The sequence below is a fragment of the Pseudarthrobacter sp. NPDC058196 genome, assembly GCF_042882685.1.
Lineage (GTDB): Bacteria > Actinomycetota > Actinomycetes > Actinomycetales > Micrococcaceae > Arthrobacter.
Window position 1 is genome coordinate 226,949 of record NZ_JBHVVN010000005.1, and the last position, 94,458, is coordinate 321,406.

A 94,458-nucleotide genomic window follows, 5' to 3' on the forward strand; every position below is an offset into this window, starting at 1 on the left:
TATCCACGACATGACCAGATCCTTTGGCCAGTCTTGTCGCGTGCCGGGTACTGAACCGTCGTCCGGAGGCTCTGGTGCGGAGCCTTGGATTCCAGCGTAGCAACGCACGACGCCGGGCGGCCACCGATGGTGCCCAACCTCACCGCGCCTGCCTTTACCCGGCAGGCTCCAGCGGGTCGATCGACACCACTGCCAGGAAACCGCGGCCCAGGATCTCCGGGCTGTTGGCGTCCGAGCCGGCCACGGTGTCGTAGCGGCCCAGTTCCACCGGGGTGGTGTCCGCCTGCCCGCTGCCGCCTTCACTGACCACGGCCTGACCCTGCAGCAGCACCGCCAGTTGGCCGTCGAACACCGGGTGGGCCCGCTTCTTGGACAGCTCGATGATGGAGGTGTACCCCTTGTAGGCCGCGGAACGGGTGATGACGTTCAGGTCACGGATGTCTCCGGTGGGCAGTGCCCCCGTTGTGGCCGCGCCGCCGTCGAACCGGAAAGGCCGGTATTTCTCCAAGGGTTGTTCTGCGCCGTCCACGGTGAGCAGCAGCAGTTCACCCTCGATGACTGTCAGGACCCGTTCCATGCCGGGGAACGCCGAAAAGTCCCCTGCCTTGGTGACGTCCGCGATGCTCACCCGCCAATCCCAGCCGTCGCCGGCCGAGCCTTGGCGCGCGATTTCCCTGGTCACGCCGCCCCCGTTGCGCCATGGTTCGGCCTTGAGCCCTGCGAAGCGGATGATCTGCATCAGCCCAGCCTAGTTCCCCGGCCCGGCCGCTGCGGGTCCGGCGTCGCAGGTTGCGTCCCGTCCTGCTACTCTCCTCCGGGGGGTCATCACGAAAACAGCCTGAAGGAGCCGGGAATGTTCGTCAAAGTGTGTGGTCTCAGTACGCCCGAATCGGTTCGCGCGGCGGTGGAAGCAGGGGCCGACGCCGTCGGGTTCGTCCTCACCGCCAGCCCCCGGGTTGTCTCACCCTCCCAGGCCGCCTCCCTCGTGTCGGAGGTTCCCGCCAGAGTGCGGCCGATCGGCGTGTTCCGCGACGAACCCGTGGTCGACGCCGTCGCCATCGCCCGGGCCGCGGGCCTTGAATGGATCCAGCTGCACGGGCACCGGTCCCGGGCAGACGTGGCAACGGTGCATAACGCCGGCATGAAGCTGGTCCGGGCCATCACCATGGGCGCCTCCGAAGATGAATTCGAAGACTGGGGCGAGGACCTGCTCCTCATTGATGCGGCGGCCCCGGGCTCCGGCGAGTCCTGGGACTACGCCTCCGTGGCGGCGTTGCCGGTGCTGCAGGGCCGGGAATGGCTGCTTGCCGGCGGCCTGGACGCGGCCAACGTGGGCCTGGCGTCAGCCGCTGCCCAAGCTTGGGGCGTGGACGTCTCCTCGGGCGTGGAAGCGTCCCGCGGCGTGAAGGATCTGGCAAAGATCCATGCCTTCGTGCAGGCCGCCAAGGCAACCGCCGCGGTGTAGTCGCTCGGCTCAGGGCAAGATCAGGGGAGTCCCCTACCTTTTTGCCGGAGGTCCGGGGGCAGAATGGGTGCATGAAGACACTTCTGAACATTATCTGGCTGGTTTTCGGCGGCTTCTGGCTTGCCCTGGGCTATTTCCTTGCGGGCGTGGTCTGCTGCCTGCTGATCATCACCATCCCGTGGGGCATCGCGTCCTTCCGGATCGCGGCCTACACACTCTGGCCCTTCGGCCGGATGGTGGTTGACCGGCCCGGCGGCAACAGTGTCTTCTCGCTGCTGGGCAACGTGATCTGGTTGCTCGTTGCCGGCATCTGGATTGCCATTGGCCATGTGCTGACGGCATTCGCCATGGCGGTGACCATTGTGGGCATCCCGCTGGCCATCGCCAACCTCAAGCTGATCCCGGTGTCCCTGATGCCGCTGGGCAAGCAGATCGTGCCGTCCAGCAGGCCGTTTGCCAGCAACTACCGCTAAGGATCAGTGCGCCCGCGGCAGGGGCCGGAACACCCCGTCCTGCAGGATGGCCACGGACCCGCTGTCGTCCAGTTCGGCCGCGATGTCCACGTCCTCCGCGTAGCCGGCACCGGTCAGCTCGCGGCCGCTGGAACACCGCAGCAGCACCTCACGCAGGCGCGGCTCGGCGGCTTCGAAAACGGCCATCGCCGCCACGGCTTCCGGAGCATAGCCGTGCCTGCCGTCGCCGGCGTCGTAGCCGCCTTTCCCGGCGGCCGCCAACCCGGCGATGAAAGCCCCGGCCCCGATCTGGTCTTCCACGGCGGCCCGGAGGGTACCGTCATGCCACCGCTCTCCGGCCGCCACCACCGCCACCACCGCGTCGCCGGGAAGATTGGCAGCGACCCAGTCCGCCGTTGCCGCGGCGTTGCGAAGGCACACCGAGGCTACCAATGGAACGTCGCCTGCCAGTTCATGGCAGAGCTCAGAGCCATTGGGGGACGGCAGGACAATCCGTTCCAGCGTTTCTGCGCTGCGAAGGCTTGCCGGGGAGAGGCTCAGCCCGCCGCCGTCGCGGGGGCCTGCCAACTGGGCATCGTGGTGGGCGGCGAAGTCTTCGGCCCTGGTGTCGCGCCACGGGAAGGGGAAGACCTCCGCGTTTCGGTCCAGTGCCACGCTGACGCAGGTGCTGAAGGACAGGACGTCCACCACCACCGCGATGTCCGCACCGGGGGCCACGGTCCTGGCGCCGTTCAGTCCCCAGTCAAGCCGCACCTCGAAAGGGAGCTGCCGGTGTGCGGCGTTCGCTGAGTGCGTGTGCCGCGGCGTGGAGCGGGGAGCGTTCATGCCAGTTCGCCTTTCAGGTTGCGGTACGCGGCGTCCTGCCAGAGTTCCCTGGCGCGGCGGTGGCGGAAGAGCGGCTCCAGTTCCAGCAGGTGGCGCACGACGGCGGTCCGGCCGGCGGCGAAGTCGGCGTCACCGATGTGCGCGTAGTCCTTTCGGACGGCCGCGACGTAACGGGCGTACTCCTCCGGTTCCCCGCCCAGGATGGACAGGTCCGCGTCGCAGAGGAGGGCGCCGTCGTCGTCACCGGGTCCGGGCCGGTGGTCCGAAGTGAGAAGGACCAGCCGGACCACCTCTGCCACGTCAGCCGCGGGCAGGCCGGCCGCAGTGAGCCGGTCCTCGGCCAGCCGGGCGGATTCTTCCTCGTCCTGTCCTGCCGTGCCCCGGTAGACGGCGTCGTGGAACCAGGCCGCCAGCAGCACGGTCCGGGGTGCCTCAGCGGGCTCGGTGAGCAGGTCCAATGCCTCCAGGACGGAGAGCAGGTGCGTGCAGCCGTGGTAGTGGCGGTGGGGTTCGCTCCAGCGGTCCAGCAGGTCCAGGAAAAGGGCGTCGTGCCCGGGCATGATGGCTTCCCAGCGGGTCAGCAGCGGAACTTTGAGCGATTTGTTTCGCCGGCGTGCCGGTATCCTCAGCCCGCTGGCGATCAGCTTGCGGACCAGGAGCCGGGCTTCCACCGGGACCGCCCCCGCGGCCACCAGCTCATCTAACCGGCGCTCCGGAACGTCGTAGTGGTCGCCGTCGAACGCCCGCTCGGGGATTCCCGCCGCAGCAGCGAACGCGTGCAGCTCGTCCAGCGATGTATCGGACACCAGGTGCGAGAAGTGCGTTCCGTGTGCAGGCCACAATGGCGGGTCGATGTAGATGGCCATGGAAGGAGTCTAGTGCTGTGCAAATCTTGTCACCGGGTGTGGTTCCGTGGGCGTTGCTCCACGACGGAGACCAAATCGCAAGGAAGAGCCCATCCGGTACGGAACCGGTTGGACTCTCCCCTGGAATGTGTTGGTGGCCTAAGGCACCAATCAGTCGGTCTTGCCCGCCAGCGCCACCAGAACACCGGCGGTAGCGAAGAACTTGTTGCTCCCCAGGTCGCGGATGGTCTTGATGCCCATGCCGGCCAGCAGTTCGTCGTGCTTCTCCGTCAGCCCCGCGAGTGCTGATGGCGGCGCGGCCAGAACCTCATCCAGGGTTGAGTTCTCGTAGGCCTTGTCGAGTGCCTTGCCCAATTCAATTGAAACAGCCATTTGCATGTCCTTTCATCGATACGGAACAACTGCACACCCGCCACGGCGCCGGCAAAGCGGGAGGGGTATGCGGGGGCTTGGGATACTCCCGAGCCCCTGCCGGACACGCTACTCGCAGGGCACCCGGCAATGCATCCAAAACCGGCAGCGAAATCTGTGTCCCCACGGCGCTTGAAAAGGGAGGCAGTGCGTCCCAAGCGGCGAGGTATTCCTCATTTGCGTAATAATGCCAATCTTGGAATCGCATTTGCGGATTAGTATTGCCGTATGGCCCTCATTCGCGTTTCCGAAGCCGCCCGTTTCCTGGGCGTGAGCGACGATACCGTCCGCCGGTGGACGGACCACGGAACACTCACGCCGTTCCGGGACGACTCGGGCCGGCTCGCCGTCGACGGCTTGGAACTCGCCACACACGCACGGAAGCTGGCCCAGCTCCCGGATGATCCGCAACGCGGCGGCAGTTCGGCCCGCAACCGGTTCGTCGGCCTCGTCACGAACGTCGTAGCCGACAAAGTGATGGCCCAGGTGGAACTGCAGTGCGGGCCCTTTCGGGTGGTATCCCTCATGAGCAGCGAGGCGGTACGCGACCTGGGGCTGGAACCGGGTGCCGTCGCCACCGCGGTGGTCAAGGCAACAACAGTCATCATCGAATCCCCGAAAGGCCGGGCCACCGCATGAGCAGGCAACCTGTCCGCCCCGCTGCGGCCGCCATCCGGGCCGCCGTCCTCCCTTTGGCTGGACTCTTGCTGGCCGTGCTCTCCGGCTGCGCCGCGGCAGGCGGCCCGGCCCCGGGCAGCAGTTCCGAGGCGGCCGCAGGCTCCGGCGCACCATCAGGCACCATCACGGTCTTCGCGGCAGCCTCGCTCAAGGCCACCTTCACCGAGCTGGCACACACCTTCGAAACGGAAAACCCCGGAACCACGGTCACGTTGAGCGTCGCCGGCTCCTCGGACCTGGCCAGCCAGATCAACCAGGGCGCCCCCGCGGATGTCTTCGCCTCGGCGGACACGGCCAACATGAAGAAACTGCAGGACGCCGGCCTCGCTGACGGCACACCCCGGAACTTCGCCACCAACACCCTGGCCATCGCCGTTCCGCCGGGCAATCCGGCCGGAATTTCGACGCTACAGGACCTGGCACGGCCTGGCGTCAAACTGGTGGTCTGCGCCAAGCAGGTCCCCTGCGGGGCAGCTGCCGAAAAGGTGGCAGGCACGGCCGGGATTGCGCTGTCTCCCGTCAGCGAGGAAAACGCTGTCACCGACGTACTGGGCAAGGTCACCGCGGGTGAGGCCGACGCCGGCCTGGTTTACGGCACGGACGTCAAGGCAGCCGGCGCCAAGGTGGACGGCATCGCCTTCCCGGAGTCGCAGGGCGCCGTCAATACCTACCCCATCGCGGGCGTGGCCAGTGGCCGGAACAAGGCGGCAGCGCAGGCATTCATTGGCCTGGTGACCGGCGCGGAAGGGCAAAAGGTCCTCGCCTCGGCTGGCTTCGGACCCGGTGGACAGTAATGCCGGGAACTATCCGCGCGGCAGTAGGGTGGGGCCAGGCACGCACTGTGGATTAAACCCGGGGCGCCCGCAGTACAGCCGTCCAGATACCAGTTGTTCTACCCACCGTCCGGAGCCAGGCAATCACGAAAGGAACCCAAAGTGGTCGGGCAAGGCTATTCCGGCGTACCCGGCTGGGTCCGCGCACTGGCGGTTGTTGCCGCCGTCGTGGTGCTGCTCCCGCTGCTTGCCATGGTGCTGCGGGTGGACTGGGCCCAGTTCATTCCGCTCGTGACCTCGGACTCGTCGCTGACCGCGCTGGGACTGAGCCTGCGGACCTCCGCGGCGAGCACCGTGCTGTGCGTTGTGCTGGGCGTCCCCCTGGCGCTGGTCCTCGCCCGGGATACTTTCCGGCTGCAGGGGCTGCTGCGTTCGCTGGTGCTCCTGCCGCTGGTCCTTCCCCCTGTGGTGGGCGGCATCGCGTTGCTCTACACGTTCGGCCGCCAAGGCCTGCTGGGGAAGGCCCTCGACGTGCTTGGCCTGCAAATCGCTTTCTCCACCACCGCGGTGGTCCTGGCGCAGACGTTCGTGGCGCTGCCCTTCCTGGTGGTCAGCCTGGAGGGTGCCCTGCGCACCTCTGGCTCCCGCTACGAGGCAGTGGCGGCCACCTTGGGCGCGCGCCCGGGCACCGTCTTCCGGCGGGTCACGCTTCCCCTGGTCCTGCCCGGACTCGCGTCCGGCGCGGTCCTGTCCTTCGCCCGCAGCCTCGGCGAGTTCGGTGCCACGCTGACGTTCGCCGGCAGCCTGCAGGGGGTGACCCGCACCCTGCCGCTGGAAATCTATCTGCAGCGGGAAACCGACCCGGACGCCGCCGTCGCCCTGTCGCTGGTGCTGGTGGCCGTCGCCGTGGCGGTGGTGGCGCTCGCCTACAGCCGGCCCGCGGCCCGCAGCGGAGCAGGAAAACGGACGACGACGCCGGCGCCGGCAGGACGGAACAGCCAGTGACCTTGTCCTTCCAGGCAGCCGTGGCCGGCCGGGGATTCGACGTGTCGCTGACGGTCGGACCCGGCGAAACCGTAGCCGTGATGGGCCCCAACGGCGCCGGGAAGTCCACCCTGCTGTCAAGCATTGCCGGGCTGCTGCGACCGGACTGCGGCACGGCAAAACTCAACGGAAAAACCCTGTTCGACCTCGACGGCGCGAACCGCACCTGGGTGCCGCCGCACCATCGCGGAACCGCCCTGCTCGCCCAGGAACCACTGCTCTTTCCGCACCTGAGCGCGGTGGACAATGTCTCCTTCGGGCCCCGCAGTGCCGGCATTCCCAAACGTGACGCCCGGCAGCGTGCCCTGCGCTGGCTGGCTGACGTCGAAGCGGAAGGCCTGGCCGGTCGCCGCCCCGCCGAGCTCTCCGGCGGCCAGGCCCAGCGCGTTGCCGTGGCACGGGCGCTGGCCGCGGATCCCGCGCTCCTGCTGCTGGACGAGCCCCTCGCCGCCCTCGACATCCACTCCGCCCCGCTGCTGCGCCGCCTGTTCAAGCGGGTCCTCGCGGGACGGCAGGCCATCATCGTTACCCACGATGTCCTTGATGCGCTGATCCTCGCGGACAGGGTGGTCATCCTGGAGAACGGCAGGATTGCCGAGGAAGGCCCAGTCCGGGAGGTGCTGGAACGCCCGCGCAGTTCGTTCGCCGCCGGCCTGGCCGGGCTGAACTTCGTCCCCGGAACGCTGGACGGGGCGGGGGTGCGCACCGAGCAAGGCCTGCGGATCGCCGGTCATGGCGAGGAGCCGGCGAGCTCCGGGCAGCCGGCCACGCCCGGGCAGCCCGGCGCGTCAGGGGACCACGGCCACCCCTGGCCGGGGAGCCCCGGGGTGGCCGTGTTCCCGCCGTCGGCCGTTTCCGTGTTCCTCACCGACGCGCACGGCAGCCCACGCAACTCCTTCGCCGTGACCATCAGCGACCTTGAGCCGCACGGCGACCAGATCCGCGTCCGGGCCGGCGGCCTGGCTGCCGACATCACGCCGGCCGCGTCGGCGGATCTCGGCCTGGTGCCGGGGATGACGGTGCACTTCGTGGTCAAGGCGGCCGCCGTCTCCGTGTACGGGACCTAGCGCGGCCTGGCGGGACCTCCGGCTCTGGACAGCAGTTTCGCCGTGGGCAAACATGGCTTGAGAGCGTCGTCCAGTAAAGTTGAGCGTAGTACACTCAACCTAGTTATCAAGCCCCCGAAAGGAGCCCTCTTTGGACGTCAAATTCACCACCAAGAGCCAGGAGGCTCTTTCCGCTGCGGCAATGAATGCCTCAACCGCCGGCAACCCGCAGGTTGAGCCGGCACACCTCCTCAAGGCGCTGATGGACCAGCGGGAGGGTGTCGCCGTCGCGCTGCTCCGCGCCACCGGTGCCGATCCTGACGCCGTCAGTGTCCAGGCCAGCAGCGCCATCAAGGCCCTGCCTGCCACGTCGGGCGGCTCCAGCCAGCAGGCGCAGCTGAGCCGGCCCGCCCTGCAGGCCATCCAGAACGCCAAGGAGGAAGCGGAGCGGCTGGGTGACACGTTTGTGTCCACCGAGGTCCTGCTGCTGGGCCTCTCCGCAGCGAGCGACGCAACCGGCCGGTTGCTGCGCGACGCCGGGGCCTCCCATGAAGCGCTGCTCGCCGCACTGCCGGGTGTCCGGGGCGATCGCAAGGTAACCAGTCCCGATCCGGAAAACACCTTCCAGTCGCTCGAAAAGTTCGGCACGGACCTCACTGCCATGGCCCGCGCCGGCAAACTGGACCCCGTCATTGGCCGCGACACCGAAATCCGCCGTATCGTCCAGGTCCTGAGCCGCCGTACCAAGAACAACCCCGTGATCATCGGCGAGCCCGGCGTCGGAAAGACGGCCGTCGTCGAAGGCCTCGCCCAGCGGATCGTGGCCGGTGACGTACCGGAAAGCCTTCGCGGCAAGACCCTGATCGCCTTGGACCTCGCGTCCATGGTGGCCGGTGCCAAATACCGCGGTGAGTTCGAGGAGCGGCTCAAAGCCGTACTGGAGGAAATCAAGAACTCCGAAGGGCAGATCGTCACCTTCATAGACGAGATCCACACAGTGGTCGGCGCCGGCGCCACCGGCGAATCCTCCATGGACGCAGGAAACATGCTCAAGCCCATGCTGGCCCGCGGCGAACTGCGCCTGATTGGTGCCACCACGCTGGACGAGTACCGCGAAAACATCGAAAAGGATCCGGCCCTGGAGCGCCGCTTCCAGCAGGTCTATGTGGGTGAGCCCAGCGTGGAGGACACCATCGGCATCCTCCGTGGCCTGAAGGAGCGCTACGAGGCGCACCACAAGGTGGCCATCGCGGATTCCGCGCTGGTCGCCGCCGCCACGTTGTCCAACCGCTACATCTCCGGGCGCCAGCTGCCGGACAAAGCCATCGACCTGGTCGACGAGGCCGCATCCCGGCTCCGCATGGAGATCGACTCCGCACCTGAGGAAATCGACCAGCTCCAGCGGCTGGTGGACCGGCTCACCATGGAAGAACTGGCACTGCAGGACGAAAAGGACGCCGCCTCCGTGGAGCGCCTGGACGCACTCCGCGCCGACAAAGCCGACAAGGAAGAGGAACTCAACGGACTCAAGGCCCGCTGGGAGGCCGAGAAAGCCGGCCTCAACCGGGTGGGCGACCTCAAGGCAAAGCTGGACGAACTCCGCAGCGCGTACGAGAAGGCGGCCCGCGAGGGCGACCTGGAAACGGCGTCGCGCGTACTGTATGGCGAAATTCCGGCACTGGAACGCGAACTGAATGCCGCTGCCGAAGCCGAAGCGGCGGTCACGGACAAGTCCGCGCAGATGGTGGCCGAACAGGTGACCGCCGACGATATCGCCGAGGTCATCTCTGCGTGGACCGGCATTCCGGCCGGCCGCATGCTGCAGGGCGAAAGCCACAAGCTCCTGCACATGGAGGAGGAGCTGGGCAGGCGGCTGATCGGCCAGTCCAAGGCCGTCACCGCAGTGTCCGACGCCGTCCGCCGCGCCCGGGCCGGCATCAGCGACCCCAACCGCCCCACTGGCTCCTTCCTCTTCCTGGGCCCCACCGGCGTGGGCAAGACCGAGCTGGCCAAGGCCCTGGCGGACTTCCTGTTCGACGACGAACGCGCCATGGTGCGCATCGACATGTCCGAGTACGGGGAAAAGCACTCCGTGGCCCGGCTGGTCGGGGCGCCTCCCGGATACGTCGGCTATGAGGAAGGCGGCCAGCTGACCGAAGCTGTCCGCCGACGCCCGTACTCCGTGGTGCTGCTGGATGAGGTGGAGAAGGCTCACCCCGAGGTGTTCGATATCCTCCTGCAGGTGCTCGACGACGGCCGCCTCACCGACGGCCAGGGCCGCACCGTGGACTTCCGCAACGTCATCCTGGTGCTGACCTCCAACCTGGGCAGCCAGTTCCTGGTGGACCAGACCTTGGATCCTGAGGCCAAGCGCAACGCCGTCATGGCCACCGTCAACGCGTCCTTCAAGCCCGAGTTCCTGAACCGGCTTGACGAAGTGGTACTGTTCGACGCCCTCACGGTGGAGGAGCTCGCGCACATCGTGGAGCTTCACGTGGCCGAACTGGGCCGCCGCCTCCACGAACGCCGGCTCACCCTTGAGGTCACCGACGGCGCCAAAGCGTGGCTGGCCCTGTCCGGCTACGATCCTGCGTACGGTGCCCGCCCGCTGCGCCGCCTGGTGCAGCGCGAGATCGGCGACCGCCTGGCCAAGGCCATCCTGGCCGGGGACATCAACGACGGCGACACCGTCCTGGTTGATACCGCGGCGGACCTCGGCGAACTCACCGAGGGCACCGTGGACACGCTGACGGGAGCCCCCGGCTCGGGTTTGTCCGTTCGGCGGAAAGAGTAGCCGGCAGGCTCACGCACAGGCGTGCTGCCCGGGCGGATGGCCCGTCAGGGCAGCACGCTGGCGGTGATCACGTTGCCGGTATCGGCCGTGACGTAGCAATCCACCCGGCGGTCGCCCGAATCCCAGCTGGTGCTGCTCGGGAAGCTGCGCTGGTAGTTCAAGTGGAACTGGTTGGCTGCCGGTCCGAGCGTGGCCGCCTGGCACGCCTCCAGGGCCTTGGCCTTGAGCGGGTCAGCCCCCGGGTAGGCGGCTGCGGCGGGGTAGCTGTACGTTGCCACCAGCTGTGCCGAATGGCCGGTATCGCACGCGACGACGGTGGAGGCCAGGGCTTCCGGATCGAAGTCCTTGAAGCAGTCGCCCACCGCGTAAGCGGCAGGAGCCACTCCATTGCGTGGAGGCGGCTGGGGAGCGGCCGGCGGGGTGGCGGTGGTCTGCAGCACTCCCGGCGCGGCTGCGGCGGATTTTTCCGTGCCGGAGGATGAGTTCAGCCACACGGCAAGCCACGTGAGCGAGCCGGCGACGGCGAGGATCACGACGACGAGGAACACCTTCCAGGAAGTTGCCCTGTTGGCTGCGCGGCGCTGCGGGGGCTCCGGGGCGGGGTGGGACCAGATGACAGCTTCCGGGGCGGGCGCTGAACCGTTGCCCCCGCGTGGGACCGCCGGCAGGCTGCCGGTGTGCGGCGGCGAGGCAGGCTTGGGCGGGATGTCCTGGTGGTTCACGGGTGCGCATCCTCCTGGGTTTTTGTTCCGCGGCTCGCCAACGGCCGAGCAAAATCGGCAGTTCCCATGTGACTCTACCGAAGAAAAATGCCGTGATCCTGCGGGTCGAAGTGCGTCATGGTACCCCACGCCCCATCCCGGGGCCGTTGGCGGCAAGCAGGGGCAGCCGAAAGCATGTAATCTAGGTGTACGACAAATTGACCAAACATTCCGGGGCCTCACCGATCGCCAAGGTGACCACCTCCGGTCCAAGTACAAAAGGGGGTCACGCCATGGGGCGCGGCCGTCAAAAGGCAAAAGCTACCAAGCAGGCTCGGGACATCAAGTACTACTCCCCGAACACTGACTACTCGGCACTTCAGCGGGAGCTGACGGGCCCGGGCAGTCGTTCAACGAGCCATTACGCGAATGAACCGGTCGAGCCGGACTATTCGGCTTATGTGGATAAGTACGCGGATGATTTGGATGACGATGACGACGAGGTTGACAGCCGTCGCATCGGCTAGTTGTCGTAAAGCCGCCGCGGCCCCCGGTTTTCCAGGCCGTGCCGCAGCTGCACGCTAACAAGCTCCGCAGGTGCAATCCCGCAGTGTCGGGATGGCACAGGACCTCATTTTTAGTACCCGCTTTCGGGTGACCGCTGACATGAGGAAGCCCGCTGCTTTCCGGGATCTCCGGTGGCAGCGGGCTTTCCCGCGTTGGTACCCTGACCGGATGACAGTTCGGACCAACTACGCCCCTGGCGAGCCCTGCTGGGCGGATCTGCAGACCCCCGATGTCGCCGCCGCCAAGGCTTTCTACGCCAGCGTGTTCGGCTGGACGTACCAGGACTTTCCCACCCCGGACGGCCGCAGCTACGCGCAGGCCTTCATGAACGGCCGGCTGGTCGCCACCATCGCGCCGCAGGGCCCTTTGCAGCCGTCCGGCACGCCCGCCCGGTGGAACATCTATTTCGCGGCCTCAGACGCCACGGCGCTCCTTGACGATGCTGCTTTCGCCGGCGGGAACGTCCAGTTCGGGCCGGAGCAGGTAGGCACCACCGGCGTGCTGGCTTTCCTCGCCCCGCCCGGCGGCGGCACCACCGGGATCTGGCAGGCCGGCAGCCATTACGGGAGCCACCTCTTCAACGAGCCTGGGGCGCTGGCCTGGGCCGAACTGTCCACGCCCGGGCCGCAGGCCGCCGTCGGCTTCTTCCAGCAACTGTTCGGGCACGAGGTCACCGAATATCCCCAGGACGACGGCGGCAGCTACAGCACGCTGCTCATCAACGGCGCTGAGGTGGCCGGCGTCGTTCCTGCCGGAGAAGGCGAGGAAGCGGCCTGGCAGGTCTACTTTGGCGCTGCGGACGTGCATGGTGCGGCAGCGGCCGCGGCGCAAGCCGGGGGAGAGGTCATCGTGGAGCCGGAGGAGCATCCCGACGACGGTTCACTGATCACCATCAAGGACCCGCAAAGCGGGATCGTCAGCCTGATCCAGGTCAATTAACAACAATGGGGTCCCCACCGTGCGGTGCGGGACCCCAAATGTTTGTGGCTTTACGCGTAGGCGTTGACCATCCGGACGGCCCCGCCATCGACGCCTTTGGCGCCCTGGACATAGTCGGGTCCGGACTTGGAAATGGAATCCGAGTCTTCGGTGACCGTGCCCATGACCCAGGACGGCAGGCCCCGGTCGTTCAGGCGCGCTACCGCGGCGTCGGCGGCGTCGGGGGACACGATGGCCACCATGCCCACACCGAGGTTCAAGGTGCGCTCAAGATCGGGCAGCGGGACGTTGCCCAGTTCGGACACCAGCTTGAAGATCGCGGGCAGTTCCCAGGTGGCGCGGTCCACCGTGGCCACCAGGCCCTGCGGCAGGACCCGAGCCAGGTTGGCGGCCAGGCCGCCGCCGGTGACGTGGCTGAAGCCGTGGACGGCGGCACCGGCGCTCACCGGGAAGGTGCGGGCCAGGTCCAGGCAGTCGGCTGCGTAGACGCGGGTTGGTTCGAGGAGTTCCTCGCCCAGCGTGCGTCCCAGTTCGGATACCTGGCGGTCCAGTGCCCAGCCGGCGTGGTTGATGACGCGGCGGACCAGCGAGTAGCCGTTGGAGTGCAGGCCGGAGGAGGCCATGCCGATCACCACGTCGCCGGCGCGGACGCGGTCCGGGCCAAGGAGGGCGTCGGCTTCCACGACGCCGGTGGCTGCGCCGGCGACGTCGTATTCGTGCTCGCCCAGCAGGCCGGGGTGCTCTGCGGTCTCGCCGCCCACCAGGGCGGTGCCGGCCACGGAGCAGGCTGCGGCGATGCCGCGCACGATGTCCGCGATGCGTTCGGGAACCACTTTGCCGCAGGCGATGTAGTCGGTCATGTACAGCGGCTCGGCGCCAACCACCACGATGTCGTCCACCACCATGCCCACCAGGTCGAAGCCGATGGTGTCATGGATGTCCATGGCCTGGGCGATTGCCACCTTGGTGCCAACACCGTCCGTGGAGGTGGCCAGCAGCGGCTTCTTGTAGGTCAGGAGCCTGGAGACGTCGTAGAGGCCGGCGAAGCCGCCAACCCCGCCGATCACGGAGGAGTTGTGGGTTGCCTTGACGGCGTCCTTCATGAGCTCGACGGCGCGGTCCCCGGCTTCAACGTCCACGCCGGCGGAGGCGTAGGTGATGCCGGAGTTCTCTGCGGCGGTGTTGGCGGAAGTCATACGGAGTCCTTCTTGTCGGCGCTGGTGGCGGCGTGTACGTCGGGCACGAGGTCGGCTTCGGTCAGCAGGTTTTCGAATTCGGCGTCCGGTCCGGGATCGCAGCCGGTGGCGCCGGCTTTTTCTGCCGGGTCCTCTGCGGCGTCAACGGCCAGGGCGGCCGTTGCGCCGGGAAGCGCGGACGGGGACGGCTTGAGGCCGCCAAGGTCGGTGCGCTCGAGCAGGTTCTTGCCCAGCTTGTCGGCGTCCGGCAGCTTGATGGGGTATTTGCCGGTGAAGCAGGCGGTGCAGAGCCGTTCGCGGGGCTGCCGGGTGGCCCCGATCATGCCGTCCTCGGAGATGTAGGCCAGTGAGTCCGCACCGATGGCCTGGGAGATTTCCTCGATGGTGGCGCCGTTGGCGATGAGTTCCGCGCGGGAGGCAAAGTCGATGCCGTAGAAGCAGGGCCACTGCACCGGCGGGGAGGAGATTTTGACGTGGACCGCTGCGGCGCCGGCTTCCCGGAGCATCCGCACAATGGCGCGCTGGGTGTTGCCACGGACGATCGAGTCATCCACCACCACAACCCGCTTGCCGCGGATCACGGACTCGAGGGCGTTGAGCTTGAGGCGGATGCCGAGTTGGCGCAGGGTCTGCGAGGGCTGGATGAACGTGCGGCCCACGTAGGAGTTCTTGACGAAGCCGTGTGCAAAGGGGATGCCGGATTCCTCGGCGTAGCCCACCGCCGCGGGGGTGCCGGATTCCGGCACCGGGATGACGATGTCCGCTTCCTGGGTGTTTTCGCGGGCCAGCTGGCGGCCCATCTCCACGCGGGACTCGTAGACCGAACGGCCGGCAATGGAGGCGTCGGGGCGGGCGAGGTAGACGTATTCGAACACGCAGCCGGCCGGCGTCGCCTCAGCGAACCGCTGGGAACGGACGCCGTCTTCGTCGATCGCGATGAACTCGCCGGGCTCGATTTCGCGGATGAAGCTGGCCCCGACGGTGGCCAGGGCAGACTGCTCGGAAGCCACCACCCAGCCGCGTTCCAGCCGGCCCAGGACCAGCGGGCGGATGCCAAAGGTGTCGCGTGCCGCGTAGAGGGTGCCCTCGTCCATGAAGACGAAGCAGAAGCCGCCCTTGATCTTGGGCAGGAGCTCCGTGGCGGTTTCTTCCAGGGTCTTGCCCGGCTCGCCTTCAAGCAGGGCGGTGACCAGGGCGGTGTCGGAGGTGTTGCCCTGCTTCATTTCGCCGGTGAGCTGGCCCCCGTTTCGCTCATTGATCATGGCGTTGAGTTCGGCGGTGTTGGTCAGGTTGCCGTTGTGTGCCAGGGCAACCGTGCCGGTGGAGGTGGCGCCGAGGGTGGGCTGCGCGTTCGCCCAGTGGCTGGCGCCAGTGGTGGAGTAGCGGCAGTGGCCCACGGCCAGGTGCCCGGTCAGGGTGTTAAGGGTGGTCTCGTCGAAGACCTGGGAGACGAGTCCCATGTCCTTGTAGACGTTGATCCGTTTGCCGTCGCTCGTGGCTATGCCAGCCGACTCCTGACCGCGGTGCTGCAGTGCATACAGCCCGTAATAGGTAAGTTTTGCTACTTCTTCGCCTGGTGCCCAGACGCCGAAGACGCCGCAAGCGTCCTGCGGGCCTTTTTCGCCGGGGAGAAGATCATGGGAAAGTTTTCCATCGCCGCGTGCCACTGATCGATTATCGCACGATATGGGGTAGGACTTTTCCGGCTGCCCGTTTGTGACCTGCTAGGCCTGGGGGTCCGTGTCAGGTTCGGAATCCGGCACGGATTCCACCACTGCGCGCTGCTGGCGCTTCACGCTGCGGCGGTCCAGCAGGAGCGCCAGTGCGGCGCCCAGAATGGCGCCTACGGCCGCGAACATCACCAGGAAGAAACCGAACACGGCCCCGGGGTCGAACGTGGTGTCCCCTGGCACCCCGTACGCCACCACCGCGGCCGCGACAACTCCCAGCAGCGCTCCGACCACCAGGAAGGGAACGTACTTGGGAGCCCGGCGGACGGTAACTTCGCGCCGCTCGGCAGGGGTTTCTTCAAAAGGCATGCCATCCAGCCTACTGCCCACTGTTTTGCTCCGCGTAACGGAGGCGCGGGAGGCCCTGGCGCCACCGCCCCCGGTGAAACGCGGGCCGGCACACTGGTAGCCGATTGGTCGGGGACTGATATATCTATTGACATGAAGTGTGGCCGCTGTCATATTTTGCTGTAAGCGCTATGTGGAATGTGTTGTCTAATATGCAACTCAGCGCGCCCCGTGATCTGACGCGGCGTGGTCCCCGGGGATGGCATGTCAGCTAGATTGGCACTTGGTGCCGACTCAAGGATCCGGCCGGATCCAGGAAAGGAACACAAGAACCATGGTCCACAAAGTACAAGCAGTCGTTGTCCGGGAAAAGAATGCCCCCGTGTCGTTGGAGACCATCCTGGTCCCGGATCCCGGACCGGGGGAGGCGCTGGTGGACATCCTGACGTGCGGCGTCTGCCACACCGATCTGCACTACAAGCAGGGCGGTATCGGTGATGACTTCCCTTACCTGCTTGGTCACGAGGCCACGGGGGTTGTCAGCGCCGTTGGCCCCGATGTGACCCAGGTGGCCCCGGGTGACAGGGTGATCCTGAACTGGCGCGCGGTCTGCGGGGAGTGCCGTGCGTGTGCCAAGGGCCAGCCGCAGTACTGCTTCAATACGCACAATGCCACGCAGAAGATGACCCTCGAGGACGGTACCGAGCTTTCCCCTGCCCTGGGCATCGGCGCTTTCGCGGAAAAGACCCTGGTGGCAGCCGGGCAGTGCACCAAGGTGGACCCGGAGGCTGACGCTGCCGCGGTTGGCCTGCTGGGCTGCGGCATCATGGCGGGCATTGGTGCCGCGATCAACACCGGTGAGGTCAAGCGTGGTGAGTCCGTCGCCGTGATCGGCTGCGGCGGCGTGGGTATTGCCGCGATCGCCGGCGCGAAGCTCGCGGGGGCGACGACGATCATCGCCGTGGACATCGACGACAACAAGATCGGGATGGCCACGTCCCTCGGTGCCACCCATGGGGTCAACTCCAAGCAGGAGGACGCCGTGGAAGCCATCCGGGCCCTCACCGGAGGCAACGGGGCGGACGTGGTGATTGACGCCGTCGGCCGCCCTGAAACATATAAGCAGGCCTTCTACGCCCGCGACCTTGCCGGCCGCGTGGTCCTGGTGGGTGTTCCGACGCCGGAGATGCAGTTGGACCTGCCGCTGCTGGATGTCTTTGGCCGCGGCGGCTCGCTGAAGTCCTCCTGGTACGGCGACTGCCTGCCGTCCCGTGATTTCCCCATGCTCGTCTCGCACTACAAGCAGGGAAACCTGGACCTGGACGCGTTCGTATCCGAGCGCATTTCAATCGACCAGGTGGAGGAGGCCTTCGAACGCATGCACGAGGGCAAGGTGCTGCGCTCCGTCGTCGAGGTCCAGCCTGCTGGAACGTCCGTATGAGCGTCACCATCGAGAACCTGGTCACCTCGGGCACCTTCTCGCTCGACGGCGGCACCTGGGATGTGGACAACAACGTCTGGATCGTGGGCAACGACGAGGAATGCGTCATCATCGATGCGCCGCACGACGCGGCGGCGATCATCAACCAGGTCCGCAGCCGGAAGGTGAAGGCCATCCTGCTCACGCACGCGCACAACGACCACATCGGCGCCGCGCGTGAGGTGGCGGACACCCTGGATGCACCGATCCTGCTGAACCGGGAGGACCTGGTGTTGTGGGAGCAGGTGTACCCCGGTGCCACACCGGACCGCTACCACTCCGAGGGTGACGTGTTCGAGGTTGGCGGGGCAACGCTGAAGGCGATCCACACACCCGGCCACTCGCCCGGGTCCACCTGCTTCTACCTGGAAAGCGAGGGGACGGTGTTCACCGGCGACACCCTGTTCAACGGCGGCCCGGGTGCCACCGGGCGGTCCTACAGCGACTACCCGACCATCCTGGCGTCCATCCGCGAACGGCTGCTGACGCTGCCGGCCGACACCGTGGTCCGCACCGGCCACGGGGACAACACCACCATCGCCGCGGAACAGGAAACGCTGGCCAAGGTTCCGCAGTAACAAGAAGTCAAGAAAACACGCCAGCGGAGGCGCGCAGGGAGGGCCCGGCGCGCCTCCGCCGGCGATCCATCAGCACAAGCCGGTAAGGACGTTGGAACGATGAAGTTCGGTAAGCAGCCCGCCCCCGTTGCGGACATCAATGAGGACGATCTTTCGGTCCACAAGCCCAAAACGGAGGCGGCCGGGGTCAAGGCCGTCATGGTTGCGCTGGAACGTGCGGTGGCGCAGGCGGGTGTGGCCCGGACGGCGCAGTCGCTGCTGCGGCTGAACCAGCGGGGCGGTTTCGACTGCCCCGGTTGCGCCTGGCCGGAGTCGGACAAGAAGCGCAAGGCCGCTGAGTTCTGCGAGAACGGCGCGAAGGCGGTGGCCGAGGAGAACACCCTGCGCACCGTCGGGGCGGAGTTCTGGGCCAAGCACTCCATCGCCGAACTGTCGGAGAAGACCGAGTACTGGCTGGGTAACCAGGGCCGGTTGAGTGAACCGGTGGTGATCCGCGAGGGGGAGACGCATTACTCGCCGATCTCCTGGGCCGAGGCGTTCGAGCTGATCGGCGAACACCTCCGGGCGACCACACCGGACCGCAGCGTCTTCTACACCTCCGGCCGCACCGCGAACGAGACAGCGTTCCTCTACCAACTGTTCGCCCGGTCCCTGGGCACCAACAACCTGCCCGATTGCTCCAACATGTGCCACGAGTCCTCCGGCTCGGCTTTGAACCCGACCATCGGCATCGGCAAGGGCACCGTCTCCCTGGATGACATCCATGACGCCGAACTGATCTTCGTGGTGGGCCAGAATCCGGGCACCAACCACCCCCGGATGCTGTCCGCGTTGAAGGAATGCAAGGACAACGGAGGCAAAGTGGTGGCCGTGAACCCGCTGCCCGAAGCCGGCTTGTTCAACTTCAAGGACCCGCAGACCGTTTCCGGGGTGGTGGGCGGCGGGACGCCGTTGGCCGATGAGTACCTGCAGATCAAGGTGGGTGGGGACTTGGCGCTGTTCCAGGCACTCGGCCACCTGCTGCTGGAAGCCGAGGCAGCCAACCCGGGGACCGTCGTCGACCATTCCTTTATTGCCGCCCAGACGGACGGGTTCGATGCCTACCGCGAAGCCCGGCGCACCTTGGACTGGGAAGAGACCGAGAAGGCCACCGGGCTCACCCGGGCGCAGATCGAAAAGGTCGCGGCGATGCTGGTGGCGTCCAAGGCCTCAATTTTCTGCTGGGCGCTGGGCGTGACGCAGCAGCCGCACTCGGTGGACACCATCAAGGAAATGGTCAACGTCCTGCTGCTGCAGGGCAACTTCGGTAAGCCAGGCGCCGGTGCCTGCCCCGTCCGCGGGCACTCGAACGTCCAGGGCGACCGGACCATGGGCATCTGGGAGAAGCCCAAGGAGTGGCTCCTGCAGGCCTTGGACGCCGAGTTCGGCATCACGTCCCCGCGGCACCACGGCTACGATGCCGTGGAGTCGATGGAGGCCTTTGAACGGGACGAAGTGGACGTGTTCGTGTCCATGGGCGGGAATTTCTCGCTCGCCTGCTCGGACACCGAGGCCCTGGAAGCGGGCATGCAGCGGATCGGGCTGACCGTGCACATCAGCACCAAACCCAACCGCTCCCACGTGGTGCATGGCCGCACCTCGCTGATCCTGCCCACCCTGGGCCGCACCGACAAGGACGACAAGCATCCCAAGGGCGCACAGTTCCTCTCCGTGGAGGACTCGATGTCCGTAGTCCACTCCACCCAGGGCCGCCTCACTCCGGTCTCCGAACACCTGCTGGCCGAGCCCGTCATCGTGGCACGGATGGCGGAGGCCACCTTTGGCCCGGACCACCCCGTGGACTGGAAGGGGATGGCAGAGGACTACGACGTGATCCGAGACCGCATTGCCCGCGTCCTGCCCGGCTTCGAGGATTTCAATGCCAGGGTCCGGACCAGGAACGGGTTCGTGCTGCCCAACCCGCCGCGCGACACCCGCTCCTTCGCCACCGACATCGGCAGGGGACGTTTCACCGTCAGCCCGCTGGAGTACCTCACCCCGCCACCCGGCCACCTGGTGCTGCAGACCATCCGCAGCCACGATCAGTACAACACCACCTTCTACGGCCTGGATGACCGCTACCGGGGCATCTCCGGCGGCCGCCGCGTGATCCTGATCCACCCTGAGGACCTCGCCGAGCAAGGCTTCCAGGACCGGGAACTGGTGGACGTGGTGAGCACGTTCCAGGGCGTCGACCGCAGGGCGGACAAGTTCCGGCTGGTGGCCTATCCCACCGCCAAGGGCTGCGCGGCCGCGTACTTCCCCGAGGCCAACGCACTGGTGCACAAGGAAAACGTGGCCCGCGTATCCAATACCCCCGGCTTCAAGGCCATGTTCGTCCGCTTTGAGCCGCACAGGGGAGAGGTGGCGGCAGCCCAGGCGTCTGCAGGGGAATTGACAGGGGCGCCGGCTTAGCCCAGCGATTACCTCCACAACAACATGCCCGCGACGGCGGCACACCGGTAGCCCGGTGTGCCGCCGTTTTGATGCCGGGTGTTGTGGGGTGGGGCGCCACTAAGCTTGCGCTTTTCGTCATATCCGAAATTGATTGACACTCGGCGTGGCAGGAGTCACACTGTTGCATATGGTGATCGGTGTTGCGTTAGGTGCTTCCAGGTTTTTTCTGGATTCATCGCTTCTGTTGCTGATGAACCTCCCCACATTCGTGAACAGAACGTCTTTGACGGACCCTGTTGCCCCACCTGCTTCCTAAACACTTCAAATCGCTCACTACCCAGTCTTATCGGGAGGAAACACATGACAACCTCAGTGAACGCGCCCCTCAGCGCACGCGGAAAACTCGCGTCAACGATGCCTGCCGAGCAGTTGGCTGAGATTACCGGGTTGTTCGCTTTGCGACGCACGGGCTACTCGCTCGACGCCCCGTTCTACACCGACCCGACAATCTTCAAGCTCGACATGGAGGCCATCTTCGGCCAGCACTGGATCTTTGCCGGCAGCGTTGCCGAGCTGCCGGAGCCGGGCGACTACATCACGGTCGACTACGGACCCTACTCCCTGATCGTGCTGCGCACCGACGAGGGCGAGGTCAATGTCCTGCACAACGTCTGCCGCCACCGCGGTGCACGCGTCCTGACCGAAGCTGCCGGTTCCACCGGAAACCTGGTCTGCGGCTACCATTCCTGGACTTACTCCCCCGAGGGCAACCTGATCCACGCCTCCGCCCCCGGTGAAGCCAAGTTCGACAAGAACTGCTTTGCCCTCAAGCGCGCCCACAGCCGTGAAGTTGCCGGCCTCATCTTTGTCTGCATTGCGAACGAGCCGCCGGCGGACTTCGACGAGACTTCCAAGATCTTCGAGCCCTACCTCGCCCCCCACGACCTGTCCAAGACGAAGATTGCCTACCAGCAGAACATCATCGAAGAGGGCAACTGGAAGCTCGTCATGGAAAACAACCGTGAGTGCTACCACTGCGACGGACACCCGGAACTTGCGTGCTCCCTGTTCCCCACGTGGGGCCTGACCGAGGGACTGATCCCGACCCACCTCGAGGAAGTGTGGGACCGCAACAAGGAAGCCCAGTCCTCCCTCGAGGAGCGGTGCCGCCGCTACGGCCTGCCCTATGAGGTTGTTGAGGAACTCGATACCCGCATTGCCGGTATCCGCATCTCTCGCGAATCCCTGGACGGCGAAGGCGAATCGTTCTCCGCCGACGGCCGCAGGCTCTCCAAGAAGCTGCTCGGCGACCTTCGGGATTTCCGCCTGGGCCGCTGCTCGATGCACCTGCAGCCCAACAGCTGGTTCCACTTCCTGGGCGACCACGTCATCACCTTCGGCGTCTTCCCCATCAACGAGCACCAGTCCCTGGTCCGCACCACCTGGCTGGTGGCCGACGACGCCGAGGAGGGCGTTGACTACGACCTCGAAAAGCTCACCTACACCTGGAAGCAGACCAACCTGCAGGACAAGGCGTTCGTTGAGCTGTGCCAGCAGGGCGCTGCCAGCCCCGCCTACGAGCCCGGCCCCTACATGAAGAGCGAATACCAGGTGGAGGCCTTCATTAACTGGTACGTCCACCGCGTGCAGGAGCACTTGGCATGATCGACGTCCTCACCGAGACGCCTGTCCAGGAACCACAGCGCATCCGCGGCCTTGAAATGCCGTGGAACCGGGTGATGGGCAGCATCGAAGGACCGGCCAGCGCAGCCAAGGCCCTGGGCCCGTGGCATCCGCAGGAGTTCATGGCCGAATGCGTCGAGACCGTTCCCGAAGCGGGCGGCATGATGACCTTCGTCTTCCGCCGCTGCGACGGTGCGCCCCTGGCGTTCCGTGCGGGCCAGTACGTGAATATCGCCTTCCCCGTGAACGGCGAGGACCAGGAACCGGTGGACCGGAGCTACTCGCTGTCCAGTTCACCCACGGAACCGTGGACCTTCAGCGTCACCGTCAAGCGCGACCCCGGCGGACTGGTTTCCCCATGGGTGCACGGGAACGTCAGGCCCGGAACCGTCCTGGACATGCTGGGACCTGTTGGGGCATTCCACCTGCCTGACGCCGACCGGCGGGCACGGTACCTCTTCCTTGCCGCCGGCGCAGGCATCACTCCCATCATGTCGATGCTGCGGACCATCCACTCGTTGCCCGGAACAGCTGATGTGGTGGTGCTTTACCACGGCGCGGAAGCCGGCGGCTTCGCCTTCGACCGGGAGCTGGCCTACATCGCGTCGGTGGACTCGCGCGTCAAGGTCTTCTACGCCCTTGGTGACCGGGGCAGGCCCGAGGACTGGGAAGGCTTCACCGGAAGGCTGACGGCGGCCATGATCGACGAGGTGGCGCCCGATGCCAACGGCCGGCAGGTGTATGCCTGCGGACCCGAGGGGTACCTGAACACCGCCACCGAGCTGCTCAAAAGCGTGGGCGTCGACGATACCTCCATCTACATGGAGTTCTTCTCCGGCGACCGGCAGACCCTCCTGGAATACCAGGCCGAGCTCGCCTTGGCGGCGGACATCGCCGAGGAAATTGCTGACGAGATCGCCGAGTCCGCCGAGGACTACTTCGAGAGCCAGCCAGCGGCGTTCGGGATCTACGAGCCCGGCTACGACGATGACGGAACCCTCCAGGCCACGGGATTGGCGCTGGAAGCTGCGGCCCCGGCCACTGCGGAAGCCGCCGGAGCCGCGACTGAAGCCGCCTCCCCGGATGCGTCCAGCTTCGACACCGTGGGAACTGGAAGCCTCACCCTGTCTTTCATGCGCACCGGAATCAATGTGCGGATCGACCCGGAGGAGCCCATCCTTGGGGTGGCGCAGCGAGCGGGTGTCCGGATCGGCGCCAACTGCAAGGAGGGCATGTGCGGCTCCTGCAAGGTGGTCAAGCTGTCCGGGGAGATCGACATGAACCACCAGGGCGGAATCCGCAAACGCGAAATCGATGCCGGCAAGTTCCTTCCCTGCTGCTCCACCGCGCGCACCGACATGGTGATCGACGCCTAGCCGCCCATGGGCCGCGGGCGCCGCGCGCCGTCCCAAGTTTCACCGCAAGTGAAAGTCAAAACCACACGGAAGGTCTGATGCAGCCAGCGTCAGGCCTTCCGTGGCAATTGAACCCTAACCATAGGAGCCATGCCCATGTCAGGTAACAAAGCCGTTGCGTACAAGGAGCCCGGGGTCGTCGAGGTCATCGATACCCCGTATCCGTCGTTTGAATTGAAGGCAGGCCCCGGTGTCAATCCCGCCAATGTCGGCCGGAAGGTCCCGCACGGGGTCATCGTGCGCACCGTAAGCACCAACATCTGCGGTTCGGACCAGCACATGGTCCGCGGCCGGACGACGGCCCCGGCAGGCCTTGTCCTGGGCCACGAAATCACCGGAGAAGTCATTGAGACCGGACCCGACGTCGAATTCATCAAGGTTGGGGACATCGTCTCCGTCCCGTTCAATATCTCCTGCGGACGTTGCCGGAACTGCAAGGAGCGCAAGACCGGGATTTGCCTGAATGTGAACCCGGACCGCCCCGGCTCTGCCTACGGCTATGTCGATATGGGCGGTTGGGTGGGTGGGCAGGCGGAATACGTCCTGGTTCCGTACGCCGACTGGAACCTGTTGCGGTTCCCGGACCGGGACCAGGCCCTGGAAAAGATCATGGACCTGACCATGCTTTCCGACATCCTCCCCACCGGCTTCCATGGCGCGGTCACGGCAGGCGTCGGCGTCGGGTCCACCGTCTACGTTGCCGGGGCCGGCCCCGTCGGGCTTGCCGCGGCCGCAAGCGCCCAGCTGCTGGGAGCCGCGGTGGTCATCGTGGGCGACCTCAACGAAGACCGCCTGGCCCAGGCCCGGTCCTTTGGCTGCGAAACCGTCAATGTGGCCAACGGCGACCCGGCAGACCAGATCGAGCAGATCCTCGGAGTCCGCGAGGTCGACTCCGGCATCGACGCCGTCGGCTTCGAGGCCCGCGGACACGGCCACGGCGCCCAGGAGGCGCCGGCCACCGTACTGAACTCGCTGATGGACCTCACCACCGCCGGCGGCTCCGTGGGTATTCCAGGCCTCTACGTCACGGGGGACCCGGGAGCCGCGGACGAGGCCGCACGAAAGGGCAGCCTGTCCCTGTCCCTGGGCACCGGCTGGGCGAAGTCCCTCTCCTTCACCACGGGCCAGTGCCCGGTCATGAAGTACAACCGGCAGCTGATGATGGCCATCCTGCATGACCGGATCCAGATCGCCAAGGCGGTCAATGCCAAGGCGATTTCGCTGGAGGATGCGCCCCGGGGGTACGCCGAATTCGATGCCGGTGCGGCAACAAAATACGTCCTGGACCCGAACGGCTACCTCAACAACTGATGCCTGGCTCCGGCTGCTGACAAGCGTCAACGTCCACCGGCGGCACCCCACTCAGTGACCAGTTCACAGTAGGGGTGCCGCCGTTGCCATGTCTGTGGTGAACGCGCTCCGCGGGCAGCGAAAGAGGTGGTCGGGCCTGCCGGTCTCAAGCAGGCCCAACCACCTCGTGTGGGTGGGGCAGGTCAGCCGCGGAGGCGCTCCATGCCCGGGTCAAAGAGAGGCTCGGCGCTGACGGTGGCGGCTACGCGCCGGCCGAAGTACTCGATCTCCACGGCATCCCCTTCGGACACCGACGAGGGCAGCCAGGCGTAGGCGATGGGCTTGCCGATCGTGAAGCCGTATGCGGCGCTCGTGACGTAACCAGCGGCTTCCCCGGCCACGTACACCGGCTCCTTGCCCAGCACCACTGACGTGCCGTCGTCGACCGTCAGGCAGCGCAGAATCTTCGCCGCCGGCTGCTCGCGGAGCGACGCCAGCGCCTCGGCACCCACGAATCCGGTCTTGTCCTTGGCCACGGAGAAGCCCAGCCCTGCCTGGAAGGGGTGGTGCTCGGACGTCATGTCAGTGCCCCACAGCCGGTAGCCCTTCTCAAGGCGCATGCTGTTGAAGGCGCCGCGGCCGGCAGCGATGATGCCGTGCTCCCGGCCCGCCTCAAACAGCAGGTCCCAGAGCTTCAAACCGTACTCGGCGGTGGTGTAGAGCTCCCAGCCGAGTTCGCCCACGTAGGAGAGCCGCATGGCCGTGACGGGGATGCCGCCCACCGAGATCTCCTTGGTCCGGAAGTACTTCAGGCCGTCGTTGGTGAGATCGTCGGTGCTGACCTTGCCAATCACTTCGCGGGCCAGCGGACCCCACAAGCCGATGCAGCAGGTGCTGCCGGTGATGTCGGTGACGTGGACCCACTGGCCGGGGTCGGCGGCGGACTGCCGGCGGGCCTCAACCCGGAGGTAATCGAAGTCGACGTTGCTGTTCACGCCCAGCTGGAACTCTTCCTCCGCCAGCCTGGCCACGGTCACGTCACTGCGGATGCCGCCGTCGTCCGCCAGCAGCAGGCAGTACGTCACGGCACCTGGCTTCTTGGCGATGTTGCCCGTGCTGAGCCGGTGCAGGAGTGCCTGGGCGCCGGGGCCGGCGACGGAGAGGCGCTTCAGCGGCGTCATGTCGAAAAGTCCGACGGCGGTCCGGGTCTTCCACGCTTCGGCCGCGGAGATGGGGGAGTGGAACATCGCGGACCAGGAATCCCGCTCCGGGGTCTGCCAGCCGGCCGGAAGTTCTTCGAGGAGCCCGCGGTTGGCTTCGAACCAGTGCGGGCGCTCCCAGCCGGCGGACTCCAGGAAGAACGCGCCCAGTTCCTTTTGGCGGACGTTGAAGGGGCTGACCCGCAGATCGCGCGGTGATTCACGCGGCTGCAGCGGGTGCATCACATCGTAGATTTCCACGAAGTTCTGTTGTGAGGTCTCGCTGACGTAGGCGTCGGAGGTCTGCACCTTCTCGAAACGGGTCAGCTCGCAGCCGTGCAGGTCGGTCTGCGGCTGGCCGTCAATGATCAGCTCCGCCATGGCCTTGGCAACGCCGGCCGAGTGCGTGACCCACACGGCTTCGGCCACGAAAAATCCCTCGAGGTCAGGCGCCTCGCCCATGAGTGGGCCGCCGTCGGGGGTGAAGGAGAAAATGCCGTTGAAACCGTCCTGCATTTCGGTGTTGCGCAGCGCCGGCAGCAAGTCCTGGCTGTCCTCCCACGCGGGTACGAAATCTTCAAGGGTGAAGTCCAGGCGGGAGGGCATGCGGTGGTCGGACATCTCCCCGGCCGGGACCTTCGGCAGTGCGGACATGTCCACGGGCATCGGTCGGTGTGCGTAGCTGCCGATGCCGATGCGGTCGCCCCACTCGCGGTAGTACAGGTCCTTGTCCTGGTAGCGGAGGATGGGCTTGCTGGCGCCCTTCGGCAGCTCGTTGACGCCTTCGAGTTCGGCAAGGGGCGTGGTGACCACGTACTGGTGGGCCAGCGGCAGCAGCGGTACCTCCAGGCCCACCATCTTGCCGAGCTCACGGCCCCAGAACCCTGCGCAGGACACCACGATGTCGGCAGGGATCAGTCCGGCGGAGGTCTCGACGCCGGTGACCTTGCCGCCCTCACGGGCGATCCCGGTGACGGTGGTGGACCCGCGGTAGGTGACGCCGTTTTCGCGCGTGCGCTCGATCAGCAGCTGGACGGCGCGGGCCGCGAGGGCGAGGCCGTCGGTGGGGATGAGCAGGCCGCCCAGGACTTCCCGGCCCCCGCTGAGCTTGCCCGTGTTCAGCAGGGGGTAGATCTTTTCGCATTCGTCGGCGTCCACGATCCGGCTTTCGACGCCCCAGGAGGTCATCACACCCATCTTGCGCTTGAGGTCGGCCAGGCGCTCCGGAGTCGTTGCCAGTTCCAGGCCGCCCACTTGGTTGAAGCAGGACTGGCCGTCCTTGCCCAGGGCGAGCAGCTTGTTGACGGTGTAGGTCGCGAATTCCGTCATGGTCCTGGACGGGTTGTTCTGGAACACGAGGCCCGGAGCGTGCGACGTGGAGCCGCCTGCCAGCTCCAGCGGGCCCTGCTCGACGACGGTGATGTCGTTCCAGCCGCGGCTTGCCAGCTCGTCGGCGAGGTTGGTGCCGACGATGCCGGCTCCGATGATGACGACGCGGGGTGATGCGCTCATAATTTCGTGGTTCTCCTGGTCGGTGCGTGGCTTCGCGCTTCGCTATAAGCAACGCGCATCACTATATGCAACACGGTGGCCCAGCTCACATGGAATGTCAAGGGTTTCCTGCATTGTTGCGTCAGCTGCGGTTACTGTTTCAGCGCGTTCAGGCTGAATCCGGGCGGGCGCGCTGGATGCAGAAGGAGGCCTCCGCCGCTGTTGCGGCGAAGGCCTCCCGTGGGTTGCGCCCGGTTGCCCGGTGTCAGTGCGAGAAGTTGGCTGAGATCTCGGCGAGGGTGCGCCCCTTCGTCTCCGGCGCGAGCCATTGCGAGAGGATTGCGCCGAGTAATGCGACGGCGGCGGCTACGACCATGCTGGGCCCCATCCCGATGTTGCTGATCGCCCACGGCAGGGCGAACGTGCCAAGTGCGGCTCCGATGCGGCTGAAGGCCGCGGCGAAGCCCATGCCGATGCCGCGCAGGTGGCCGGGGAATACCTCGGCCGGATAGACCTGGGTCATTGTGGTGTAGCCGGCGTTGAAGAAGGAGAAGGCGAGGAACAGGGCGAGAATGAGTATCGCCGGTGCGTCCGCCCAGACGCCGATGACCAGCAGGATCCCTGCGCAGAGCCACTGCCCGGGCACGGTGAGGATCCGGCGGCCGAGCTTGTCAATCAGAAGCACGCTGGTGACAACACCCGCGGCCGCAAGTGCTGACAAGCCGACTCCACCGGCCCAACCGCCGCCAAAGCCGAATTGGGTGAGTACGTCGTCGGCGAAGGTTGCGATCGCAAAGTACGGAGTGACTGCGCAGAACCAAAAACCCGAGGTGAAGAGGGTGGCGCGCCAGTGTTCCTTCGAGAACAACATTCCGAAGGAGGCGTTTTTGATTTTGGTCCTGCCCTGCGCGGCTTGGGCCTCCTGGATCATCCTCAGATCGATCTCCTCGGTGATGCTGTCGTGCATCTGTGGCGATTCGACATATTTGTGGGCGATCGCGAGTGCTTCCTCACGCCGTCCCTTCGTAATGAGCCAGCTCGGCGATTCGGGGAGGCCGATGCGGGCGAGGAACAGGACGAACGCGAGGATCGTGCTCGTCCCGATGACCAGGCGCCAGGGGGTGCCGGCGTCGTGCAGGAGCGTGCCAATGATGAATGCCATCATGAAACCGACGTACCAGGCGATCAGGGTCAGCCCGAGCAACCGCCCGCGGAGCTTTGGAGGGGAGAACTCCGACAGCAGTGGCCCGCCGATCGAGTACTCGCCGCCGATCGCGACACCCATCATGAACCGGATGATGGCCAACTGGATCACGGCACCGTCTCCGGAGGTTACGAAAAACTGGGCCGCTGACGCAACCAGGAACAGGCCCATGTCCACGAGGAACATGGGCTTGCGTCCGAACTTGTCAGTAGCCCAGCCAGCAAGCGGGGAGCCGACGAAGATACCGGCCAGCGGGCCTGCGGCGATCATGCCCAGGGACAGTGCGTCGAGCTGGAGGTCTGACCGCATGGGTCCGGTGACGGGTCCGATGATTCCGAGGATGTAGCCGTCCAGGAACATCCCGCCGATGAAGACAGCGACGAGCCGCACCATGAAGCGGCGTTTGAACTTGGAGCTGGTCCCTTCGGCACTGCTTTGATCGATGGTGCTGGCACCTTTGATAGTCATAAACAGTTTCCTTTAGTGATCTGGCGCTGCGGCATGGATGCGGACAGCGTGTGCGGCCGATTCGCGAGCCGGGCTCCCCTTTCGGATCGGCCTTCATAAATTTGTCCGTCTGCTTCCAAGGCCATTGCGGGTGGCGTCGGAAGGGCGGGAGGAGCATCTCCAGGAGAGCTACGTTCCGTGATGATCAACAACGTTCGCTTTATGCAACAAAATCGTGCGCTAGCTCACACTCTATGTCAAGAGTGTGTCCTGTGAAAGACGAAGCACGTAAGCGTTCCTGCTACGTGCTCGGGGCGCGCCTGTTGCGGGGTCCCGTTTTCCGAAAACGGTGCTTCGATGAGGAATACCTCCCCAGGTCTTAGGCCCATCGAAGCACCTTTCACGGAGAACGGGACACCCGTTGCCAACGCTGTGTCTTTCCTAGCCAGCGGCTTCCAGGACCTGGGACTCCAGGGCCTCGGGCGCCAGCGGCGGGGAGGACACTTGCCTGCGTGCGGCCTCCACGGTGTGAAGGAGCAGCAGAGCCGTGGTCACTGAGCCCACTCCGCCGGGAACCGGGGTGAGCGCCGCTGCTGTCCCGGTGACGCTGGCTTCGTCCACGTCCCCCACCAGCGAGCCGTCGGGAAGGACGTTCGTGCCGACGTCGACCACCACTGTCCGGGAGGAGACGTCGCTGCCTCCCAGCAGTCCGGCGCGGCCGGCGGCGACCACCACCACATCGGCATCCTTCGTGTAGCGCGCCAGCGGCCCGGACCTGGAATGGCAGACCGTCACGGCGGCATCGCGTGCCAGCAGCAGGAGGGACAAGGGTTTGCCCACTACGGCGGACCGGCCCACCACCACAACGCCCTTGCCCGCCAGGGGAATCCGGTAATGCTCCAGGATTTCGACGACGGAGCGCGCGGTGGCGGGCGCAAAGGCCGGCTGACCGACGGCAAGGCGCCCCAGGCTCAGTGGATTGGCGCCGTCGATATCCTTTTCCGGGGCGATGAGGCCCACCAGGTTGTCGGTCCGGACACCGGGAGGCAGCGGTGTTTGCAGGATGATGCCGTTGACCGAGGGTTCGGCGCTGAGGTCCCGCAGGACGCCGGCCAGTACCGGCTCCGTTGCGTCGTGTCCCAGGTCGATGATCCGGCAGCCGACTCCGGCACGCTCTGCTGCCCGCTCGATGGAACGGACGTACCAGTGCGTTGATTCGTCGCCGGTCGCCATGACCACCGCCACGACCGGGCGGACGCCCTCGAATTCAAGCGACCGGACCTGTTCCTTGACCTCCTGTTGGAATTGGCCTGCCAAAGGCTTCCCGGAAAGTATTTTGGTGCTCAACCAAGGATCCTTTCCCGCACGCGGGCCGAGAGGGCATCTGCCGCCAAGACCACCTTTTCCTCAATGCTGTCCGTCTGGCGCGCAAGCCGGGCGCGTACCTCCGGGTCCTTGACCGCCACAACGTTGATGTCGATGTTCACGCGCGCTGTAGTGGCGGCTGCCCGGGCGGCATCGGCGGCCGCTGCCACGTCGCTGATGACGTTGGCGTTGGCGACGTCGAACAGCTCCGTGGCCAGGTCCACGATGTCACCCGACAACTTGACCAGCCGTGCGGGTGTTTCTGCCGCCTGGATGAGTGCTGACTGGATCCCGGCCGCGCGGGCGGCCTTGAGCTCGGCCGTGTCGGACGGGAGTTTATAGGAGTCGATGACTGCCTGGAAGGCCACTTCGTCCGCCTCGGCCAGGTGCAGCGTCTCGTCGATAAGGCCGTCGGCTGCGGCCGTAATGCGCTGCACCAGGGGTGCGTGCGGCTCATACTTGGCGCCGGTGGTGTACCGCGCCACCATGGCCACCAACGCTGCACCCTGGGCCGCGTGCAGGGCCGCGGCAGCACCGCCGCCTGGGGTTGGCTGCCTGGCGGCCAGCCGGGTGAGGTAGCTGCTGATTGTCTCTGTGCTGATCATGGCCTTACCCGCGGAGCCGGGTCATGGTGGGGTCGTACAGCGGGTCCTGCGTGACCGTGGCGACGATCCGGCGCCCGAAGTATTCGATCTCCACGGAGTCGCCGATCGAAACTTCGGCGGGCAGGTAGGAGTAGGCGATCGGTTTCCTGACCGAGTAGCCGTAGGCGGCGCTGGTCACGTAGCCAACTGCCTGGTCCTTGTAGAACACCGGTTCCTTGCCGAGCACCAGGCTGCGGCCGTCGTCGACCGTGAGGCAGCGCAGGCGCCGCGCTGAGTTCTCCTCGGTGCGGCCTTCCAGGGCCGCTTTGCCGACGAAGTTGTCCTTGGCCATCTTCACCGCGAAGCCCAGGCCGGACTCGAAGGGGTCGTGCTCGGTGGTCATGTCCGTGCCCCAGGAACGGTAGCCCTTTTCCAGGCGGAGCGAGCTGAACGCGGCGCGCCCGGCCGCGATGACGCCGAACGGCCGGCCCGCCTTCCACAGCGTATCCCAGAGCCGCTGGCCGTTGTCGGCGCTGGTGTACAGTTCCCAGCCAAGCTCACCGACGTAGGACAGGCGCATGGCGGTGACCGGCACGCCGCCGATAACCACCTTCTTGGCACGGAAGTATTTCAGGCCGTCGTTGGAGAAGTCGTCGCTGCTGACGGTGCTGACCAGGTCGCGTGCCAGCGGGCCCCACAGGCCGATGCAGCAGGTGCCGCCGGTGGTGTCGCGGACCTGGACCCAGTCGCCGGCGCCGCCGCCTTCGGTCTGGTGCCGGGCGGCGCGTTCGAAGTAGGCGGTGTCGATGTTGCCGTTGGCGCCCAGCTGGAAGGTGTCCTCGGATAGGCGGGCCACGGTGATGTCGCTGCGGATGCCGCCGGCATGGTCGAGCAGCAGGGTGTAGGTGACCGCGCCGGGTTTCTTGTTCAGCTCGGCGGTGGTGAGCTCTTGCAGCAGCTTCAGGGCGCCGGGGCCGGAGATTTCGAGGCGCTTCAGCGGCGTCATGTCGTACATGGCGACGGCGGTGCGCGTCTTCCAGGCCTCGGCCGCGGCGATGGGGGAGCTGAACATCCCGGACCAGGCATCGCGGGCCGGGGGCTGCCAGCCGGCGGGCATCTCCTTGAGCAGTTCGGCGTTCGCCTCGAACCAGTAGGGCCGTTCCCAGCCGGCGCCTTCGAGGAAGTAGCCGCCAAGTTCCTTGTGCCGGGCGTGGAAGGGGGACACGCGCAGGTTGCGCGGGGAGAGCTTGGGCTGCAGGGGGTGCAGGACGTCGTAGATCTCCACGAAGTTCTGCTGCGAGGTTTCGCTGACGTATTCGGGCGTCAGCTGGACGTCCTCGAAGCGGTGGATGTCGCAGTCGCCCAGGTCGATGGAGGACTTGCCGTCCACCAGGAGTTCGGCGACAGCGCGCGCGATCCCGGCGGAGTGGGTGACCCAGACGGCTTCGGCAACGAAGAAGCCGTCGAGTTCCCTGGACTCGCCCACGAGGGAGCCGCCGTCGGGGGTGAAGGAGAAGATGCCGTTGAAGCCGTCCTCGATCTCGCTATCGCGCAGGGCGGGGAGCAACTGCTTGGTGGCCTCCCATGCGGGGAGGAAGTCCTCCACCGTGAAGTCCAGCCGGGACGGCATGTTGTGCTCGCTGATTTCGTCCGGCTTGAAGCTGCCGAGTTCGTCCAGGTCCACGGGCATGGGCTTGTGGGCGTAGGAGCCGATGCCGTACCGGTCGCCGTGTTCGCGGTAGTAGAGGTCCTGGTCCTGGTAGCGCAGGATGGGCAGCCGGGCGCCGTTGGGCAGCTCGTTCCTACCCATTTGATCCGGGACCGGGGTGGTCTTGACGTACTGGTGGGCCAGCGGGAGCAGCGGGACGGACATGCCGATCATTTCGCCGATCTTCGCACCCCAGAAGCCGGCGCAGGAGACCACGATGTCTGCCGGGACCACGCCGTCGGAGGTCTGGACGCCAGTGACGCGGCGGCCGGACTGTTCGATGCCGGTGACGGTGGTGTTGCCCTGGTACTTCACGCCGGCAGCCTCGGTTCGCTTGATCAGCAGCTGCACGGCCCGCGCCGCGCTGGCCAGGCCGTCGCTCGGGACGTGCAGGCCACCCAGGATCTCCTCCTCGTTAATAAGGGGGTACAGCTCCTTGCACTCCGCCGGGGAGACGATCCGGCCGTCGATGCCCCAGGCGGCGGCGTAACCGAGCTTGCGCTTCAGGTCCGAGAGTCGGGTTTCGGTGGTGGCAACTTCCAGGCCGCCCACCTGGTTGAAGCAGCTGGTCCCGTCCTCGGTCAGCGACAGCAACTTTTCCACGGTGTACTTGGCGAACAGGGCCATGGACTTGGAAGGGTTGGTCTGGAAGACCAGTCCCGGGGCGTGCGAGGTCGAACCGCCGGGCATGTTGAGGGGACCCTGGTCCAGGACCGTGATGTTGTTCCAGCCCCGCGTGACGAGCTCATCCGCGAGGTTGGTGCCGACGATGCCGGCTCCGATAATGACAATGCGTGGCGACGATTCCAAGGTGGTCTCTCCTGCTGCTTTACGGATTGTGCCTGGGTACGGGCCGGTGCTCACCGGAACACCACGGTGCTGGTCTGGTCCAGCAGCACCCGGTGCTGGCAGTGCCAGCGAACGGCGCGGGACAGGGCCAGCGCCTCGGCGTCCTGGCCCACGGTGGACAGTTGCGCCGGGCCATAGGTGTGGTCCACGCGAATGACTTCCTGCTCGATGATCGGTCCCTCATCCAGGTCCGCCGTGACGTAGTGGGCGGTGGCACCCACCAGCTTGACGCCGCGGTCGTAGGCCTGGTGGTAGGGGCGTGCGCCCTTGAAACCGGGGAGGAAAGAGTGGTGGATGTTGATGGCACGGCCCTCCAGGGCGCGGCACAGGTCATTTGAGAGCACCTGCATGTAGCGGGCCAGGACCACGAGGTCGGCGTTGTACTCATCCACCAGGTCCAGGAGCCGGCGCTCGGCGTCGGCTTTCGTGTCCGGGGTGACGGGGACGTAGATGAAGGGGAGTCCCGCGGCTTCCGCCATGGCGCGGTGGGTTTCGTGGTTGGAAACAACCGCTACCAGCTCTGCGCCCAGGCTGCCGCCGCGCCACCGGAAGATGAGGTCGTTCAGGCAGTGGCCGAACTTGGACACCATGACCAGGACGCGCTTGGGGGTCTGGTCGTGGAAGCTGGACTTCATGTCGAAGCGGCTGGCGATGCCGGCGAACTCTTCTTCGAGCATCGCTGACGTGTAGCCGTGGGAGCCGGAGAACGCGGTGCGCAGGTGGAGTGTCTCACGCAGGCTGTCATCGAACTGCTGGTGTTCGTCGATGTTGAAGCCACGTTCAAAGAGGAACGTGGTCACGGCCTGCACAATTCCGGCCTGCTCGCGGCAGGACAAGGTCAGCACGAACTTCCGTGCCGGCTCTTCCTTGAGCACTGGCAGGGTAGCGGTTGCTGAGGCTGTTGCGATGAGGGTCATGTCCCTCCTCCTTCTGATAGATATATTCAAAAGCTGCGGACTGATATATTAGATTGGATGCCAGCGTATACTGGTCCATAGGCGAGGTCAATAGTTTTTTCCAGGTTGCGAAGAAGGGGCTCAGCATGGCAATCGAGGCTTTGGCGGTGGGGGACGACGCCGGAAGGAAGTCGCTGGCAGATGTCGCCTATGAGAGCATCCGCGACTGGTTGCTTATGTTGGAAATCAAGCCCGGGGAGCTGCTCAACGACGAGCTCCTTGCCAAAAATCTGGGCATGGGACGGACTCCGGTGCGCGAAGCCCTGAAGCGGCTGGAGCTGGACCGCCTGGTGAAGACCTACCCGCGGCGGGGCACTTTCGCCACCCGGGTGGACGTGACGGACCTTTCCTTTATCTCGGAGATCCGGGCCCAGCTTGAGCCCCTTGCGGCCGCCCGGGCCGCCCGGGTGGCCACCCCTGCGGTCCGGGACGGGTTGCGGGCCACGCTCGAGAAGGTCGAGGCGTTCGACGTTGCCGCGGCAACTGTGACCGAGACGCTGCAGCTTGATGCCCGGGTGCACCAGGGCATCTATGCCGCCGCTGCCAACCCGCACCTGGAGGACATCCTGGTCCGGTACGACAACCTGGCAACGCGGATCTGGTGCATGGTGATCGACCGCCTGCCGGACCTTTCGCACCACGTGCGCGAACACCTCGATCTGCTCCGGGCCGTTATCGACGGCGACGAGGAGCGGGCTTCCGAGCTTGCCAAGGTCCATGTGAGTGGCTTCGAGCATGCGGTGCGCGAGGCGCTCTTCAACGCCTAGGTCCACTGCCTCGCCCGCCTGTTAACAGCAGGTGTGACCTGGTTGCTCCGCGTCCGGCCAAAACCGAGGGAAGCAGTCCCGGGGCCTGAAACCCCTGGACTGCTTCCCTTGGTATGGCGCCAGGAACAGTTGTCAGCTAAGCCAACGGTCCACCACGCTTTGGTGGGCATCCACCCACTTCTTTGCCGCCGCTTCAGGGGTCATTCCACCCTGGATATCGGTGGCTACCGAGTTCTGGTCCTCGTTGGTCCAGGTGAACCCCTTGGCCAGCTTTGCCGCGGGCGAACCGCTGTCGTCAAGCTTCTTGGAGATGATCTTGTTGAGCTTGTACGTCGGGTAGTCGCAGGCGACTTTCTCCGGGTTGGCGTCGCAGCCCTCCGTCCACGCCGGCAGGTTCACCTTCTTCAACGGAACCTCAGAGAGGAACCACTGCGGCTCGTAGAAATAGCCGAGAAGGGGTGTCTTGTTCTGCTGCGCCGTCCGGAATGACTGGATGAGTGCCGCTTCCGAGCCGGCGAAGACCACCTTGTAGTCAAGGTTGAGGTTCTTCACCAGTGCCTCGTCATTGGTGACGAACGCAGGGTCGCCGTCAAGGACCTGGCCCTTTCCGCCGGACTCGGAGGTGGTGAACATCGACGCGTATTTGTTGAGGTTGTTGCCGTCGGTGATGTCCGGGTACTTTTCTGCCATCCATGGCGGGACGTACCAGCCGATGTGCCCTTCGTTTCCTGTCGGGCCGGCATCAACGGCCACCTTCTGGTCGGTGATGTACTGTTTGGTCAGGTCGGCGTGGCCCCAGTTTTCGATGATGACGTCCACTTCGCCGGATGCGAAACCCTGCCAGGAGACCTGCTCATTGAGGTCCTTCTGGACGACTGTGCAGCCGAGCTTGTTTTTCGCCACGTAGCTGTAAACGGCGGCGTCCGCGGTGTAGCCCACCCAGGCGTTCATTGCTACATTCACGCTGCCGCAGGGGGTTCCTGTGGCACCGGCCGCGGCGGCAGTCTGGTTTACTGATGCACCACCGCAGCCTGCGAGGAGCAGGGCGGCGGCAGCGGCTCCAGCCACTGCCGGCACGGTGCGTTTTATCAGCCTTTCAGCTTTTCTCATGTTGGGTCTCCTTGTTGGGGCGTACGGGTCTTCATGCCGAGGCGTCGGCAGGTTTGGGGGTGGTGGAACAGGGGAAGGCCGGGGCGGGACACGGGTCACGCAGTGGACTTGGACACTGGGATTCTGCGTGCCGGAGCGGCCGCAGCAGCCTGCGTCATCCTGTCCATCATGATTCCGAGGAACACGATGGCGAGGCCGGCGGCGAGGCCCTTACCGAAAATGGAACTCTGGACGAATCCGGCCACGACGTCGTATCCGAGGCCGCCTGCCCCGACGAGGGCTCCCACCACCACCATGGCCAGGACGTAGATCAGCCCCTGGTTGGCAGCGAGCGCCAGGGATTGCCTGGCCATGGGCAGCTGCACCTTGGTGATCACCTGCCACGGTGTCGAACCGCTGGCGATCGCGGACTCGACGACAGTCGGGGAGATCGCCGCGATTCCATCGGCGGTGATCTTGATGGCCACAGGGGCGGCGTAGATGATGCCGGCGATGATCGCCGTGAAGCGGGTGGCTCCGAAGAGGCCAAGGAACGGCACCAGGTACACGAAGGACGGCATGGTCTGGCCGGCGTCAAGGAGCGGACGCATGAGCTGGTCGACACGGTTGGACCGGCCCATTGCCACCCCGAAAACGATGCCCAGGACCATGACCACTGCCGTGGCAACCAGGGTTCCAGCGAGGGTGACCATGGAATCGCTCCAGAGGCCGAGGTAGATGATGACCCCCAGGCAGGCGGTCGTCAAGGCAGCGAGTTTCCAGCCGCCAAGCGCGTACGCCACGATGGCGACCACGGCGACGAGGATGTAGAAGGGCGTGTCGGTCAGCAACGACTGGAACGGGTTGAGGATGGCGCTGGTGGCGCCTTCACGGAACGACACGGTGAAGAGGGACAAATTGGATTGCAGCCACTGGCTGGCGGCGTTGACGTTCTTGACGATCGCCGGGCCCACGTTGAGTTCCTGGGGGAAAGCAGCTGCCCACAGCATGGTCCTGGACAACTGCACCATGACCAGCGCGACGGCCAGGGCGGCGCCGAGGACTATGAGCCGCGTCCTCCGGCTGAACCTGTGCTTGTTGGATGAGCCAGGCTCCGCCCGGCGGCTCGCCGCCGTCGTCACCCGGTCAAGGGCAATGGCCAGCAGGACGATGGAGAGCCCCGCGTTGACGGCGGTGCCGACGTCGAGGGACTGCAGTGCCCTGACTACTGTCTGGCCTAGCCCCGGGGCTGCTATCAGGGCGGCGATTGTCACCATGGACAGGGCAGCCATGGTCCCCTGGTTGATGCCCATGACGATGGTCCGGCGTGCCATGGGCAGCTGCAGAGTGAGGAGCCGCTGGATGCCTGTTGTGCCGAGCGAATCGGAGGCTTCCCGGGTGTTCTCAGGAATGCGGCGGATGCCATGTGCGGTCAGGCGTATGACGGGTGGGGCCGCATAGATGACTGTGGCGATCACTGCGGAGGCCGGCCCGATGAGGAAGACCAGGGCCAGCGGGGCAAGGTACACAAACGTGGGCAGTGTCTGCATGAAATCGAGCACCGGTGTGATGATCCTGGCAAGCCTGCCGTAGATCCCAGCCAGGATGCCAAGCGGGAGGCCCACCAGCAGGGTCAGCAGCACCGACGTGAGTACCAGGGCGAAGGTGTAGGTGGCCTCCACGAACAGGCCTTGGACGCCGAAGAAGACAAAGACTGCGGCGGTCAACAGCGCCACCCGGACATTGCCGACGGCGAGTGCGATCCAGGTCAGCAGGCCCACCGTGCCCAGCCACCCGATCTCAGGCAGCCGAAGGCCCGTCGAAGTCGCCGCGAAGGTGGTGGTGAACAGGTTGGCCACGGCGTCCACCGCGGACCGGAGCGGTGTGAAAACGTACAGGAAAATTGGGTTGTCCGCGCGGTTCGCTGCGACCCAGGAATTGAACTGATTAAGGGAACGGTGCAGGTCAGTCAGCTCGGAAGCGGGCAACGCCAGGGTTCCCGTGCCGTTCAGGAGCAGGAATCCCAGGATCCACAGTGCACCGGCGGCCAGCAGGAGGACTGTCCTTCGGCTGGGTTTGGGGCGTGCTTCAAGGACAATGGGGGCGGACTGGACGGTTTTCTGTTTTTCGAGGACGGCAGACATCAGGCCGCCGCTTCTGCCGGTTGCAGCACCGAAAGAATGCTGTCGCGGTCGATCTGTCCCGTGATCCTGCCGCCCTCTTCGACAAGGACCGGGCAGGAAGAGTGCATGACAGCCGGGATGGCGTCGCGGATGATCGTCCTGGAGTTGAGCACTGCCGCATCCCTGGGCGTGGTGTCAGCAAGCGGTCGCGTGATCCATTTGAGGGTCAAGACGTCGGCGCGGGGGACTTCCGAGACGAAGTCCTCGATGTATTTGTCCGCCGGGGATCCTACAAGGTCGTCACCGGTGCCGCACTGGACAGGCTCTCCGTTGCGCATGATCAGGATCCGGTCTCCGAGTTTCAGCGCCTCAGCGAGGTCGTGCGTCACGAACACCATGGTCTTTCCCATCTCCTTGTGGAGCCGGATGACCTCTGCCTGCATGTCACGCCGGATCAGTGGATCCAGTGCTGAGAAGGGCTCGTCGAAGAGGATGGTGTCCGGGTCTCCGGCTAAGGCCCGCCCCAAGCCGACGCGCTGCTGCATACCGCCGGACAGCTGGTCCGGGTAGTGCTGTTCGTAGCCTTTGAGTCCAACCAGTTCAATGATTTCCCGGGCCTTGGTGTGGCGTTCGTTCTTCGCCGTGCCCCGTATCTGCAGCCCATATGAGACGTTGTCCAGGACCGTGCGGTGCGGCAGCAGCCCGAAGTGCTGGAAGACCATCGACACTTTTCGCCGGCGGAGCTCCCGCAGTTCAGCCACGCCTGCCTGCAGGACATCGTTGCCGTCCACCAGGACCTGGCCGGACGTCGGCTCGATGAGCCTGGTAAGGCAGCGGATCAGGGTGGACTTGCCGGACCCGGACAATCCCATGACCACGAAGACCTCGCCTTTCGCGACGTCGAAGCTCAGGTTGCGGACCGCGGCAACGCAGCTGGTGCGTTCCAGCAGTTCTGCAGAGCCAAGGGCGGACAGTTCCCGGTTTCCTGGGATCTTCTCTCCCCCCGGTCCGAAGACCTTCCAAAGGTCGCGAACTGAGATGGCGGGGTTGTTCATGGCTGTACTCCTGCTTGGGTGGAGGTTGGAACCGTGTGCTTCGGCGGGGTCGTGTCTGTGCTGGGCGCCAGCGCATGAGACTTCCGCTGTGGCTCGGGAGCCAAGGTGGGGGAACGTCTTGGATTGTGCTTGCGGCACATAGTCAAAGCGGGGGTAGGGCAGCCGAGCTGCGATCGACTTTCTGCATTCCGGGTGACCAAGCGAGTTGTGTAAGCGGCAACTCACTTCGTCCTACGCAACAGAGTGATTTACGCCACTCCCTTTGTCAAGGATTCTTTTTTGGAAGGCCGTGATGTTACGTGGCTGCCCCTCGCGCCTCCGCGTGCTCCTTGACGGGAGGGCGGTTCCAGCCACCCTGTTGCGTATCGTGCCCTTTGCTGCGCAATAGCGACTTGGAGGGGAATTTATGCAGGCGCCGGCGATCGTGGCGGCATCGTCATCGGCCCCCGGCCGGCGCCGCATCCTGATTAACGCAAAATGACCCCCGGGATGCCCCGGGGGTCATTTTTGCTGTTCCTAATGCCGGTTGTAGCCCATGTTGGCGCTGACCTTGAGCCCGGCTTCCTTGAGTGCGTCCAGGAGGCCCGGAATCTTCTCCGGGTCGAAGCGGAATGCCGGCCCCGAGATACTGATGGCGCCAATCACGGTGCCCTGGTGGTTGTAGACCGGGACGGCGACTGCATTCAGGCCGATTTCGAACTCCTCGCGCACCACCGCGTAGCCCCTTGCGACCGCTTCGAGGAGCTGGGCATCCAGTTCCGTGCGGCTGGTGATGGTCCGGGCGGTCCGGGGAGCCAGGCCGGTCTCCTTCAGGATGCGGTCCCGCTCATCGGCCTCCAGCGCGGCCAGGAGGACCTTGCCGCTGGAGGTGGCATGGAGCGGGGTCAGGCTCCCCACCCAGTCATAGGTGGCCAGCGTGGAGGGCCCCATGGCCTGGTCCACGTTGACGGCATAGTTGGACCGCAGGACCGCAAGGTTGACGGTTTCCTTGAATTCCTCGGCCAGGCCTTCCAGGACGGACCGTGCCTCGTGGACCAGGCTCAACCGGCCGGGGATGGAACTGGCAAGGCGAAGGATCCCGAACCCGAGCTGATACTTGCCGCGCTCGCTGTTCTGGTGGACCATCTCCCGAGTGACGAGGGACCCCATCAGCCGGGAGACCGTGGATTTGTGGATGCCCATTTCCTCGGCAATTTCGCTCACGCCCGCGCGCCCGTCGCGGGCCAGGATCTCCAGGACGGTGAGGGCGCGCTCGACGGACTGTACCCCGCCGGACTGGCCGCCCTCGGCGTCGGTATCGGATTCAGGGTCTCTATTCGAAGCCATACTTCCTGATCCTATGCCGGAAATTGTGACGGCCGTGACACCCGGTTAACCTGCTTGACGCACAGGCGCCGATCAGCTGCTAGCTCCCGCGGTAGGTGGAGTACGCGAACGGGCTCAGGAGCAGGGGCACATGGTAGTGCTCGGAGCCGGTCACTTCGAAGACCAGGTCCACCTCGGGGAAGAACGTCGCGGTCTGCTGCCCGGCGTAGTACTTCCCGGTGGCGAAGTTCAGTTTGTAGTGCCCGGGTTCCAGCTGCTCGGGGCCCAGGTCCTTCGCCCGGCCGTCGGCGTCGGTGCTGGAGGCCGCCAGCTCGCGCCAGGTGCCGGCGTCGTTCTTTGAAAGGACGACGGCGACGCCCGCCGCCGGGCGCCCGGCACCGGTGTCAAGGATGTGGGTGGTGACGTGGGAAACGCTCATTCGCTGATCAGTCCTTCAAGCCGCAGTACGGCAATTTCGCGCAGCTGCTGGGCCACGATGGTGTCTTCTTCTTCGGGGGAGTTGGTGAGGCGCTGGTTCAGGGCCTGCAGGATTTCCGGCGCTGTGCGTCCGGCGGCCCGGATCAGGAAAACCCGGCCGAACTTTTCCTCGTACTCCCGGTTCCCCCTGGCGAGGGCCTCTGCGGCGTCGGTATCCGCCGGGTTCACCCCGGCCTGTTCGGAGCGGGACATGGACGCCTCGGCGCCGGCCGTCGTCGGGCGTTCCCCGATCCGTGGGTGGTGGACCATGGCGGCCTCGACCTCGGCGGGAGTGAAAGGCTTGGCTGCTTCGGCGGCAAACGCCAGGAGCCCATCCCGGCTGGCGAACGGCCGGGCTCCTGCCACCGCCTCCACCCACCGGGTGACGTCGATGCAGGGCCGGAGGGTGGCCTGGGCCGCGGCGTGCTCCGCGGAGTTGAATTCGGCAAGCTTCATGCTGGCGTAGTCCTCGATGGTCATGCTGGCATCCATGGTGACGGCTATGCGGAGGCCGGTTGACCCGGCGCCAATCACCCGAATGGCTTCCGCATCATGGAACTGTTATTTCAGCATACGTAATATCTAAGAACAGGCCTGCGCCCGTGTCAAGAGCGTACAACAGCCGTTTGGCCCAGCCGGTAGGATCGCGGAAGGACCACTGGTCCACGCTGATGATACTGGGGGCATAACGGAATTATGGACGGGGCGGCTATGCAGATGCTGACCGATCAGGATGCAGGACGCGACACGGGCCTGCGGGCCTACGGACTCCTGCCGTTGGTGGCGGGCGAAAGAGCGGGCCTGATTGACGGCCGGGCCCGGGACGCGCTGGACAACCTGGTGCGCCTGGCCGCCTCCCTGTGCGGGGTGCCCTACAGCGTGGTCAACATCATCACGTCGAGTGAGCAGGTCCAGATTGCTGCGTATGGCATCGACCCCGGGGTCTGCTCCCGGGAAGACTCCATGTGCGCCGTGGTCTTCCTCGACCACAGCACAACGGTAGTCCCCGACGCCTCCAAGGATCCCCGGTTCGCGGAAAACCCTTTCGTCACCGGCAGCATCGCCGACGTCCGCTTCTACGCGTCCGTGCCGCTGGAAACATCCTCGGGACTGGTCCTCGGGTCACTGTGCGTGTTCTCCGACGAGGCGAAACTCCCCGCACCGGAGCAGATCGAGCTGCTGGAGGTGCTGGCCCACCAGGTGGTGGAGCTCCTGGAACTGCAGCACCGCACACTCCAGCTCAACGACGCCCTGGCGGAACTGCGGCGCAGCAACGCCCTTCTCTCCGAATTCGCTGGCCGGGTCAGCCATGACCTTCGCACGCCACTGACCACCATCCTGGGATATGTGGAGCTGGCGCAGGACGATCCCGGAATCACCCCGTCGCATCCATCCGCAGAATACCTGGACCTGATTGGCACCGGCGGCCGGCGCATGCTGGGCACCCTGGAAGAGGTGCTGGCCTACGCCAGGACCGACGGCGAAATCCGGCCGGAACGGGTGTCCCTGCTGGCCGTTACCGCCGAGGCCGCGCAGGACCTGGGGGTGGATCTGGGCTACGGCAGCGGCATCTCATGCGAGGACGCGGAACTCTACGCGGACCGGGCCCAGTTGCGAACGCTGGTGCAGAACCTGCTGGCGAACTCCTTGAACTACGGCCGCGCTGACCGGTCGCTGCGAATAAGCGTGGGCGCCGACGACGGACCCCTCGGTGTCACCCTCACCGTGGCCGACAACGGCAAGGGCATCCTGCCGGCGGACCGGGAACGGGCCGTCCAGCCCTTGGTCCGGTTGAACCGGCCCGGTGACGGGCCTGGTACCGGGCTGGGGCTGGCGACGTCCAGCCGCATCGCCCAGGCGCACGGCGGAAAGCTCGCCATCACCGACACGCCGGGCGGGGGAGCGACGGTATCGGTGCTGTTCCCCGCCCGGCCCTAGCAGGCCGCGACCCTAGTCCTGGGAGGACGTCCGGGACAGCACCCAGGTGTTGGTGCCGTCCTGGCGTTCAAAGGTCACTGTGGTCACCAGTGCCTCGATCAGCGCCAGGCCGCGCCCCGATTCGGCGTCCTCGTCCGGGGTGGAAGCCTCCATCGGGCCGAACGGCGGCTTGGCGTAGTAGGCGCTGACGCGGGCCTGCAGCAACGCGGGCTGCACGGTGGTTTCGACGCCCAATTCCACATCCCGCGCACCAGCCGGCTGGGCGTGCTGGACGATGTTGGACGCGGACTCGATCACCGCAGTGGTGAACGTCATCTGGTCCATGTCGTTGACGAACGGAACATCCAGCCAGAGGCTGTCGAGGTCGTTGTGGACGGCTTCGATGGCGTCCTCCGCCGCCGGCCCCCGGAAGGTGCGTGAGGCCAGGATCTTAGTCATTGCCGAACGCCTCTTCGGCCGTGGCGTACGCGGTGAGCACCTTGTCCATGCTGGTCAGCTTCAGGACCATGTTCACCTGCGGCTGCACCGCGGCGATCCGGAGGTCGCCGCCTGCCTGCCGGGCCGCCTTCAAGCACCCGATCAGCGCACCGAGGCCGGACGAATCCATGAACGCGGTGTTTTCCAGGTTGACCACGATCCGGTTCGACCCGCCGGCGATCACATCGGTGACGAACTCGCGCAGCTTGGGCGCGGAGACCATGTTCAGCCGTCCATCCGCTTTGACCTCCGCGTATGAGTCTTTGACCTCATAACTGAACTCCATCAGGATTCCTCTCTTGTTTCAGGTTCTGCGGCCGGTTCGTACCCCTTGTAGAGCACGGCGCGGACCAGGATGCTCATGACCACAAGGTCAAAGACCACCCAGACGACATTGACCAGGGTGCCCAATGGCTCCGCCAGCCCGGTTGCCAGGCGGATGATGCCGACGACGGCGGCGACGGCCAGAAGGATGGACACCACGATCTGGGGCCGGATCAGGCTCCAGCTGGGCCCGCCGCTTTGGCGCGCCTTGGGAGTAACCGCAAACCCCAGGGGACGGCCGAACCACACGTTGCGGGCCGCCGTCGTGCATGCCTTGATCCACGTGGGGAACAGGGCAAGGCTGTACTGCTGGCCACGCCAGGTGGGGATGCCGCGGCCGGCCACGGCAAACAGCAGCTGGTTGACCACCATGAACGGGATGAACCGGATGAAGAAGTCCCAGCTCAGGCTGCTGACCGGGAGCACACCCAGCAACAGGTAGATGATGGGGGCGGCAAAGTAGATGACGGCGGCGAACCCGCTCAGGTACGTCCACATGGTGGCGAAATACATCAGGCGCTGGCCCAACTTGAGGCCCTTCTGCACCAAGGGGTTCTCCCGCAGCAGGACCTGGATGGTGCCCTGGGCCCAGCGCAGGCGCTGGGTCAGCATGGTCTTCAGGTCCTCGGGGGCCAGCCCATACGCCAGGATCTCGTGGTGGTAGACGCTCTCCCAGCCCATCGCATGCATGCGCATGGCCGTGGCCATGTCTTCCGTGACGGAAATGGTGGCCAGCGGCATGACCGGCTGGGCCTCGCCGGTGCGTTCCACGGTCAGGGCATCCAACACGGCCTGGACGGACTCCAGGGCGCCCAGCGGTGACCAGTCGCGGGCGGACATCCGCTGGACGGCGTCGTCCGCCACCACCGGCACGCCGGACTCGCCCACGTGCGCCAGTTCCATGGCGGCAATCTCTTCGAGGTCCGCCTGCAGCGCTGCGACGTCGGCCTGGACCAGGGTCTGGACCGCGGCGTCCACGCGGCGGCGTACCCGGTAGGTGACCTCGGCCAGGGGCTGGCCCGCGTCCACTTCCTGCTGGGCCTCCCGGGTGGCGGCCTCCACCTCGTCGAGGACCCCGGCCACCAGCGTCGACTCGATGTCAGTGGACTTGCGGGCCTGCCGGATGGCTGCGCGCGACGCGGCCAACGCGCGCCGGATGCTTTTTTCGGTTTCTTTGACGTAGCCCACCAGGCCCAGCTGCATCAGGGCTTCCCGGCGGAGGATGGCGTTGGAGCCGCAGAAGAACGCGGCGTTCCAGCCGTCCTTGCCCTGCTGGATGGGGCCGTAGAACAGGGGAGCCTGGCTGCCGAGCGGATCGTCCGCGGGGACGTTGCTGAAGTACTGGGGGGTCTGGACCAGGGCCACCCGCCGGTTGTTGAAATATCCCAGGGTCTTTTCCAGGATGTCGGGTTCCGGGATCTGGTCCGCATCCAGGATCAGGAGGAACTCGCCGTGGGTGACCATCAGCGCGTTGTTGAGGTTTCCTGCCTTTGCGTGGCGGGGGAGGTCCTTGGTCCAGTCCTCGCTGCGGGTGACGTAGCCCAGGCCGTGCTGTTCGCACAGGGCCTTGAGTTCGGGCCTGGCGCCGTCGTCAAGGATCCAGGTGCTGTGCGGGTGCCGGATCTTCTGGGCTGCCAGCGCCGTGGTGAGGACCATGTCCAGGTCCTCGTTGTACGTGGTGATGAAGACGTCCACGGCGGCGTCACGGGGAGGCTCGGGGGCGGCCTTGCGGATTTTCAGGTTCCACACCGTCATCCCGAAGAGCATGACGTCGATCAGGCTGTACGTTTCGGCGGCCACCAGCGGCAGCGCGATCCACCACGCATCCCAGTTCAGGGAGGACATCCAGCGCCAGGCGATGTAGTTCAGCCCGGTCAGGACCGTGAGGACCACTACCAGGCGGGTCCAGAAACGGGTCATGCGGCCGCGTCCTCTGAGGACAGGCGGCGGACCACGACCACCGTGACGTCATCCTCCGCGGTCTCGGCCGGTGCCAGGGCCAGGATGGCGCTGCTGGCCTCTTGGGCGGAGCCCGCGGATTGGGTGGCCGCCTGGACGGCATCGGTGAAGTCCTCAACCGATGCGAAGACATCCAGGACACCGTCGCTGACCACCACCAGGGTGTCCCCGGGGGCCAGCTCCAGTTCCGCATGCGGCCACTGTGTCCCCGGCCACGCGCCCACCGGTGGACCGCCGGAAGGGAGGCGTTCCGCCGGCCCGACGGGCTGGATGTGCAGCGCCAGGCCGTGCCCGGCATCGACATAACTGACCTTGCCGGAGGCTGCATCGAGCCGGGCATGGAACAGGGTCACGAATGAGTTGGAGGAGTCCAGGTCCGTGGCGATCGCCTTGCTGGCCGAGGCGAAACCGGCGTCAAGGTCCTGCCGCTGGCCGGTTGAGCGCATGACGGCGCGCACGGTGGCCGCGATCAGGGCCGCGCCCATGCCCTTGCCCATGGCGTCTGCGAACGTCAGGTGGAGACCCTCCGGCGTCTGGTACCAGTCGTAAAAGTCGCCGCCCACGTTGCGGGAGGGACGGAAATTGCCGGCCACGTCATAGCCGTCCACCCGGATGTCCTCCTTGGGCAGCAGGCTCTGCTGTACCTCGGTGGCGCGTTCCAGCTCGCCCCGGGCCGCGGATTCGGCGGCGGCGGAGGGCCGGCGCCGGAACAGTGCGTTGATGCGGGACTGCAGTTCCCGCGGGCTGAACGGTTTGCTGATGTATTCATCGGCGCCGTTGTCCAGGCCTGTCAGCTTGTCCAGTTCGTCTGCCCGGGCGGTGAGCATCACGATGAATGCGTCCGAGAATTCGCGCAGGAGCTTGCAGACCTCCAGCCCGTCGAGGTCGGGCAGGTTCAGGTCCAGGGTGACGAGATCGGGCTTGCGGCGGCGGACTTCCTCCACCCCGGGCAGGCCGGCGCCGGCATGGGTGACGTCGAAGCCCTGCTTCGCCAGGACACGGACCAGCAGGCCGCGGATGTCCGGGTCATCTTCGATGACCACCGCACGGCGGGATTCGGAGGGAGAGACCATAGGCACTACTTAACCGTATTAAGCCGCACAGGGCATGTCTTATGCTTCACAGTTTCCGGTGACTTGCCTGACAGGGCGGCTTCCGGTCCTTCTGCCAGCTCCTGCGGGTACGCCGCACAGCAGATCTTGCGGAAATCTTGGCACCTGCTTGCCGCGACGTTGAGGAACCCCGCGCACACTCGAAAGAACGCAGCAGCTTCCGGGCATCAGGATACGACGACGACCGCGCGGAAGCTGAACAGCTTGCGGAAGGCGGGAAGCCCATGGACAAAGTCAAGAACAAAGGGGCGGACAAGGCCAGGGCCCTGCTCCGCCTGTACTTCCACTCACGGAAAGTGCGGGCCGCGGCCAAGGACTTGGAGCAGGCGCTCGCCGAATCGCGGGAGGTGTCCAGCTGGCCCGGCGACCGCCTTCCCGTGGGGGAGGAAATGTCCCGGCACGTGGAGAAACTGACCCGGCGGCTCAAGCTGGAGACCGAGGCGCACATCAGGTTCGCAAATCTTTTCAAGACTGCGGGTGGGGGGCATTCCTTAGCGGCCCTGTAGGTGCCAGACTTAGCAGCAATCGATTGGCTGGGGATAGTCAGGAGATTGCAGTGGGCTTGTTGGCAGGCTGGGCGTACCTTTTGGCGGGACTCATGACCATGGATGCGCTGCTGCTGGCGCTGTGGGCCATGGAGGTTGACTGGGGAAAGTACTGGCACCGCAAGTAGCTCCTGCCCCTCCCCGGTCCCGGCCGGGGAGTGGACCGCTGCCCGCCCAACTACCTCGCCGCCGTCGTGCCCCAGGACACCCGGCGGCGGATCCTGGGCAACGCAAGCGGGGAAGTGCCGTCCAGTAAACGCCGAACGCCCTTGCATTATGTGCAAGGGCGTTCGGGAAAAAGCTGCAGGAAGTGGTGGCGGCTCTAGATGCCGAGGGCTTCCTTGAGGCGGCCGACGTGCCCGTCGGCCTGCACCTGGTACTGGGCCAGGGTGACCTTGCCTTCGGGGTCCACCACAACGGTGGAGCGGACAATGCCTTCGTGGATTTCGCCGTTGACCAGCTTCTCGCCCCAGGCTCCGTAGGCCAGGGCGACAGTGTGGTCGGGGTCCGAGAGCAGCGGGAAGGTCAGGGCGAAATCACCGGTGAAGCCGGCCAGGGCCTCCTGGGCGTCGGGGGAGACGCCGACGACCTCGTAGCCCTTGCCCTGCAGGGAGGACAGGTTGTCGCGGAAGTCGCAGGCCTCGGTGGTGCAGCCGGGAGTGGCGGCTTTGGGGTAGAAGTACACGATGACGTTCTTGCCACGGTAATCGGCCAACGAGGTCTCGCGGCCCTGGGCGTCCCGGAGGGTGAACTCAGGAGCCGGCGTGCCGGGCTGAAGCTTGGTGGTCAGGGTGGGGCTCATGGCGTTCCTTTGTAAGACTCGGTCAGTGATGGCCAAACATCCAGTGAAGCGGTTTGCCGCTTAGTGATACAACTCCTGCGTCATATGCAGTATTCCGCCGGACCTCGAACGGTTGCGTGCGGACCGGGAACAAACTGGTATCCGCCGCCGCGAACGGTGGCCACGGCATGGCGGGCATTGCCCAGTTTCCTGCGGATCCTCCCCACGTACACGTCGATGGACCGGGCGGTGGCGCCGGGGAATGCCAGGGACTCCAGGAACTGTTGCAGTTCCTCCCGGCCTACCGTGCGGGACAGGTGGGTCACCAGGTAGCGCAGCACCTTGTATTCGACGCCGGTAAGGGCCACCGGCGCGCCGTCCAGCAGGACAGTATCGGCCGCGAGGTCCACGGCCACCCGGCTGACGGGACCGGCCGACGGCGGCAGCAGGGTGCCGCCGTCGGTCCCGGGCCGTGCCGGGCACGGGTCCTCCGCCGCGGAGGGAGTGCGGGAGGAGTGGTTTGCGGCTCCCTCCACGGCGGACGTGGGGGCTCCGGCGGCAGGCCAATGGACTTCCGCCTCCGGAGCAGTCTGCAGGGCTTTGGCGAGGACCATGCGGGCGGCGTGGCGCAGGAGTTCCGGGCTGGTGCCGTCAGCCGGAACCACCCACAGGGCCAGCCCGTACGCGGTGGCCCGCCTGGCTGGAACCTGGTGCGCGGCTGCCGGCCGCGGATGATGGGCTTCCACTGCCATGGCCGGTCCTTAGACGCCGCCGCGGCGGATCAGCTTGCCCGTGGGGGTCTGGCCGTCCACCACGGCGCCGCGGAGGAAGGTCTTGCGGACCACGCCGGACAGGGCCTTGCCGTCGTACGGGGTGATGGGGTTCTTGTGCTTGAGCTTGGAGACGTCCACCACGAAGGCCTCGTCCGGGGCGAAGACGGCGAAGTCGGCGTCGTAGCCAAGGGTCAGCTGGCCCTTGTTGCCCAGCCGGGCCAGGTTGGCGGGCTTTTCTGCCATCCAGGACACCACCTGCTCCAGCGGGATGCCGCGCTGCCGCGCCTCGGTCCAGATCAGGGACAGGCCCAGCTGCAGCGAGGAAACGCCGCCCCAGGCCACGGCAAAGTCGCCGTTCTCCAGGTCCTTCAGGTCCAGGGTGGAGGGGGAGTGGTCAGAGACGATGCAGTCGATGGTGCCGTCCTGCAGCCCCTCCCAGAGAAGCTCGCGGTTGGAGGCCTCCCGGATGGGCGGGCAGCACTTGTAGGCGGTGGCGCCGTCAGGGATTTCCTCCGCCATCAGGGTCAGGTAGTGCGGGCACGTCTCCACGGTGAGCTTGACGCCGTCGCGCTTGGCGCTGGCAATCATGGGCAGGGCGTCCGACGACGACAGGTGCAGGATGTGCGCCCGCGCACCTGTCCAGCGGGCCCGTTCGATGACCTCGGCGATGGCCTTGTTCTCGGCGCCGCGGGGCCGGGAAGCCAGGAACGTGGAGTAGTGGTCGCCGCCGGGGTGCGGGGCGCGGTCGATCGCGTGAGAGTCCTCGGCGTGGACGATCATGAGCGAGTCGAAGGACTTCAGCTCGGCCATGTCCTCCTCCATCTCATCCGCGTCCAGGTGCGGGAACTCGTCCACGCCGGAGTGCAGGAGGAAGCACTTGAAGCCGAAGACACCCTCATCGTGCAGGGGGCGCAGGTCGGCCTTGTTGCCGGGGATGGCACCGCCCCAGAATCCGACATCGATGAACGCCTGGTCCTCGGCCACCTCGCGCTTGAGCTTGAGGTTTTCCACCGTGGTGGTGGGCGGGACGGAGTTCAGCGGCATGTCGATGATGGTGGTCACGCCGCCTGCTGCTGCGGCGCGGGTGGCGGAGGCGAACCCCTCCCACTCGGTGCGGCCTGGCTCGTTGACGTGGACGTGCGTGTCCACCAGGCCGGGGAGCAGTGTTTCGTCGTCAGCGAGTTCGATCACTTCGGCACCGGCCAGGCCGTTGCCGAGCGGCTCGAGGGCCACGATCCTGCCGTTGCGGACGCCCACCTCGCGCGGGGCGATCCCGGCGCTGGTCAGGATGCGCCGGCCCCGGATGACGAGGTCAAAACGTTCTTCAGACACGGAGGTCCTCCTTGGTACTTGCGGTGCCGGGCCTGTTGGCTGCCAGTCCCGCACTGATCTGGGTGCCCAGTTGCTCCAGCAGGGGCCCTGCCTCTGCTATGCACCTGTTTACATCTGATTCGAGCGCCGTCAAAGCGTGGATCTCCGCGATACCCGCTGCCGCTGCCTGTCCGTGGTCCAGGGTGGTGCGGCCGCAGACGGCGATGACGGGAACGCCGTGCGCGGCTGCCGCGCGGGCCACGCCCATGGGCGTCTTGCCGAGCAGGCTCTGTTCGTCGAGGCTGCCTTCGCCGGTGATCACCAGGTCCGCGCCGGCCAGGCGGTCGGAGAGTCCCGTGAATTCCAGGACGACATCGATGCCCGGCCGCCGCGTTGCGGCCAGGACGGCGATGGCGGCGTAGCCCACGCCGCCGGCTGCCCCGGCTCCGGGAGCCTCGGCGGCCTTGACGGCACGGAATCCGATTTCCCTGGCCAGGACTTCGACAAACCTGGCCAGGGCGGCGTCGAGCATGCCGACGTCTTGTGGTGCGGCACCCTTTTGCGGGCCGAAGACCGCCGCGGCGCCCTGGGCGCCCAGCAGCGGGTTGTCGACGTCGGATGCCAGCACGAAGCGTGTGTCCACCAGCCGGGGCTCGAAGTGGGTGAAATCGATGCTGTGCAGGTTTGCCAGCGCCGCACCGCCGGGTGGAAGTTCGTTGTTCCTGCTGTCCAGGAACCTGGCGCCGAGTCCCTGCAGGAGCCCCGCGCCGCCGTCGGTGTTCGCGCTGCCCCCAACGCCCAGTACGATGCGGCGGCAGCCGGCGTCCAGTGCTGCCCGGATCAGTTGCCCGGTCCCCAGGGACGTCGCCGTGGTGGCGGCTGCGGAGTCCGGCCGGGAGCCCTTGCTGGTCCGCGGTACCAGGGCGAGCCCGGATGCGGTGGCCATTTCGATGACCGCTTCGTGCCCGCGCACGGCGAAGTCCGCCTCCACCGGCTGGCCGGTGGGGCCCGTGACCGGTGCCGTGCGGCGGGTGAAGCCGGAGCCGACGGCGGCGTCGAGGGTGCCCTCGCCGCCGTCGGCCACCGGAATCCGGACCACGTCAAGGTTGCCGCCCGCGCCCCGCTGCAGGCCCTTTTCAAGGTGGGCGCACACGTCCGGGGCGGAGAGGGATCCCTTGAATTTGTCCGGGGCAATAACCACGCGCATGGTTATGCCTGCAGGGCCAGGATGGCGGTGGGGGCGTCGGCGCTGCTCTCGGCCAGTTCCTCGAACTCGTTCACGGCGTTGATTTCCACGCCCATGGAGATGTTGGTGACCTTCTCCAGGATCACTTCCACCACCACGGGCACCTGGAACTCGCCCATCAGGGCCTTGGCCTTGTCGAAGGCGGCGGCGAGATCGTTGGGGTCTTCCACGCGGACGGCCTTGCAGCCCAGGCCTTCGGCCACCTTGAGGTGGTCCACGCCGTAGCCGCGGGTCTCCTCGGACAGGTGCGCGCTGTTGATGTTCTCGAACGCCAGGGACACGTTCTGCTCCATGTTGAAGCCGCGCTGCGACTGGCGGATCAGGCCCAGGTAGGAGTTGTTCACCACCACGTGGATGTACGGAAGGTTGAACTGTGCGCCCACGGCCAGTTCCTCGATCATGAACTGGAAGTCGTAGTCACCCGAGAGGGCCACCACGGTCTGGTCCGGGTTGGAACGGGCGACGCCGAGGGCGGCCGGGGCGGTCCAGCCCAGGGGCCCTGCCTGGCCGGCATTGATCCACTTGCGCGGGCCGAACACGTGCAGCATCTGCGCGCCGGCGATCTGGGACAGGCCGATGGTGGAGACGTAGGTGGTGTCGCGGCCGAAGGACTTGTTCATCTCCTCGTAGACGCGCTGCGGCTTGATGGGGATGTTCTCGAAGTGCGTCTTGCGGTGCAGGGAGGCCTTGCGGTCCTGGCACTCGGCAACCCAGGCGCTGTAGTCCGGCAGGGACCCTGCCGCCTTGCGCTCCCTGGCGAGCTCAACCAGCCCTGCCAGCGCCGCACCGGCGTCGGACGCGATGCCCAGGTCGGGGGAGAACACGCGGCCGATCTGGGTGGGCTCGATGTCGATGTGAACGAACTTGCGGCCGGCGGTGTAGGTTTCCAAGCCGCCGGTGTGGCGGTTGGCCCAGCGGTTCCCGATACCGATCACGAAGTCGCTCTGCAGGTAGTTCTCGTTGCCGTAGCGGTGCGAGGTCTGCAGGCCCACCATGCCTGCCATCAGCTGGTGGTCGTCCGGGATGGTGCCCCAGCCCATGAGGGTGGGGATGACCGGAACGTTCAGGGTCTCTGCCAGCTCCACCAGCTGCGCGGAGGCGCCGGCGTTGATGATGCCGCCGCCGGCCACGATCAGCGGGTGCTTGCCGGCCAGGAGCATGTCCAGGGCCCTCTCCAGCTGCTTGCGGGAGGCCTTGGGCTTTTCGACTGGCAGGGGCTCGTAGGTGTCGATGTCGAACTCGATCTCGGCCATCTGCACGTCAATGGGCAGGTCCAGCAGTACGGGGCCGGGGCGGCCGGAGCGCATCAGCTGGAACGCCTTCTGGAACGCGCCCGGAACCTGGCCCGGCTCCAGGATGGTCATGGCCATCTTGGTCACGGGCTTGGCGATGGACTCGATGTCCACGGCCTGGAAGTCTTCCTTGTGAAGCTTGGCCACCGGGGCCTGGCCGGTGATGCAGAGCATGGGGATGGAGTCGGCCCACGCGGCGTACAGGCCGGTGACCATGTCCGTACCGGCAGGGCCGGAGGTGCCGATGCAGATGCCGATGTTGCCGTCCTTGGCGCGGCTGAAGCCGTCGGCCATGTGGCTGGCGCCTTCAACGTGGCGGGCCAGCGTGTGGCGGATGCCGCCGTGGGCGCGCATTGCGGAATAGAAGGGGTTGATCGCGGCGCCTGGCAGGCCGAACGCCTCGATGGCGCCTTCCTTTTCCAGGATGGCCACCGCTGCATCAACGGTACGCATCTTGCTCATGGGGTGCTCCTTGAAAGCTTGTGGTCGGGCCCGGTGGTGAGCCTGTCGAAACCTGTTTTTGGGTGTGGCGAGGGGACCGCCGACGTCATTCACGACGGCGGGTTCCCTGCTGGTGTTTCCTTGGCGCCTTTGGCGCGGTGCTTACTTCCTGCCGCTGAGCTGGAGGACCTGCTTGAAGAGTCCGGAGTGGTCCAGTGCGCCGTCGCCCTGGTTGACGGTGGCGGCGACGAGCTGGGCGGCGATGGCGCCGAGCGGGATGGCCACGTTGGCTTCGCGGGCCGCGGAGGTGACGATGCCAAGGTCCTTGTGGTGCAGGGCCAGGCGGAAGCCGGGGTCGAAGTTGCGGTCCAGCATTTTCTGGCCCTTCTGGTCGAGGACCTTGGAGCCGGCCAGGCCGCCGCCGAGGACTTTGAGGGCGGCGTCGGTGTCAACGCCGTAGGCCTCGAGGAAGGCGATGGCTTCGCCGAGGACTTCGATGTTGACCGCGACGATCAGCTGGTTGGCTGCCTTGACGGTCTGGCCGGAGCCGGAGGGGCCCACGTGCACGATCGTCTTGCCGACGGCGTCCAGGACGTCCTGGGCGTCGTCGAAATCTGCCTTGTCGCCGCCCACCATGATGGACAGGACGGCGTCGATGGCGCCCTGTTCGCCGCCGGAGACCGGGGCATCGAGGGGGCGGATGCCGGCTTCCCTGGCGTCTGCCGCGAGGCGGACGGCGACGTCGGGGCGGATGCTGGAGGCATCGATCCACAGGGCGCCCTGCTTGGCGTTGGCGAAGACGCCGTCCTTGCCGCTGACCACTCCTTCAACGTCGGGGGAGTCCGGCACCATGGTGATGACGACGTCGGCATCCTTGACGGCGTCCGCGATGCTGGCAGCACCCTTGCCGCCTTCGGAGACCAGCTTGTCGATCTTGTCCTGGCTGCGGTTGAAACCGGTGACGCTGTGGCCGGCCTTGACCAGGTTGATGGCCATGGGCAGGCCCATGATTCCGAGTCCGATGACTGCAACGTTGCTCATGATGGTTCTCTTTCTGAAAGTCTTGAGGGGCTTGCGTGTGCGGCGGTGGTTACCGGGCTACGTGTTCGCGGATGGCCCAGCTGAAGGCGGTTTCCTGCGGTTCCTTGTACTCGAGGCCGATGTAGCCCTCGTAGCCGAGTTCGCGGCTGCGGGAGATCCATTCGCCGAGGGGGAGGGTGCCCGTGCCCGGGGCGCCGCGGCCGGGGTTGTCGGCGATCTGGATGTGGCCGAAGTCCTTGGCGTGGTTTTCGATGACGGATTCGACGTCGTCGCCGTTGACGGCCAGGTGGTAGAAGTCGGCGAGGAGCTTGATGTTCCCGGCGCCGGTCTCTTCCTTGACGCGGGAGATGACGTTGAGGGCGTCGTTGGCGGTGAGGAGCGGGTATTTGGGTGCGCCGCTGACTGGTTCGAGGAGGACCGTGCCGCCGATGCGGGCGACCCCTTCGGCTGCCGCCGCCAGGTTCTTGACGGCGAGCTCGTCCTGCTCTTCAGGAGTGAAGCCGTCCTGCCGGTTGCCGTACAGGGCGTTGAAGGCCTTGCACCCCAGGCGCTCGCCGATGCCTGCAACGATGTCGATGTTGTCCTTGAACTCGGAGCAGCGTCCCTTCCAGGAAACCAGGCCGCGGTCACCGGCGGGCATGTTGCCTGCGTTGAAGTTCAGGCCGGTGAGTTGGACGCCGGCATCCGTGATGGCGTTCTCGAACTTGGTGATTTCGCCGTCCGCCGGGACGGAGGTTTCGAAAGGCCACCAGAACTCGACGGCGTCGAAGCCGGCTGCCTTGGCGGCCGCGGGGCGCTCGAGCAGGGGCAGCTCCGTGAGGAGGATGGAGCAGTTCACTGTGTACGTCATCGTAGGTCCTTCCGAGGAGGGGCTTTGATCTATCTTCCCTTGCTTCCCGGCCCTTGCCGTTTCCGCTTTGTGGAATTTAGATTCTGCTTTATGAAAAGTGTAGGGATTTGGGGGTGTAGTAGTCAAGGGGGCGTCGGGGGCAGGACACTGGTAGGGGTAAGCCCGCCCTTCCGGAATGGAGTCAAGCGATCATGACCGGTGCCCGTCTGCGCTTTCTGGCCTGGGTGGTCGCCTTGGCCGGATTCCTCGCGGCCTGCACGCCGACGGCGGGCCCTCAGAATGCAGCCACCGCACCTGTGTCAACGGCTGTACCATCCGGAACGGCGTCTTTCGGGCCGGTGGCGGCCGAGGCCGATGACACCCTGACTCCGCCGCCCGCGCCAACGACCGCATCGGCGCCTGGTTCTCCGCCGGCCGCGGCGACGGCCCAGGCCCCGCATGCACCGGCCCCGCAGCCCTTCGCCGTCAACCTGTACCGGGACGGCGACTTCGTGCCCCAGTACACGTTCGACTGGTGTGTTGCCGCGAGCATCCAGATGGCCCACAACCTCCTTGACGACACCGGAGGAGGCACCTGGGCTGACAGGGCGCAGCAAAGCGAGTTATGGGAGATGGCCCGCGCGCGCTCGTCCGACTCGTTCAATGGCGCCAACCCTTATGGCTGGGCGCAAGTGCTGACCGAGTCGGGCATGGGGTCCTACCGGGTGGTCAGCATTCCCGACTACGGCGAGGCGCTCCGCACGGCCTCGCGCGCCATAACCGAGACGGGAAGGCCGGTGGGGCTGGTCATGTGGAGCGGCCGCCACGCTTGGGTGATGAGCGGCTTCGAGTCACTGGGCGATCCCCGGCAGTTTGCCGACTTCTCCGTGACCGGCATTCACGTCCTGGATCCCCTATATCCCTACGGCAGTACGCAGTGGGGGCCTTCGCCGGCGCCCAACAGCCTGCTCAGCCCCGAGCAGCTGGCCACGCAATTCGTGATCCGCGAGCCGCGGCGCTGGAGCAGCGGACTACCGGCCGGGTACCTTCTGGTGCTGCCGGTGGCCGCCTGACGGGATGAAAAGCCAAGGAGGGCCGCCTGGTGCTTCAAGGGCAGGGTGCTCCCTGCACAGCCAAAAAAGTCCCCGGCGCCAGAATTCGCGCCGGGGACGTTTGTAGGGGAAGTCGGGAGCTAGTGCGTCAGGTCCTTGCCCTTGGTTTCGGGGATGGTGAACACGAAGGCCGCACTGATCACCAGCAGGAGCACCGCATAGACGTTGAACACCTGCGGTGCGCCCAGCGAGGACCCCAGCCACTGCTGCAGGTAGGGGGCCGTGCCGCCGAAGACCGCCACGCAGATGGAGTAGGGGACGCCCACTCCCACGGTGCGGATCGACGTCGGGAACAGCTCTGCGTAGACCGCCGGGACGATTGCTGCGCTCGCCGCCACGAAAATCAACATCACGGACATGCTCACCGCCAGCTGCCAGGCGGAGTCCTTCAACAGCCAGGTCATGGGGAAGTGCAGCACGGCCGAGCCGATGGCGCCGGCCCAGAGGACTTTCTTGCGGCCGATCCGGTCTGAGAGCTTGCCCCAGACCGGCAGCGCTGCGATGAAGACGATGTTGGCCACCACGCCGGCCCAGAGTGCCTCGCCGCGGTCGATCTTCAGCGCGGTGGTGGCATAACTTGGCGCCACCACACCCCAGATGTAGTAGATCACCGTGAGGCCAACGGTCAGGCCGATCACCTGCAGCGCCTGCTTGCGGTAGCGGACGATCTGTGGCCAGATCGCCGCACGCCTGGCCGTGGTCGCTTCACCCTCAAACGCTTCGGTTTCGTGCAGCCGTGACCGCATAATCAATGCGTAGAGGCCCATGGCCGCGCCGATCAGGAACGGGATCCGCCAGCCCCACGCGTTCATCGCCTCGGTGGTCAGCGCCATGTTCAGGACGGCCCCCAGGAGGGTGCCGAACAGGATCCCAACGGTTCCGGACGTATAGATCAGCGTTGCCCAGAATCCGCGGTGCTCGCGGGGTGCCATTTCGGACAGGTACGTTTGCGACGACGGCAACTCCCCGCCGTGGGCCAAGCCCTGGACCAGCCGGGCCGCCAGAAGCATCAATGACGCGAAGGCACCGACACTGGCGAACGTGGGCGCAACGCCGATCATCAGGCTGCCCAGCGAGGCGAGGCCCACGGCGAGCGTCATGGAAGTCTTCCGGCCCACCCGGTCGCCGATCCAGCCGAACAGGAATCCGCCGAAGGGCCGGGCCACGAAGCCGACGGCGAAGATCGCCAGGGTGGATAGCACGGCCGACGCCGGGTCTTCCTTGCTGAAGAGCTGGCTGGCGATGAAGGGGGTGAACGTGGCATAGATTGCCCAGTCGTACCATTCAACGGCGTTGCCGATGCCGGTGCCGACGATGGTTTTCGCGGTGGACATGCGTCCAGCCTGGGGCTTGCTTACTGCGACGGACATGATGTTCTTCCTGGTCGGTTGGGTCTGGGGAGGCGGGAGGTTGCGCTGGTTCCGGAGGCTGGGAGGCTAGGAGGCCGGGGCGAGGGTGCCCAGCCGTGACATGGCGAGTTCCGCGTACAGCGCGGCACCGTCAGCCAGCACCCCGTCGTCGAACGTTGCGTACGGTGAGTGGTTGAACGGTGAGGTGGCCGGATCGCCGCCGGGGGCCACGGCGCTGAGGCCCACGAAGGTGCCGGGGACCTCGGCCAGCACCCTGGAGAAGTCCTCGGAACCGCTCAGCGGGGTTGCCCAGCGCGAGAGCCGGCGCTCGCCGAACAGCTCGGTGATCACCTTCTCGGCCGTGTGCGTTTCATCCTCGCTGGTGATGGTGAGGGGGTATTCCTGCAGGTAGTCGACGGCCACCTCCACCCCGTGCGCTGCGGCGATCCCCTTGAGCAGGCGCGGCACGGCATCCATCATTTTCTGGCGTGACGCCTCGGAAAATGTCCGGATGGTCGCCTCGATACGGGCGGATTCGGGTATGACGTTCCGTTTGGTTCCGGCGTGCAGCACACCAACGGACAGGACCACGGGGTCGAACATGTTGAACTGCCGGGTGACCATCACCTGCAAGGCCGTCACCATCTCCGCGGCGACGGTGACCGGGTCCTTCGCCGAATGCGGGGCAGAGCCGTGGCCGCCGGCGCCGAGCACAGTGACCTCCAGCCCGTCTGAGGCGCTGAGCATGACGCCGGGCTTGGTGCAGAAGGTGCCGTGCGGTTCCAGCGAGGAGAACACGTGCATTCCGTAGGCTGCCTGGACGCGGGTTCCGGCGGCGTCCAGGACGCCTTCGCGGATCATGTAGCTGGCGCCGTCGAATCCTTCCTCGCCTGGCTGGAACATGAGGACGACGTCGCCGCCGAGCAGGTGCTTCTTTTCGGCCAGGAGGGTGGCGGCTCCCACCAGCATGGAGGTGTGCAGGTCGTGGCCGCAGGCGTGCATGGCCCCGTCCGCCTGCGACGTAAAGTCAACGCCGGTCTTCTCCTGCACGGGCAGCCCGTCCATGTCGGCGCGCAACAGGACTGCGGGGCGTGCGCCATCGGACTCCCCTCCCGGGTTGCCGCCGCGCAGGACTGCGGTGACCGACGTCGTATCCTTGCCCAGCGTGATCTCAAAGGGGAGTCCGTCCAGTGCCTGGAGGACCTTCTCCTGGGTGCGGGGGAGTTGGAGCCCGATTTCCGGCTGGCGGTGAAGTTCGTGGCGCAGGCGGATGAGGTCCTCCTGCAGGTCCTTGGCATCAGCGGTCATGGGCACGTGTCACTCCTTGGCAATTGGCATCCGGGCTCGTGGACTATTCTGGAGTGGCGTGGTTCACATCCGGCAAAACCGCTGGAATTATGCTTGGAACGGCGCTTTGGAACAGGATTCACGCAGGGGATACGGATGTCAGAAGAGCTGAGCGAGGACGATCTTGCCCTGATCCAGGTCCTGCAGGCCTCCCCGCGACTGGGCTGGGCGGATGCTGCCAAAGTCCTCGGCGTCCACGCCACCACGTTGGCCGCACGCTGGGAGCGGCTGACGTCAAGCGGCGCATCGTGGGTGACTGCCCACCTCGCCGGGGATCCGAAGCAGATGCTCTTGGCCTATGTTGCGGTGGATTGCGAGATGACCCGACGGGAAAGCGTCACAGCCCAGCTGGCAGCGGTTCCGGAGATCGTCACCGTGGAAGAGGCGGCCAGCAACCGGGACCTGATGCTGACCGTCATCACCCGCTCGCTGGAGGAATTCAGCGACAAGATCATCACCAGGCTTAAGGCCATCGAAGGCCTGACCAAGTACCAGGTGGCCCTGTGCACGCGCCTGCACAGCAGCGGGGATGACTGGCGCCTGAATGTCCTGGGCCGGTCGCAACTGGCTGCCCTACGGGCGCTCGGTACGCAGCCCGGGCCCGAACCTGGGCCGGCCACGGGCCGGCTGCCGGAGAGCCACCTCGACCTCCTGCCGTTCCTTGCCCGGGACGGTCGCGCCACCGCAGCGGACATTGCGCGTGCGCTGGGCCGCCACCCGGCCACGACACAGCGCCAGCTGAACCGGGTGCTTGCAAGCGGCATCCTGTCCTTCCGCTGCGAAATCGCGCAGCGCTATTCGTCGTTTCCGGTGACGTGCCAGTGGTTCGTCAACGTACCGGCTGGCGGGCACGAGGCGGCGGCGGCGGGAATACGGACCATCAGCAACGTCAGGCTGAGCGCCTCGACCACAGGCCCCACCAACTTCGTGATCATCATGTGGCTGCACTCGCTCGCCGACATCATGTCGGCCGAGCTGGCGCTGCAGCAGAAAGTGCCAGGGATCGAGATTGTCGAAAGCGCGGTGATGCTGCGGACAGTCAAGCGGGTGGGCTGGATGCTGAGGGAAGATACGACGGCGACCGGGGCCGTGGTGCATGAGGCGAGCCTGGGTGCGTCCGGGTAAGGGTGCGTTGGGCTACGCCGTGCGGCCGCCGTCGTCCTCGATGTTTGCCTGCAGTATGTTCTTCCTCCTCCGGACGCTGACGAGCAATGCCCCCGCCATCCCGATGCCCAGGGCCACGAGGACGCTCGGTCCGGCACCGCCCGCCGGCCCCAGGGTGGCCGCCAGGATCTGGCGCGACAGCACTGCCATCTCCTGGAAGTCGCCAAGGTAGACGCGGGTCCCGAGGACGTAGTTCACGCTGGTGAAGAGCGCCGGAACCAGCCAGAGCAGCGCCACATCGGCCGCCCACACCAGGAGCCGGACGAACGGCCTGAACCCGCACCAGGCCAGGGCCACGCCAACCAGGACCGCCGGAAGCCATCGCCAGGCCAGGCTGATCGAGGCGGGGACGGCGTCTGCGCCGGCCGTGAACGTGGCGGCGGCGGCAAGCCAGGAGGCGAAGGGTACCGCCATGAAGCCGACGCCCAGCGCGGCCACGGCGCGCGACCTCGCCGCGAGCATCAGCAGCGCCAGGGCGCCGGCAGCTATGGCCGCCATGGTTCCGCCCAGCAGGCCGGCGAAATACAAGGCTGAGCTGGATCCGGGTGCCAATCCGTCGTTGAGCGCGTTGAACGATTGGGCGGTGGCACCGACATGGACCAGCAGCACGCCACACAGGGCGCCGGCCGTGGTAGGGCCGCGGCGGCCCGGTTTCCAAACGCGGAGGGCCAGGCCCGCTGCTGCTGCGCCCACCGTTAGCAGCGCCACAATGGTGGTTCCCCGGTATTGGCTCAACGGCAGGAATGTGACGGGCATGTCCGGCGGAAGGACGTCGTTGGCCCAGAGATTTTGCAGCGGGAGCCGGGCCCCCGTGACCAGCCAGGGGGCGAGGCCCACGAGTGCGGCAGCGATGCCGAGCAGGACGGCGATACCGGCTTCCGCGGCCGCCGTCCGGCCAGCGGCGGTGCCGGCGGCGGGTGTGCGGGCGGTCCGGCTGGGGCGCCGGGAGGTTTGGTTCGTGACGGGTGTTCCGGTGTCCTGCCGTGGGCCGGTCTTGTCCTGCGCGGGGTCTTCCATTGGGTCCCTTTGTTCGCCAAAGCACTTTTTCGCCGCAGCAGCTTGTTCGCCGGTGCGGCCACAGCCGGGTGGACTGGAGCCGCAACAATAATACAGCGTTTGGAATAAATACTTTAATATTTCCGCATTACGGATTTATCTTTCCGGAAACATGGGTTCTCTAGCTTTGGGATGACCCTGCGGCGTTCTTGGCGCCGCCATCCGAAACAGACGCCGCTCCCATGGGGTGTCCTTCCCAACGAACAGGCACACAGCATGAATTTCACCGCCTCCGCTACGCCGCGGCCGCCGGCACACGATGCACGCAGGAAGCCGTTGTACAGGTCACTTTTCGTCCAGATCCTCGTGGCGGTGGTGGCGGGTATCCTCATCGGCCACTTCTGGCCGGACCTCGGCGCAGGACTCCGCCCGCTCGGCGACGGCTTCATCCAGCTGATCAAGATGATCATTGCGCCGCTGATATTCCTGGTGATCGTCACAGGGATCGCCGCGGTCAGCGACGTCAAGGCCGTGGGCCGGGTGGGTATCAAAGCCCTGGCTTACTTCACTGGCGCTACGCTGTTCGCCCTGGTCTTCGGTCTTGTTGTCGCCAACCTGGTGCAGCCGGGCGCCGGCCTCAACATCGATCCCGCCACCCTGTCCCAGGACGCACTCAACGCCAAAACCTCCACCGCCCCGCCCAAGGATGCCGGAGCTTTCCTGCTCGGCATTATCCCCACCAGCGTCGTTGGCGCCTTCGCCAGCAACAACCTCCTTGCAGGTCCTCTGTTTCTCCGTCTTCTTCGGCGCGGCGATTGTCGTCGTCGGCCGTGAACGCTGCCTGCCGGTGATCACCCTGATGGAAACCGTGCTGGAACTGTTCTTCAAGATCATGGGTTGGGTGATGCGTGCCGCGCCGGTGGGAGCGTTTGGCGCCATGGCCTTCATCATCGGCCAGTACGGCCTCGATTCCCTCGGGACCTATGCGGTGCTGATCGCCGCTTGCTACGGCGCCGCAGTGGTGTTCATCGGGCTCCTCTTCGTGGTGGCTTGGGTCTACCCCCGGGTGCCGTTGTGGCAGTTCCTCAAGTACACCCGGGAGGAATTCCTGCTGGCGCTGGGCACAGCATCCACGGAGTCCGTCCTGCCGCGGATCATGACCAAGCTGACCAACGCCGGCTGCTCCCGCGCCACCACCGGCCTGGTGGTTCCCACCGGCTACTCCTTCAACCTGGACGGCGCAGCCATCTACCTCTCCATCTCCCTGCTCTTCCTGGCGCAGGCCTTCGGCTACAACCTTGACCTGGGCCAGCAGCTTGCGGCCTTGGGTATCCTCATGCTGACGTCCAAGGGCATGGCAGGAGTTCCCGGATCTGCCTTCCTTGCCCTGTCCGCCACCGCTGGTGCGCTGGGCATCTTCCCGGTAGCCGGCGTCGCCCTCCTCCTCGGCGCCGACCGCCTGATGGACTCCATGCGTGTTGTGGTGAACCTGCTGGGGAACTGCGTGGCAACGTTCGTGGTAGCCAAATGGGAAGGACAGTTCGATCGCGAGGCCATGCTCCGGGCATTCGCCGGCGGGCACGCGGCGACGGAATCGGCCGGTGAGGGCACGACGACGACGGCAGCGGCGGGACAGCCGGCCCTTGCCACGGTGCCGCAGGGGTAAACGGCGGGACCCGGCGCCGACATCGCGCAGCCGGCGACCCGTAGCGCCGGCTGCGGCCCGACAGGTACAGTCGCCCCGCCCGCCTGTGCTGCCGTCTCTGCACGTGCTGGTTGTCCCCGGGGTCCACCGGCCGTCCCCGGGGACTGTTGTCCGGCCCATGTTGCACACTGTCCCTATGACCTTTGCCAATGTGGGAATGCTCGGAACCAAACCCGGCCAGCGCGATGCCCTTGTGGCCATCCTGCTCCGGCCCAAGCCCGGGATGAGGGAGGCCGGCTGCCTGCTGTACGAGGTGGGGATCAATGACGACGTTCCGGACACGGTGTTCGTCTCCGAACTCTGGGAATCCGCGCAGGCGCACCAGGCATCACTGCAGCTGGACAGCACGCGCGCAGCGATCGCCGAGGCCATGCCGTTGCTCTCCGGGGAAGTGGGCGGCCACCGGTTCACGGTGCTGGGTTCGCCGCTGCAGTAGGGCTGGTAGGCCGCCCTCCATGAAATGCCCGAAAGCCGGGGTGGGGAATCAGTTCCGGCCTTCGGGTACCCGTCCCGCCTGAGTGGACTGCGGTAATCGGGGTAAGGAGGACGCATGAAACCGCTGCCCGCGCTTGAACTTGTCACCCGCCTCGAGGATGCCGACTGGCTTGATCCCCTTGCCAAGAGTGTCCGGAAAGTCGTGAAGAAGGTCATTCCGGCCCGCTGGGCCCGCGATGCCCTGCACGGCGTCCCTATCGGCCATCCTGTCCACCCCCTCGCAGTCCAGGTGCCAATTGGCGCTTGGCTTTCGGCCGGCGTGCTTGATGCAGTCCCCGGAGGTGAGAAGGCCGCCAGGCTCCTGATCGGAGTTGGCACCGTCAGCGTGGTTCCGTCCGCCCTGGCCGGATTCACAGACTGGTCTCAACTGCACCCGCAGCAGCAGCGGGTGGGGCTGGTGCACGCGGCGGCCAACGTGACAGCTACCGGCCTCTACCTTGCCTCGCTGGTCCAGCGGGCAAGGGACAGCCAAGTAAGCGGCAAGGCGCTGGCGTACTTGGGGCTGGCCACGGTGAGCGCCGGCGGCTTCCTGGGCGGTCACCTCACCTACCGGCAAGCAGCCGGTGTGAACCACAGTGAGGAAATCCCGCACCGGTTCCCGTCCGGCTGGCATCCCCTGGCGCCGCTGGCCGACCTGCCCGAAGGCGGCCTGCACAAGCTCGACGTGGCCGGGATCCCACTCCTGGTCCACCGCGAGGGTGACACCGTCAACGTCCTGTCCGACGTCTGCAGCCACCTTTCCGGACCGCTTCATGAAGGTAAGACCAAGGACGACGGCGGGGACCCGTGCGTCGTCTGCCCCTGGCACCGGAGTACCTTTTCGCTGCGGACCGGCGAGGTCAAAGCCGGGCCTGCCACCGCCCGCCAGCCGGTCTTCGACACCCGCACCAGCGGCGGCCTCGTGGAGGTGTGCCTGCCCGGGGCTGATTGAGCGGGCAGTTGCCTTTGCCTGCGCGGCAAGGTCATTCGGCCCTACTGCGCGGTGCAGAACGACGAAAGACTTGGCTCATGGCGGGTGCCGGCGGAGTGCCAGCATGAGGCAACGCCGCAGCGTCCTTGGGAAGCTGCGCTCGTCGATTCACCACGCGGAGGTGTGACCGGACGATGCGCGTTTCTGAACCCCGGGAGATCGCGTCCGACCTCCTGCTCCTCACCTCCGGCAGCGGGCCGGTGGCTTCGAACTTCTACCTTGTCCGGTCCGGGCCTGCCTGGGTCCTGGTCGACTGCGGCTGGGGAGGCGGCGCGGAACCAGCGCGCAAGGCCCTTGAGCGCGTCCTTGGGCCCGGCATGAAACCTGACGCGATCTTTCTGACCCACATCCATCAGGACCATTCGGGCGCCGCGGGTGCGTTGGCCCGCGTGTGGGAAGTGCCGGTGTACGCTCACCAGGCCGAGTTGCCCATGGCGGCCGGAAGATACGTCCCCGCCCGATCGATGCCGCTGGACCGGTGGATCACAGCCCCGCTGATGTGGTCGCTGCCAGCCCGTGCGCGTCGCAGGATTGAGGCCGCGGGTGACATTTCAGACCTTGTGCGGCCCCTTCCCCGAAGTGGCGAAGTGCCGGGCCTGCCCGGGTGGGTGGCGGTACCCACTCCGGGCCATACCGCCGGGCACGTTTCCTTCTGGCGCGCACGTGACGGCGTCCTCATCACCGGCGACGCAGTTGCCACGGTGAACCTGAACTCCTTCCGCGGAATCCTGCTGGGTTGGCCCGACCTGTCCGGGCCGCCCTGGTACACCACGTGGAATATGGAACTGGCCAAAGGCTCCGTCACGCGCTTGGCCGAACTCGGACCCCGCCTGCTGGCGCCCGGCCACGGGCAGCCGCTGGCTTTCGGGATCGTTCCCCGGTTGAGGGCCCTCGCCGCGAAGGAGCCAAAGCAGCGGATCGCGTTTCGCCGCCGCGCTGCCGGAGCACCCGGCGCTGTCTAGCTGCAGGTGCGAACCGGCAGCGGGCGTGACGCTGCTTGTCAGCGAGCGAGAATGCGGGAGAACCTTTGGCGCTGTCTAGCCACACGTGTGAGCGAACAAGCGCCCGGCTCTGACGCAACCACATGGCGAGGCTCTGCCCGCACGGGCTAGCGGACAATGCCCCTACCCTGCAAGATGTTTCAGGAGCACTTCTTCGAGGATGCTACGTTCTCCCGGAATGGTGCCGGATGGCCAGTGAGTTGGTTGGGGGTCGTGTTGTTCGGGTTTGTAGTGTCGGCCGGTGGGTGAGGTCCAGCCGGGCGGTTCATTCCGGGTCGCCGGGTCGGGGACCCAGGTGCTGTGGTGTTTGAGGCGGTGATGCCTTGGGCAGACCTGGGCCAAGTTTCGGACGTCTGTTTTGCCGCCGTGTTCCCAGGCGGTGAGGTGGTCGGTGTCGTTGTCCGCGGTGTTGTTGGTGCAGCCGGGGAAGGTGCATTTCCGGTCCCGCAGCTGGATCCATTTCTTGATGGTCTCCGGGAGCCGGTAGCGGGTGCGGCCGATCTCCAGGGGCGCCCCGTCGCGCGGGTCCACCAGGACCCGGTAGAACGATTCCGCCCCGTCCGCGACGAGCTTCCGTGCCATGGATGCCGGGATCGGCCCGAATCCGTCCAGCACGGCGGGTTCATCGGTGAGGCCGAGCAGCGAGAACACCGGGACCGTGACCAGGACGTCCGCCCGGGGTGTGGGGATCTTGCCGATGTCAGTGGAAGCACATCCCGGATCCGTGTCACTGCCGGCACCGGCAGCAGCGGCGGCGGGTTCGGTGTCGGCTGCCGCGGCGTTGTGGTTGACGGCGGGCTGCAGCCCGGCCCCGAGGAGGAGGGACGCGGCGACGTCGGCGCGGAGCTGGGTCAGGGTCCGGGGCTCGTTGGGGCTTTGGAGGCCGCGGGCGGTGGCGGTGCTGCGGTTCCAGATGGCGCATGCGGTATCCCCGGGCAGGTAGAGCGAGACCCAGGCCATGCCGTCCCGGTCCGGGGCGTAATCCATCCGCCGGTCCGCCACCCCCTTCACATGCCGTTTCTCCAAGGACTCGGGGTGGTGGCGTTCCCGCCAGGCCCGGACCTTCGCCCGGAACCTGGACGGGACAAGCTCACCGGGCGCGGCACCCCGGGCCGGGTTGGGCGCGTCGGGGTCGAAGAAATGCGCCACCAACCCGGCCGCCACGGCAGGGCCCAAACCCTCGGTCTCATCCGCCACAATCCGCGCGTGCAGCCACGACACCGCACCCGCAGCCAAGGCCTCAAACACAAGTGGCAGCGAACAGACCCGCCGTGACTGCTCCACCAACGCCCCGCCGCCCCCGAACTGATGGTGAGGATCCCGGCGATCTCCTCCACCGCGGACATCTCCGCAAACGTGCGCTCATGCACCGGCGCCTCCGGCGGAAGCAGAGCATGCTGGAGCCCGACGCACTCCGCCACATCCCGCGCCTTCACCGCCGCCAACTGGGCCTCCAGCCGGGCCACGAGCTCCAGCCGTTCCAGACCCAGCTCATACCGCCGTTGCAGCACGTCCACGTCGGCACTGGCTCCCAGGCCAACACCTGCATCAGTCCCACCGCCTACACGGTGACCAGCGCCCGCCGCGGACTCCAAGGAATGATCTTCCAGAACCAGCACATCCAGGGCAGCAACAGAGGCCCGAACAGCCTCCATTACCGCCGCCAGATCCGCACCGATTCCCATAGAGACATGATCCAACGAGGCACGGACATTAAGAGGTCACGGGGACGTCAGGGGCCGGTCAGGCTGCCAAGACACATCGACGCCCCCCGGCCTAGCTGGCTGGGCTGACCCATTGGCCCCTTCGCAGCACTGCCGCCAGGTTCAGGTCCCGGTCAAGGACCACGACGTCGGCCGGCATCCCGGCGCGCAGGTCACCCGCCTGCGCCGAGAGTCCCAGCAGGGATGCAGGGACCGCGGAGGCTGAGGTGACGGCATCCCGCAAAGGAATTCCGGCAGCCACGCAGCACCGGACAACGTCCAGCAACGTGCTGGTACCTCCGGCAATGGCGCCCGTGCCGTCAACCCGGGCCACGCCGTCGGAAACCGTCACGGCGAGGGACCCCAGCATGTACTGTCCATCCTCCAGCCCGGTGGCGGCCATCGAATCGGTCACCAGCGTGATGTTCTCCGGCCCCACGAGGTCAAACACCAACTTCACGGTTTCCGGGGCAAGGTGCACGCCATCGGCAATCAACTCCACCACCGCCTGCCCGGCCTTGGCAGCACTGAGGCTCGCCGATACTGGCCCAGGCGAGCGGTGGTGCAGCGGCGGCATGGCGTTGAACAGGTGGGTCACCGTTGGGCGGTTCCTCCCGGTCGCGTTGCCGGCCGAGTCCAAAGCCCCCGCCGCGCGCGCCAGGAAAGCTGCCGCCGTCGCATGGTCCGCTGCGGTGTGGCCCAGGGACGGGATAATGCCTTGGGCCGCAAGCCGGTCGGCAAGTTCGGAGGCACCTGGCAGCTCGGCCGCCAGGGTGATGGATGCCAGCGTTGGCCCGGCCGCGGCCAGCATCCGGGCCACCAGGTCCGGATCGGGTTCCAGGAGCAGGCCGGGATCGTGCGCACCGCACTGCTGGCCGGAGAGGAAAGGACCCTCCAGGTGCGAGCCCGCAATGATCCCCAGGCCCGCCAACTCCCGCAGCATTCCAAGGTTCCGGACCATGTTCCCGGGCTTTTCGGTGACCAGGCTTGCCACCATCGTGGTGGTTCCACGGCTGTGCAGGTAGCGTGCCGCCCGCTCGGCGCCATCGGGATCGCCCTCCGAGAAATCCGAGCCATAGGCGCCGTGGCAGTGCACGTCCACCAGGCCCGGCACCAAAACCTGGCTGGCGGATGCTTCCGGCGGAAGGACCCCGGGGAAGCTGTGCGCCGGGCCCGCGAAGGTCACCAGGCCGCCGTCGGCCGCCACCACCCCGTCCGCAATATCCAGCGAGGCTGTGACTATGCGGCCGCGAAGAACAATTTCATCGTCCATCATTCAAGGTCCTTCGTTCGTCGAAGCATCGGTGGCCACAGCGGCAGCCAGGCGGGCTGCCAGGGCGGGATCCGCGGCGCCAGACCGGTCTCCGCCGCCCGCCAAGCCGCCGCGCCGGGGCCGCGCCGAGGTGTGCACGGCATGGACTCCCGCTGCAAGGAGCGACGGTACCAGCGCCAGGGTGACACCCCCGCCGGCCATGATCTGGACCGAGGGCGCAGTCCGGCGTCCCTGCTGAACAATCCTGCCCAGCATCTCCAACCCCGTGGCACAGTCGGGGGCGCCTCCGCTGGTGAGGACGCGGGCCACCCCGGCGTCCTCCAGCCGCGAGAGTGCCTCGGCAGGGTCGACGCCGGCCGCCAGGGCTGCGTCGAACGCGCGGTGGAACGTGATGTCGGCGTCGGGCTTCACGGCCCGCGCTGCCGCCACGATGCGGCGGAGCGCCGGGACATCCGGGCCGCCGTCGGGGGACAAGACGCCAACCACCACGCCCGCGGCTCCGGCCGCCAGGGCCGCGGTGGCATCGCGCTCAATGACATCGAGCTCGTCCGGCGCGTAGGTGAAGTTGCCGGGCCGCGGACGCACCAGGACATGGACGGGAAGGCCCAGACCGCACGCCTGTCCGATGGCGCCGATGCTCGGCGTGATGCCCTCTGTTTCCGCCAGGGCGGCGCACAGTTCAACGCGGGCTGCGCCCACGGCGGCGGCCAGCCGGACGCCGTCGGCATTCTCCACCGCCAACTCCAGCTGCGGCACGATCCCGGCCACGGGTACCCGCCTGGAGCTCAGAGTCCCTGCCACGCCGGCTTCCGGCCAAAGGTGTCCTGGTAATACTCGCGGTGGGCGAGCCGCGAGGCAGCGGCTTCGTCCACCAGCACCGACACGTGCGGGTGCAACTGGAGGGCCGATGCCGGGCAGGCCGCCGCGACGGGACCCTCGACGGCGGCCGCCACGGCCTCTGCCTTGGCCCCGCCCATAGCCAGCAGCAGCAGGTGCCGGGCTTCCCGGATGGTGCCCAGGCCCTGGGTCAGCACATGGTCCGGGACGTCCTCCGGTGCATCAAAGAAGCGCGCGTTGTCCTGGCGGGTCTGCCGGGTGAGCGTCTTGATCCGCGCGCGGGAGGCGAGCGAGGACATGGGCTCATTGAAGCCCACATGGCCGTCCGTCCCGATGCCCAGGATCTGGATATCCACCCCTCCGGCGGCGGCGATCCGTGCCTCGTAGGCGGCGGCCTCCGCCTGCGGATCCCGGGCCATGCCGTCCAACCCGTGGACCGCGCCGGCGCCGAAGTCCACGCTTGCCGTGAATTCGTCCCGGATGACCGAGTGGTAGGACTGGGGATGCCCGGCAGGCAGCCCCACGTACTCGTCCAGCAGGAAGGCCTGGGCCGAGGCGAAGCTCAGCCCGCCATTCCGGTGCCGGTCGATGAGTTCGCGGTAGGTCCCCAGGGGTGTGGAGCCCGTGGCCAGTCCAAGGACGGACGGCCCGCGGCGGACGTGTTCCTCGATGGCATCCGCGGCCGTGCGGGCCACGTCGTCAGGGGTGGGAAGGATGATGATTTCCATGCGGTGCGATGCTTTCGGCTGGAGGATGCTGTTGGTGGGCGGTCTACTTTGCGGCTTCGGTTTCCACGGTCACTTCGTCGTCCTCACGGCCCGGCGTGCGCAGGTTCCAGCGCTTGATGACGAACGAGAAGAGGAAGTAGTAGATGGCCGCGTAGCCCAGGCCGATCGGGATCAGCATCCACGCGTTCTGTGCTTTGCCGAAATTGAGGACGAAGTCGATCAGGCCGGCTGAGAACGTGAAGCCGTCATGGATGCCCAGTGCGTTCACCAGGGCCATGGAGGTTCCGGTCAGTGCAGCGTGGACGATGTAGAGCGGGAACGCGACGAACATGAACGAGTACTCGAGGGGCTCGGTGATGCCGGTAAAGAACGCCGTGAGCGCGGTGGAAAGCATGATGCCGCCCACGATCTTCCTCTGCGACGGCTTGGCGTGGCGCCAGATCGCCAGGGCTGCGGCGGGCAGGCCGAACATCATGATGGGGAAGAAGCCGGTCATGAAGGTGCCCGCCGTGGGGTCGCCCGCGAAAAAGCGGTTGAGGTCGCCGCGGACCAGGTGGCCGGATGCGTCCGTGTAGTCGCCGATGAGGAACCAGACGCCGGAGTTCAGGATGTGGTGGAGACCGGCAGGGATGAGCATGCGGTTGGCGAAGCCGTAGATTCCGCCGCCGAGTACCGCGTTGCCCGCCACGGCCTGTCCCACCGCGGAAAGGCCTGCGTTGAAGAGCGGGTACAGCAGGGCCAGGACGACGCCGGCCACCAGGCTGGTGACGGACGTCAGGATGGGGACAAGGCGACGGCCGCTGAAGAAGCCAAGGAAGTCAGGCAGCTTGGTGCGGTAGAACCGCTGCCACAGTCCTGCGGACATCAGGCCCACCACGATTCCGGCGAGGACGCCGTAGTTGATCATGGCCGGCTTCCCCGCGGGGTCCAGTTGTCCGTCCAGGACCAGGGGAGACATCGCCTTGAAGACGCCGTCGATCACCATATAGCCCACCACCGCCGCAAGCGCGGTTGAACCGTCTGCCTTCTTGGCCCAGCCGACGGCAATGCCCACCGCGAAGATGAGGGGCAGCCAGGTGAAAACGGCGTTGCCTGCGGCGGAGATGACGGACGCGCCGCCTTCGAAACCGGGGATGGCGCCGAGCAGGTCGGCCTGGCCGATGCGCAGCAGGAGACCGGCGGCGGGAAGGACGGCGATGGGGAGCATCAGGCAGCGGCCCAGCCGCTGAAGGGTGGCGAAGGCCCTGTTTGGCTTCTTCTCTGGGGCCAGAGCGGTGGTCTCGGATGTTGACATGGTTGCACCTCTGCGGGGTTCGGGTGGGGGCTTGTGAAGAACGGGTTCCAGCCGGTACTGTCTGGTTATGACCAGTTCAGTGTGATTCATCCCACGGCCCGGTGTCAAGGAAGGAAAATTCCCTCCATGACGGGCCGCCCGTGGCGAAAGAAGCCATCATTGGTCGTACCGGGGCCGCCGGCCCAGGTGTTGGAAGATGTGCTCCGTACGGGCACCGTCAGAAAGGGCAGCCATGTCCAAAGCAGAAAAAATCATCGAAGGCCTGGGCGGAGCCGGCAACATCGTGGAAGTGGAAGCGTGCATCACGCGGCTGCGCACCGAGGTGAAGGACTCCTCGCTGGTAAACGAGGCGTCGCTCAAGGCAGCTGGAGCCCACGGCGTCCTGACCGCCGGCACCGCCGTTCAGGTCATTGTGGGCCCCGAGGCGGACACGCTCGCCGAAGACATCGAGGACCTCCTCTAGTGGCGCAGTCCTTGCCGGTCCATGCCCCGATCGGTGGGTCAGTCATTCCGCTTGCCGACGTGCCGGACCCCGTATTCGCTGGCCAGATGGTGGGTTCCGGCGCGGCCGTGGAGCCGCCCGCCGGGGTGGCGTTCGACGTCGTGTCCCCCGTCGCGGGGAAAGTGGTCAAGATGCTGCCGCACGCCTTCGTGGTGGTCGAGTCGTCAGGCCGCGGCGTCCTGACTCACGTAGGCATCGACACAGTCAAGCTCAAAGGTGAAGGCTTCAAGGTGCTGGTGGCCCAAGGGGACGTGGTCCAGGCAGGCGAGCCGGTCATGCACGTGGATCCCACCGCAGCCCTGGCCGCGGGCTACTCAATGGTGAGCCCCGTCGTCGTCCTGGATACCAAGCCGGACACCGCAACCCTGGTGGAGGCCCGCACCGTGAGCGCCGGCGAGCTGCTGTTTACGCTCGGCTGAGCCCGCTCACAAGCGGACTTCCATGGTGAGGGAGTAGCGGTCCGAACGGTACCAGGAGCGAGAATGCTCGATGGCCAGGGCGCCCGAATAGGAAACGCGGTCAAACGCCAGCACCGGCGCTCCGGTTCCCGTCCCGAGGAGCGCCCCGACATCGGCCGGGGCGCCCTCGGACCGGACGCTCTGGCGCGCCCGGTCGATCTGGTGCCCGAACTGCGCAGCCAGGGCCTTGTAGACGGAGCCGGTGAGATCGATGTCCAGCAGCCCGGGCGCATGTTGGGGGTTATACCAGGCGTCGTCCACGCTCACTGGCCGGCCGTCCGCAAGGCGGAGCCGCTTCAGGTGGAACGCCTCCGCGCCCGGGGCTAGGCTGAGCGCGGTTGCCGTGTCCTCGGGGGCTGGAACTTGTTCGGCCACCAGTACCACCGTGCTGGGGACGTGGCCCATCGCTTCCATCTCCTGCGTGAAGGAGGCCAGGTGCAGCGTGGACTGGACCGGGGAGTCCGCCACGAACGTCCCCTTGGCGGGAACCCGCACCAGGTGCCCTTCGTTGACCAGGCGGCCGATCGCGGCGCGCACGGTGATGCGGCTGACGCCGTAGGAATCCATGAGGGTCCGCTCGCTGGGAAGCCGGGCGCCGGGCTCCAGCTCCTCCTTGGCAAGTTTGAGGATGATGAGCCGGAGCTGCTCGTGCTTGGGGACTTGTGAGTTGTTGATGGGCGTGTTGGCCGCCTGTGCCGTGTTGCCTGGTGTGGCGGACATCCAGCCCCTCCTTAGTCTGGAGCGGTCCGGTTAGGACCACTACCCCGGATTATTCCACACGAAGCCGTCCGGGGAAGGGCGTGGCGACGACGGCGGGTGGGGGCGCCTTTGTTGCCGGGCCGTTGTCAGCCCACCAGTTCCGCATCCCGGGGCACGGCAGGCCGCCGAACTGCCTTCGTGCGCAGGACGAGCATGAGCACCGCACCCAACAGTGCGGGCGCCGCGAAGGCAATGGCGGCTACTGGGACGCCGCCTCCGAGGCCCACCAGCAGTGCGCCGTAGGTTGGGCCTGCGATGGCCCCGATGCGTCCCACGGCAAGAGCCCAGCCAAGGCCGGTGGCACGGGTGGCGGCAGGGTAGAACTGGGCGATGTAGTCGTTGATCATGTTCTGCGTGCCCAGGCCGCCGAAACCAGCGACGGCGGCCAGCACCGTCATGAGCGCGGCCGGCGGGTTGGCGGACATCAGGAGCAGGGCTACCGCTGCGCTGGCGAACCCCACCACCACCAGCGGCCCGGGGCCGAACTTCTGGCCGGCAACAGATGCCAGGACAGTACCGACCGCGGCACCCACCGAGTAGGCCAGTAGGAATGATATGGAGGATCCGACGCCGAACCCGGCAGTGCGCATGATCTGCGGCAGCCACGTGCTGACGCCAAAGATGGTCAGCAGGCTCAGGACAGTGATGGCCCACAACAGGATAGTGGTTTTGCCGGTGCCGTTGGCGAACAGGGCGCGGGTGGGAGAGACCCGAACTGCCATGTCCGGGACATCCGGGGTGTGGGGCAGCCCGTAAGTTACTTCGATCCTGTCCGCCTCGGCGGTGCGGGACTGGGTCCGCAGGAACGACGGCGACTCCGGCAACAGGAACCAGGCGAACGGAACAACCAGCAGACCGGCAGCACCGATCGCGTAGACCGGGCGGAAGCCACTGGACTCCAGGATGGCGAGGGACGTCAGCGAAGCGCCAACCGTGCCCGTTGCCGGCCCGGTCAGGACCGCCCCGAGGACCAGGGACTTCTTCCTCGGCGGCGCGAACTCATTGGTAAGGGCCACCGCCGTCGGCAGCAGGCCGCCCACGCCGAAGCAGGCGATGAACCGGAACGCTGCGAAGACCTCCCAGTTGGGTGACATGGCGCAGGCGAGCATGGCCAGCGAGAACAGCACCAAGGCAGACATAAAGATCCGACGGCGGCCAAGCCGGTCCGTGAGCGTACCCACGATGAGTGAACCGAGCAGCATCCCCACCAGCGCCAGCGAGCCCACCGCACCTGCTCCGGCGGACGTGACATTGAAGGGCGGCTGGCCGATCAGGGCGGGGAGGGTGGCGCCGTAGACGTAGAGGTCATAGCCGTCTGCGAGCAGGCCAAGCCAGCACAGTACGAAGATTCCGGCCAGGGATTTGCTGGGGGCATTGGAGTTCATCATTGATTCCAATCGGGTCAAAGGACGCTGGCTGTGTGCCTGCGGGACGTCCATCAGCTTGGCCTGCGGCGCCGATCCTGCGAACGGTCTTTTCACTGGGTGAAAAGCCTCTTTATGGCGCGGACCACAGTGCCCAGGCTTGAAAGACGCAACGGATGGAGGCGGCAATGGCGGGAGCTGGCAGGGCGCCAGTCGCCGTACCTACACGCGCTGCCCGTGGTCTTCCTGGCACACCCGTACTTGTGCGGGCTCTCAGCCTCCTGGCTCAATTTACGGAACAGCGCCGGGCGCTGAATCTGTCCGAACTGTCCCGCCAGGCCGGACTTGCCCCGGCCACGGCCCTGCGGCTGGTGCGGCACCTGACGGAGTGGGGAGCGCTGGAACGCCTCGAGGACGGCAGCTACGTGGTGGGGGTGCGGCTCTGGGAAATCGCCTCGCTTTCGCCGCGCGGCCACGGGGTGCGGCAAATCGCCCTGCCGTACCTTGAGGATCTATACGAGGTTACGCGGCACCACGTGCTGCTTGCCGTCCGCGAAGGCACGGATGCGGTCCTGATCGACCGGCTCTCTTCCCGTACCGCGACAGAGGTAGCCTACCGGGTAGGCGGACGCATGCCGTTGGGGACCACCGCCGTCGGGCAGGTCCTGCTTGCCCACGCCGCTCCGGAACTGCTGGAGGAACTGCTTTTCCAGCTGGCGCCGCCTCCGTCAGCCCTTGGCGCTGATGCCGGCAGCCTTCCGGCCACCCAGCTTCGCGGTGTCCTGGCGAACGTAAGGCAATCCGGCGTCGCGGTGGTCCGCCGGGACCACCCCTCCCGTACCGTGTCTGTTGCCGCCCCCATCTATGCGGCCACCGCCCAAGTGGTGGCTGCTTTGTCCATTGTGGTCCCCGATGCCCAGACGCCGGCGCATGAGCTGGTGCCGCTAGTTCGGGCCGCAGCGCGGGCCATCTCGCGAAGCCTTGGTTACCAGGCGAAGGCCAGCGGAGCATGGCGGCACCCGCAGCGCCGGGGGCAATGACACCTCCAGGCCTTTCCTCTGGCCGTCCCGCCGACATTCCGAAAACCACTTCGTCGCCGACGACAACCTCGGGCAGCGGCTCCTTTCGTCGGCCTGTCCGACGACGGCGGGTGGGGGCGCCGCCGGCAGAAGCAGGAAGGAGGGGCAGGCCAGGACGTTTCTGTCCTGGCCTGCCCCTCCTTTGCCTCTACCTGCCGGGCAGGAGGCCTACTGTGACTTGCTGCCGAACCCCACGCGGGCACTGCCGTCTGCCGGGAGTTCCGGAATGACATCGTGGGTGGGCGCACCGCGGAATTTCGGCGAAGGATCCTGGCCTTCGGTCAGGCGCTGCAGCTCCTGGCCCTCGAAGTCCTCCTCCTTGCCGAGCAGGATGGCGGAGTCGTGGTTGGTGATTTCACCCTTGAAGGCGCGCACCATGACGCTGTGGTCGAACTGGCCCTCCCACTTGGACACCACGAAGGTGGCGACGCAGTTACCCAGCAGGTTGACCACCACGCGCATCGAGTCCATGAGGCGGTCGGCGCCGAGGAGGAGCGCGACGCCGGCCACCGGGAAGATGCCCAGGGCGGCGGCCGTGGCCGAGAGGGCCAGGAATGACGATCCCGGAACCCCTGCCATGCCCTTCGATGTCAGCAGCAGCACGCCGAGGGCTGCCAGCTGCTGGCCCAGGTCAAGGTGGTGGCCGAAGGCCTGGGCAAGGAACAGCAGCGAGATGGACAGGTAGATCGCCGCGCCGTCCAGGTTGAAGGAGTAGCCGGTGGGAACCACCAGTCCTGTGGTGGCGCGGGAGCAGCCCGCGTTGGTCAGTTTGGTCATGATCCTGGGCATCACCGCTTCGGTGGAGGCGGTGCCCAAGGCCAGCAGGAACTCTTCCCGGGTGTATTTGAGGAAGTGCCAGAGCGGCACCCGGGCAAAGCCCCAGGCCACGATGAACAGCAAGCCGATGAATACCAGCGCCGCCCCGTAGCAGGCGGCGATCAGGACCGCGTAAGTACTCAGCGTGTCCAGCCCGTATTGGCCGATGATGAAGGCCATGGCACCAAATGCGCCCAGGGGAGCCACTTTCATGATCCAGGCCATGATCTTGAAGATCAGTTCCAGGACAGTTTCCATGACATTGACTACCGGCATGCACCGCTCACGGCCGATCACGACGATCGCTGCTCCGAAGAAGACAGAGAAGAAGAGCACCTGCAGGAGGCTGTTGCTGGCAAATGCGCCGATGACGCTGGCGGGGATGATGTCCAGGATGAACGACGCTGCATCCTTGGGCGCCGCAGACCCGGTCTTGGCATCCAGGTCTGCCTGGGAGAGGGTTGACGGATCGATGTTCAGGCCGGCGCCTGGCTGGACGATGTTGCCCACGATCAGGCCGAAGACAAGGGCGAACAGTGTGGCCCCGGTGAAGTAGAGCAGGGCCTTGACGCCCACCCGTCCGACCGCCTTGACGTCGCCTACGGCCGAAATTCCGGTGACGATCACCAGGAAGATCAGCGGCGCGATGATCATCTTGATGAGTTTGATGAAGCCATCTCCGAGCGGCCTCAGTTGGGATCCGAGGTCCGGCCAGAAATGCCCGATGAGCACACCTGCCACGACGGCGATCAGAATCTGGAAGAAGAGCGACTTGTACAGCGGCTTCCTCTTCGCGGGCACCGAACTCGCCTTCAGTGCCTCAGGGTTAGGGATCTTCATTGACCTTTGCCTATCAATTGGGAACAGCCCCTTTTCGGAGCTCGCTTCCAACGTAATCCCGGTCACACTATTCCGCAAGAGGAAAACCAAATTCCACAATACGGAATGCTAATTCGACTTTGTGACTGGGGGAGCGGCACCCGCAAGGCAGGCCGTCCCGGTGGAAGTCGCCTATATGACCCCGGTAGGGACCAGCAATGCCCAAGCCAGCGCCGGTCCCACCAGCACCACGCCGCCCGCATAGAACATCAGCTGCTTGTAGACCCGCTGGCGGTCGTCGTCGCGGGCGTTGGCCACCACCAGCGCGCCGTCGGTGGAGAAGGGGGAGACGTCGACGACGGTGGCGGCGACGGCAAGCGCGGCAATGGTTCCGGAAGCGCTGAGCGAGCTGGTGGCAAGCAGCGGGCCGGCCAGCGGGATGAAGGCGGTCAGCAGGGCGGTGGAGGAGGCGAAAGCGGAGCCGACGCCGATCACGTAGCACAGGACGAGGGCGATCAGCAGCGGCGCACCCAGTGCCAAGGCCTCCCCGGCGAGGGTGTCGATGACGCCCACCTGCTGCAGCAGGGACACATAGGTGATCATGCCGGCCACCAGCAGGACGGTGGACCAGGAGATCCCGCCGATGAACGTCCGGTGTTCCCTGACGTTGATGAAGGCCAGCAGGAGGCCCGCGGAGAGCGCAACGAAGCCGATGGGCATGTGGAAGCCGAGGGTGCACACCAGCATGGCGGCAATCAGCGCCAGCGTCAGGACCTGCTGGCCGTGCGGGCGGCCGGAGGCGGTGTCGATGTCCGGGCCCCGGCCGCCCGCGCCGTCACGCAGCTTGCCCAGCAGGGCGAACAGGATGATGGTCAGCACCGAGAGGAGCAGGTTCAGTGCAAAGCTTGCCAGGAACAGGCCCGCCTGGGAGATCGGGAAGCCGTTCTTCAGGGCAATGTCATGGACCAGGACGCCGGCCACGGACAGCGGGGAGAACCCGCCGGCGTGGGCGCCGTTGACGATGAACGCACCCATGACCACCGGGTGGATGCGGGATTGGTAGGCGAATCCGATGGCGGCCGGTGCCAGCAGCGCAATCGCGGCGGGGGAGAACGTGCCCAGTGAGGTGAGGGCGGCCGCGATCAGGAAGAACACCCACGGCAGCAGCAGCATCTTGCCGCGGACCATGCGTACGCAGCCCTTGACGATCAGGTCGATCGTGCCGTTCCGCTGGGCCATGCTGAAGAAATACGTGACGCCGATGATGGTCAGGACGATCGTGGCCGGGAACGCATCAAGGATCTGCTTGTCCGACATGCCGAGCATGAAGTATCCGACGCCGAAGGACGCGACGAGACCCATGACGCCGATGTTCAATGGCCACTTGGTGGCGGCAACGAACATCACCAGGAGGATCACCAGCGGGATGATCTGGGCTGCAGTCATGGTCGGCTCCGGGGTCGGGGTGGCCGGCTGGTTGGCCATGCCCCCTAAAACGGGGCAGCACACCCGGGATGGCCATGCCGGCCATCATCCACAGCAGGATACGACGCCGGGCGGAACCGGGCATGGAGGACTTCAACGGATTTCATCGAATTCGAAATCACGGGCCGTAGGCTGGGAACCGGTCCGGGGCGATGCGCCTGGCCCGGCTCAGCAGTTCCCAGGTGAAAGGCAGGACCACGATGATCACCAAGGACGATATCGACCAGGCGGCACGCCGGACGGCAGGGCTCATCCGGAAGACCCCGGTAATGGCGGCCGACAGGGACGAAGCCACCGGCCAGGTCTGGTTCAAATGCGAATTCATGCAGCACACGGGCACCTTCAAGGCCCGCGGAGCCCTCAACCGGATCCTGGCCAGCAAGGAGCGCGGTGAACTGCGTGCGGACGTGGGTGTGGTGGTGGCCTCCGGCGGGAACGCCGGCCTGGCCAATGCCTATGCTGCAGCCCAGCTTGGGGTGCCTGCCACCGTGTTTGTTCCCGAAGCCGCGCCCGCCGTCAAAGTCCACAAGCTCAAGGCCATCGGAGCCACCGTGGTTCAGGGCGGCGCGGAGTACGCGGCCGCCTACCAGGCCGCTGTGGCGCACGCGGCGAAGACCGGCGCGGTCTACTGCCACGCCTACGACCAGCGCGAAATTGCCGCCGGAGCCGGGACCGTGGGCTCCGAACTGCTGGAGCAGCTGCCGGACGTGGATACCATCCTGGTGGCCGTGGAACCTGCAACCGCACCCACCCTGCACGCTGCCCTGGCGGCCGGTGAGCCGGTGGACGTCGCGGTATCCGGCGTCGCGGCGGACTCCCTGGGCGCCCGTCGGATCGGCGACATCGGCTTTTCCGTGGCGGTCCGCTGCGGCGTCGAAAGCGTCCTGGTCTCCGATGAACAGATCGTCGCCGCCCGCTCCGCGCTGTGGAACGACTACCGGATAGGGGTGGAACATGGTGCCGCAGCCGCCTACGCGGCGCTGGCCGCCGGCGCCTACGTGCCCCGGCAGGATGAACGCGTGGCCGTGATCCTCTGCGGCGCCAATACGGACCCGGCAACGCTCTGAGGGGTCACCGGCCGCCTTGGGCGGCGGCCGGTCCCTTCGCCGACAGCCTACCCGCCGGCCTGGCCGCAGAACTTGCTGTAAGTGCTGCCGGCTTCCTGGTAGCCGGGCTGGAGATCGGCGAGCTTGTCCTTGTCCGGGTTCTCCTTGGCCTGCTCATCCGTGTACGCAAGGATCGAGGCGAGGGCGGGCTTGAGGTCGTCCGAGGCAACGGCGTGGATGGGGCGGATCTGGTTGGCGAGGTTGTTCATGCCCGTCTTGCCGGCGTTGTTGGCGGGGTTCGACACAACAGCCTGGATCCGCTCACAGGTTTCAGGGGTGGTCAGTTGGTGCGGGCCGGAGCAGGCCGTGGCGGAGGCAACGAGGCCGGCGGCAAACAGGGCTGTGGCGAATTTCTTCATGGGTCCCTCGGTAGTGGTCAGAGGTTTCGATTGTAAGCAGATTAGGATCGCCCTCGCCTCGCGGTGGCTTTCATTGCTTCTCCCCCTGATCCCCTTCGGACTGGCAGCGGGCCCCATCGAGGACTCAATACCCGCCACCGGACACACTACTGGCCGGCAGGAGGACCTGCCGGCCAGTAGTGCTTGAACCCTTTGCCGCCAGGTCAGATGGTCCGGGGGGCCTTGGCCAGGTTGGCGGTCAGCTCAGCGGCCGTCTGCCGCTTCACGTAGGCCGGGCGGTCACGCTCCACGCGCCAGCTTTCCGAGAGTGGGCCGACGTTGACCGTGTCGAAACCGAACTCGTCGTACAGGCGCGTGACCAGTTCGGCGGCCTCCGGGGAGTCGCTGGCGGTGGCCAGCGCACGCCGGTTTTCGGTTCCCGCCGGAGTTCCGTCGGAGGTGATGTCCTTGGCCATGATGTGGTTGAAGCCCTTGGCCACCTTCGACTCGGGCAGGTGCTCCTGGAGCAGGCCGGAAGTTGTGGCCTCGCCGTTGTCCAGGGCGGGAATCCTGCCGTCCCGCTCCCAGTAGTAGTTGTTCGTGTCAATGACAATCTTGCCGGCCAGCGGCTCGGCCGGAACGTCCTTGTAGTTCTTCAGCGGCACCGTGACCACGGCAAAGTCGCCTGCGGCCGCCGCTTCGGCTGGCGTGGCGGCGCGGGCCTTCGGGCCAAGCTCAGCCACCAGTCCCTGGAGGGTTTCCGGTCCGCGGGAGTTGCTGATGACCACGTCATAGCCCAGTTCCACGGCCTTCCGTGCAACCTGGCTTCCAATATGTCCTGCACCTATGATTCCGATTGTTGTCATACGGGCGGCAACACCGGGCCGCCCCAGGATATTTCGAGGCCTTGCCGGTGCGCGTCAGTCCTGTGGGCTGTGGGAATGGTGCGCAGCACGTTCCACGATTTCCTGCGCAATCGCGTAGACCTTCTTGTTCAGCGCCTGGCTTTGCTGGTTGATCAACTCATAGGCCTGGTCAGCGGTGACGCCGGTGCGGCCCATCAGGATACCTTTCGCCTGTTCAATGACCGCCCGGTTGCGGGCTGACGCGGCGACCGCTTCCGTTGCCAGCTGGTGCCGGTCCGTGTGGATCGATTGGGTCAGGTCCACCACGACACCCCAGACACCCACCGGCGTGCCGTTTTCCAGGATGAAGTCCGCCGAGAAGAGCAGCTTGTGCTGGCGGTCCTTTCGGTCCCGGATGGATACGTAAATGGACGACGGGCCGCCCGACGCGGCCACGCGGTCCCAGAACGCCTGCACGGTCGGCCGGTCGTCCGGTTCGATGTGGGCGAGGGCCATGTCCATAGAGGGGATGACGTCACCACGGTCATAGCCGTAAATGCGGTAGAGGTCGTCCGACCAGCGGAAGATGCCGTCCGAGAAGAAATATTCCACCAGGCCGGTGGGGCAATCGAGGTAGGCGGCGCTGAGATCCTCCGCTGTTGCCGGTACTGACGAGATGCTGTTGGAAGTCACAGTGGGGCCGTTCGACGTGCTGTATCCCGGCTACCCCCTGGCCCGGAAATTCAAGTGAACAGAATATAGCAGTTCCCGTTGCGGGGATGGGCACCCGGCGGGAAATTATCCCCCTACATTCCCAGGTAGCGGCCGGGCCGGTGATTCAGTGCCAGGACCAGGTTCAACAGCGTGGCGCCTGCCGCGGACAGCACCACCATCAGCGGCGGGACGAGGACGAGCGATGCCAGCACGATGGCCACGTCAAGCACCATCTGGACGTAGCCCGCACGCCACGCGAACTTCTCCTGCAGGAGCAGGGCCAGGATGTTGAAGCCACCCAGGCTGGACTTGTGCCGGAACAGGATCAGCAGCCCGACGCCGGCGAGCAGGTTTCCGCCGAGCACGCCGTACAGCGGGTCCAGATGCAGGGAGCCGAACGCGGCAGGGTGCACGCCGGCCAGCACCGAGACCAAGGCGATGGCCGCCCCGGTGCGAAGGGCGAAATCCCAGCCCTTCTTCCAGACTGCGAGGGCGAAGAACGGAAGGTTGACGGCAAAGAAGATGACGCCGAACGGCAGGGGCACGGTGTAGCTGACCAGCAGCGCGAGGCCGGCGGTTCCACCCGTCACGGCCCCGCTCGACTTGAGCAGGAACAACCCCAGTGACGCCGCGAAGGTGCCGGTGAGGATGCCCAGGACGTCCTCAACCACGGAATGGCGGACGGCCGGGGACGGCCCCGGACGCGCCGTCGTCGGCCCTTCCTGGTGCCCGGTTTCGTCCGTGCTGATTGCGTTTGCAGGTGTTTCTGCCCGGGCACTCACTGGGCCGCGCCCGCCTGGGGCACGAACCGCCCGCGGTTGGCAAGGACGGCAAGCACCCTGTCGTTCGTGGCGGGGTCCGCAAGCGTGATCCGGACGCCGTCCGCGGCGTATCCGCGGGCCAGGATGTCGGCCTCGCCCAGGGCGGCGAGGACCTGTTGGCGAAGCTCGTCGGACGCACGGAGCCAGTAGAAGTTCGCCTGGCTGTCCGGCACGTCCCAGCCATGGCCGCGGAGGGCGTCGATGACCCGGCTGCGTTCCGCCGCCACGGCCTCCGTCCGCTGGAGGATTTCGTCCCCGGCCGCGAGGGAGGCAACCGCCGCGGCCTGCGCCATCCTGTTCACGCCGAACGGCACGGCGGTGCGCCGGAGGCCCTCGGCGATCTGCGGCCGGGCGATCGCGTAGCCGATCCGCAGGCCGGCCAGTCCGTAGGCCTTGGAGAAGGTGCGCAGGATGCAGAGGTTGGGGTACCGGCGGTAGAAGTCCAGGGAATCCACGCCGGGTCCGCGCTGGAACTCGATGTAGGCCTCATCCAGCACCACCAGCACGCGCGGCGGGACGGACTGCAGGAACTCCTCCAGTTGGCAGGCGCTGATGGAAACGCCCGTGGGGTTGTTGGGCGAACACAGGATCACCAGCCGGGTGCGGTCCGTGATGGCCGCCGCCATGCCGGGAAGGTCGTGCTGCTCATTGGCCAGGAGCGGCACGGTCACCGAAACGGCGCCGGCCACCGCCACCAGGATGGGGTAGGCCTCGAAGGACCGCCACGCGAACACCACTTCATCGCCGTGGCCGCACACGGCCGAAATGATCTGCTGGAGCACGCCGGAGCTGCCCGGGCCGGCAGCGATTTCCTCCGGTGCGACGCCGAAATGCCGGGCAATGGCTTCCCGGGCCTCCGGCGCTCCCATGCCGGGATACCGGTGGATCCGGCCCGCTTCCGCCGAGATCGCATCCACTACCGACGGCAGGGGAGCGAAGTGGCTCTCGTTGGCGGCCAGGGCGGCCGTCAGGTCAGTCTGCGCGCCCTTGCCTGCCACGTAAGCGGGGAGCTGGGCGACGGCGGCACGGAGTTCCGGCGCGGCGGCTTCGGGAAGTGTGGTGGTCATGGACAGCATGGTGGGGCAGCACAGGACGTCTGCGCAACACAGCTGTCCCTTGTAGGACAGATCCGGCCCGAGTATGCCCGGGAAGTGGCAAAATGCTCACTATGCACCACATTGATGCCCTGGACGCCGAGATCCTCCTCACACTCGACCAGGACCCCCAGGCCACCGTCCTCTCACTGTCCCGGACGTTGGGCGTGGCCCGTAATACGGTGCACGCCAGGCTGCGGCGGCTGGTGAACGACGGCAGCCTGGCTCCCTTCAGCCAGCGCGTGCGTACCGCGGCCCTGGGGCTGCCGCTGGTTGCCTTCATCTCGATATCCATCAGCCAGTCCTCCAGCGACGAGGCCGTGGCGGCGCTGCAGACCATCCCGGAGATTATCGAAATGCATGCCACGACCGGGGACGCGGACCTGCTCGCCAAAGTGGCCGCGAAGGACCCGGCCGATCTCCACCGGATCACCAACGCTATGCTGGCGATTGACGGCGTCGTCCGCACGAGCACCGCGATGTCACTGGTGGAAGTGATGCCAACCCGGACGCTGCCCCTGCTGCAGGCCACGGCCCGGAAATAGCGGGGCCGCCGTCAGGCGAGCTGGTCCAGGGCGTCGATGAGCGCGTCCACGAAAGCGGTCAGGATGGCCGGCTGGGTGCGGCCCGTCATGGTCTGGATCTGGCCCTGGCGCTGCCGAAGGACCGGGTGCTCCAAGGTGACGGTCACCAGGTCCTCCTTGTCCCGCCGGTCCAGTGACAGGCCACCCACCAGCGAAACGCCCACCCCGGCCCGGGCGAACTGGATCACCGGATTGATGTGATCACTTTGCAGCGTAATAGTAGGCGTGAGGCCCTCGATCTGCATGGCAAGATCGAACAGTTCCCGCTGGCTGGCGCCCGGCGCGGTCACCGCCAGCTTGTACCGGCACAGGTCCTGCAGGGTTGCGGTGGGCTGGGCCGCCAGCGGATGGTCCGGCGCCACCAGCGCGAACGCGACCGGGGTAGGCATGGAATGCTCCACCGTCACCTTGGACTGCGGCCCCAACGAGAAAACCGCGGCAACATCCGCCTCGCCCTCGGCTACCCGCCGGGTTCCCTCCGAGGAGCCAACGACGTCGAGGTGGAATTCGACGTCGTCATGCTGGCGGCTGAAGTTCGCGATCGCGGCAGGGACCCAGACCCGGGCGAAACCTTCGGCGCAGGCCACTCGGAGCGTGCGGGTCTTCCGCTGCATGGACACCAGCAGTTCCTCGCGGACCGCAGCCCCCTCGGCTTCCGCCCGGCGGACGTAGGCGAGCAGGAGGCGGCCGGCCTCGGTGAGCTCCACACCCCGGGCGTGCCGGTTGAACAGCGGTGTGCCCAGCGATGTTTCCAGCTTGTTGATCTGCCGGCTGATGGCGGACGCGGACACGTGCAGCCTGTCGGCGGCCTGGGTCAGCGTGCCGTCCTGCGCCACCGCGTCAAAGTACAGCAGCGCCGGGGTGAGCATGTTCACTGCAGCGCCTGGCCGGCGGAGAGGTTTGCTTTTAAGTCAACGCTCATCGACAAAATGATACTGGTTGTTTCGGATCCCCGGCCCTAATTTGGAACTCACGTTCCAACAGCAGAGGGTGAAGATTTATGCAGCAGCGCGAGCAAATTGTGGCGTCAGCGGGGGATTATGTGGACTCCGGCAGCTTTCAGGCAGACCTGGGGAGGATCGTGTCCTACCCGTCGGAAAGTTCGACGCCGGAGGGCCGGGTTGCGCTGAAGTCATACCTGGATGAGATGGTTGAGCCGGCGCTGGCCAGCCTCGGTTGCTCGGTGGAGCGGTACGACTCCTGGAAGGGCGGGAACAATTCCTTCCTCCTGGCCACCCGGGAGGAGGACCCGGCGCTGCCCACCGTGCTCTGCTACGGGCATGCCGACGTGGTGGACGGCCAGGCGGAAGCCTGGACCAACGGCCGCGGGCCCTGGGTATTGCGCGACGAGGGAGACCGCTGGTACGGCCGGGGCTCGGCAGACAACAAAGGCCAGCACTGGATCAATATCGTGGCCCTGCGCCTGCTGCTGGACCAGCGTGGCAGCCTGGGCTTCAACCTGGTGTTCCTCCTGGAAGGAGCCGAGGAAATCGGTTCTCCGGACCTCGCTGATTTCGCACGAGAGCACCGGGACGCCCTGCGGGCCGACGTCTTCATCGGATCCGACGGGCCGCGCCTTGCTGCCGGCAGCCCCACCGTGTTCCTGGGCGCCCGGGGCGGTGTGACATTCCACCTCACCGCGGACCTTCGCAGCAGCTCCTACCACTCGGGGAACTGGGGCGGCCTCCTGCGCAACCCGGCCACCACCGTGGCCGCAGCGGTGGCCTCGCTGGTGGACGGCCACGGCATTATCAAGCTCCCCGAACTGCTGCCGGCAGGGATCCCGGACTCCGTGGCCGCCGCGCTGGAATTCATCGACGTGGTTCCCAATCCTGGCGACCCGGCGTCGGACCCGACCTGGGGCGACAGTTCCCTGAGCCCGGCCGAACGGCTGTACGCCTGGAACACCCTGGAGGTCCTGGCCCTTGGTGCCGGCAACCCGGCCAAGCCCGTCAACGCCATCCCCGGCTCGGCCCGTGCCACGCTGCAGCTCCGGTTCGTCCCCGGTACCGACACCGCGAACCTGGAATCCGCCGTCCGGCGCCATCTCGACGCCGCAGGATTCGGCATGGTGGAGGTCCAGGTGGGCAGTTCCTTTGCCGCCAGCAGGCTGGACCCGGACAGCCCCTGGGTTGCCTGGGCCCTGGCGTCACTGGCAAAGACCACCGGGCGCAGTCCTGTCCTGCTGCCAAACATCGGCGGTTCACTGCCCAGCTATGTTTTCTCGGACGTCCTCGGCTTGCCCACGCTGTGGGTCCCGCACTCCCACCCCGGCTGCCAGCAGCATGCGCCCGACGAGCACCTGCTCAAGTCCGTTGCCCGGGAGGGCCTGCAGATTGCCGCGGGCCTGTTCTTCGACCTTGCCACCGTCGCCAGCCCGGCGGACAGTCCAGCGGGCGGCACCGCCCGCGGCGCCGCCGTTTCCGCCAGCTCCGTTTCCTGAAAACCCTTGGAGTCTCCATGACTATTCCGCAGCAGAAGAACCAGCCCGGCCCGGCCCAGGACCAGGCGGCGGGCACGCAGTCCGGCACCCGTGGAATCATCGCCGCCACGATCGGCAACGCGCTCGAATGGTTCGACATCGCCATCTACGCGCTCCTGGCCATTTACATTGGGCGGAACTTCTTCCCAAGCCACGATCCCGCCGTCGAACTCATCCAGGCCTTTGCCGTGTTCGGTGTCTCCTACCTCATCAGGCCGCTCGGCGGACTGGTGCTGGGCTCCTTCGCCGACCGGCACGGGCTGAAGAAGGGGCTGACCGTCACTATCCGGCTGATGGTGCTCGGCACTGCGCTGCTGGCGTTCATGCCCAATTACGGCACCATCGGCGTCCTGGCGCCCGTGGGGATTGTCCTGGCGAGGTTGATCCAGGGCTTCTCGGCCGGCGGTGAATTTGGTGCCGCCACCGCCTACCTCATCGCGCAAAATGGCAAGCGCAAGGGGTTCCTGGGCAGCTTCCAGTTCGCCAGCCAGGGACTCGGCAGCCTGATCGCGGCAATCTTCGTGGCCGTCCTGACCACCGTCCTCACTGACGCCCAAATGACCGAATGGGGCTGGCGCATCCCGTTCCTGTTCGGGCTGCTGGTGGGTCCGGCCGGCTTCCTGATCCGGAAGGAGATGAAGGAGGTCCCCGTGCCCAAGGACGCCGGGGACGCGCAGCACTCGCCGATCCGCGAGGTATTCGCCACCCAGAAGACGGGGATGCTGATCGCCGGGGGTGCGCTGGCCGTCTCCACCGCCCTGAACTTCATCCTGCAGTACATGCCGACGTTCGCCATCAAGGAGTTGGGGCTTGAACCCGGTATCGCCTTCACCTCGCTGATCATTACCGGCGTCATCCTGACTTTTGGAACGCCTGTGGTGGGGCACCTCTCGGACCGATACGGCCGGTTGGCCATCATGGTGCCCACCGTGATCGTGCTGCTCATCGCCGTCGTCCCCTTGTTCCTCTGGGTGATCAGTGCCCGGTCGTTCCTGGTGCTGGCGTTGGTGATGACCATCCTGGGCCTGCTCAAGGCGGCCTACTTTGGGGCGCTGCCATCGGTCATGTCCGATTCCTTTGATCCCCGGACCAGGGCAACGGGGCTTTCCTTCAGCTACAACACGGCGGTGGTTGCGTTCGGCGGCTTCACTCCCATGATCGCCGCGTACCTGGTGCAGCAGACGGGCCAAGCGGTGGCGCCAGGCTACTACCTGGCCATCATCGCCCTCATCAGCCTCGCAGCCCTGGCCGCCGGCGTGAAACTGCGCGGCATCAAGTAGCCGTACCAGGCGCCCGCCGGTAGTTCGCCACCGGTGGGCGCCGCCCCACCCGGCCACCGGTGGGCGCCGCCCCACCCGGCCACCGGCGGGCGTCCGCGACGATGCAGTCCGGAGCCTCCAGCCGGCGAACGAAAAAAAACGGAACAGCACAATTTCTCTCATTTAGGATTCGTCAAAGCCTTGACTGAAATTGTCAGGCGCTGATAGACGTTAAGGGCAGAAAGCGTTTCCTCGCAGCAATCCTCCTCAAAATCACTCGTGAGGGGACTGTCCCACTGTGAATGAAACGTTCCAAAATGGCTGGGCGGTGCCCTGTGCTGCCGCCGCATCAAAGGAGATGTTCTTTTGGCAAACCCCTCAATGTATTCCCCGACGGCCCGGACGGGCAGGGCGCCGAAGGCTGCTGCTGCCGCCCTGGCGGCTGCAGCGATTGCCTTCACCGGCCTTCCATCCGCGGCTGCGGACCCTGCCGCGCCGGCAATTCCCGCAACGCCGGCAAGTCCTGGCACCCCGGCTGTCCCGGCTGTCCCGGCAGGGCAGCAGCTGAAGCGGCAGGTGGAGAGCCTTGACCGGGCCCCGGTCGCCGTCCTGACGGACCAGGGCGTCTCGCTGGGGTGGCGGATGCTGGGCCTGGACAAGGACAGCGTGGGCTTCCACATCATCCGCGACGGCGTCCAGATCACCGACCAGCCCGTCCGTGGCACCACCACCTACGTGGACCCCGCAGGTACGGCGGACTCCACGTACGTCATCAAGACCGTGGGCAACGGCGACGGGCAGGACAAGCTGAGCGCCGGGTTCAGTCCGCTGGCCCAAAACTACCTGCCCATCAAGCTGGACAAGCCGGCCGACGGCGTCACCCCGGCGGGGCAGGCCTACACCTACAGCACCAACGACTCGAGCGTGGCGGACCTGGACGGTGACGGCGCGTACGAAATCATCCAGCTGTGGAATCCCTCCAACGCGAAAGACAACTCCCAGTCCGGGTACACCGGAAACGTCTACGTGGACGCCTACAAGATGGACGGCACCAAACTCTGGCGCATCGACCTGGGCCGCAACATCCGCGCTGGTGCCCACTACACCCAGATGCTCGCCTACGACTTCGACGGCGACGGCAAGGCCGAAGTTGCCTTCAAGACCGCTGACGGCACCACGGATGCGGCGGGGGCCGTCATTGGCGACCCGGCGGCTGACTACCGCAACAGCGCGGGTTATGTCCTGTCCGGGCCCGAATTCCTCACGGTGTTCAATGGGGCTGCCGGCACCATCATGGACACCGTTCCCTATGATCCGCCCCGCGGCACCGTCACCGCCTGGGGAGACGGCTACGGCAACCGCGTGGACCGGTTCCTCAGTGCTGTGGCATACCTCGACGGCGAGCATCCGTCCATGATGTTCAGCCGCGGCTACTACACCCGTACCGTCCTGGTCACCTATGACCTGGTGAACGGCAAGCTGGCCAAGCGGTGGAAGTTCGATTCCGACGCTGCCGGGGCCGAATACAAGGGCCAGGGCAACCACAACCTCTCCGTGGCGGACGTGGACCAGGACGGCAAGGATGAGTTCGTCTTTGGCTCCATGACCATCGACGACGACGGGAAGCCGCTGTACAACACCAAGCTGGGTCACGGCGACGCCATCCACACCGGCGACCTCGATCCCTCCCGGCCCGGCCTCGAAACCTTTGCCGTGCACGAGGACATGCGGTCGAGCGGGAACCGCGGTGCCACCTTCCGTGACGCCGCCACCGGTGAGGTCCTGTGGAGCATCCCGGCCTTCAAGGACACCGGCCGCGGCGCCACAGGAGACATCGACCCCCGCTTCCCGGGTTCGGAGAGCTGGGCGGTGGGCGGCGACGCCGCGTGGAACTCCACCGTCGGCTACCTGATGTCCGCCAAGGGTGAGCGGATTTCCGACAAGATTCCCGCCGCCAACTTCATGGCCTGGTGGGACGGCGACCTGCTGCGCGAGATCGTGGACCACGATTTCGACGCCGAGGCCGGCTATGGCGTGCCCACCATTTCCAAGTGGAATTGGGAAACCGAGTCCAGCGACCGGCTGCTGACCGCCACCGGCGCCCGCACCAACAACTACACCAAGGGCAACCCGTCGCTGCAGGCGGACCTCCTGGGCGATTGGCGCGAAGAGCTGGTGTTCCCGTCGGCTGACAGCACCGAGTTGCGGATCTATACCAGCACCTCACCCGCCGACGTCCGGCTCCGCACCCTGATGCACGATCCCATGTACCGGACCGGCGTAGCGCGCGAGACCGTGGGCTACAACCAGCCCCCGCACCCGAGCTTCTTCCTCGGCGAGGGCATGCAGGCCCCGGCCATGCCGGCGGTCTACTACGCGGGCAAGGCCAAGTAGCACGCAGAGGGAAGCGCGGCCGCTCCGCCCCATCCGGGGGCGGGGCGGCTGTCTTTTAAGTACTCGGCCGTGGATGCATGATCCGCATCTGGTCCCAGGTCCGCTCCGAGGCCGCAATGCTCCGGGTGGACCGTTCACGGTCCAGGGAGGCCAGCTCGACGGCCACCGCCTGCACTGCGGCAACAGCTCCCGTGAGCGAGGGGAAGAAGCCCGCGCTTTCGGCCGGGACCACGATCTTCTGGGCGGCGTGCGCTGCCACCGGCGAACTTGCGGTGTCGGTGATGCTGACGATCCGGGCCCCGAGCTGATGGGCGATGTCCACGGCTCGGACTGTGCTGTCGTAGACCCGCCAGAGGCTGATGGCAATGACCAGGTCGTCCGGCGTCAGGCGCGCGACGGCGTTGGTCAACGCTGCCACATCCGCATCCAGCAGCCGGACGTCATAGCCGGCGATGTTGCCGTTGTGCTCCAGCGCCTTGCCCGGAATGGCGTAGCTGCCGGCGGCGATGATGAGGGTCTGCCGCGCACCGGCCATGGCCTCCGCAACGGCATGGATCACGGCGGGGTCCACGGTCCGCTCCAAGTGGGCCAGGTTGGACCGGTCGGTGGTCAGGGATGCCTGCGCCGGGCTGCTCGCGTGGCCGTTGTGTTGTGCGGCGATCTCCACGGCACTCAAGGACGCCAGGAAGCGGGAGCGGAGTTCGAACTGGAATTCCGCCCAGCCCTTGAAGCCGAGCGTCTGGGCGGTCCGGGTCACGGTTGAGGCGTTCGACGACGCCGCGGCGGCTATGTCGCTGACGGAGCCGTAGGAAGCCAGCCGCGGCTGGGAACGAAGGACGCCCAAGACCTGCAGCTGGCGGGCCGCGAGCTTCCGCCCCTGGGCCTGGCCATCGAGCCATTCGGTCAAGGTGGCGCTGTTAACTTCTTGTTTCACCTATTGACCTCCGCAAGTGATGCACGTAACTTCAATCTACATGCACAGATCTGTGCAAATCCTAAAAACTGTACAACTTGGCCCACTTCGGCAGGATTCCCAATGTCTCTCACAGCACGCCTGGACCGGCTCCCACTCAGTCGTCCACACTACAAGCTCCTCCTCATCGGAGGGCTCGGTTACTCCTTTGACGGCATGGACGGCGCCGTGGTGGCCTTCCTGCTGCCGCGCATCCAGGAGATCTGGGGCCTGAGCACCGCAAGCCTGGGCCTGGTGGGCTCGGCAGCGCCGCTGGGCTTCTTCTTCGGTGCCATCCTGTCCGGCTGGCTGGGTGACCGGTTTGGCCGGAAGAAGGTCATGCTGTGGGCGCTTGCCTTCTACTGCGCCATGTCCGTGGTGGCCGCCGTCGCCCCGAACTTCGAAGTCTTCCTTGTTGCCCGGGTCCTGGCGGGACTCGGCGCCGGCGCGGAGAGCGTCATCATCGCCCCGTTCCTTTCGGAGTTCATTCCGCCCAAGCGGCGCGGCTGGTTCATCGGGACCCTGGCCGGGTTCTTTTCGTTCGGCTTCGTGGCCGCGGCGCTCATCGGACGGTTTGTGGTTCCCGTGGGTGACGACGGCTGGCGGTGGGCCCAGGTCATCACCGCCGTCCCCATCCTCCTGCTTCTCTGGTGGCGCCGCAGCCTTCCCGAATCACCCCGCTTCCTCATGAGCCAGGGGCGCGCGGCGGAGGCTGAACAGGTAGTGGAAGGGTTCGAGCAGAAGGTGCTCCGCGCCACCGGGAAGGAGCTTCCGGCGGTGGAAGCGGGCGGGGAAGACATCACCAAACACGGGCAGAAGATCAGCATCTGGAACGCCCTGAAGGTCATGTGGTCTCCCGCCCTGCGCCGGAGGACGGCGGTGATCTGGCTGATCTGGTTCGTGATCACCTTCTCCTACTACGGGTTCTTTTCCTGGATCCCCACCCTGCTGGTGGGGCGCGGAATTACCGTCACCAAGAGCTTTGAATACTCCATCATCATCTACCTGGCGCAGATCCCCGGCTACTTCTCCGCGGCCTGGCTGTGCGACCGGATCGACCGCAAGAACACCATCGCCCTGTACCTGGCGGGCTCGGCCCTCAGTGCGTTCTGGCTGAGCCAGTCCAACGATTCCGGGATGATCCTGGTGGCCGCGGCAACCCTGTCCTTCTTCCTCAACGGCACCTACGCCGGGGTTTACGCCTACACGCCGGAACTCTTCCCCACCTGGATGCGCGCCACCGGGGTCGGACTGGCAAGCGCGGTAGGGCGCGTGGGCAGCATCCTGGCGCCGTCCATCATCGGCGTGTTCGCCGCAACGCTCGGCTTCGGCGGCGTGTTCACCATGACCACGGTGGTCCTGGCAGTGGGCGTGATCGGAGTCGTCATTTTCGGAACGTCCACGGCGGGCAAGTCGCTGGAAGACATCAATGCCCGCACCGAACCCGAGCAGCCAGCCATGTCGGGAGGCGGCAAGTGATTCAGGACCCGGACCCCGCCTTCCAGGACATCTTCGACCACCTCCGCCGCGAACCGGGCGTCATCCTGTTCACCGCGCTGCGCTGGCTGCCGGGGTCCTCCGTGCTCCGGAGGGTCTTCACCAGCCATCCCGTGCACTACCCGCTGGGTGCCGAAAAGTCGGTGGAAATCTCCGAAGGCTGGCTGGACACCGTCATAGCCAAGCAGCGGCCGTTCCTCGCTCCCGGTTCCGCCGCACTCGCGGAGGTGTTCACGGACGTCGCCCTGATCCAGTCCCTGGGCTGCGGCGCGGTGATCAACATCCCGGTGACGAGCCACGGCGAGGTGGTGGGCGTCCTGGCGCTGCTCGACGCCGAGGGGAAGTACACCGGCCACAGCCTTGACGCGGCGTCGGCGGCAGTGTCCGCTGCTTCCGAACGGCTTGCCGCAGCCTTCATCGATTCAGACCAAACCATCCCGACAGGAAAGGACGCAGTCCTCCCGTGACCTACTCCACCGAACCGCTCGTCATCAGGAACGCCCACGTCCTGGATATCCACGCGGGCACCTACTCCCTGGCCGACGTTGTGACCTCTGACGGAAAGATCCGCAGCGTTGGGTCTGGTGCGGAAGCGCCGGACAATGCGCGGGTTATAGATGGCACGGGCAAATACGTCATCCCCGGCCTCATCGACGCCCACGTCCACGTGGTGGCCTCCAGTGCGGACTTCCGGTCCTTGACCTGGACGCCCGCCTCCTACGTGTACGCCCAAACCGCGAGGATCATGCAAGGCATGCTGGGCCGGGGCTTCACCACCGTGCGCGACCTCTCAGGCGCCGACTTTGGCCTGGCGAAAGCCCAGGCCGAGGGGCTGCTGGAGGGGCCGAAGCTGCACTTTTGCGGGCGCGCCCTCAGCCAGACCGGTGGCCACGGCGACATGCGCCTTCCCGGCGAGGACCACGAACCCAACGGCCGGGGATGCTGTGGCATCGGGCGGGTGGCGGACGGCGTGGACGCCGTGCGCGCCGCCGCCCGCGACGAGCTCCGCAAGGGCGCCCACCACATCAAGATCATGGCGTCCGGAGGGGTGTCCTCCCCGACGGACCGGATCGACTCCACCCAGTACTCACTCGAGGAGATGCGGGCCGCCGTCGAAGAAGCGGAAGCGGCCAACCGCTACGTGGCAGCCCACGCCTACACGGCCCGGGCCATCAACCGCGCCCTCGAATCGGGGGTCAGGTCCATTGAACACGGCAACCTCCTTGACGACGAGAGCCTGCGGCTCTTCCTGGAAAAGGATGCCTTCCTGGTGCCCACCCTGGTGACCTACTGGGCGCTGAAGGAAGAAGGCAAGGAATTTGGCTTGACCGAGGAGATGTGGGCCAAAGTGGATTCAGTCCTCAGCAGTGGCCTGGAAGCCATCGCCCGGGCGCACGAGGCCGGAGTGAAGATGGTGTACGGCTCGGACCTGCTGGGCGGGATGCACCGGCACCAGAACGAGCAGTTCCGGCTGCTTGGCAAGGTCCAGCCGGCCATCGACGCCATCCGGTCCGCGACCACCACCGCCGCCGAACTGCTGGGCCGCCCGGGTGAACTGGGAGTCATCGCCCCCGGAGCGGACGCTGATGTGCTGGTGCTCTCGGCGGACCCGGTGGAGGACATTGCCGTGCTGGCAGACATCGCCGACCACCTGGAATACGTAGTCCAGGATGGGGCCGTCGTCGGCGGACGCGCCTGACGCTCCTGCGAACGGAAACGGGCGACGACGGCACCTGGCCAGGTGCCGTCG

Annotated in this window: 86 protein-coding genes, 1 pseudogene and 1 riboswitch (1 of these 88 running past the window's edge); of the genes and pseudogenes, 36 read left to right on the forward strand and 51 right to left on the reverse strand. The window is 66.5% G+C overall.

The features are described 5' to 3' along the window. Together ACFVVC_RS09220 and ACFVVC_RS09225 are read right to left on the reverse strand one after the other, a co-directional pair. Positions 1-12, reverse strand: the start of a protein-coding gene (locus ACFVVC_RS09220) for a DMT family transporter (protein ID WP_387451675.1). 312 nt of this gene lie to the left of the window's left edge; the window shows 12 of its 324 coding nt (coding positions 1-12); it begins with the start codon at positions 10-12; the stop codon falls past the left edge of the window. Between the two features lie 10 nt (positions 13-22). After that, positions 23-88, reverse strand: a riboswitch (guanidine-III (ykkC-III) riboswitch). A gap of 66 nt (positions 89-154) precedes the next feature. Further along, positions 155-739 (reverse strand): HutD family protein, encoded by a 585-nt coding sequence (locus ACFVVC_RS09225; protein WP_387451678.1) that lies wholly within the window; start codon positions 737-739, stop codon positions 155-157. A gap of 114 nt (positions 740-853) precedes the next feature. Between ACFVVC_RS09225 and ACFVVC_RS09230 the strand changes: the two genes are divergently transcribed. Next, the gene (locus tag ACFVVC_RS09230; protein WP_387451680.1) at positions 854-1,465 is read left to right on the forward strand and encodes a phosphoribosylanthranilate isomerase; all 612 of its coding nucleotides are present in this window, start codon (positions 854-856) and stop codon (positions 1,463-1,465) included. A 71-nt stretch (positions 1,466-1,536) separates the two neighbouring features. Beyond that, a complete protein-coding gene (locus ACFVVC_RS09235) occupies positions 1,537-1,938 on the forward strand; it encodes a YccF domain-containing protein (RefSeq protein WP_387451683.1) in 402 nt (133 codons plus the stop codon). 3 nt (positions 1,939-1,941) lie between these two features. On the opposite strand, the gene ACFVVC_RS09240 is transcribed toward ACFVVC_RS09235, so the two are convergent. The 3 genes from ACFVVC_RS09240 to ACFVVC_RS09250 form a co-directional block, all read right to left on the reverse strand. After that, positions 1,942-2,763, reverse strand: a complete 822-nt coding sequence (locus ACFVVC_RS09240; RefSeq protein WP_387451685.1) for a 2-phosphosulfolactate phosphatase — start codon at positions 2,761-2,763, stop codon at positions 1,942-1,944. Then, a complete protein-coding gene (locus ACFVVC_RS09245) occupies positions 2,760-3,629 on the reverse strand; it encodes a DUF4031 domain-containing protein (protein ID WP_387451688.1) in 870 nt (289 codons plus the stop codon). The genes ACFVVC_RS09240 and ACFVVC_RS09245 overlap by 4 nt, the downstream gene beginning before the upstream one ends. 150 nt (positions 3,630-3,779) lie before the next feature. After that, entirely contained in the window at positions 3,780-4,001 is a 222-nt protein-coding gene (locus tag ACFVVC_RS09250; RefSeq protein WP_387451691.1) for a hypothetical protein, read from the reverse strand. Between the two features lie 267 nt (positions 4,002-4,268). Here ACFVVC_RS09250 and ACFVVC_RS09255 point away from each other — a divergent pair, with 267 nt between their 5' ends. The 5 genes from ACFVVC_RS09255 to clpB all read left to right on the forward strand — a co-directional run bounded on the left by ACFVVC_RS09255 (position 4,269) and on the right by clpB (position 10,375). Beyond that, positions 4,269-4,679, forward strand: coding sequence for a molybdopterin-binding protein (locus ACFVVC_RS09255; RefSeq protein ID WP_387451693.1), 411 nt, complete (start codon positions 4,269-4,271; stop codon positions 4,677-4,679). After that, on the forward strand, positions 4,676-5,512 hold the full coding sequence (gene modA / locus ACFVVC_RS09260) for a molybdate ABC transporter substrate-binding protein (RefSeq protein ID WP_387451696.1): 837 nt from the start codon (positions 4,676-4,678) through the stop codon (positions 5,510-5,512). Before ACFVVC_RS09255 ends, modA begins: the two co-directional genes overlap by 4 nt. A 141-nt stretch (positions 5,513-5,653) precedes the next feature. After that, a complete protein-coding gene (locus ACFVVC_RS09265) occupies positions 5,654-6,496 on the forward strand; it encodes an ABC transporter permease (protein ID WP_387451699.1) in 843 nt (280 codons plus the stop codon). Beyond that, complete coding sequence (locus tag ACFVVC_RS09270; RefSeq protein ID WP_387451702.1) at positions 6,493-7,602, forward strand: sulfate/molybdate ABC transporter ATP-binding protein; 1,110 nt, start codon at positions 6,493-6,495, stop codon at positions 7,600-7,602. The genes ACFVVC_RS09265 and ACFVVC_RS09270 overlap by 4 nt, the downstream gene beginning before the upstream one ends. 130 nt (positions 7,603-7,732) lie before the next feature. After that, complete coding sequence (gene clpB, locus ACFVVC_RS09275) at positions 7,733-10,375, forward strand: ATP-dependent chaperone ClpB (protein WP_387451705.1); 2,643 nt, start codon at positions 7,733-7,735, stop codon at positions 10,373-10,375. A gap of 44 nt (positions 10,376-10,419) precedes the next feature. Here clpB and ACFVVC_RS09280 read toward each other — a convergent pair whose 3' ends face one another. Beyond that, positions 10,420-11,097: a septum formation family protein gene (locus ACFVVC_RS09280; RefSeq protein WP_387451708.1), complete on the reverse strand. Its 678-nt coding sequence runs from the start codon at positions 11,095-11,097 to the stop codon at positions 10,420-10,422. A 272-nt stretch (positions 11,098-11,369) separates the two neighbouring features. Here ACFVVC_RS09280 and ACFVVC_RS09285 point away from each other — a divergent pair, with 272 nt between their 5' ends. Together ACFVVC_RS09285 and ACFVVC_RS09290 are read left to right on the forward strand one after the other, a co-directional pair. Then, the gene (locus tag ACFVVC_RS09285; RefSeq protein ID WP_387451922.1) at positions 11,370-11,603 is read left to right on the forward strand and encodes a DUF3073 domain-containing protein; all 234 of its coding nucleotides are present in this window, start codon (positions 11,370-11,372) and stop codon (positions 11,601-11,603) included. Between the two features lie 208 nt (positions 11,604-11,811). Beyond that, complete coding sequence (locus tag ACFVVC_RS09290; RefSeq protein ID WP_387451711.1) at positions 11,812-12,582, forward strand: VOC family protein; 771 nt, start codon at positions 11,812-11,814, stop codon at positions 12,580-12,582. A 50-nt stretch (positions 12,583-12,632) separates the two neighbouring features. Here the strand turns inward: ACFVVC_RS09290 and purM are convergent, their stop codons facing one another. The 3 genes from purM to ACFVVC_RS09305 are packed head-to-tail and all read right to left on the reverse strand — an operon-like array spanning position 12,633 to position 15,817. After that, on the reverse strand, positions 12,633-13,778 hold the full coding sequence (gene purM, locus ACFVVC_RS09295; RefSeq protein WP_387451714.1) for a phosphoribosylformylglycinamidine cyclo-ligase: 1,146 nt from the start codon (positions 13,776-13,778) through the stop codon (positions 12,633-12,635). Beyond that, positions 13,775-15,445, reverse strand: a complete 1,671-nt coding sequence (gene purF / locus ACFVVC_RS09300) for an amidophosphoribosyltransferase (RefSeq protein ID WP_387451717.1) — start codon at positions 15,443-15,445, stop codon at positions 13,775-13,777. Before purF ends, purM begins: the two co-directional genes overlap by 4 nt. A 57-nt stretch (positions 15,446-15,502) precedes the next feature. Beyond that, entirely contained in the window at positions 15,503-15,817 is a 315-nt protein-coding gene (locus ACFVVC_RS09305) for a hypothetical protein (protein WP_387451720.1), read from the reverse strand. 313 nt (positions 15,818-16,130) lie between these two features. Between ACFVVC_RS09305 and ACFVVC_RS09310 the strand changes: the two genes are divergently transcribed. The 6 genes from ACFVVC_RS09310 (at position 16,131) to fdhA (ending at position 24,699) form a co-directional block, all read left to right on the forward strand. Next, positions 16,131-17,237 (forward strand): S-(hydroxymethyl)mycothiol dehydrogenase, encoded by a 1,107-nt coding sequence (locus tag ACFVVC_RS09310; protein WP_387451722.1) that lies wholly within the window; start codon positions 16,131-16,133, stop codon positions 17,235-17,237. Next, positions 17,234-17,854, forward strand: a complete 621-nt coding sequence (locus ACFVVC_RS09315) for an MBL fold metallo-hydrolase (RefSeq protein WP_387451725.1) — start codon at positions 17,234-17,236, stop codon at positions 17,852-17,854. The genes ACFVVC_RS09310 and ACFVVC_RS09315 overlap by 4 nt, the downstream gene beginning before the upstream one ends. A 99-nt stretch (positions 17,855-17,953) precedes the next feature. Beyond that, positions 17,954-20,308 carry an FdhF/YdeP family oxidoreductase gene (locus ACFVVC_RS09320; protein WP_387451728.1) on the forward strand — a complete coding sequence of 785 codons (2,355 nt, stop codon included), beginning with the start codon at positions 17,954-17,956 and terminating at the stop codon, positions 20,306-20,308. 342 nt (positions 20,309-20,650) lie between these two features. Beyond that, positions 20,651-21,955 (forward strand): SRPBCC family protein, encoded by a 1,305-nt coding sequence (locus ACFVVC_RS09325; RefSeq protein ID WP_387451731.1) that lies wholly within the window; start codon positions 20,651-20,653, stop codon positions 21,953-21,955. Beyond that, the gene (locus tag ACFVVC_RS09330) at positions 21,952-23,349 is read left to right on the forward strand and encodes a ferredoxin reductase (protein ID WP_387451734.1); all 1,398 of its coding nucleotides are present in this window, start codon (positions 21,952-21,954) and stop codon (positions 23,347-23,349) included. The genes ACFVVC_RS09325 and ACFVVC_RS09330 overlap by 4 nt, the downstream gene beginning before the upstream one ends. Before the next feature lie 135 nt (positions 23,350-23,484). Further along, on the forward strand, positions 23,485-24,699 hold the full coding sequence (fdhA, locus tag ACFVVC_RS09335) for a formaldehyde dehydrogenase, glutathione-independent (RefSeq protein WP_387451737.1): 1,215 nt from the start codon (positions 23,485-23,487) through the stop codon (positions 24,697-24,699). A 182-nt stretch (positions 24,700-24,881) separates the two neighbouring features. Here the strand turns inward: fdhA and ACFVVC_RS09340 are convergent, their stop codons facing one another. From ACFVVC_RS09340 to purU, 6 genes are all read right to left on the reverse strand, one after another. Beyond that, positions 24,882-27,389: an FAD-dependent oxidoreductase gene (locus ACFVVC_RS09340; RefSeq protein ID WP_387451740.1), complete on the reverse strand. Its 2,508-nt coding sequence runs from the start codon at positions 27,387-27,389 to the stop codon at positions 24,882-24,884. Positions 27,390-27,633: 244 nt separating this feature from the next. Continuing rightward, positions 27,634-29,040, reverse strand: coding sequence for an MFS transporter (locus ACFVVC_RS09345; protein ID WP_387451743.1), 1,407 nt, complete (start codon positions 29,038-29,040; stop codon positions 27,634-27,636). A 420-nt stretch (positions 29,041-29,460) separates the two neighbouring features. Continuing rightward, positions 29,461-30,366 carry a bifunctional 5,10-methylenetetrahydrofolate dehydrogenase/5,10-methenyltetrahydrofolate cyclohydrolase gene (locus ACFVVC_RS09350; protein WP_387451746.1) on the reverse strand — a complete coding sequence of 302 codons (906 nt, stop codon included), beginning with the start codon at positions 30,364-30,366 and terminating at the stop codon, positions 29,461-29,463. After that, complete coding sequence (locus ACFVVC_RS09355) at positions 30,363-30,989, reverse strand: cyclodeaminase/cyclohydrolase family protein (protein ID WP_387451749.1); 627 nt, start codon at positions 30,987-30,989, stop codon at positions 30,363-30,365. Before ACFVVC_RS09355 ends, ACFVVC_RS09350 begins: the two co-directional genes overlap by 4 nt. A 4-nt stretch (positions 30,990-30,993) precedes the next feature. Next, positions 30,994-33,486, reverse strand: a complete 2,493-nt coding sequence (locus tag ACFVVC_RS09360) for an FAD-dependent oxidoreductase (RefSeq protein ID WP_387451752.1) — start codon at positions 33,484-33,486, stop codon at positions 30,994-30,996. A 50-nt stretch (positions 33,487-33,536) separates the two neighbouring features. Next, complete coding sequence (gene purU, locus ACFVVC_RS09365) at positions 33,537-34,442, reverse strand: formyltetrahydrofolate deformylase (protein WP_387451755.1); 906 nt, start codon at positions 34,440-34,442, stop codon at positions 33,537-33,539. Between the two features lie 125 nt (positions 34,443-34,567). Here purU and ACFVVC_RS09370 point away from each other — a divergent pair, with 125 nt between their 5' ends. Further along, positions 34,568-35,248: a GntR family transcriptional regulator gene (locus ACFVVC_RS09370; RefSeq protein ID WP_387451758.1), complete on the forward strand. Its 681-nt coding sequence runs from the start codon at positions 34,568-34,570 to the stop codon at positions 35,246-35,248. Positions 35,249-35,380: 132 nt separating this feature from the next. Here the strand turns inward: ACFVVC_RS09370 and ACFVVC_RS09375 are convergent, their stop codons facing one another. From ACFVVC_RS09375 to uraD, 6 genes are all read right to left on the reverse strand, one after another. Beyond that, the gene (locus tag ACFVVC_RS09375) at positions 35,381-36,358 is read right to left on the reverse strand and encodes an ABC transporter substrate-binding protein (protein ID WP_387451761.1); all 978 of its coding nucleotides are present in this window, start codon (positions 36,356-36,358) and stop codon (positions 35,381-35,383) included. 95 nt (positions 36,359-36,453) lie between these two features. Beyond that, on the reverse strand, positions 36,454-38,481 hold the full coding sequence (locus tag ACFVVC_RS09380; protein WP_387451762.1) for an ABC transporter permease: 2,028 nt from the start codon (positions 38,479-38,481) through the stop codon (positions 36,454-36,456). After that, positions 38,481-39,515 carry a glycine betaine/L-proline ABC transporter ATP-binding protein gene (locus ACFVVC_RS09385; protein WP_387451765.1) on the reverse strand — a complete coding sequence of 345 codons (1,035 nt, stop codon included), beginning with the start codon at positions 39,513-39,515 and terminating at the stop codon, positions 38,481-38,483. Before ACFVVC_RS09385 ends, ACFVVC_RS09380 begins: the two co-directional genes overlap by 1 nt. Before the next feature lie 516 nt (positions 39,516-40,031). Next, positions 40,032-40,841: an IclR family transcriptional regulator gene (locus ACFVVC_RS09390; protein WP_387451767.1), complete on the reverse strand. Its 810-nt coding sequence runs from the start codon at positions 40,839-40,841 to the stop codon at positions 40,032-40,034. 79 nt (positions 40,842-40,920) lie between these two features. Next, a complete protein-coding gene (uraH, locus tag ACFVVC_RS09395) occupies positions 40,921-41,259 on the reverse strand; it encodes a hydroxyisourate hydrolase (protein ID WP_387451769.1) in 339 nt (112 codons plus the stop codon). After that, on the reverse strand, positions 41,256-41,753 hold the full coding sequence (uraD, locus tag ACFVVC_RS09400) for a 2-oxo-4-hydroxy-4-carboxy-5-ureidoimidazoline decarboxylase (RefSeq protein WP_387451925.1): 498 nt from the start codon (positions 41,751-41,753) through the stop codon (positions 41,256-41,258). The genes uraH and uraD overlap by 4 nt, the downstream gene beginning before the upstream one ends. 255 nt (positions 41,754-42,008) lie before the next feature. Here uraD and ACFVVC_RS09405 point away from each other — a divergent pair, with 255 nt between their 5' ends. Next, the gene (locus ACFVVC_RS09405; RefSeq protein WP_387451772.1) at positions 42,009-43,235 is read left to right on the forward strand and encodes an ATP-binding protein; all 1,227 of its coding nucleotides are present in this window, start codon (positions 42,009-42,011) and stop codon (positions 43,233-43,235) included. A gap of 12 nt (positions 43,236-43,247) precedes the next feature. On the opposite strand, the gene ACFVVC_RS09410 is transcribed toward ACFVVC_RS09405, so the two are convergent. From ACFVVC_RS09410 to ACFVVC_RS09425, 4 genes are read right to left on the reverse strand one after another with little or no spacing between them, the layout of a single operon-like run. Further along, positions 43,248-43,673: an ATP-binding protein gene (locus ACFVVC_RS09410; RefSeq protein ID WP_387451774.1), complete on the reverse strand. Its 426-nt coding sequence runs from the start codon at positions 43,671-43,673 to the stop codon at positions 43,248-43,250. Then, positions 43,666-43,998 (reverse strand): STAS domain-containing protein, encoded by a 333-nt coding sequence (locus ACFVVC_RS09415; protein WP_018771766.1) that lies wholly within the window; start codon positions 43,996-43,998, stop codon positions 43,666-43,668. Before ACFVVC_RS09415 ends, ACFVVC_RS09410 begins: the two co-directional genes overlap by 8 nt. Continuing rightward, positions 43,998-45,956, reverse strand: coding sequence for a glycosyltransferase family 2 protein (locus ACFVVC_RS09420; RefSeq protein ID WP_387451777.1), 1,959 nt, complete (start codon positions 45,954-45,956; stop codon positions 43,998-44,000). The genes ACFVVC_RS09415 and ACFVVC_RS09420 overlap by 1 nt, the downstream gene beginning before the upstream one ends. Then, on the reverse strand, positions 45,953-47,068 hold the full coding sequence (locus ACFVVC_RS09425; protein ID WP_387451779.1) for a PP2C family protein-serine/threonine phosphatase: 1,116 nt from the start codon (positions 47,066-47,068) through the stop codon (positions 45,953-45,955). The genes ACFVVC_RS09420 and ACFVVC_RS09425 overlap by 4 nt, the downstream gene beginning before the upstream one ends. Before the next feature lie 263 nt (positions 47,069-47,331). Here ACFVVC_RS09425 and ACFVVC_RS09430 point away from each other — a divergent pair, with 263 nt between their 5' ends. Beyond that, complete coding sequence (locus ACFVVC_RS09430) at positions 47,332-47,613, forward strand: hypothetical protein (protein ID WP_387451782.1); 282 nt, start codon at positions 47,332-47,334, stop codon at positions 47,611-47,613. A 361-nt stretch (positions 47,614-47,974) separates the two neighbouring features. Here the strand turns inward: ACFVVC_RS09430 and bcp are convergent, their stop codons facing one another. From bcp to ACFVVC_RS09465, 7 genes are all read right to left on the reverse strand, one after another. Then, positions 47,975-48,454, reverse strand: coding sequence for a thioredoxin-dependent thiol peroxidase (gene bcp, locus ACFVVC_RS09435; protein WP_387451785.1), 480 nt, complete (start codon positions 48,452-48,454; stop codon positions 47,975-47,977). Positions 48,455-48,534: 80 nt separating this feature from the next. Further along, a complete protein-coding gene (locus tag ACFVVC_RS09440; protein WP_387451788.1) occupies positions 48,535-49,185 on the reverse strand; it encodes a winged helix-turn-helix domain-containing protein in 651 nt (216 codons plus the stop codon). A 9-nt stretch (positions 49,186-49,194) separates the two neighbouring features. Beyond that, positions 49,195-50,538: an allantoinase AllB gene (gene allB / locus ACFVVC_RS09445; RefSeq protein WP_387451791.1), complete on the reverse strand. Its 1,344-nt coding sequence runs from the start codon at positions 50,536-50,538 to the stop codon at positions 49,195-49,197. Beyond that, positions 50,531-51,724, reverse strand: a complete 1,194-nt coding sequence (locus ACFVVC_RS09450) for a glycerate kinase (RefSeq protein ID WP_387451794.1) — start codon at positions 51,722-51,724, stop codon at positions 50,531-50,533. The genes allB and ACFVVC_RS09450 overlap by 8 nt, the downstream gene beginning before the upstream one ends. Before the next feature lie 2 nt (positions 51,725-51,726). Beyond that, a complete protein-coding gene (gene gcl, locus ACFVVC_RS09455) occupies positions 51,727-53,517 on the reverse strand; it encodes a glyoxylate carboligase (RefSeq protein WP_387451797.1) in 1,791 nt (596 codons plus the stop codon). Positions 53,518-53,658: 141 nt separating this feature from the next. Continuing rightward, positions 53,659-54,537: a 2-hydroxy-3-oxopropionate reductase gene (locus ACFVVC_RS09460; protein ID WP_387451800.1), complete on the reverse strand. Its 879-nt coding sequence runs from the start codon at positions 54,535-54,537 to the stop codon at positions 53,659-53,661. A 49-nt stretch (positions 54,538-54,586) separates the two neighbouring features. Then, the gene (locus tag ACFVVC_RS09465; RefSeq protein WP_387451803.1) at positions 54,587-55,387 is read right to left on the reverse strand and encodes a hydroxypyruvate isomerase family protein; all 801 of its coding nucleotides are present in this window, start codon (positions 55,385-55,387) and stop codon (positions 54,587-54,589) included. A 191-nt stretch (positions 55,388-55,578) separates the two neighbouring features. Here ACFVVC_RS09465 and ACFVVC_RS09470 point away from each other — a divergent pair, with 191 nt between their 5' ends. Continuing rightward, complete coding sequence (locus ACFVVC_RS09470; RefSeq protein ID WP_387451806.1) at positions 55,579-56,439, forward strand: hypothetical protein; 861 nt, start codon at positions 55,579-55,581, stop codon at positions 56,437-56,439. A 119-nt stretch (positions 56,440-56,558) separates the two neighbouring features. On the opposite strand, the gene ACFVVC_RS09475 is transcribed toward ACFVVC_RS09470, so the two are convergent. Together ACFVVC_RS09475 and ACFVVC_RS09480 are read right to left on the reverse strand one after the other, a co-directional pair. Further along, a complete protein-coding gene (locus tag ACFVVC_RS09475; protein ID WP_387451809.1) occupies positions 56,559-57,812 on the reverse strand; it encodes an MFS transporter in 1,254 nt (417 codons plus the stop codon). Positions 57,813-57,914: 102 nt separating this feature from the next. Next, the gene (locus tag ACFVVC_RS09480) at positions 57,915-59,141 is read right to left on the reverse strand and encodes a M20 family metallopeptidase (RefSeq protein WP_387451812.1); all 1,227 of its coding nucleotides are present in this window, start codon (positions 59,139-59,141) and stop codon (positions 57,915-57,917) included. A 129-nt stretch (positions 59,142-59,270) separates the two neighbouring features. Between ACFVVC_RS09480 and ACFVVC_RS09485 the strand changes: the two genes are divergently transcribed. Next, positions 59,271-60,299: an Lrp/AsnC family transcriptional regulator gene (locus tag ACFVVC_RS09485; RefSeq protein ID WP_387451815.1), complete on the forward strand. Its 1,029-nt coding sequence runs from the start codon at positions 59,271-59,273 to the stop codon at positions 60,297-60,299. Positions 60,300-60,311: 12 nt separating this feature from the next. Here ACFVVC_RS09485 and ACFVVC_RS09490 read toward each other — a convergent pair whose 3' ends face one another. Then, the gene (locus ACFVVC_RS09490) at positions 60,312-61,355 is read right to left on the reverse strand and encodes a hypothetical protein (protein ID WP_387451818.1); all 1,044 of its coding nucleotides are present in this window, start codon (positions 61,353-61,355) and stop codon (positions 60,312-60,314) included. A gap of 255 nt (positions 61,356-61,610) precedes the next feature. On the opposite strand from ACFVVC_RS09490, the pseudogene ACFVVC_RS09495 reads away from it, so the two are divergent. The 4 genes and pseudogenes from ACFVVC_RS09495 to ACFVVC_RS09510 all read left to right on the forward strand — a co-directional run bounded on the left by ACFVVC_RS09495 (position 61,611) and on the right by ACFVVC_RS09510 (position 65,466). After that, positions 61,611-63,000, forward strand: a pseudogene (locus ACFVVC_RS09495) (cation:dicarboxylate symporter family transporter). 175 nt (positions 63,001-63,175) lie between these two features. After that, a complete protein-coding gene (locus ACFVVC_RS09500) occupies positions 63,176-63,475 on the forward strand; it encodes a putative quinol monooxygenase (protein ID WP_387451821.1) in 300 nt (99 codons plus the stop codon). A 114-nt stretch (positions 63,476-63,589) separates the two neighbouring features. After that, the gene (locus tag ACFVVC_RS09505; protein WP_387451824.1) at positions 63,590-64,465 is read left to right on the forward strand and encodes a Rieske 2Fe-2S domain-containing protein; all 876 of its coding nucleotides are present in this window, start codon (positions 63,590-63,592) and stop codon (positions 64,463-64,465) included. A gap of 173 nt (positions 64,466-64,638) precedes the next feature. After that, entirely contained in the window at positions 64,639-65,466 is an 828-nt protein-coding gene (locus ACFVVC_RS09510; protein WP_387451826.1) for an MBL fold metallo-hydrolase, read from the forward strand. A 162-nt stretch (positions 65,467-65,628) separates the two neighbouring features. Here the strand turns inward: ACFVVC_RS09510 and ACFVVC_RS09515 are convergent, their stop codons facing one another. Beyond that, positions 65,629-66,753 (reverse strand): DUF222 domain-containing protein, encoded by a 1,125-nt coding sequence (locus ACFVVC_RS09515; RefSeq protein WP_387451827.1) that lies wholly within the window; start codon positions 66,751-66,753, stop codon positions 65,629-65,631. Positions 66,754-66,776: 23 nt separating this feature from the next. Between ACFVVC_RS09515 and ACFVVC_RS09520 the strand changes: the two genes are divergently transcribed. Then, entirely contained in the window at positions 66,777-67,298 is a 522-nt protein-coding gene (locus ACFVVC_RS09520) for a hypothetical protein (protein WP_387451830.1), read from the forward strand. Here ACFVVC_RS09520 and ACFVVC_RS09525 read toward each other — a convergent pair. Genes ACFVVC_RS09525 through ACFVVC_RS09540 form a run of 4 tightly spaced genes read right to left on the reverse strand, consistent with a single transcriptional unit; the run spans position 67,282 to position 71,340 of the window. Continuing rightward, positions 67,282-68,481, reverse strand: coding sequence for an N-acetylglucosamine-6-phosphate deacetylase (locus ACFVVC_RS09525; RefSeq protein ID WP_387451928.1), 1,200 nt, complete (start codon positions 68,479-68,481; stop codon positions 67,282-67,284). The genes ACFVVC_RS09520 and ACFVVC_RS09525 overlap by 17 nt on opposite strands. 3 nt (positions 68,482-68,484) lie before the next feature. Beyond that, a complete protein-coding gene (locus ACFVVC_RS09530; RefSeq protein WP_387451833.1) occupies positions 68,485-69,282 on the reverse strand; it encodes a copper homeostasis protein CutC in 798 nt (265 codons plus the stop codon). Continuing rightward, on the reverse strand, positions 69,267-70,046 hold the full coding sequence (gene nagB / locus ACFVVC_RS09535) for a glucosamine-6-phosphate deaminase (protein ID WP_387451836.1): 780 nt from the start codon (positions 70,044-70,046) through the stop codon (positions 69,267-69,269). Before nagB ends, ACFVVC_RS09530 begins: the two co-directional genes overlap by 16 nt. Before the next feature lie 43 nt (positions 70,047-70,089). Further along, positions 70,090-71,340: a PTS transporter subunit EIIC gene (locus ACFVVC_RS09540; protein WP_387451839.1), complete on the reverse strand. Its 1,251-nt coding sequence runs from the start codon at positions 71,338-71,340 to the stop codon at positions 70,090-70,092. A 232-nt stretch (positions 71,341-71,572) separates the two neighbouring features. On the opposite strand from ACFVVC_RS09540, the gene ACFVVC_RS09545 reads away from it, so the two are divergent. After that, a complete protein-coding gene (locus ACFVVC_RS09545) occupies positions 71,573-71,803 on the forward strand; it encodes a glucose PTS transporter subunit EIIB (RefSeq protein ID WP_387451842.1) in 231 nt (76 codons plus the stop codon). Next, a complete protein-coding gene (locus ACFVVC_RS09550; protein WP_387451845.1) occupies positions 71,803-72,261 on the forward strand; it encodes a PTS glucose transporter subunit IIA in 459 nt (152 codons plus the stop codon). The genes ACFVVC_RS09545 and ACFVVC_RS09550 overlap by 1 nt, the downstream gene beginning before the upstream one ends. 6 nt (positions 72,262-72,267) lie before the next feature. Here the strand turns inward: ACFVVC_RS09550 and ACFVVC_RS09555 are convergent, their stop codons facing one another. Next, entirely contained in the window at positions 72,268-73,020 is a 753-nt protein-coding gene (locus tag ACFVVC_RS09555; RefSeq protein ID WP_387451848.1) for a GntR family transcriptional regulator, read from the reverse strand. Between the two features lie 125 nt (positions 73,021-73,145). Then, positions 73,146-74,444 (reverse strand): MFS transporter, encoded by a 1,299-nt coding sequence (locus ACFVVC_RS09560; protein WP_387451851.1) that lies wholly within the window; start codon positions 74,442-74,444, stop codon positions 73,146-73,148. A 155-nt stretch (positions 74,445-74,599) separates the two neighbouring features. Between ACFVVC_RS09560 and ACFVVC_RS09565 the strand changes: the two genes are divergently transcribed. Next, positions 74,600-75,463: an IclR family transcriptional regulator gene (locus tag ACFVVC_RS09565; RefSeq protein WP_387451853.1), complete on the forward strand. Its 864-nt coding sequence runs from the start codon at positions 74,600-74,602 to the stop codon at positions 75,461-75,463. A 207-nt stretch (positions 75,464-75,670) separates the two neighbouring features. Here the strand turns inward: ACFVVC_RS09565 and ACFVVC_RS09570 are convergent, their stop codons facing one another. Together ACFVVC_RS09570 and ACFVVC_RS09575 are read right to left on the reverse strand one after the other, a co-directional pair. Beyond that, complete coding sequence (locus tag ACFVVC_RS09570; RefSeq protein WP_387451856.1) at positions 75,671-77,158, reverse strand: cation:dicarboxylate symporter family transporter; 1,488 nt, start codon at positions 77,156-77,158, stop codon at positions 75,671-75,673. A 171-nt stretch (positions 77,159-77,329) separates the two neighbouring features. After that, positions 77,330-78,583, reverse strand: coding sequence for an SLC13 family permease (locus ACFVVC_RS09575; RefSeq protein WP_387451859.1), 1,254 nt, complete (start codon positions 78,581-78,583; stop codon positions 77,330-77,332). A gap of 239 nt (positions 78,584-78,822) precedes the next feature. Here ACFVVC_RS09575 and ACFVVC_RS09580 point away from each other — a divergent pair, with 239 nt between their 5' ends. Further along, entirely contained in the window at positions 78,823-79,689 is an 867-nt protein-coding gene (locus tag ACFVVC_RS09580) for a threonine/serine dehydratase (protein WP_387451862.1), read from the forward strand. Between the two features lie 47 nt (positions 79,690-79,736). On the opposite strand, the gene ACFVVC_RS09585 is transcribed toward ACFVVC_RS09580, so the two are convergent. The 5 genes from ACFVVC_RS09585 to hisC all read right to left on the reverse strand — a co-directional run bounded on the left by ACFVVC_RS09585 (position 79,737) and on the right by hisC (position 83,522). Then, complete coding sequence (locus ACFVVC_RS09585; RefSeq protein ID WP_387451865.1) at positions 79,737-80,087, reverse strand: hypothetical protein; 351 nt, start codon at positions 80,085-80,087, stop codon at positions 79,737-79,739. A 203-nt stretch (positions 80,088-80,290) separates the two neighbouring features. Beyond that, the gene (locus ACFVVC_RS09590) at positions 80,291-80,959 is read right to left on the reverse strand and encodes an NADPH-dependent F420 reductase (protein ID WP_387451931.1); all 669 of its coding nucleotides are present in this window, start codon (positions 80,957-80,959) and stop codon (positions 80,291-80,293) included. A 27-nt stretch (positions 80,960-80,986) separates the two neighbouring features. Continuing rightward, positions 80,987-81,604, reverse strand: coding sequence for an ANTAR domain-containing protein (locus ACFVVC_RS09595; RefSeq protein ID WP_387451867.1), 618 nt, complete (start codon positions 81,602-81,604; stop codon positions 80,987-80,989). Positions 81,605-81,717: 113 nt separating this feature from the next. Further along, complete coding sequence (locus tag ACFVVC_RS09600) at positions 81,718-82,374, reverse strand: YitT family protein (RefSeq protein ID WP_387451934.1); 657 nt, start codon at positions 82,372-82,374, stop codon at positions 81,718-81,720. A gap of 29 nt (positions 82,375-82,403) precedes the next feature. Then, complete coding sequence (gene hisC, locus ACFVVC_RS09605) at positions 82,404-83,522, reverse strand: histidinol-phosphate transaminase (RefSeq protein ID WP_387451870.1); 1,119 nt, start codon at positions 83,520-83,522, stop codon at positions 82,404-82,406. Positions 83,523-83,605: 83 nt separating this feature from the next. Between hisC and ACFVVC_RS09610 the strand changes: the two genes are divergently transcribed. After that, entirely contained in the window at positions 83,606-84,085 is a 480-nt protein-coding gene (locus ACFVVC_RS09610) for an Lrp/AsnC family transcriptional regulator (protein WP_387451873.1), read from the forward strand. Between the two features lie 11 nt (positions 84,086-84,096). Here ACFVVC_RS09610 and ACFVVC_RS09615 read toward each other — a convergent pair whose 3' ends face one another. Next, positions 84,097-84,993 carry a LysR family transcriptional regulator gene (locus ACFVVC_RS09615; RefSeq protein WP_387451937.1) on the reverse strand — a complete coding sequence of 299 codons (897 nt, stop codon included), beginning with the start codon at positions 84,991-84,993 and terminating at the stop codon, positions 84,097-84,099. A gap of 131 nt (positions 84,994-85,124) precedes the next feature. Here ACFVVC_RS09615 and ACFVVC_RS09620 point away from each other — a divergent pair, with 131 nt between their 5' ends. The 3 genes from ACFVVC_RS09620 (at position 85,125) to ACFVVC_RS09630 (ending at position 90,259) form a co-directional block, all read left to right on the forward strand. Then, a complete protein-coding gene (locus tag ACFVVC_RS09620) occupies positions 85,125-86,567 on the forward strand; it encodes a M20 family metallopeptidase (RefSeq protein ID WP_387451876.1) in 1,443 nt (480 codons plus the stop codon). A gap of 17 nt (positions 86,568-86,584) precedes the next feature. Beyond that, positions 86,585-87,886 (forward strand): MFS transporter, encoded by a 1,302-nt coding sequence (locus ACFVVC_RS09625; RefSeq protein ID WP_387451879.1) that lies wholly within the window; start codon positions 86,585-86,587, stop codon positions 87,884-87,886. Positions 87,887-88,246: 360 nt separating this feature from the next. Further along, positions 88,247-90,259, forward strand: a complete 2,013-nt coding sequence (locus ACFVVC_RS09630; RefSeq protein ID WP_387451940.1) for a rhamnogalacturonan lyase — start codon at positions 88,247-88,249, stop codon at positions 90,257-90,259. Between the two features lie 55 nt (positions 90,260-90,314). On the opposite strand, the gene ACFVVC_RS09635 is transcribed toward ACFVVC_RS09630, so the two are convergent. Further along, complete coding sequence (locus ACFVVC_RS09635; protein WP_387451882.1) at positions 90,315-91,193, reverse strand: MurR/RpiR family transcriptional regulator; 879 nt, start codon at positions 91,191-91,193, stop codon at positions 90,315-90,317. A gap of 102 nt (positions 91,194-91,295) precedes the next feature. Between ACFVVC_RS09635 and ACFVVC_RS09640 the strand changes: the two genes are divergently transcribed. The 3 genes from ACFVVC_RS09640 to ACFVVC_RS09650 are packed head-to-tail and all read left to right on the forward strand — an operon-like array spanning position 91,296 to position 94,407. Beyond that, positions 91,296-92,690, forward strand: coding sequence for an MFS transporter (locus ACFVVC_RS09640; protein ID WP_387451885.1), 1,395 nt, complete (start codon positions 91,296-91,298; stop codon positions 92,688-92,690). After that, positions 92,687-93,175, forward strand: coding sequence for a GAF domain-containing protein (locus ACFVVC_RS09645; RefSeq protein ID WP_387451888.1), 489 nt, complete (start codon positions 92,687-92,689; stop codon positions 93,173-93,175). The genes ACFVVC_RS09640 and ACFVVC_RS09645 overlap by 4 nt, the downstream gene beginning before the upstream one ends. After that, positions 93,172-94,407 (forward strand): amidohydrolase family protein, encoded by a 1,236-nt coding sequence (locus tag ACFVVC_RS09650; protein WP_387451891.1) that lies wholly within the window; start codon positions 93,172-93,174, stop codon positions 94,405-94,407. The genes ACFVVC_RS09645 and ACFVVC_RS09650 overlap by 4 nt, the downstream gene beginning before the upstream one ends. Positions 94,408-94,458 lie beyond the last annotated feature (51 nt).

Coding starts and splice junctions, on each gene's coding strand:
- bcp (WP_387451785.1), bottom strand. CDS start 48,454: ATGAGCCCCACCCTGACCACCAAGCTTCAGCCCGGCACGCCGGCTCCT.
- ACFVVC_RS09255 (WP_387451693.1), top strand. CDS start 4,269: ATGGCCCTCATTCGCGTTTCCGAAGCCGCCCGTTTCCTGGGCGTGAGC.
- modA (WP_387451696.1), top strand. CDS start 4,676: ATGAGCAGGCAACCTGTCCGCCCCGCTGCGGCCGCCATCCGGGCCGCC.
- ACFVVC_RS09465 (WP_387451803.1), bottom strand. CDS start 55,387: ATGACGTACACAGTGAACTGCTCCATCCTCCTCACGGAGCTGCCCCTG.
- ACFVVC_RS09490 (WP_387451818.1), bottom strand. CDS start 61,355: ATGGAAGACCCCGCGCAGGACAAGACCGGCCCACGGCAGGACACCGGA.
- fdhA (WP_387451737.1), top strand. CDS start 23,485: ATGTCAGGTAACAAAGCCGTTGCGTACAAGGAGCCCGGGGTCGTCGAG.
- ACFVVC_RS09245 (WP_387451688.1), bottom strand. CDS start 3,629: ATGGCCATCTACATCGACCCGCCATTGTGGCCTGCACACGGAACGCAC.
- ACFVVC_RS09555 (WP_387451848.1), bottom strand. CDS start 73,020: ATGTCCGCCACACCAGGCAACACGGCACAGGCGGCCAACACGCCCATC.
- purU (WP_387451755.1), bottom strand. CDS start 34,442: ATGACCCTCATCGCAACAGCCTCAGCAACCGCTACCCTGCCAGTGCTC.
- ACFVVC_RS09570 (WP_387451856.1), bottom strand. CDS start 77,158: ATGAAGATCCCTAACCCTGAGGCACTGAAGGCGAGTTCGGTGCCCGCG.
- ACFVVC_RS09235 (WP_387451683.1), top strand. CDS start 1,537: ATGAAGACACTTCTGAACATTATCTGGCTGGTTTTCGGCGGCTTCTGG.
- ACFVVC_RS09375 (WP_387451761.1), bottom strand. CDS start 36,358: ATGAGAAAAGCTGAAAGGCTGATAAAACGCACCGTGCCGGCAGTGGCT.
- ACFVVC_RS09565 (WP_387451853.1), top strand. CDS start 74,600: ATGGAGGCGGCAATGGCGGGAGCTGGCAGGGCGCCAGTCGCCGTACCT.
- ACFVVC_RS09370 (WP_387451758.1), top strand. CDS start 34,568: ATGGCAATCGAGGCTTTGGCGGTGGGGGACGACGCCGGAAGGAAGTCG.
- ACFVVC_RS09305 (WP_387451720.1), bottom strand. CDS start 15,817: ATGCCTTTTGAAGAAACCCCTGCCGAGCGGCGCGAAGTTACCGTCCGC.
- ACFVVC_RS09310 (WP_387451722.1), top strand. CDS start 16,131: ATGGTCCACAAAGTACAAGCAGTCGTTGTCCGGGAAAAGAATGCCCCC.
- ACFVVC_RS09405 (WP_387451772.1), top strand. CDS start 42,009: ATGCAGATGCTGACCGATCAGGATGCAGGACGCGACACGGGCCTGCGG.
- nagB (WP_387451836.1), bottom strand. CDS start 70,046: ATGGAAATCATCATCCTTCCCACCCCTGACGACGTGGCCCGCACGGCC.
- ACFVVC_RS09560 (WP_387451851.1), bottom strand. CDS start 74,444: ATGAACTCCAATGCCCCCAGCAAATCCCTGGCCGGAATCTTCGTACTG.
- ACFVVC_RS09625 (WP_387451879.1), top strand. CDS start 86,585: ATGACTATTCCGCAGCAGAAGAACCAGCCCGGCCCGGCCCAGGACCAG.
- ACFVVC_RS09385 (WP_387451765.1), bottom strand. CDS start 39,515: ATGAACAACCCCGCCATCTCAGTTCGCGACCTTTGGAAGGTCTTCGGA.
- ACFVVC_RS09475 (WP_387451809.1), bottom strand. CDS start 57,812: ATGTCCACCGCGAAAACCATCGTCGGCACCGGCATCGGCAACGCCGTT.
- ACFVVC_RS09430 (WP_387451782.1), top strand. CDS start 47,332: ATGGACAAAGTCAAGAACAAAGGGGCGGACAAGGCCAGGGCCCTGCTC.
- ACFVVC_RS09420 (WP_387451777.1), bottom strand. CDS start 45,956: ATGACCCGTTTCTGGACCCGCCTGGTAGTGGTCCTCACGGTCCTGACC.
- gcl (WP_387451797.1), bottom strand. CDS start 53,517: ATGAGCAAGATGCGTACCGTTGATGCAGCGGTGGCCATCCTGGAAAAG.
- ACFVVC_RS09500 (WP_387451821.1), top strand. CDS start 63,176: ATGACCTTTGCCAATGTGGGAATGCTCGGAACCAAACCCGGCCAGCGC.
- ACFVVC_RS09630 (WP_387451940.1), top strand. CDS start 88,247: ATGTATTCCCCGACGGCCCGGACGGGCAGGGCGCCGAAGGCTGCTGCT.
- ACFVVC_RS09540 (WP_387451839.1), bottom strand. CDS start 71,340: ATGTCAACATCCGAGACCACCGCTCTGGCCCCAGAGAAGAAGCCAAAC.
- ACFVVC_RS09575 (WP_387451859.1), bottom strand. CDS start 78,583: ATGACTGCAGCCCAGATCATCCCGCTGGTGATCCTCCTGGTGATGTTC.
- ACFVVC_RS09340 (WP_387451740.1), bottom strand. CDS start 27,389: ATGAGCGCATCACCCCGCGTCGTCATCATCGGAGCCGGCATCGTCGGC.
- ACFVVC_RS09355 (WP_387451749.1), bottom strand. CDS start 30,989: ATGATCAGCACAGAGACAATCAGCAGCTACCTCACCCGGCTGGCCGCC.
- ACFVVC_RS09460 (WP_387451800.1), bottom strand. CDS start 54,537: ATGAGCAACGTTGCAGTCATCGGACTCGGAATCATGGGCCTGCCCATG.
- uraH (WP_387451769.1), bottom strand. CDS start 41,259: ATGAGCGTTTCCCACGTCACCACCCACATCCTTGACACCGGTGCCGGG.
- ACFVVC_RS09315 (WP_387451725.1), top strand. CDS start 17,234: ATGAGCGTCACCATCGAGAACCTGGTCACCTCGGGCACCTTCTCGCTC.
- ACFVVC_RS09525 (WP_387451928.1), bottom strand. CDS start 68,481: ATGGACGATGAAATTGTTCTTCGCGGCCGCATAGTCACAGCCTCGCTG.
- ACFVVC_RS09485 (WP_387451815.1), top strand. CDS start 59,271: ATGTCAGAAGAGCTGAGCGAGGACGATCTTGCCCTGATCCAGGTCCTG.
- ACFVVC_RS09620 (WP_387451876.1), top strand. CDS start 85,125: ATGCAGCAGCGCGAGCAAATTGTGGCGTCAGCGGGGGATTATGTGGAC.
- purM (WP_387451714.1), bottom strand. CDS start 13,778: ATGACTTCCGCCAACACCGCCGCAGAGAACTCCGGCATCACCTACGCC.
- ACFVVC_RS09320 (WP_387451728.1), top strand. CDS start 17,954: ATGAAGTTCGGTAAGCAGCCCGCCCCCGTTGCGGACATCAATGAGGAC.
- uraD (WP_387451925.1), bottom strand. CDS start 41,753: ATGAAGCTTGCCGAATTCAACTCCGCGGAGCACGCCGCGGCCCAGGCC.
- ACFVVC_RS09415 (WP_018771766.1), bottom strand. CDS start 43,998: ATGGAGTTCAGTTATGAGGTCAAAGACTCATACGCGGAGGTCAAAGCG.
- ACFVVC_RS09470 (WP_387451806.1), top strand. CDS start 55,579: ATGACCGGTGCCCGTCTGCGCTTTCTGGCCTGGGTGGTCGCCTTGGCC.
- ACFVVC_RS09425 (WP_387451779.1), bottom strand. CDS start 47,068: ATGGTCTCTCCCTCCGAATCCCGCCGTGCGGTGGTCATCGAAGATGAC.
- ACFVVC_RS09510 (WP_387451826.1), top strand. CDS start 64,639: ATGCGCGTTTCTGAACCCCGGGAGATCGCGTCCGACCTCCTGCTCCTC.
- ACFVVC_RS09450 (WP_387451794.1), bottom strand. CDS start 51,724: ATGCGCGTGGTTATTGCCCCGGACAAATTCAAGGGATCCCTCTCCGCC.
- ACFVVC_RS09325 (WP_387451731.1), top strand. CDS start 20,651: ATGACAACCTCAGTGAACGCGCCCCTCAGCGCACGCGGAAAACTCGCG.
- ACFVVC_RS09225 (WP_387451678.1), bottom strand. CDS start 739: ATGCAGATCATCCGCTTCGCAGGGCTCAAGGCCGAACCATGGCGCAAC.
- ACFVVC_RS09615 (WP_387451937.1), bottom strand. CDS start 84,993: ATGCTCACCCCGGCGCTGCTGTACTTTGACGCGGTGGCGCAGGACGGC.
- ACFVVC_RS09285 (WP_387451922.1), top strand. CDS start 11,370: ATGGGGCGCGGCCGTCAAAAGGCAAAAGCTACCAAGCAGGCTCGGGAC.
- ACFVVC_RS09290 (WP_387451711.1), top strand. CDS start 11,812: ATGACAGTTCGGACCAACTACGCCCCTGGCGAGCCCTGCTGGGCGGAT.
- ACFVVC_RS09380 (WP_387451762.1), bottom strand. CDS start 38,481: ATGTCTGCCGTCCTCGAAAAACAGAAAACCGTCCAGTCCGCCCCCATT.
- ACFVVC_RS09505 (WP_387451824.1), top strand. CDS start 63,590: ATGAAACCGCTGCCCGCGCTTGAACTTGTCACCCGCCTCGAGGATGCC.
- ACFVVC_RS09390 (WP_387451767.1), bottom strand. CDS start 40,841: ATGGCTTCGAATAGAGACCCTGAATCCGATACCGACGCCGAGGGCGGC.
- ACFVVC_RS09640 (WP_387451885.1), top strand. CDS start 91,296: ATGTCTCTCACAGCACGCCTGGACCGGCTCCCACTCAGTCGTCCACAC.
- ACFVVC_RS09410 (WP_387451774.1), bottom strand. CDS start 43,673: ATGACTAAGATCCTGGCCTCACGCACCTTCCGGGGGCCGGCGGCGGAG.
- ACFVVC_RS09580 (WP_387451862.1), top strand. CDS start 78,823: ATGATCACCAAGGACGATATCGACCAGGCGGCACGCCGGACGGCAGGG.
- ACFVVC_RS09440 (WP_387451788.1), bottom strand. CDS start 49,185: ATGGCAGTGGAAGCCCATCATCCGCGGCCGGCAGCCGCGCACCAGGTT.
- ACFVVC_RS09230 (WP_387451680.1), top strand. CDS start 854: ATGTTCGTCAAAGTGTGTGGTCTCAGTACGCCCGAATCGGTTCGCGCG.
- hisC (WP_387451870.1), bottom strand. CDS start 83,522: ATGCTGTCCATGACCACCACACTTCCCGAAGCCGCCGCGCCGGAACTC.
- ACFVVC_RS09250 (WP_387451691.1), bottom strand. CDS start 4,001: ATGGCTGTTTCAATTGAATTGGGCAAGGCACTCGACAAGGCCTACGAG.
- ACFVVC_RS09240 (WP_387451685.1), bottom strand. CDS start 2,763: ATGAACGCTCCCCGCTCCACGCCGCGGCACACGCACTCAGCGAACGCC.
- ACFVVC_RS09345 (WP_387451743.1), bottom strand. CDS start 29,040: ATGACTATCAAAGGTGCCAGCACCATCGATCAAAGCAGTGCCGAAGGG.
- ACFVVC_RS09330 (WP_387451734.1), top strand. CDS start 21,952: ATGATCGACGTCCTCACCGAGACGCCTGTCCAGGAACCACAGCGCATC.
- ACFVVC_RS09585 (WP_387451865.1), bottom strand. CDS start 80,087: ATGAAGAAATTCGCCACAGCCCTGTTTGCCGCCGGCCTCGTTGCCTCC.
- ACFVVC_RS09610 (WP_387451873.1), top strand. CDS start 83,606: ATGCTCACTATGCACCACATTGATGCCCTGGACGCCGAGATCCTCCTC.
- ACFVVC_RS09545 (WP_387451842.1), top strand. CDS start 71,573: ATGTCCAAAGCAGAAAAAATCATCGAAGGCCTGGGCGGAGCCGGCAAC.